This is a genomic window from Faecalibacterium prausnitzii (genome assembly GCF_049532945.1).
GTDB classification, from domain to species: Bacteria; Bacillota; Clostridia; order Oscillospirales; family Ruminococcaceae; genus Faecalibacterium; species Faecalibacterium prausnitzii_N.
This window is the reverse complement of sequence record NZ_CP186691.1, coordinates 398807-511801: the sequence shown is the minus strand read 5'-3', so window position 1 is coordinate 511801 and position 112995 is coordinate 398807. Positions and strand designations below refer to the sequence as shown.

Sequence of the window (112995 nt, the reverse complement as noted above, 5' to 3'; positions counted from 1 at the left end):
GACGTGAAGGTGCTGGACACCTCCACCGCCTTCCGCACCGATGCCGCATGGGACTACGGCTTCCCGGAGCTGGCGGGCCAGAAGGAAAAAATCAAAAACTCCTGCCGCGTGGCAGTGCCCGGCTGCTATGCCAGCGGCTTTATCAGCATTGCCCGCCCGCTGGTGGAGCTGGGCCTTGTACCGGCAGAGTATCCCTTCAGCTGCACCGGCATCTCCGGCTACTCCGGCGGCGGCAAAAAGATGATCGCCGAGTACGAGAGCGCTGATCGCCCGGCGCACAGCAAGCTGGATGCACCCAAGAGCTACGGTCTGGGCCTTGCCCATAAGCACCTGCCGGAAATGCAGAAGATCAGCGGCCTTGCCCACACCCCCATGTTCGTGCCCGTGGTGTGCGATTACTACTGCGGCATGCAGGTGCTGGTGCCGCTGGATCTGACGCTGGCGGGCAGCACCGCCGAACAGGTGGCCGAGGGCATCGCCGCCTATTATAAGGATGGCGCGATGGTCTCCGTCCACGCCCTGAACGAACCGCTGCCGGAGAACGGCCTGTACTCGAACGCTATGGCCGGTACCGACCGCATGGAGCTGTACATGACCGTGAACGCTGCAGGCGACCAGATGATGCTGGTCTCCCTGTTCGATAATCTGGGCAAAGGCTCTTCCGGCGCGGCCGTCCAGTGCATGAACCTGATGCTGGGTCTGAACGAGGTCGAAGGATTAGAGTGAAACCTCTCCGTCATCGCTCACGCGAGGCCGGAAAGGTCGATAGGGGGAAGAACGATATGTCTTACAAGGAAGTATCGGGCGGCATCTGCGCGCCCAAGGGCTTTGCAGCGGCTGGCGTGCACTGCGGCATCCGCGCAAACCATGCAGAAAAATACGATCTGGCACTCATCAAGGCGGACGTGCGCTGCGCCGCCGCCGGTGTGTACACCACCAACAAGGTCTGCGGCGCACCCATCAAGGTGGACCGCGCCCACCTGAAGGACGGCTACGCACAGGCGATCATCGTGAACAGCGGCAACGCCAACACTTGCGCCGCCAACGGCGTGGCTCTGGCCGAAGAATGCTGTGAGCTGGTGGGCAAGGAGCTGGGCATCCCCGCGCAGGACGTTCTGCCCGCTTCCACCGGTGTCATCGGTCAGCCCATGGTCATCGACCCCTTTGCCCGGGGCATCCCTGCCGCCGCCGCAAAGCTGGCTGCGGACGAGCAGGGCAGCACCGATGCCGCCACCGCCATCATGACCACCGACACCCACAAAAAGGAATACGCCATCCAGTTCGAGCTGGGCGGCAAGACCTGCACGGTGGGTGCCATTGGCAAGGGCAGCGGCATGATCGCCCCCAACATGGCAACCATGCTGGCCTTCTACACCACCGATGCCGCCGTCTCGCCCATCCTGCTGGAAAAGGCCCTCAAGACCGTGGTGCCCGGCACCTACAACCAGATGAGCGTGGATCTGGACACTTCCACCAACGATACCTTGATCATCATGGCTTCCGGCCTTGCAGGCAACCCGGAGATCTGCGAGGAGAACGCGGACTACCACGCCTTTGTGGCGGCGCTGACTGCCATTGCCGAGCACATGTGCGCCGAGCACGCCGGTGACGGCGAGGGTGCCACCCACCTCATCACCTGCGAAGTGACCCACGCCCCCGACCTGAAGACCGCCCGTGCCGTCAGCCGCAGCGTGGTGTGCTCCAACCTGTTCAAGGCCGCAGTGTTCGGCCGCGATGCCAACTGGGGCCGCATCCTGTGCGCCATCGGCTACACCCCCGGCGATTTCTCCATTGATAAGGTCTGCGTGTGGCTTTCCAGCAAGGCCGGTGAGGTGTATGTGTGCGAAAACGCCGCCTACCACCCCTACAGCGAGGACGAAGCCGCCAAGGTGCTGGCTGAGCACGATGTGCTGGTCAAGGTGGACATGGGCACCGGCGATGCATCCGCAAAGGCATGGGGCTGCGATCTGACCTACGATTACGTCAAGATCAACGGCGACTATAGAACTTAATGGAACTCCCCCAGTCGCCTGCGGCGACAGCCCCCTCAAAGAGGGAGCCTGAAAGCCTCCCTCCTTGAGAAAGACTCCCCCGGCCGGGGGAGGTGGCACGAAAGTGCCAGAAGGGGAATGGGTGGCATCGCGTAGCGATGACGGAAGGAGTTCGTCTGGTGGAAAACGAATGCCGGAGCAAGCGTGCTGGCGGCAAGGAGAGTATATGAAAAACGAAGAAATGGCGCGCCTTTTCTCTGAGGCGACACCCTACATCCAGAAGTATCACGGAAAGACCATGGTGGTAAAGTACGGCGGCAATGCCATGATCAACGAAGAACTGAAAAATGCCGTCATGAACGATCTGGTCACCCTTACCCTGCTGGGTGTGCGCGTGGTGCTGGTGCACGGCGGCGGCCCGGCCATCAACGAGATGCTGAAAAAGGTGGGTGTGGAAAGCCATTTCGCAAACGGTCTGCGGGTGACCGACGATGCCACCATGGAGATCGTGCAGCAGGTGCTGGCCGGTAAGGTGAACAAGGATCTGGTGGCAAAGCTGCGCGGCCGCGGCGTGGGCCTGTGCGGCATGGACGGCCAGATGCTGCGCTGCACCGAGCTGGACCCCCAGCTGGGCCATGTGGGCGAGATCGTGCATGTGGACGCTACCCTGATCGCAAGCCTGCTGGACGGCGGCTTCATCCCCGTGATCGCCACGGTGGGCATGGACGATCTGGGTCAGGCCTACAACGTGAACGCCGACACCGCCGCTGCGCAGATTGCGATTGCGCTGAAAGCGGAGAAGCTGGTATCCATGACCGATATCGCGGGCCTGCTGCGGGATAAGGACGACGAGAGCACCCTCATCCCCGAGGTGGAGGTGTCCGAGATCGAGGGCTATAAGTCCGCCGGCATCATTGCGGGCGGCATGATCCCCAAGATCGGCGGCATGGCCGATGCCATCTATCAGGGCGTGCACGAGGCGGTCATCATCGATGGCCGTGTGCCCCACTCCATCCTGCTGGAGCTGTTCTCCAACCGCGGCTCCGGCACCCGCTTTTACCGCCGCAGCCACCGCGAATAAGCATTGCGCAGGTGCCGTGCAGGCGGTATAATAAGAAAAATGACCCTCTCAAGCCTTTGCCAGCATTTTCTGGCGCGAAAGCGCCTGAGAGGGTTTTCTGTTCACAGTTTCTGTTCACAGGAGGGTACACCTATGGATTCTGAAAAAGTCATCAAGCGGGACAACGAATACGTCCTGCACACCTATAACCGCAACCCTATTGTGCTGGAAAAAGGCCACGGCCTGCGCGCCGCAGGCCCCGAGGGCCAGCAGTATCTGGATTTTACCAGCGGCATTGGCGTGAACAGCCTTGGCTACTGTGATCTGGACTGGGCCGAGGCCGTCTCGGAGCAGGCCCACAAGCTGCAGCATACCTCTAACCTTTACTACACCGCGCCCTGCGGCAAGCTGGCCAAAAAGCTGTGCAAGCGCACCGGCATGAGCAAGGTTTTCTTCGGCAACTCCGGTGCCGAGGCCAACGAGGGTGCCATTAAGGCCGCGCGCAAGTACAGTGTGGACCACTACCGCAAGGACCGCACCACGGTCATCACGCTGGTGAACAGCTTCCACGGCCGCACCATCGCCACCCTGACCGCCACCGGTCAGGAGGTGTTCCACAACTACTTCGGCCCCTTCAACGAGGGCTTCCTGTATGCTCCGGCAGGCGATATCGAAGCGCTGGAGGAGCTGGTGGACCGCACAACCTGCGCCGTGATGCTGGAACTCATTCAGGGCGAGGGCGGTGTGATGGCGCTGGACCCGGACTACGTGCAGGCCGTGCGCAAGCTCTGCGACGAAAAAGACCTTGTGCTCATCGTGGACGAGGTGCAGACCGGCGTGGGCCGCACCGGCACCTTCCTGTGCTGCGAGCACTACAACCTCAAGCCGGACGTGGTCACGCTGGCCAAGGGTCTGGGCGGCGGCCTGCCCATCGGCGCAGTGCTGATGAACGAAAAGGTAGCCGAGGGCATGGGCCCCGGCACCCATGGCTCCACCTTCGGCGGCAACCCGGTGGTCTGCGCCGGTGCCAACGTGGTGGTGGACCGCATGGACCAGAGCTTCCTTGCCAATGTCAACGAGCGTGCCGTCCAGCTGCGCGCGGGCATCGCAAAGCTGCCCCATGTCAAGAGCATTTCCGGCATCGGCCTGATGGTGGGCGTCGAATTTTTCGGCGATGTCCGGGCGGCGGACGTCCTCGCCGCCTGCCGCGAAGCGGGCCTGCTGGTGTTGACAGCCAAGACCCGCCTGCGCCTGCTGCCGCCGCTGACCCTGACGGCACATGATGTCGAGAAGGCACTGGCCATCCTGAACGAAGTGCTGAGCGAGATGGCCCAGAAGTCTCCGAAGGAGCAGGCATGAAAAATCTGCTGAAAATGAGCGACCTCTCCCCCGAAGAGCTGCACCACATCCTCGATGTGGCCGACCGGCTCAAGGCGGAGCAGAAGGCCGGAGGCACGGCACCGCTGCTGCACGGCAGGAGCGTGGCGCTGATGTTCTCCAAAAACTCCACCCGCACCCGCACCAGCTTTGAGGTGGGTGTGTACCAGCTGGGCGGTCTGGGCAACTACATGAACACCGCCGAGCTGCAGGCCGGGCGCGGCGAGCCCCTCAAGGACACCGCCCGGGTGCTGGGCCGCTACTACGACTGCGTGGTGTGGCGCACCTACCGCCAGAGCGATCTGGAAGAGTTTGCCGAGCTGGCCGGTGTGCCGGTGATCAACGGCCTGACGGATTACGCCCATCCCTGCCAGGTTCTGGCCGACCTGATGACCATTCGGGAGCGCCGGGGCAGCCTTGCGGGCCGGAAGCTCTGCTTTGTCGGCGACGGCAGCAGCATGGCAAACAGCCTCATCGTGGGCGGACTGCTGGCTGGGATGCAGGTCACCTGCGTCTGCCCGCAGAGCTACCGCCCGGCGGCGGATGTGCTGATGTTCGCCCACAAGTATGGCCCGAAGTTCCATCTCCTCACTGACCCCGCCGAGGGCGTGAAGGACGCCGACGTGGTCGTGACGGCGGCCTGGAACACCGCCCCCGGCACACCGGAGAGCGAACGCCGCCTGCGTGATTTCGCGGGCTTTCAGGTCACGAGCGGCCTGCTGAGCGGAGCAAAGCCCGACGCGATGCTCCTCCACTGCCTGCCCGCCCACCGGGGTGAGGAGATCTCCTCGGCAGTGTTCGAGCAGCACGCACCAGAGATCTTTGACGAAGCCGAGAACCGCCTGCACGTGCAGAAAGCCGTGCTGGCCATTCTTCTGGCGAACCAATAAGCGGGAACATACAGGCCTCACAAAACAGCCGTTTGAACGGATAGAAAGAAAACCAGAACGCTCAGCTGGATCAGCTGTGCAGTTCTGGTTTTCTGCTGTTTGTAAGAGCAGGGAGCGTCCTGCGGTCACAACGTTTCAATTCTTAAAAATTCCTGTCCTGCCGGAAACAAGTGCGGCAAACTGGAAGTTATCGCTTTCTGCCAATATAGCGACAAACTTTCTTCTTATATTGCAGATACTCATTTCCAAATGTGGCAAATAAAAAATCTTCTTCGACATTGACAATCTGCAAATGGTACATGATGACCGCAAATACCGTTAGGAAGCACAAAATCCAGTTAAAAAACATCAATAGTGTGCCAATATATAAAAGGTCAAATCCCAGGAAGGCGGGATTGCGGCTGATTTGATAAATGCCGTTTGTCACAAGCTCCGTTTTATCGGTTTTGGACACTCCTGCTCGCCAACTGTCACGCATCGTCCATACCGCAACGATAAATATAGCCGTTCCCGCAACACTCAGTATCGCTCCAAAAATCCGAACGGAAACAGGGCTATGCTCCGTTTCAAAAAAAATACTGGAAAGCCCCGCTATAAAAACAAGAATAGCCGCAATCTTCATGGTGATTTCCACGAATTTCACAAAACCAACTTTGTTCTTTCCGATTTGGTCTGTCTGTATTCCCTGCTTTTTTTGATGGAACATTTTCACAAAATAGCAACCATAAAAAGCTATTATGCTTGCTATGGAAATCAACTTAAATTCCATTGCCCTTATCCTCTCAAACTGGAAGTTGCATGATTATTCATATTCTGTCCTGATAGTGAATTGTTTGGGAAGATTGTAAATGTTTGTTTTCAGAAATATAGGATAGAAATATTCATCCTGTAACCGTTCAAATGCAAGCCATTCAAAGTCATGTATATGGTGACCTTCATAGAGTGTAAACCGTTCTCCTTTTTCCAATAATCCTGTTTCGGAAATGTCCATCAGATAATAGATACAGATTTCATGGTAATTCAGCTTATCAACATCTTCAGTGAAAAAACTTTGGTTCAGCCATAAAGGACGAATAATTTTAGGTGTGATATTCAGTTCTTCCTCTACTTCTCTAACAACTGCGTGTTCGGCAGTTTCTCCCATCTGAACTCTGCCACCAGGCAAATAAAAGTATGGGGAACGTTCATCGTGCATTGCCAGGATTTTGTTGTTAGAAATAATGATAGCACAAACCCTATAATTAAACTTTTTCCGGTTAGAAACATAAGTAATGTCCATCCATCTTTCCTCCGTCAAATTACGATTTGTTGAACTAAGCCGAGTATATACCACACGCGCGGTCGAATGACCACTCATATATATGAGAATTTGCCCGAAATGCACCCTTCTGGTATAAAGTCCAGTGCGCGGCACCTTGCCAGCGGTGGATACACTTCGGATATGAAAAAGTCCCATGCCGACACCGTGACGGTGCAGACATGGGACTTGATGCTTTTCGGCCTGGCCGGGCAGCCGGAACCGATCCGGACAGGCGTTTACAGGGTCTTACACGCCCGAATAGGCGGAGAAGCCGCCGTCTACGGGCAGGCAGATGCCGGTGATGAACCCGGCGGCGTCGTTGTTCAGCAGGAACAGCAGTGCGCCGACGAGGTCTTTTTCACTGTCGCCGAAGCGGCCCATCGGGGTGGCGGCAAGGATCTTGCCGGTGCGGGCGGTGGGGGTGCCGTCTTCCTTGTAGAGCAGCTTTGCGTTCTGCTCGCTGGCGAAGAAGCCCGGCGCAATGGCGTTGACCCGGATGCCCACCTTGCTGAAATGGACGGCCAGCCACTGGGTGAAGTTGGTCACTGCGGCCTTGGAGCCGGAGTAAGCCGGGATCTTGGTCAGGGGCAGATAGGCGTTCATGCTGGAAATGTTCAGGATGTTGCAGCCCTCGCGGCCCACCATCTGGCGGGCGAAAGCCTGGGTCGGCAGCAGGGTGCCGATGAAGTTCAGATTGAACACCATCTCCACGCCGCTCTCGTCAAGGTCGAAGAAGGTCACGGTGTCGGTGTCAAGGTCGCCCATCTCGAAGTATTCCTTGTCGGTGTTGGCGCGGGCGTTGTTGCCGCCGGCACCATTCACGAGGATGTCGCAGGGGCCGAGGTCTGCCAGCACGTCTTCGGCCACCTGCAGGCAGTTGGCCTTGTTCATGACGTTGCAGGTGTAGCCGCGGGCTACGCCGCCCTCGGCCTCGATCGCATCGGCCAGCTCCTTGAGCTTTTCCATGTTGCGGCCCAGCAGGGCGACTTTTGCACCGGCCCGCGCCAGCGCTCTGGCGAAGATGGAGCACAGGGTGCCGCTGGCACCGGTGACAACGGCCACCTTGCCGGTGAGGTCGGTGTTCAGAACGTTCTTTTCCATAACAGATCTCCTCTTCGTTGCTTAAACTTTGCCCGCGCCCCTGTCCAGGATCTTATCGAACCGGGCAAAGAAGGTGATGGTGGTGATGGTGGCGGCCAGAATGTCGCTGACCGGCTCGGCCAGAAACACGCCGAACACCGGGTTCGGCAGCAGGTGCGGCAGAATGAAGATGAGGGGGATCAACAGAATGATCTTGCGCAGGCAGGCCAGCAGCAGGCTGACCTTAGCCTGCCCCAGCGCCATAAAGCTCTGCTGGCAGGCGATCTGGAAGCCCATGGCAAAAATGCCCGCCATGTAAATGCGCATGGCCCACGTGGTGTACTGGATCAGTGCGGTGTCCGAGGTGAAAATGCCGGCTACCACACCGGGCACCAGCATCATCAGCACCCAGAAGATGGCCGTGTAGCCGAAGCAGACCAGAAGCTGGAAGCGGAAGGCTTCCTTGACGCGGGCCTTCTTGCCTGCGCCGAAGTTGAAGCTCATCACCGGCTGTCCGCCCTGGCAGACGCCGGAGACCGGCATACTGGCCAGCTGGGATGCGCTGGTGATGACGGTCATGGCACCCACAGCCACATCGCCGCCGTACCGCGCCAGACTGGAGCTGAAGCTGATGGAAAGCAGGCTTTCGGTGGAGAGCATCACAAACGAGGAGATGCCCAGCGCCAGGACGGGCAGCACGATCTTCCCTTCGGGCTTGAGGTACTCTTTCTTCAGCCGGAGGGTGGTCTTGGGGCCGGTGAGGAAACGGATGATCCAGATGGCACCCACAGCCTGGCTGAGCACGGTGGCGATGGCGGCACCCCGCACCCCCAGACCAAAGAGGAAGATGAGGATGGGGTCGAGCACGATGTTGATGACCGCACCGATGACGGTGGTCAGCATACTGATCTTGGCAAAGCCCTGTGCGGTGATGAAGGGGTTCATGCCCAGCACGATGAGGACGCAGACCGAGCCGAGGATGTAGATGCGGCTGTACGCCAGCGCATAGGGCAGGGTGGCATCGCTGGCACCGAACAGCCGCAGCAGCACCGGTGCCCCGGCATAGAACACGACGGTCAGCAGCACCGAGAAGATCAGCAGCATGGTGAAGCTGTTGCTGACGATCTTTTCCGCCTGGTCTTTGTCTCCCTGGCCCATGGCGATGGCGGTGCGGGGCGCGCCACCGGCACCAATGAGCATGGCAAAAGCGTTCAGCAGCATCAGAATGGGTGTGAACAGCCCCACGCCGGTCAGCGCTGCCGCGCCAATGCCCGCAATGTGGCCGATGTAAATGCGGTCCACGATGTTATACAGCAGGTTCACCACCTGCGCCACCACGGCGGGGATCATGAGCTGCAGCATCAGCTTTTTGATGCTGCCGGTGCCCATATCTCCTTGTTTTTTCTGTGTTTGTGCCATTGGTTTCTCCTTGCATGAAAAGGGCGGCCAGCACCCGAAAAGAGGTGCTGGCCACCGCATATTTTAATACGACAGGCCGAAATTCAACTCATAGTAATTGCCGGCGGCGTCACGGTAAGCGTAAGCCTTGCCGTTTTCGTCCTTCATGCAGTCGGGCATGTAGGCATCCTTGGCGTAGCCGGGCACATCGTTGGGGCTGATGCAGACGCCGTCTGCATTGACGGCCAGCACTTCGTCGCCCTTGGGCAGGGTCAGCGGCAGCTTGCCGACCGGGGCAAAGCGGCCGAACAGGACATCCAGCGTTGCGGAGGGGTAGGTATCGAAGCCGACGGTCAGCGCATCGGAGACTTTTTCGATGTTGCCGACTTCCCAGGCCAGCGGGCAGTTGATGTTGGAAACGACCTTGCCGCCGTGTGCGTGGACCGCCTCGGCGATGCCGGGGATGCGGCTGGCACCGACCAGCGTGGTCTCCTGATGGGTCTCGGCGGTGGGCTTGCCGCTTTCATCCACGTTGCAGACGGTCTTGCCTTCGCAGATGTCCAGCTCCAGATAGCCCGGCGTTGCATTGAAGTATGCACCGGACTGCGGGCTGACCATCAGCAGGGCGACATCGGCCTCGGCGGGGTCGGCCACCAGCGTGACATTGCCCAGCATCTCGCGCAGGGCCTTGGTGGCAGCTTCGCCGGCCTCGGCGCTCTTGCCGAAGGCCTCGGCGTAGACCTTGCAGCCATCCTTCAGGGGCAGGGTGCCGTCGTTCTTCAGCAGGACGACGCTCTCGCGGTGGACGCGGCTGGCCTCTTCCCAGTCGGCCTTGGTGGCCACGACCTCGGCAGCCTTCCGGGGGTCTGCATAGGGGTCTTCGAACATGCCCTGACGGAACAGCTCGGTCAGGGTGCGGCGGACGGCGCGGTTCAGGCTCTCGTCGGTCAGGACAAGGTCTTCCTTCCGGAAGCCTGCGGGCACTTCGTGGGTGTCGTAGTAGCCGTTGGTAGCACGGGCGTAGCTCTCCTCGCCGAACGCATTGTCCAGCAGACCGGAGATCAGGTCCACGCCGCTCTGGGTGACGGCGTAGCCGATGCGCTCCGGCTCATCCAGCATATCGACGCCCCAGCACATGTTGTGGACGATGCCGGTGTCGGAGTTGATGTAGCCCTTGAAGCCCATCTGGCTGCGGAGCATCCCGTCGATGAAGACCTTGTTGTAAGCGAAGCCATAGGGATTCAGCGCGATGGGGTTGCCCTCGAAGTCCTCCTGCGGGGCGCTCTTCTCAGCGGACGGCTTGGAGTAGTAGGGCATGATGGACTCGGCGTTGTGGCGGATGGCCGCACGGAAGGCCGGGATGTGGTACTTCTGCAAGGAACCGGGGGTGGCGTAGATGTTCCACTGACCTGCTGCATAGTGGGGGTCGAAGCCGTTCTCACGGGCACCGCCGCCGGGGAAGTGCTTCACGGTCACGGACACGCCGTCCGGGGTGACGCCGTTGCTGCCGCCCTGGATGCCGGGGATGAGGTGGTCGAAGATCTCCTCAATCAGCTCCGGGTCCTCGCCGAAGGTGCCGAAGGTGCGCTGCCAACGGGGGTCGGTGACGCAGTCGGCCATGTACATGTAGCCCTTCTTCAGGCCGCAGGCGTTCCACTCGCGGCGGATGGTGTCGGCGAACTTGTCGATGATGTCGATGCGGGCGGTGCCCTTGACGGCCGCTGCGATGCCCAGAGTGCCGGGCCAAGTGGCGAAGACACCGGCGGCATCGTTCATGCCGAAGACGACCTCGCCGTTCTCGTTGCGGCTGTTGGACATGACCTGCATGGGCACGAAATGCTCACAGGTCTCGGTCAGGTATTGCAGCTGGTTCAGATAGTCGGCCAGGTCTTCGGGGGTGGGGTTCTCGCGCAGGATGACATGGCGGTTGAAGCACTTTTTGACCATGTCGGAGGTGCTGGGCAGCGCCTGATGGCCGAAGATGCTGTCGGAAACGTCCACCGGTGCCTCATCCAGCAGGCCGGAGTCATCGCCCACAGGTTTGTGGCCGTTGGCGGCCAGACGGGGCGAGGGGTACTTGGGGCCCATCCGCCAATCAGAGGTGAACAGCTGGCCGATCTTCTCGCTGGTGGTCAGGGTCTGGACATAGGCTTCGGCGCGCTCTTCAGGGGCAAGGCGCCAGTCGTTGACGGCGCTGACGGTGCCGGTGCCGTCGATATCCTTGAAATAGAGGCCGTCCTGTTCGATGACCCGGCGCTCCACCGTGCCGATGGTGGGGCCGTTTGCGTTGACATAGCGCTGGACGCGCTGGGATGCTTTCGTTGCCATGTGATTTCTCCTTTTTATTTTACGCCGTCTGCGGTGGGGTTCGTGATACCTATATTATAATGGCAGACCCCAGAAAGGGATTAGAAAAATTTTTGGAAAAATCCGCACTTTCCTAATATTCTTTTCCATGTAGATCCATGCAGGCGGAGAAAACTGGCAATGTGCTGTACTAGTATATCAATGCCATGTGCAATTTGACCAATAGGTTTTTGGAAAGTTGTGAAAATTGCTTCAAAATAGTAAAATCGTCCTGTTTTACCTCAAAATATTACTAACAGAATTTCAAAATATCGTTCATAATAAGGACATAAAGTCCCGATGTGCCGCACAGTGGCAGGTGCGGTTTCCAAACGGGGCAAAAACGGAGAACGCCTTGTTTACAAATTAAGGAGAGAAAACGAAATGGCAAAAACGAGAAGTCTGCCGGATAAGTACTACGACAAAGACTACGAGCACAACGGCATCCACCGCGTTCCGCTGTGGCGCATCGCATGCTTTGCACTGAACAACACGGCTACCAACCTGTACATGCTGATGATGGGTTACGCTACCTACTACCTGATGGGCTGGGTCGGCGTCGGCATGATGATGGCCTCTTCCCTGAGCATGATCATGCGCATCTGGGACGGTGTCACCGACCCGTTCGTCGGCTTCATGGTCGATAAGACCAACGGCAAGTTCGGTAAGAACCGCCCGTTCATCGTCATCGGCAATATCATTCTGGCCGTGACCAGCTTCATCCTGTTCCACGTCACCCACCAGCTGCCGCAGGCAGTCCGCTTCCCCTTCTACGTTGTGGTCCTGATGATCTACTATCTGGGCTACACCTGCCAGTGCGTCGTTACCAAGTCTGCACAGTCCTGCATGACCAACGACCCCAAGCAGCGCCCCATGTTCGCTTCCTTCGACGGCGTGTTCAACACCGTTCTGTTCGCTGGTCTGGCGGTTGTGTTTGCTAATATGGCAAACAGCTACAAGGATGTCGGCGGCTATGCTTCCACCCAGTTCTTCCACAGCCTGTGGGTCATGACCGCCATTGTTTCCGGTATCTTCACCCTGCTGGCTGTCATCGCCATCGCCCCGAAGGACCGTCCGGAGTTCTTTGGCACCGGCAAGCCGGTCAAGGTCGGCCTGAAGGATTACTGGGATACCCTGAAGAACAACCGCGCCATCCAGATGCTGATCCTGTCCGCATCTACCGATAAGCTGGGCTCCTCTGCCCGTACCAGCGCTGTCTCCGTTGCTATGTTCGCCTGCATTGCCGGTTCTACCGTTCTGCAGGGCAACGTGACCGCTCTGACCACCATCCCCAGCGTCATCGTCACCTTCCTGGCCATCTCTCTGGTGGCTACCAAGTTCGGCCAGCGCAAGGCCATGATCATCGGCTCCGTCGGCGGTCTGGTCGTCAACGCTCTGACCATCGCCCTGTGGCTGCTGGGCGACCCCACCACCATGACCTCTGACCCCGCTAAGGGCACCCTGAACTGGGGCTACTTCCTGATCCTCCATGTTGGCCTGAGCATCATCTACGCAGGCTTCCAGGGCATCTCCGGCAACATCGTCATCCCCATGACTGCGGACTGCGCCGACTACGAGGTCTATCGCTCCGGCAAGTACGTTCCCGGCCTGATGGGCACCCTGTTCAGCTTCGTCGATAAGCTGGTCTCCTCCTTCGCTCCCATGATCGCCGGTGTCATGTTCACCATGTGCGGCTTCGCTGACCACAACCCCGTTGAGGGCGACGTGGCTACCATGAAGCTCCGCATCGGCTGCGCCTTCTGCTACAGCGGCATCATCATGATCGGCCTGCTGTGCAACCTGATCGCCATGAAGTTCTATCCCCTGACCAAGGAGAAGATGGCTGAGATCCAGGACGAAGTTGCTGCCATCAAGATGAAGGCAATGGCTGAAAACGCATAATCCAAGCTGCCACGCTTTCTGATTCTGCGGAAACTACATCCCATGGGAAAGACCGCTCACCGGCTACGTGCACAGTGGGCGGCTTTCCCGATTTTATGAGACAAAGACAGAGGTACAACAATGGCAAATACCCAATGGACAAAAGACCCCGACCACGGTTTTATCTGGAATTCCATCGAACATTACTTCTATTGGAAGGAAAACCGCCAGCGCCATGAGGTGAACCGGAAAAAGTATCTCCGCCTTTGCATTCTGGGGGCCTTTGGGGCGCACCAGTTCTACGCCAAGCGCCCGGTTTTGGGGGTGCTGTATCTGGCCACCTTCTGGACCGGCTTCTCGGCAGCCATGACCATCGTGGATGCTGTCATCGCGGCCCCCATGAAGCCGGACGAGAACGGCAGCATCTGGCTGTGACCCCCACCTCTTCTGAGCGGTTCCGCCGGGACCGGAAAGGTACAGTTTTATGAGCAACGTTTTGCAGACCCTGTTCAATACCAATCACGAGTTGCCTGATCTGCAGGTCATCGTGATTCTGGCCATCCTTGCGATCGTTGCGCCCTCGGTGGCCAAGTATCTTCATCAGCGGCGTTCCAGCGGCAGCACCAAGACCTCTGCCGCCTCGGCAAAACCCCGCGCTCAGCACAAGAAAAAGCGCTGAGCGGCTGAACTTTCTACGACATTTCCCTCTATTCATTCATCTCATTTACCTCCTTTCTTTTCGAAGAAACACCAAAAGCCCGCAGCGAAAGCTGCGGGCTTTTGGCGTTGCGGTCTCCCCTCTCAGGAGCATCCGAACAGAACGACAAAATGCCCCGGCAGGTGCTGCACAGCATCTGCCGGGGCGGTTTTATGGGGCTTTAACTTTGGGTTCTATCCGGGAACGCTCAGACCTTCTTGATCTTGATGAGCTGTGCGTTCAGGCTTTCCAGGAAGCCATCGGGCAGAGCCATGACGTTGCCCAGATTCTCCGGGGACATGGTCTTCATCATATCCCACATACCGGAGCCGGGCTTCACATCAAAGTTGGTGGTCAGCTTCACGACCTTGGCAACGAGGGCGAAGGCTTCGGGGCACTTGGAGACTTCTTCCATGTTGTCCTTGATGCTGTAGTAGCCTTCCGGGAACTCCATGGGAGCCTTGAGGTCCAGATCCAGGCTGCCGACCTGCTTGAACCAGTTGGCAACGCCCTCCTGGCGCTCGTTGAACTCCGGCAGGGTGTAGTAAGCGGGCTCCTCGGCGACCTTCTCCAGGGTGATGGAATCCTTCACATCGCCGGCCACAGCTAGGATGGTGTTGAAGCCTTCGTTCAGAGCAACGTCGAACTTGAAGACGCGGTGCGCGGTCTGCTGGCCGACTTCCTTGCCGTTGACGTACAGAACGACGGTGTCCTGGTTGGAGTAGATCTTGATCTCGGTGGTCTCGCCTGCGCGCTGTGCGTGGCGGCGGCCAGCGATGTGGACCATCGGGGTCTGGGTCCAGTAAGCCTGATAGACAAAATAGCTGTCCTTCTTGGTCTTGCGGTCCATGGTGATGAGGCCCTTGTTGTTGCGGCCGCTCACGCCGCCCTCATGACGGGCAGCGCAGCCGAAGTCGAACATGTTCCAGACGTGGGAAGCCCACACCCAGGGACGGTCCTCGAAGACCTGTGCCATGTGCTCGTGGTACAGTGCCTGATACTCCTCGGTGTAGTCCTTGCACTCCGGCGTGTTGCTGTGCCAGTTGATGATGCCCTCGCAGCCGTACTCGGAAACGCCGATGCAGATGTCGGGGTGGTCGGCGTGGAACTTGTCCAGCCAGGGGCCGTTCTGCTCCATCTTGCCGCCGTACCAGCCGAAGTAGTGGTTGTAGCTCTCCAGGTCGGTGATGTGGTGCATGGGGCCGTCCACGGGGGTGTGAGAAACGTGTGCAATGGTGGTCAGACGGGTCGGGTCAAGCTCCTTGCAGAGCTTCTCCAGATCGTGGTGGGTGTCCACCAGCTCCTGAGAGATGCCGCCGATCAGGATCTCGTTGGAGATGCCCCAGAACATGATGGAGGGGTGGTTGTAGTTCTGGATGATGAGCTCCTTCATCTCCTCCATGACGTGGGTGTGTGCGCCCTCGCCCTTCTTGAAGACGCTGATGAAGGGGATCTCAGCCCAGACGGCAAAACCGATCTCGTCGCAGGCATCGTAGAAGTCCTGGCTGTGCTGATAGTGTGCCAGACGGATGGTGTTGGCGCCCAGCTCCTTGATGAGCATGGCGTCCTCATAGTGCTCTTCGGGGGTCAGCGCGTTGCCCTCGAACACGCGGTCCTGATGGCGGGAAACGCCGCGCAGCGGGGTGGGCACACCGTTGATGGAGAAGCCTTCGTTGGGCGTGACCTTGAAGGAACGGACACCGACGTTGGCGTAGATCTCATCGACGGCCTCGTTGTTGCGCTGCAGGGTCGCAGTGACGGTGTACAGATTGGGCTCGTCCATGCTCCACAGCTGTGCATCGGGCACGTAGATGGTGACTTCGGTCTCGGCAGAGCCGCGGACAGCGGAAGCGACCTCGCGGCCGAAGCAGTCCTCGATGCTGTACAGAACGGTCAGGTCGTCAGCGGGGTTGGTGACGAAGCTCTTGATGGTGAAGTTTGCACCGCCGTCCTCCGTGGGGACCGGGGTGACCATGATGCCGGGGCCGCCGTAGTAGTCCAGATCAAAGTGTGCATTGGGCACGCTGATCAGGTTGACGCCGCGGTACAGACCGCCGTAGAAGGTGAAGTCGGCGGAAGCGGGGTACATGGACGGGGTGTCCTCATTGGAGACCTCGATGGTCAGCTCGTTCTCACCCTCGTGGCACAGATCGGTGACATCGGCACGGAAGATGGAGAAGCCGCCCTCATGGGTGGTGGCGACCGTGCCGTTGACCTTCACGGTGGCGCTCAGCGCAGCAGCGAGCACCTCAACATAGGTGCGGCCGCCCTCACGGGGCTGCTTGGGCTGCTCGAAGGTGCGGGTGTAAACGCCGGTGGTGCGCAGGTAGCTGCCGTTGCCGTCGTTGCCGTCCACAGCGTTCCAGGTGTGGGGCAGGTTGACCTGCTCCGTCACATGGTCGCCCTTGGGGAAGGACAGGGTCCAGTTTTCGTTCAAGGAAATGATCTCTCTCATTGATACGACTCCTTCTCAGTTTTTTCTCTGTGTGGGTCTGCGGTGCAGACCTCGTTGTGAGATTAGTATATCACAGGAAGCCTCCGGAACGTTTGTACAAAATCGCGTCAAAATAGTAATATTTTGTGAAAATTCCAACGACCGGTCCGCTTTTGTGCAGAAGAAAACGGCCCCGGCAGCTGCCGGAGCCGTTTTCAGGCTTGCATCAGATCCCGCACTCGTCCAGAATGCCGCGCAGGGTGTCTGCGGACTTCCGGAGATCGGCGGATTCCTTCTCGCTCAGTGCGATGGGGACCAGCTCTTCGAGGCCGTCGGCACCCACCACGGCGGGCATGCTCAGAACGACATTGTCCACGCCGAAGTCGCCGTGCATCATCGAGGAGATGGGCAGGATGGACTTCTCGTCCCGGATGATGACCTCGCAGATGCGCTTGACGGCCATTGCGACGCCGTAGTAGGTGGCGCGCTTCTTCTCAATGATCTCGTAGGCGCTGTTCTTGACCTTCTCCGCGATGTTCTCCTGGGACTGGTCGTGGTTGTAGTGGCCGCGCATCTCGCAGAAATCGTCCAGTGCGATGCCGGAGACGTTGGCGCTGCTCCAGGCCGCGATCTCGCTGTCGCCGTGCTCGCCGATGATGAAGGCGTGGACGCTCTTGCTGTCCACGGACAGGTGCTCGCCCAGCTGATACTTCAGGCGGGCAGTGTCCAGCACGGTGCCGGAGCCGATGACCCGTTGCTCCGGGAAGCCGGACAGCTTGATGGCGGCATAGGTCAGGATGTCCACCGGGTTCGCCACCACCAGCAGGATGCCGCGGCATTCCCGCTTGGCGATCTCCGGGATGATGCTCTTGAAGATGTTCAGGTTCTTGTGCACGAGGTCCAGCCGGGTCTCGCCGGGCTTCTGGCCTGCGCCTGCCGTGATGACGATGATGGCGGCATCCACGATATCATCGTAGGTGCCGGCATAGATCTTCATGTTGCCCACAAAGGGGATGCCGTGGCTGATGTCCATGGCTTCGCCTTCGGCCTTGGCGTGGTCTGCGTCGATCAGGACGATCTCCGAGAACAGCTTGCTCTGCATCAGCGCAAAGGCGGACGCCGAGCCGACGAAGCCGCAGCCGATGACGGCGATCTTGCGTAAATTGACGTTGTTCATAGGTTGCTTTCCCTCTTCTGCCGCCCACGGCGGCTCCATTCATTCCAAAACCTCTCCCGCCGGGAGAAGCTGCCGGGCCAAATCGTTAAACTTTTGCCAAGCTTGGATACATTACCAGAAATCACGGCATCTGTCAAGTGCAGGCGCAACGACGCCGCTGCTTTTCACAGGATGCCGCACAGCCCTTGAAAATATACCCGGCAGACGCAGAAGAAAACCAGTTGACGGAAAGCGGGAACTTTGTTATAATAATAGGGCTATCAAGCGGCTTTGGCAGCTTCTGCCCGCCGCTCCGAAGCGCGAAGTGAATAGGGAGATGTATCGAAGCGGTCGTAACGAGAACGACTCGAAATCCAAGTGGATGCTTCGCCGGATGTCTCCATATCACATGAGGGAACGTCAATTTTGATGTCCTGACAGGCTTCGGAACCTGTCTGAACGATGCGTTTTCTAACAATATTCTAACAGCAACTGTTCCAAGTTTCAAGGCCGATTTGCGATATACAAATCGTAAATTTGCCATGAAAATATACTTGGAGATGTATCGAAGCGGTCGTAACGAGAACGACTCGAAATCGTTTTGTCCTTAATCGGGCACGTGGGTTCGAATCCCACCATCTCCGCCAGAAGTCGCAGATTCAAACGAATTTGCGACTTTTTCTTTTGCATCAAGCAAAGAAAGACCGCTTTTCCCTCATCACAGTATGCTTTATACATGAACGATAAATCCATGATTATTTGGGGAGCTTGGATTCTCCCAGAAGGTTCGCAATGACCCCAGCAGACCCCTGTTTGCTTTTGTAATCGAGATGTGCGTAGATGTCAGCGGTGGTAGAAAAGGTGCTGTGCCCCAGCCATTCCTGAACCTGCTTCATAGATACGCCGTTCATCACCATCAGGCTGGCGCAGCTGTGGCGCAGATCGTGGAAACGGATGTGCTTCAGCCCGTACTTGGTCAGCAGCCAGTCGAAGTGCTCCGTCACGAAGTTCGGGCGGATGATGTTCCCGATCTCGTCCACACACAGATAGCCCAGATAATCCCGGTTGTAGCTTTTACCGCACAGGCGGCGGTAGGTTTCCTGCTGACCTTTCAGCATCAGCAGGCGGTCACGGATGGGCGGCACAAGAGGCAGCGTCCGCAGGCTGGACTTCGTTTTTGCACGGTCTGCCTGTACCAGAACCTTTTTGCCGTCGATGGATGCCTGCGTAACGATGTGCTTGATCTCCAGAGTGTTTTCCTCAAAGTCGATCGCATCCCACTTCAGCCCCAGCACCTCGCTGCGGCGCAGGCCGTAGAAGGATGCCAGCAGAACCGGGATCTCCAGCTTGGTGCCCTCTGCGACCTCCGTCAAAGCATGGATCTCTTCGGCACTGTAATAGCTGCCCTTGAACGCATTCTTCTTCGGACGCTCGACCTTATCTGCCGGATTGGTGGGGATCAGGTCGATCTTGACCGCATACTTCAATGCCTTGTGGATGTTTGCATGGTAATGGATCACCGAATTTGCCTTGACCCGTTCAAGCTGTTTGGTATAGAAATCCTGCAAATCGGTGGCTTTCAGGTCTACCAGCTTGATGCCGCGCTTGCGGAAATAGGGAGCGATGATGCGCTCCACCATTCCTTGATAGCTGGCATAGGTCGTGATTTGGACAGAGCTTTTCGTGACTTCCAGCCATTTCAGCATGAAGTCCGAAAAGAGAATGTCATCGTCCAAGCGGATCTCCGCAGGTGCGGTGGGAACCATGAAGTTCCTCCGACGTTCCAGCAAAAGAGCTTCGGCTTTCTTCTTGTTCCTCTTGACGGACAGACCGGTGGCTTCCCACTTGGTCTTTCGCTTTCCGTCTGCGTCCTTGTAACTCAGAACGATGTAGTAGAAGTCGTTTTTTTCTTGCAGATGCCCTGCTACCATAATGTTTCCTCCTGTCTTTGCATCCACCTGAATATGTAACTTCTGCCGCTGACACCATCAGTGTACCCAACGGCAGGAGAGAATGCAAGGATGTCACGCCCGGATGGTGTGACCGGGTGCGAATCCGATAAGATAAGTCAAAAGATGTGCCTTGGGGATGCGGTAGGAGCGTCCGACCTTCAAATGCTGGATGCTCCCCTTTTTCAAAAGCGCATACCCGGTTTTTGTGCTGACGCTCAATATCTCGCACATCTGGTCGATGTTCAGCACATCCGGGTAATCCCGGAGCATCACACGGTACGCATCACGGGGATTCAAAGTTTCTTCGCCCAAACAGATCCCCCCTTTCTATAATGGAGTGTACTGCTCTGTCTTGCGGTCGGGCTCTTCCTGAATCAAAGTGCAGGCTGCAATCTCGCTCATTCCGGTCCTCTCCTTTCTAGTTCAATATGTCAATTATTTGAAAGAAAATACTATATGTAAAGAGCAATGGCCTTTTTGGGGTACCATCGCCCTTGCCAAAGGAGATATTTGAGCTTAGAACTTCATCGGCAGTGCGTCTTTCCTGCACTTGCCGTTGTAGGCGGTGTAGATGGGGTAAACGTACCGCCGCCAGCCCGGGAGCTTGGCGGGGTTATCCCGGCTGATACGGTAGAGTTCCATGGGATGAGTGCTGCGCAGCGCACGGACAAGCCGCTCCGCGCTGTACTGTCCATGATACAGCTGCACAAAGTACATCACGCCCCGCAGGACAGCCGCCCGGAAGGAATCCGGTCTGCCCTCCCACGCTTCCACGATGTGCCGCAGGGCTTCGCAGTAGATTTCTTCGCCCAGCTGGTCGTACAGCTTCAGCGCCGTGCCCACGCAGCTGATACGGTAGTCGCTCAGCTGCATGCTGTCGTAGTTGAGGGACAGCCCCACCCGGTTGGTGGCTGCGACAAACGCCTTGGAAGGCGCATCGCCGCCCACTACCTTGGCGCGCAGCTTGATGCCCGCCGACAGGGGTGCGGCGTGACCGTTCTGCTCCGCAAAGAGCAGGGCTTCCTGCTCCATCGTCAGGCCGGTGTAGACCTTGCAGAGGATCGGGCGGTCCGCGCCACCGTTGAGGAGGATGCAGCCCTCGATGGTGTGCTGCCCGTCCATCACATAGTATCTGCCGTTGCGGAAGCTGACCTTCGGCTCGTTGACGATGTACTCATTGAAGTCTCTGGCGATCAGCTCCACCCGCTTGCGCTCCACGCCCCGCTGGTAGATCTCGCGGGGATAGATCAGCTTGCTGCTGTGGATGACCGAAAGCTGGTACGGCGGGTTGATACCAATGAAAGTATTGTTTTCGTTCAGGCGCATCGCATTTCCTCCTTAATTCTCCAAATGTACTTCTCGGCTTCCTCTAAGATCTCAGCCACCTGCTGCTTACGCTTCGGGCTGGTGAGCAGGCTGGGATTGAAGGTGAAGCTGTATTCCAACCGCTGGATCATGGCATGAACCGCGGATTGCAACTCGGTGTATAGCATCATTTCCTCGATGCTTCCGGCGTTCTCAAAAGACGATTTGATGGGCGTATAGGGGTAGACAGGTGGTTTGCCATCCACCACCTCAGGCGGCGCGTAAAGCGCCGTAGAGCGCCGGATAGGCTCCATCTGCTGGATGCTGCCCATGGGGTTCAGCGCAAGGCTGATACGCACTGCATCATCCACCCTGCGCATCTCCTCCGGGGTCAGATGCCCCAGATACTTCAGCGCCCGGCTCTTGTCGATGGTGAAGATCTGCTCTGCCTGCACAACGGACGGCATATTCAACCCTGCGTTTTCCAACAGGCAGTGGGTCGGCTGGTTTACTTTCTTTTCCGCCTTGCTTGTCATGGTCGCAACGATCAGGGTCGGAGAGTGATAGTTGCCCACGTCATTCTGAAGAATGACCGCCGGACGGTCACCGCACTGTTCCGAACCGGTGCTCGCCCCGAAATGGGTGAAGAAGATGTCTCCGCGTTGGAATTTCCAGTTTTGCTGCAAAATTGTACCTCCATGTTGTTATGTGCAAAGCCCGCTGCCGGATGTTCCGCAGCGGGCTTCGTTCACGGTATGGTGGTATGGTTGGATCAGCGGTGCATGACCACATAATCGTAGCCGCGCCGCATCTGGCAGACGGTGCAGGTGTCCATGCTCCGGTCTGCGCTGGGTACAAGTGCAATCTTGAATGCCTTTGCATCCACAAAGTGCCGCAGACAGGTACCGCAGAGGGTGCGGATGGACTTGACCATCTCAGGGGTCAGCTCCATCTCCTCGTAGATCTCCTGCTCGCGCACCGTGGGGTTCAACTCATCCATAAAAGTGTCCTCCTATATGTATCAAAGTGGATATTCGGATAAAGAATAAATTGGGATACGTAAAAAACGGAAACTGCCGGATGCGCAAAAACGTACCCGGCAGTTCCCGGATCAATATGATTAAAGGTCTCGCATATTCGCCCTCGGCCCCCTACGAGTGGGGCATAAACATCTGGCAGCGGACTTGTACCGCTTCATTGGCATTTCAGCCACCCCGTCTGCTTTGTGACCGGGCCGCGAATTACGGAAGTATCATTATCGGAGTACCAGATGACGGAACTATTCAGTTTTCAAGGACCATGAAGTCGGACGCTTTGCCCTGCGGCAGATGTCGCTTGGGAAATTGTCCCTTCACTTACGAGCCATCGAGAAGGGGCAAATTGTTACCTGAAAAAGAAAATAGTTCAAAAGTTCTTCAAAAACATAGTCATTCGCTCGATTCGCTTATGAATCGTAATCCTTTTGGATTCCAAGGCACTTGCAATCTCGGACTCGGTGTACCCGGCATAGACATAGAGCGTAAGGATTTTGAGATCAAGTTCCGATAAGCTTTCAAGAGCAGCCAGCAACCGCTCATTCTCGATTTCGCCGATCCATCCAAAGCGGCTCTTGGTTTCGTGGTAGGTATCTGTTACCGTGATCGCAGCCTCATATTGCTTAAGATCTGCTGCTTTCCTTGCGTCAACGTCATCTTCGCCATCACAGACTGCCACCGTGCTGGCATCATAGGCGCGTTCACTGTTCAGGACGCCCAAATCAAACTCATACATCGCCTGAATTGCCTCTTCGCTCATTCCGGCTTCGCGGTACTGCACACGGAGTTGCTCCCACTTTGCGTTCAGCTTGCGACGTTCATTACCATTATTGAAACTCATGTGTAACCTCCAAATTTTCGATAAGTCGTGAAAAGTCGAAAATTTGGAAGGCTACGGATATTTCGCCGCTTGGGGCATCCACGAAAAACAGACAAACATAAAGCCTGCTCCTTTTTACGGGAGCAGGCTACCTGAAGGCTAAAAAAATAGCCGGACAACCAACTAACAGAGCGGTTCTAAAAGCAGAATCACTCTATCAGCTGTTGCCCGGCTATTTGGTGCGCGTTTCATACATTGCCTTGCGGCAATGGCCCGTTGCTCGGTGACGAACAGTCCATATTCAGGGTGCAATGCACCCGATTTTTGAAATTGTGTTTTGCCTATAAAGCAATCAACGCCTGCGATAGGCTAAATCAACCGTTGCTACGTTGCCGCACTTGAGGCACTTTATGCGGATAGTGCCTGAACAGCTCTCATCTTTTTGGTAGAGCTTGTGTCCGCAAACGGGGCAAAACCTCCAGCCGATGCTGAATTGTGCCTGCTGTATATTGCTCAGTGGTTTATTTTTAAAAGGACGATTATTTGATTGAATCATGTTTATTCTCCAAATCGGATGATGTCCAATGGATGGCAGTGGATGGGTTTGCCTTTTATGACCTGCATCTGCTGTAGTCTGATCCTGATAGCAGACCACGATACTCCCATCTGCACAGCCATCTCCAGAATTTTTTCATAGTTCGGGTCGGATGCGGATTTGTATAGGATTCCATTCGGCAGGCACAGCGCTGCCCGTTCTATTTCGGCGTTGACTAGAAATGTCGGCATCAGCAGCTCTGCTGCAAGGGTGTTTGCCTGCCATTCTTCCCATGAGGGTTGTCCGTTTCGTTCCCGATAGGCAATGTGCCCACGGCACTTGACTGCTTTTCCATAGTCGTTCGGGAACAGGTCAGCTAAAATCTGGTGTGCCGCCTCATGCGCTATCGTGAAATTCCGGCATCCGGTGCAGCCGTCTGCCGCAAGGGCAGAATCGATCACAATGTCCTTCGGCATGAATATCTCTACAAGCTTTGTACCATCCCCTAAAGTTACGGTAAAACCGCATCTTTGAAAAATGGTCAGTCCGAGGACGCTGCCATCGCTACATAGCGGCAGCATTTTCACATTCAGCCCAAGAACAGCGCTTGCAAGCCGTTCAGGGTCAATGGGTTCCGGGGCATCTTTGCTGATCCCGAAGCGGGTATAGTACTGGTCGATATACTTACCCGCTATGCGCGAAAGGTCTGCGCGGGATAAGTACCTTGCCATTACGAAGCACGGCTTTCCGGCACAGAGCAGTAGGCTTCCACGAACCACTTGCCCTGTTCAAGCCAAAGATTCCGCTTCTGCCCGCAAATCAGGCAGGTGAAGCAGTGACCTTTTCCGCCAAGACGTGATGTACCGTGCTTGACTGCCAAGACACGATCAATTCCATAAGTGCGAGTCTTGTCATAGTTTATGGCAAGAGGACGGATCTTGCCGTCAGGAGTAAAACGAACATCCACTTCGACGTATCTTTTCTCACGGCGAAGGTTGTAATCACCACACATCAGAATTCCTCCTTTTATCAGATTTATCAGAATGCAGCGTGCATTACTTGCGAATCATATCGATCGTATATCTCACGAGCCAGCTTTGAAAACTTCATATATTGCTCATAGTGCGGCTCCACGATCACAAGATCCTAGCACTTCTGCTTTGCTTGCCAGATTGCCTCTCCCGTGGAAACGCCAAACGCCTTTGCTGCATAGTTCTTCGCAAGTACGATGCCATGCCGTTCCTCCACAGAACCGCCCACTGCCACCGGCTTGTTCTTCAGTTCCGGGTTCAGCATACACTCGACATAGGCATAGAAATTATTCATATCACAATGAAGAATCACTCTTTGCATCCCGTATTCCTCCTCTCCGTTCGTGAAAACACGAACAACTTTTCACGAACGCGTTGACACACAGCATTTCTTGTGATACTATAATTACACGAATTATATTTCGTGTTTTCATCGTCATTATAGCAAGCACAGTTTTTCGTGTCAATAGATTTTTATGAAAAAGCGTTCGTGTTTATCATCAAAAAAGAAAGAGGTATTCCTATGGTCTTCAAAGAAAGGTTGAAAGAAAAAAGAACAGAAGCCAATTTAACTCAGGTAGAACTTGCAGAGAAGGCCGGTGTAACCGCCCGCACAATTCAGAATTATGAACTTGGCAGCCGCAAGCCATCCAATATGGTTACGATGCAGAAGATTGCGGATGCGCTGAATACTACTACTGAGTACCTGCTGGGCAGCAGCGGCACCTATGTCGTAGAAGCTCACGAAAAAGGCGGCGCAAAAGCAGCGAAAGATATTGAAGAGCTGGTCAGTGAAGTGACCGGTATGTTCGCTGGCGGCGAATTAAGCGAAGATGCCATCGAAGGAGCTTATAAAGCTCTGACCGATGCCTACTGGATTGCCAAAGAGAACAATAAAAAATACGCCCCGAAAACGAGGCGTAAAAAATCCGATCAGTGATATTTATCGTACACACTTTTCGCTATACTGTAAACTGGAGGTGGTATGATGAATGCGGAACAGCTTTCACGGGTCGGTGAGAAACTGGTAAAACGTTGCGGTTCCAGAGACCCTTTTGAAATTGCAAGGCAGCTTGGTATCAATGTCATGCTTTGCGAAAATTTTGGTTCCCTGAAGGGAATGTACCGGGTGATTAAGCGAAATCGCTTTATTTTCCTGAATAACAGTCTGGATGAAAATATGCTGCGCATTGTGTGCGCACATGAATTAGGGCATGACCAGCTTCACCGGAATATGGCGAAAACCACCCCGATTCATGAGTTCATGCTCTACGATATGAAATCCAAACCAGAATATGAAGCCAACATCGTAGCAGCAGAAATCCTGATGGACAGCGATGAAGTCCTTCGCTACATCTATGAGTATGGATACACAGCTGAGCAGATCGCCAGTGCGATGTCCACCGACATCAATCTGGTTGCGCTGAAGGTGGCGCACCTGGCCACACTTGGATATAATCTGCACGCGCTGGAACATAAAAGCAACTTTTTGAAATAATGTACCTTCGAGGAGCCTGGACTGGCTCCTCTCTTTTTGTTGCAAATTGTGCAGATGACGTCTGCACAATTATCAGCCTAACATCTGCATATGATAGAGATTCACTTTTTCCTCGAACGGCAGTCCCGGATCAATGCCGACTTCTTCCCACATCACACCGAACGGTGCGCCGCCATCTGTGTATCCAGCGATAAAGGCAAAACGATCATCGCAGTCCTCATACAGTTCTGCCAGACGTTCCCTCTCTTTCGCTTCCCGCTCCATTCTCCGCTGCCGAAGCCGCTGCTCTTCAGCCTGTTTTATCTGGTCGAGCTGTTCCTGTGTATAATTGACCCCCAGCTCCTGCAAATCTTTAGCGGCAGTCACAGCATCCACATGAAAGCGTTCCCGGTAATGCTTGTTCATCTTTTTCGGTGAACCGGTATAGGTGAGCAGCCACTGCTTGCCTTTTCGGAGGCGTGCTTCCTTTCGCTCAGCCTTCGTCAATTTCTTTTTCTTTGCCATTTGCGGAATCTCCCGGATTTTTTCCTGATGACTTTAAGTTGCGCTTTTTCGGTGCTGTCAGCTCATAGCTCAAAGAAAGCAGATCTTTGATAGCATCATCCAGTTCCGGCTTGCCAAGCTGAATACTGAGCCATTTTTCCTTGTTCATGTGATAGGCCAGAAAATAGCCTTTCTGCCCGCGAAGAGAGCCAATCAGTAGCAGATCGCTTTTCACATTAAGGACATCAACGATGCCTGCCTCCGGCAGTCCCAACTTATCAGCTGATACTTCCAGAACTACACCATACCATTTATTATTGTCGTTGTGCCGCAACACAGCATTCCAGTCATGCCTGGGATATTCCGGCTCTGTGCCGTACTGCTGGTGTATCCATGTAAATAATTCTTGTCGCGTCATTCCACATTGCAAGTGAAGTCAATCTATGTTGTACTTCCCACTGCATCCTCCATTTCCACAGAATTCGCAGCCATAAAAGCACGGTACGACGAGCAACAGGCAAAACATAATGCACATGAGTATATGTACCCTGTGCGAAAAATCATCTGTAAGGGCTGCGGAAAAACGTTTTATACAATTGTCAAATCGAAAAAATATTGTGACTACTACACGTGCGGAAAACTTGGCAACTGGAAACGCCAGCGACAGAAGCGGCTTGCACAGCGCACCGGCCTTGTTTGCAGGTGTTGTGGCAAAACATTTACGCCTAAACGCAAAGATGCTGTCTATTGTAGTAATGCCTGCCGTCAGAAATCCTACCGCCAGAGCGTTACGGATAAATCATGCGATCAAAAAAGACACATGGTAGAGCCGTAACGAAATTTCAAAACGATTCTGCTTAGCAGCAAACGGACATTCTGTCCATTTACCACAACCGTAACGATAGCACCACGACTGCCGATGTTATCATTTTGGAGACATCGTATCTTGAAGCTGCCAAGCCTGAGCTTGAAAAATACGATGTTTTGACAAAGCAAATCAAGGCTGCTATCAAAACGCGGAAAGAGTTACAGGCCGAGAAAAAGGCAACGCCAATTCTTAATGTTTTGAAGCATCGTGAGCTGACCAGCCGCATCGAGGATTTGACGGAACAGCTCGAAGATTTGCGCTCGGAGCGGGCAATAATCCTCATGTATCTTGACTGTGAAGAAAGTAGGGATACCGCCGAAGTCAAGAAAAGGTGTACTGCCGCAGAGACGATGCTTGAAAAGCTCGAAGTCAGCGAGGCAAAGTATTCTTATGCGCTGGATGATGCAAAAAACGCTTTTGCCGACTTACAGGAACAGGCAAAAGATTTGGACGCAGGAGAGTTATATGAAGCAAGGCTGGCTATTCGCAACGAGAAAGAATAGAACGCTGTTCAGCAACTGCAAAAGGCGTATGGAGAACAGTTTACTCCTGCTACAATGCTTCATGGCAGGCGTGATGTTGAAAAAGTTCTCAATGAAAGAGCCGAACCGCCGCAGTCTGTTCAGGAAGAAAAACGCAATCGTCAAGCAATGGCTGAAGATCCGCCGAGGCAAATACCCAAACGCAATGAAATAGAGTTATGAACCACAAACAGGCCGAGTATACGTTGATTTCGTTCTCGGCCGGCTTTCTTTTATATTTGATGTTTACAAGTGCAAACATCGCAAACAGACAAAAGATTTTGAATCCCCCAAGACTATAGCATAGCGAAAAGAACATACAAAAAATTGAAGCATATTAATAACAATTCTTACAACATTGATAAAACAATTTGATGCGGAAAAGTTAAAGTTTTCTGAAATTTGTATTTGCTGCAACACAGCAAGTTATTAAAACGCACAAAACCCCCGCTCCACAAAAAACGAGACGGTATTCAAGTGCTTGAGTGCCGACTACATTAATAATAAGTCCAAGATTTGATTGCAACAGCTTCGGTAAAACAATGTCAACAAGCGGGCCTACGACAACGTATGACAAAGGAACAAAACACCTTGCAATCATGGAACGCGATGCAAACACACGCCCCTGAAGAATCCGTGGTGTTTCCTGCATCCACAATGTGCCGGCAACCGTATTCAAAATTGGCGTAACAAATGAAAAGGAAAATCTTCCGATTGCAACAATGCAAGTAATATGTGTGAACCCCATAAGTTGCAAAGCTATGCCAGCAACCAAGCCACCAATAACGATCGTTTTATAAGTAAAATGTATTTTCTTTGAAAATGTAACAACCAAACTTCCGCATAAAATCCCGAATCCACCACAAGCCTTAATAATGCCTAGGTCAAATGTATTCCCAAGTGTCAAGCCGAAAGGCTCTATTAATGAGGTTGCGAGATTAAACGTAAAGTTTAAAATAGTAAAGTAAATCAAAAGTACACGTAAACTTCCTTGAGAAAAAATAAATTTGAATCCAAGCAAAATTTCTCTTTTTGTATTTCGTTTCTTCTGATTTTCGTTGTCCATTGAAAACTTGCTTGAATCTATCGTAACAAGAATTACTAAAGAAACAAGATAGCTTATTAAATCAATTATTATAATCCCATTTAGTCCAATTAATGGATAGAGCATTCCGGCAACAATCGGGGAAGCAATACTATCCAATGAATCAATAATCTGACTCATGCCGTTAGCAGTTTTTACTTCATCAGGAGAAACCAAAGTTGTAATTGATGCTTGATATGCATTATTATCAAAGAAATTTGCACAAGAATCAAGAAAGGTAAAAACACAAAGAACAAAATAATTGAATTCATAATAACTGACGCAAATATAGATAAACACACTTATCAAAGCGGCAATGGAGTCGGCGCAAATAATGATAGCCTTACGATTGTATTTGTCACATAAATAACCACTGAAAGGTGCTAAAAATATCGCTGGTAATATAGAGAAAAGGAGAATCAAAACCATTGGGGTCGCTTTTCCTGTGACCGTGTAAACCCAGACACTTACCCCAAATGACGTTAATCCTGTCCCCAAAATGGAAATCAATCTTGCAAACCAAACTTTCCTATAAGACGAATTGATATTCATAACTATTATGCCCTTCCGCCATCAAATGGGATGTGCTTCATCACAATCTCAAATATAAAATCACAAATGCATTTAATACATTCGGAATCAATTGAACCAGTTTCATTACGAAAGGAATGATCAATGCTAAAGACTTCCTTATGAATTATATCACTTTCAGTAGAACTAATTGAATCGAAAAAAAACAGATGTTATTTAAAGTCGATTGCGCAATCTCGACTTCCTATAAGCAAAAGTAATGGCAAAGAGATGCTTTTGCATCCACTTAAGAAATCAATTTCAGACAGCTCATGGTAATAATTTGTATCATGCCCTGCAAATAGTCCATGTTCAACATATGTACTATACTGAGGATTTTGCTTCACGATATCATTAATGGAGTGCTTTCCATCAAGAACAATTTCAATAAAGGAATCAAATGTCCGCGCATTATACATTATTTTGTCTTTTGGTATTCCCCTTAATATATCTTGCCGAATTTTATTTTTGACAAAGTAATCCTTCGGGCCAAAAATCATTGTATCAAAAATAATTGCAGCCAATACGCTCTCTCTATTTCGATTAACTAAAGACGGAACCATTAGAGCACCAATGCTGTATCCAAAAAGAATCAGTTTTTTCCCAGAGGCAACAACATGATGCATGGCAGCGTCGTATAAGTCAATTATGTCGTTGAAACCATATTTACCACATTTATATCCGTCACTATCACCGTTCCCAAATAGTTCGACCCTTACCGTAGGAATCCCAAAATTGCTCAAGCTATACATTAAATCTCGATACGTGTTTTTACTCAATAATGGAGTATCAATTGTTGAGCAATCAATGCCTTGCAATAAAAAAAGGACAAAATCATTATCGTTAGGTTTTGTAATCAGAAGTTCTATAAACAAATTTTTGTATATTTATTGTTTTCCATAGCAAGCCCTCCTTCTGATCTCTCCTGCATCGTAACAGACTCTTTTTGTGTGTAAATAAAGTCAACATATTCTCTCGCTGACCATTCACCCTCTATATCATATCATGCTATCAACAATCTGTCCATTGGCATTTAATGCACTTGTCATTTGACGACCTTGTGCATATTGTACAAGGTTTTGCGGGAGCCGTGATTGATATTTGCATTGAGCAGCAGTTGCATACAAGGTCTCTATGTTCGCGCATCGAATTTTTCAAATTTCCAATTGTTATCGACTCAGGGACTGTTAATTTTAGTTATATGTTGTATTATGTAACCTTTGCAAATCAAATTATCTGTACCTTTTCATTAGTATTGAAATCTCCCTTAGTAAAATTTGCAAGATTGTTGTCAGTCTATCTATAGCAGTCCGATCAAATAAAGTTACAACTTGACAAAAGGTGTAAGATTGAGTCAAAGAGGCGATTCAAATGTTGCACAATGAAGCAAGAAAACTTCTGATTCAGGCATTGGAAAAAACACACAATGCAAGAGAAGTCGCTGAAAACTTCTCTGTCAATCGAGGCACGGTACAACTCTCCTTTCAGGGCAGTTTCGCTTCTTCGCAAAAATAACAGGCGCGTTGTTGACACGGGTAACGGTTGTGCCGACCCAACCAATCAAAACATTGAATCTTTTACGAAGCGAACGGACGGTCTACGCTGTTAGTAATTCCTGAATGGAAACCAAGCAAGCAGTTTTGCCACTTTCAGCCCCAGTTAGTACTTCAATATTACTATGTTTTGGAGATCGGCACAACCATATAACCGTCTTTGATGAAACTATTTTTGTTTCATCGATGACATTGTACCAGCAAGCAGTGCAGACGTATATACATCTGCTTATTTTGCGTTGCAAAAACGCTTGTTGGGGAATGCCCCAAGCCCCTTTGATCTGCATTTTTCAATGCAGGCTACGCATCCCTTTGGGACGCTTTTTACCCGGTGATGTGCTCTGGGTCGTTCAAAACTTGCATGAGGTGAGAAGCGGCTTCTGCAAGAGAATCGTACTTCATCTGTTCAGGAACAGGCGCATCCAGAAGCGTAATGCCCCATTTCTGCATACATTCCGCAAGCTCCTTCTGCGCCAGCAGTGCAGCCTCCCGGCGCATTTCCGGGGAAGTGTTTCTGTCCAGAACGTAGGCAGTATTAAATCTGCCATTGCGATCTTCCGTCAACTGCACCATGGAGTAGTGTTCCTCCCAGTAGTGGCAGTACCAGACTCTGCCGCCGATGTTTTCCATGTTATGGCAGAGATCTTCTTCACCACTCCATTGCGGCACTTCGGAGAGAATGCTCTGCAGCTGCTCATACGCTTGCTGTTCGGCAGGGGTGGCTTTCTTGCAACTGTATTCCCGCTGGATGGTACGCTGCCAGTACAATGCCAGCTTGCCGCACTTTGCCTGCTCGATTGCATCCTGAATATCGGCTAAAATGCTGTACCGTGGTTCTCTCATCTTGACACCCCCAAATAATCAACTCTTTAGGAAACAATACATCCTATAAGAATGATTATAGCCGAAAGGAATGCAAAAGAAAAGCGCACCGGCTAAATTTCAGCCGATGCGCTTGCAAAGTTTGCGATTTTATTCCTCGTTTGTGAGATAAGGGAGATTGCCGATATAGGTGTCCAGCAGATCGAGTGCCGCTTTTTTCTGGATGGGGGTCAAGCCTTCCAGCCGCTTGCAAATCTCATCGTCGGTCACATGGGATGCGCTGGGAACCAGATCGCACAGCAGTGTGTCTGCGGAAATATTCAGAGCATTCAGAAGTTTGACAATGGTGGCAAGACCGGGTTCCTTTAAGCCGCGCTCTACCATGCCGATATAGTTGGAAGAAAGCTCGGATTTTTCCGCAAGCTGTTCCAGCGTCAGTCCATGCTGTATCCGCTGCTCCCGTAGTCGCTGTCCAAAAAGCTCTTTCATAGTGCAACCTCATCCTATCGTGTTCTTTACACTCCATAGGATACCTGCTGGCGGCACCAACATACACAATCGAAAGAGATAAACCATTCCGTTAAAGATTGAACCAACAAAAAAAGATTGCCGGGTGCCGACCTCTTACGGTCAGTTCCCGGCAATCTGCGTTTATCGAGCCTGCTCGTTCTCCTGTGATGGCTTTTCTTCCGCAAAAAATCGTTCCACGTTTTTCTGTGCCCGAACCAGTTCTTGCATCTCGTTCCGTGCCTTGCGATAGTCCGGGTAGGCTGCTTTCTTTTGGGTCAGTAGTTCTGCAAACTCCGCATCCAACTCCTTGACCTTTGGGAGCGTTTTCAAATTGGATTCATCAAACGCCGCTTTCGCCGCCTTGTGCAGAGTGATCTCCTCTCGGTGGGCTTCCAGAAATGCCTTGCTGTACCCGGCTTTCCGATAAGCGGCGTACACCTCACGGGTCCTGGCATAGTTGATGATATGGGTTTTCAGCACGGCAATTTCCGTCAGCCTTGCTTCTGCTGCCTTGATGGAATCGCCCATGGCATGATAGCGTTCTGTCGCCGCCGTTGCTCGTTCCCGCAGTTCGTCGGCACTGTTGATCTTCTGCTCCTGCAAAAATAGCAGTGTCTTGGACATCTCTTTCAGGTTGAACTTCGTTGCCCACTTTTTGTAGCCGACGCTTTTGCCCTCTGCCATTTTCCCTTGAATGTCAACCAGCAACTGGAACGGCTGCTCTTTGGGCGGCTTTTTCTGATACGGTTGGTGCTTCGCCTTTCCCTCCAGCACCGCCTTGATCTCGTCCTCGCCATAGCCGGTGCCCAGAGTTCGGAACCGAATAAAGCGTTTCTGTCCCTTGCCCTTCACCGCCGTGTACTTGCCACGCTTCACCTCATAACCCTGCTGCTCCAGCTTTTGCAGAAACGCTTCGTAATCCCCCGGTTTTTCTGCAAGGATTGTGTCGATGATTCCACATAGGCAGTCCCTGTTGCTTTCCTTGGGAGGATAGAGAACACGCTTCTGCCGTTCCCGGTAAGGCTTCTTTTCAATGACTGACAGCTGATGCTCCAGACAAATCAGGTCGCTCAACCGCTGCACTGCCAGCCGGAAAAGAAAAAATCCCGGAACTTTCTTGTGCCGTCCAGTGCGGTGGAGTTGAAAATCACATGGTTATGGATGTGGTGACGGTCTGTGTGGGTGGCAACAACAAACGCATACTTGCCCTTGGTAAAACGCATGGCAAGTTCGTAGCCCACCTTGTTAGCTTCCTCTGCAGTGATTTCCCCCGGACGAAAGGACTGCCGTATCTGATAAGCGATCACATCGCTTTTCTGCCTGCGTCCGTTTACAAGGTCGTACTGCCGCTTGGTAAGCATAAATTCTTCATCTGCTGTCAGGGCGCTACAAGCATAGCTGCTGACATACTGCCCCTGCTCGGTCTTGTCCGGGTTTTCAATATAGTCCGTGCGATTTTTCAGGCAGGCCGCAACCGACTTTCCTTTGTTTTTGTGCAATGCAATCAGCCGCGTTGCTGCCAGCGTCATCACCCCCCTATTGCAAAGAAAAATGCCGCCCAGAGGCGGCATTGAGATCATTTGGATATTTTTTCGTAATCAGAAGCACCAGCCAGATACACGGCTTCCAGCCGAACACTCTCTAACTCGTTGCTGATTGCATCTAATTTCAGATAGCGTCTCCACGCTTCTTCGCTGATAAGCACTTTCAGCGCATTCTCTGCGGCAATCTTTTTCTGGATCAGCGCATGGTATTCGTCATTGTCTGCAAGTTGCCTCTGTGGAATATCTTTCAGATTTTTCCAATAATAGGCGGTCATAGCATCTGTGTCCATCCAATCCCTCACAATCCGGCAACCCAGCCACTAAAACGCTCTGCTACATCTGCAATCAAAGTGCCCATAAAAATCAACACAAAGCATCCAAACTCCGCCACCAGCAAGATCAAAAACTGCATCCACTCCCGGCAGTACAGCGTATAAAGGCCGCAGCCGAAAATATACAGCATGGGCAGCGCCAGCACAAACGCTGACAGGTTCAGCGTCCATTTCAGCATCAGCGCAAGGAAAGCCGTAAGCAGCCAAAACGGGAAAACGATCATCTTAAAAACGAACCTCATATCTAGCACCTGCCTTTCTTTCACCCCTATTATAAAGGTGGCAACCACCGCTTTGCAAGGATGTCAACCCTTATGTACCCCCGCAACCCTCCAACTGCGGGGGAAAATTTTAGAGTTCTGCCAGCCGGGAGAGAATCTGCCGACCAATGTCAATCAGCTCATCCAGCCGCTGCCGCAGGTCCTCCATGTCGGCGGCGTAGACCCGACCATTTTCATTGGCGGCTTTGGCATACTGGTTCAGGTTGTTGCTGCACATCTGCAAAAGATACGCCATGCGCCGCAGTTGCGGCAGGTCAAGGTTCAGGCAGTAGCCGTCCAGTGCCATCTTGCGGATATAGGCACTCAGGCTACGGATGCCCATGCCCAGCATCTTTTCATAGATACGGTTCTTTTCTGTTTTGCTCAAGCGCAGGATGATGGTTTCATCCCGCTTTTCTTTCATCGTGCATCACCATCCTTATCATAATAGCTGCGGAACGGCTTCACCGGCTCCGGCTTATCGGATTTTTCCTCCAGCGCCGCCAGCACCGAGGGACGGCGAGGTGCATCCTCGTCTGGCTGTTCCTCCTGCTCCGGGTCGTGGCTCTTTTCGTCCACATCCAACTGGGCGTTTAATTCGGCAAGGCGGGCTGACTTCTCTGCCAGTTCTTCTTCCTGTGGGAATGGTTTCTCAACCTCGATTTGCGCTGCTGCCTGCTGCTGATGCAGAGTGGCTAGTTCATTCTCAGCAGAGTTAATGCGCTCCGGGAAGTTGTTCAGCGAATTATCCAAACGGATAATGTTGCCCAGCGGGTCGGTGCCCAGTGCTACCGGGTATCTCCGTTCGCCCTTCAGAATAGCCTGATACTCACTGCGGAAGGTATCGAACCGCAGAGACAGCTCAAAGCCCCGGTAGCTGCCGATGACTTTTTCTTCGGCGTTGGGCAGTTCGGAACAAGCAAGCACCAGACGCTCACCGGCGGTCTTTTTCTCGTCATAGGTTACACCCTTGATGACCATGCCGCAGAACTCTTCTTTGCCCTGCGGGTGGGTGGCGGCAAGCTGTGCATCCGCTTTCAGCCCCGCAATGTGGGCGTTCGTTTCCTGAATGTCAGCCGGGAATTTGGTCAGCAGCTTGTCTTGCAAGCGGAATTTCTGGCTCTGGTGGTCGGCTTTCAGCACCTTCAGCTTTGCCACCTGCACATCCAAATCCATCTTTTCCTTGATGAGCGGATTTCCGGCGCACAGTGCCTTGATTTCAGCGTAAGACAGAGCCTGCTCATCAATATCATCGCAGGAGCGCACGGGGGATTTGGATGTCATGATTTGGCTGATGAATCGCTGTTTATTCTCAAGGGTCTGATAGAGGTAGCTGTCAAATGTCCCTTCCGTAACGTAATTGAACACCTTGACTTCCTTATTCATGTTGCCCTGCCGGATGATGCGACCATTGCGCTGGGTCATGTCGCTGGGCTTCCAGCCAACATCCAGATGATGCACTGCCACAAGTCGGGATTGGACGTTGGTGTCCGCTCCCATTTTTGCAGTGCTTCCGAGTAAAACCCGCACATCGCCGGAGCGCACTTTGGAGAACAATGCTGCCTTTTTTGCTTCGGTATCGGCGTTGTGGATAAACTCGATCTCGTTTTCCGGCACACCGGCAGCAACCAGCTTTTTGCGAATGTCCTCATAGACATTGAAGTTGCCATCGTTCTTTGGTGTCGAGAGGTCGCAAAACAAAAGCTGGGTCAGCTTCTGGTCTTTGCCCTCCTCCCAGATTTTCAACACATTTTGAACGCATACGTTCAGTTTGCTGTTGGGGTCGTCCGGCAGCATGGGGTTCATCAGGCGCACATCCAAGCCGATTTTTCTGCCGTCATTGGTGACGCAGAGCATATTGTCCACGGACGCATCTACGATGCCGGAGTGGATTTCTGCCGCACGTTTGCTCAGTTCCTGCACCATTTCCTTTTGGATTTCCGAGGGTTTGACCACGACAGTTTCAAACTTGGCTTCCGGAACAGGCAGATGCAACTGGTCGGAAGTCTTGATGTCCGCTGCCTCCTTGAACATATTCATCAGCTCCGGCAGGTTAAAGAACTTGGCAAATCTCGTCCTCGCCCGATACCCTGTACCTTCCGGCGCAAGCTCAATGGCCGTGGTGGTCTCGCCAAAGGTGGATGCCCAACAGTCGAAGTGGGTCAGCTTTTTCTGTTGCAGGGTACTGTATTGCAAGTACCGCATGACCGTGTACAGTTCGGTCATGGAATTGCTCACGGGCGTACCCGTGGCGAACACCACGCCCCGGCCTCCGGTGACCTCATCCAAGTATCTACATTTCCCGAACATATCGCTAGATTTCTGGGCTTCACTGGTGGATAATCCTGCGACATTCCGCATTTTTGTGGTCAAAAAGAGGTTCTTGTAGAAGTGTGACTCGTCCACAAAGAGCCTGTCAACACCCAGTTGCTCAAAGGTGATTACATCGTCTTTACGCTCATCAGAGCGCAGCTTTTCCAGCTTGGTTTCCAGTGTTTTCCGTGTCTTTTCCATCTGCTTGATGGAGAAATTCTCGCCTGCATGGACTTTCAGCTCATTGATGGCGGCAAGCGTTTCATAAATCTGCTCCTGAATGATACGCTCCTGCCGCTCAAAGGACAGCGGAATGCGCTCAAACTGGCTATGCCCGATGATGACGGCATCGTAGTCGCCGGTGGCGATGCGGGCGCAGAATTTTTTGCGGTTGGCGGTCTCAAAGTCCTTGCGCCGTGCCACCAAAAGTTTGGCGTTGGGGTAGAGGTTCAGGAACTCCGAAGCCCATTGCTCCGTCAGATGGTTTGGCACTACGAAAAGACTTTTCTGACACAAGCCCAGACGTTTCAGTTCCATAGCGGACGCCGCCATTTCGTAAGTTTTTCCGGCACCAACTTCGTGTGCAAGCAACGTATTACCGCCATAAAGCACATGAGCGATAGCGTTGCGCTGGTGTTCCCGAAGGGTGATTTCCGGGTTCATGCCCACGAATTTGATGTGGGAGCCATCGTATTCACGGGGGCGGGTAGAGTTGAACAGCTCGTTGTACTGCCGGACCAGCGCAATGCGCCGCTGGGGGTCCTGCCAGACCCAGTTGGCGAAAGCGTCCTTGATGACCTGTTGTTTTTGCTGCGCCAGCATGGTCTCTCGCTTGTTCAGCACACGTTTGGGCTTGCCCTCGGCATCCTCGATGGTGTCGTAGATGCGGACATCTTTCAGGTTCAGGGTTTCTTCCAGAATCTTGTAGGCGTTGGCTCTGCTGGTGCCGTAGGTTTCGGAGGAGATAATATCGCTCCGCCCGGTGGCAGTCTTGCCCTCCACACGCCACTCAGCAGTATACGGAGAATATCTCACCTTGACTGCATGACGCAAATAGTAGGGGATCTGGAAGGTCTCGGTCATAAACTTTTGAATGATTTCAGGTGCAAGCCATGTGGCACCCAGCCGCACATCAATTTCAGATGCTTCCAGTTCTCTGGGCTGTGCCTTAATCAGCGCATCCACATTGACCGCAAATTCCGGGTTGGTCTCGACGGCAAACTGCGCCATCCGCAGCTTTGCCCGGACATCGCCGGACAGGTACTCGTCTGCCATCTGCCAGCCCGCTTCCGGGTCGGTGGGGTCGGCGACAGGGTCTTTGAAGATCACGCCGGATAGTTCGCTGGTGATTCGCTCATAATCGCCGGGAGTGCCGAGCAGTTCTGCCATATAGGGCAAATCCACTTTGCCATGCTCACCAATAGATACCGCCAACGCTTCACTGGGGGTATCCACGCTGGTGACGGTGCGCTCCGGGCGAATGGTGCGCTTGGTGAACATCGCCGCCTTGGATTTAAGCTGCCCTTGCTCGTCCAGATTTTCCAGCGAACACAGCAGATAATAGGAGGAATCCTGCTCAAACAGCCGCCCGTTTTTACGGTCGTTCAGCAGACCGTACTTTGCGGTAAAGTCATCGTAGGCGGCGTTCAAACGCTCCTGTGTTGCCTTGATGTCGGCATCTGGGTAATCCTCCAACTGTTGCTGAATCAGGTCATTGACGATCTGCCGCAGTTCCACCATGCCGGTGACACGCCCCTTGGCGTTATCGGACAATTCCACCTGCGTCATCACGGAGTTTTCCCGGTAGAAAACTTCGCCGTCCACTACGGTATAGGAGAAGTTTTTGACCTCCGGGTCAGCCGGGAGAATGTGCTTCTCATTTTCGGCATCCGCAATATCTGGCGTTTCTACCTCAACTTCGGTGTATTGTCCCTCAATATGCTGTACCGCCTCGGCAAGCTGGTCTGCAAGGTTTGCACCCTCGATGGGAGCAACGGTCAGTTCCTCTCGTCCGTACTGGGTGCTTTCGGTGGTGAGTTCTCCCAGCACCATCTCCGGGTGGTCTACGAAATACTGGTTGATGGCAAAGCCATCCTCGGTCTTGCCCAGCTGCACCCATGCAGGTTCGATGTCCGCAGGGCGGTCACGCTTCTGCAAAAAGATGATGTCCGAAACGACATCGGTGCCTGCGTTCGCCTTGAACGCATTATTCGGCAGACGGATAGCACCCAGCAAATCGGCACGTTCTGCCATGTGCTTGCGGGCGGTGCTGTCCTTGCTGTCCATGGTGTAGCGAGATGTGACAAAGGCAACGATACCGCCCGGACGCACTTGGTCGATGGCCTTGGCGAAAAAGTAGTTGTGGATAGAAAATCCCAGCTTGTTGTACGCCTTGTCGTTGACTTTATACTGACCAAAAGGCACGTTGCCCACGGCAAGATCGTAAAAATCACGGCGGTCGGTGGTCTCAAAGCCAGCCACGGTAATGTCTGCCTGCGGATACAGCTTTTTGGCGATGCGCCCGGTAATGGAATCCAGCTCTACGCCGTACAGCCGGCTATCTGCCATGCTGGTGGGCAGCATTCCGAAGAAATTGCCCACACCCATGGACGGCTCCAGAATGTTGCCAGACTGGAAGCCCATCTTTTCGACCGCATCATAAATAGAGCGAATCACCACCGGGGAGGTGTAGTGGGCGTTCAGAGTGCTGGAACGGGCGGCGGCGTATTCATCCTCAGAGAGCAGCCCTTTCAACTCTGCATATTCCTTTGCCCAACTATCTTTGCCGGGGTCAAAGGCATCCGCCAGACCGCCCCAGCCCACATACTGGGAAAGCACCTGCTGTTCCTCGGCAGTGGCACCTCGGTGCTCCTGTTCCAACTGAAACAGGGTGCGGATAGCTGCAATATTCCGGGCGTATTTCTGCTTTGCACCGCCCTCGCCCAAATGCTCGTCCGTGATGTGGAAATTCCCGGCAGCTTCCGGCGCAGATTCAGCATTCAGGGCTTCGTCTAAGGCAGTGGCATCCGGGAAGTTCTGCACCTTTCTGTCCATCACGGCAGAGATGGGCAGCGCATCCAGTTCTTCGTCGGAAAGTTCAGGCTCAACCTGCCGCAGACCGTCCTCGAATTGTTGCTTATTGATTACTTCGTTATCCCACGACTGCCCCTGCGCGCTGGTGTCGATGCGAACATCGGTTTCGCCTACATAGCCGATTTTGCCTTCGATGGTTCGGGTGGGAAGGTCAACAACAACTTCGTCACCGACCTTGTAATCGGGTAGGGGGTGTTCCATCACTTCCTGTTCCTGCTCGTACAACTCCCGGACAACAGCCAGCGGCGCTTCCCGGAAAATGGGCATCCGCATTTCTGCCAGTGCCACATCCTGCAAGGAAACCTTGCCCTTATCAAAATCCACTCCGTCAATCCGAAATTTCCGGCCATCCATATTGATGATGGAGCCGATGGGCAGATAGTCCTCTTTGTGCAGATGTTTAGTCTGGTGATGAGTCCCATCTTCGTTCAATCCGGCAAGGTAAACATCATTGCCCGCAGACCACAATTCTTTTGACTTTCTTGCCCATAAGCTAGGTGGAAAGCCTGTGACCTGAACTTCGCCCAGTGCTGTTTCTCTCGTAAACAAAGCACTGTTGAGAACTTTTGCGACCTTGGCAGCATCTTCTCCATAGAACATAAAATTGCCGCCAGCTTCAAATCCAACCAGAGTATCCGGGTGCTGCGCCTTTAATGCAGTGTATTCGGCTGCACTGGCGGCGTTCAGTTCAAGGGGAAAGTCGATGGCTCTTCTTTCTTTGTCCGACAGGTAGCGGTCAGACTGAATCATCAGGTCGATGTATTTCTCGACCCGATCCCAGCGGAGAAGCACTTTCTGATGGTCGGGATAATGCTCAAACGTCAGACCCTTGCTGTCATGGTCAAGCCAACCACTGCTTCCGTCCAGATAAGTGTGTGAAGAACCGCCGGGGCCATACGGTGCATATTCGTTGGCAAGAGCTTTTGCCCGGAGTTTTCGGTCAGGCTGCAACTGATAAGTTTTCCATATCCGAAGTTTGCTGCCTTCAACATTGGAACCTCTCCGCAGCGCATTTTCAATCTCCGCCTGCGACAAAACAAAAGCGGAGGGCGATTTTTCGCTCTCCGCTTGGTCGATGGATTCAATTTGTTTGGCTTCGGTGGGAATGTGGGCATCGAAGAAACTTAACTGTAAATCAGTTCGTTCAGCACCAGTTCCTCGGCCTGTGCCCGCAGGCTGTTCATGTGCTGCACCCATGCCATCTGATTCTGCTCCTTGTCCGGGGCCGGGTTCTGCTTCAGAAGCTGCATGGTCTGCTGCATCTGGCTCTCTGCCGTCTGCTCCACCTCCATCAGGTGCGGGTACAGGCTCCCGTTCAGGAGCATCGTGTTGTACAGCACCGGGCGATGGTTCATCAGGTACGTCCGGCGCAGCCTGCCGTACTTGCCCAGCGGCTTCCGGGGCTGGTTCAGGGTCAGGTTCGGGAGCTGGTAGTCCCCGACGGTCGAGTAGGTCACGTTCCTGCTGTTCGTATTCATATTGGCTCCTTTCTGCATTGCGGCGGCGAATGGTTGTTTTTACGGTGCGCTCGATGTTCCGCAGCACCTCCCGGCTCATGTCGCTGACGGCTGCGCCGAGGGCGTAGACACTATCCGGGGTGGAGAAATTGTAGATTGCCTGAAAATCGTCCTTGTCGAACCACCCGGCAGGCTCAAAGCCGCAGCGTTCCAGCAGCGTGTAGGTGACGCTGATGGCGGCGGCGGACTTGAACTGCATCTCCACCCCGGCATCATCATAATCCATCAGCAGCGAGCCGTCAACGATGGCACGGATGTCCCCGCCGTTGTTGTCCCAGTAATCTGCCACCAGTTTCCCTGCAACGTCCGCAAGCTGCTGGCTGACACGCTCTCCGCTGATGCCATAGGTGGCGGCGAGCATTTCCGAAACCGGCTGTTTCAGGTCATCGTTGTACTGCCACACCTCCGGGTCACGGGAATTGCGGCGCACTCCGGTGTCGCTTACGTCAAAGACGTAGTGCAGACGAGGGAATCCGCTGGATTCGTCCAGCAGAGCGATGCCCTTAGAGCCACGTCTGACATAGCGGTTCATCCGACTGTTCCAAACATCATAGTCGGCGCAGGCGGTGGCATCCGGGCGCTGGGCGTAGATCATCAGCTGGTCTGCAAAGGGGTACTTGTACAGCCGGGATGCGGTGGTCAGGTAGTCCGTCCAGCTTTCCCAGTACCGGGTCAAGCCGTTCGCCGTGCGCTGGGCAAGGGCAAGATATTCTTCGGTTTTGCTTGGCATAGCGTTCCTCCTTTTTCGGATTTTAGGGTATAAAAAGAGCGGGCAACCGTTTTGAGGGTCGCCCGCAGAAGGTGTGTAATAATTTGATAGTCCGTCAAACAGGAATTGATTTACTTTGTTTGTAAATCTTCCAGAAAGAAAATTCCCTCTGTTAGGTTGACAAACATTTCCTTGTCCTTGATTACATGAATTTTATTGTTCCACCAGACAGTAGTGTTATTAGCGGAGATTGTTTTGCTTGTTCCATCCTTGAGAAAATAAGTAATTGTAATAGCGGGTTCTTCTTCGCTATTCACTTCCCCAAATAAATCATATTTCAGAAATCCCGTTAGCTTTAATGCTAACTCAATGTCCGCACTGCTCGAAATTTCTTTAACATCATCCGTGACACTCGGATACGTGATATTTACAGACTGAATATCATTTATGCGGGGCAATCCCCAAAGATACATACCATTAGTAAATATGTTGATCCCAACAATCAAAACAGTCATAACTATCACTTCTATCAAAAATCGAATAAGACCTTTGAAAATCTTGTTCACCAACTTATCCTCCAATCTCAATTTCTCCTACTCCCTCGATTCCGATTTATTGAGTTGAGCATATCACATAAGCGAACACTCCAACCCTACAGCTCGGTTTCCACTGCAAGCTGCTCCTGCTTCTCTTTTTCGTCAGCGATTTGGACATCAACATCTTCGCGCATCTTTTTCAGAAGTGCGAGGACACGCTTGATCTGGCCCTTGGTGTTCTCTACACGGCTCTGTGCCTGATTGATGTGATCCAGAACTGCCCAGTCTGCAAAGAGGCCGTCAAAGAAGAAATCTGCAAATTTCAGAAAGCTGTCCACCGTAACCTGAAGGTCTGCGGTGATCTCAACATCAGCAAGCTCAGTTTTGAACCGCCGCAGTTCCACTTGAAGCTGTTCGATTTGTTTCTGCGCATCGTCCAGTTCCTCATACTTGGCAAGATCGGCCATCAAACCGCCGCCCATTACGTCCCATGTACTCCAGCCCTCGGCATTGTCGAGGGTTTCGAGAACTTCGTTGACCGTATGCAAGGCAGTCTTTCCTGCGTTGATGGCTTCCAGCAGCTCCCGCTTTTGAACTTTCAGTGCGGCAATGCGGCTTTCGCTTTCCGCAATCTGCTGTGCGGCAGGGTGGGCAGAGACTTTGATGCTTTTGATTTTTTCGGAAAGAGCAGCTTGATACTGCCTTTCGCAATCGGACAGCCGTTCCAGTCTATTTTGAATCTGCTTCAAGTCGGCATCAACGGAAGAAAGATCATGGAGAGCCGCATCGTACTTGACACGGGCTGCATAGGCTTCCTGCCGTTCTTTGTCCAGCTTTTCATCCATTTTTCCAATCACTTGATAGAAAAATGCGGCAAGGCTGTGTCCCTCCAGACGGTCCACATCAGCCTGCTCTGCCAGCTTGGATTTTTCCAGCTTTTTCAGGCGATCAGCAAGCGTATCTCTCTGGGCGGTCAGTTCTTTCTGTTTTGCTTCGCAGCTTTTCTTTTCAGCGACCTGCTGCCAAAGCTCTTTCAACGTAGAATCACTCATATGGAATGTCCTTTCCCGGCATTACGTTTCTTCGTTCAGAAGCTGGTTCAAAAAATGCTGCCGATTATTTACAAATGTTTTGGTGATAACGTAGCTGTCCGTATCTTCATACTGACAAGGATGAATCGTGCCATTGTCGAAGCTAAAAATCTCAGCATCAGGCATTCCGAGGAGAATGGGTGAATGTGATACGATAATGAATTGCGCCCCTTCTTGGGCACACCGATGAATGTTGATCAGTAACGTGAGCTGCCGCTGCGGGGATAAAGCGGCTTCCGGCTCGTCAAAAATATAGACTCCATCTGCACCCATGTAGTCCTGCGCAATAGCGAGGAAACTTTCACCGTGTGATTTTTGGTGATAGCCTTTGGAGGGATGATCGTCATCGGAATAGTCGATTTCCTTGGTGGCTACATTATAGAAACTCTCTGCTCGGAGAAAATACCCGAACTTTGGTCTGCGATACCCCTTGGAAATCGTCATAGCCTCACATAGTTCCGAATGGGAGTTGTATGTGGAAAATGAATAGTTCTTCGTTCCACCCTCTGCGTTGAAGCCGTAAGCAACAGCGATTGCTTCCAGAAGCGTAGATTTTCCACTTCCATTTTCGCCAACAAAGAACGTAATGGGCTTATGGAATGTAAAAGTGTCGATTCCACTGATGGCAGGAATCTGACGAACATAATTGTATGGGCGAACTCTGTTCCAGTCGATGGTCAGCCCTTGGATAAACAAATCGTTCATACAGCACTCCATACTATATAATGTAAGAAACACTTAGCTCCGCTCAAACCCAAGATAGCGGGTGCCCTGAAAACTCAGCTTTCCGATGTCGCCCTGCACGAGCAGACCATAATCGCTTCCGTCCACTTCAAATTCCATCCGGTCGCCGCTCTCCACCTGAAAAGTCACATAGTACGATGTAAATGTGCTAGTGTCGTATCCGTGCGCACCGGACATATCTCCGGCATTGGCACTGCTGGAATGCGAAACATCGGTGCGCTTTGCTACCACTGTTGCCGGAACGGTCAGCCGCGGCGAATGGTTGTTTTTGTTCCATGTGCGGAGATTTGAAATTAGAGCAAAGAAAAACATTCCAATAAAAAGCAGGAACAGGATTGGGAAAATGAAGCTGAATATAGCGTCAAACCATCCAAAAAACATTTTACTCCTCCAAAATTTCTTCCAGCAGGTCCTTTACATCGTCCAGAAAAGATTCTTCTCCGAGGGTGTTCACCTTGAAGAAGACCGCTTGACTGCCGCCTGCGGTAATTGCAGACAGCCGAATCGGGTTATCTCCATTCTGGAACATGGTCAGCGTCAGACTCAGGCGGTTGCCGCCCATCATGCTGTACCGTTCAAACACCCGGACACTGCACCGGGCATCGCCCTCTTTGAAATCACTGCCTGCCTCTAAATCTGCCGACCAACTGCTGTCCGGGATTTCATTTTCCAGCTTCCGAAGCAGCTCGTCAAAGTTTTTGTTTCGGATGGTCTTTTCAAAGATTGCCATAATGGTTCCTCCGTTCTGACAATTAAAAATCGGTCCCTTATTTTTGATACGAGCAGAGCCACAGGAAAATTGCGGAGAAATCGCTTGAAGAGAGGAATTTTGTCTAATTTGATTATAGCATATCTTTTGGAAGAACAAAATACTTTATGTACGCCGCCCGCAGGCGGCAAAAATCAGTCCAGTGGAAATTCCAGTTCGGCAAACTCTGCATCGGTCAGCAGTTTCAGCTTTTCGATAACCCCCTCCGACAGTTCCCGCAGGGCGGTTTCGTCGGGCATCAGGTAGCACTGCATCAGCCGCAACTCGTGGATAAGCCCCAGCCGGGTGCCGGTGTTGTAGAGCATCATCAGGGTCAATTCCTCGTGGTCAAAGTTCATGTTCATCCCTCACTTTCCGGCAGACGATGGGGTTGCACTCCGGGGCATCGCACTTCTCTTTGAGATTCATCAGCACCGAAGGGCGTTCCGGCTGCTTGTCCAGAAACCCCTGTAAATCTTTGAAGCCGATGCTGTCCACATAATGCACAGACACCTCGCCATTGCGTTTGAGTGCGATCACATCGCTGACCGACAGGCTGTGCCCCTCAAAATCCTGCGGACGGGAGAGGTTGAACACCTGAAACAGTTCTTCCAAAACCTCGTTGTTCGGCACATCCTGCCACATGGCGGGCAGATCGGCATAGTAGGTGACCCCGTAATGCTCCGAGTCGGGCGTTTTACCTCGACGATTCAGCTCCCGCATGGAAGCAAATCTTTCATCGAAGATTTTTTCGTCATGCCGCAGCTGCATCACCATATAAACATCGCACCCTGCGTTCAGGAATTTCTGCGGGATGTCCGTCATGGGTTCGCCGTCAAAATTCTGGTTCCATTTTTGCTGCATTGCTCACCTCACAGTTCCGGCGCAGAACGTGCAGACGGTTTCGGCGCAGACGTATCACTTGCCAGTTCTGCCAGCTTTTCCAGTGTGGAAGGGCGGTGGTTTGCGCTCCGTTCCTCGGCTTCTGCAACTTTATCCATGACGGCATCGTAGTCCTGCAACAGCCGCCGCCCCTTTTCCATGTGGTGTGCTTCCAGAATCTGCTCACGGGCTTCCTGAATGGTCAGTTCCGGGGCATCCAACTGCCCGCCGTCCATCACGGAATAATCGCTGTGGTAAATGGTGTAGTCCCATCCATCCTCACAGGACTGGATGGCAAGATAGCCTTTGCCGCCCAGTTCCCATGCAGCCTGCTCGTCTTGTGTCTGAATTTCCGGGTAGAAGTCGGCATGGTTTCGTTCCATGACCTCGGCAAACTGGCAGATGTGGAACACATTGCCCAGACCGCCCATGTCAAAGTGATAATCATCCAGATGTTCCACCCGTGCCGTAAAGCTGCGCCCATCCGGGTAATCCACCTGTACAACTCCGCCATCGGGAATGCGGTAGAGGTCGTCATAGTGGCTGTTGATGAGACGAATATCCTTCGGCAGCGTTTCCGGCTCCCAGATGCGCCGCCTGCCGATGCCCGCCTGTGGGATGTTTTCGAGGATCTTTACGCTTTCCTGTTGGATGACCTTGCGGTCATCGTCCGAAAGTTCAAACAGATACCAGTTCCGGGCGGCAGGGATGATGTTTTGTCCATCTGGCGGCAGATTCTTTTCCGAGATCTGCCCACTTTCCAGCGGCTCGCCAGTTACCTTGTTATAGGTGGCAAAGCCGACCCCTGCACCGTTTTCCCGGAGATGCAGATAGCGTTCATCGTTGATAAGGTAGACCGCTTCTTTTATCTGCTCCATCAGCACCCACCTTCAAATTCCAGCGAAAACTTGCTGCGGCCATCGGCCTCGGTGCCCAGCAGCACAGTGGCATTGTAGGTCTTGCCCTTGGCACTCTTGCAGTCCTTCAGCCGGACACGGCCATCCCGCAGCAGCTTGTCTGCCACATGAGCGTCCAGACGCTTGCCCAGACGCTTGAAGAACGCATTGTCCTTCCACAGCACGAAGCGGCACTCCCGGTTCTCGCAGAACCAGCCCTTTTCACGCTCCACGACAGGCTTACCACAGTTCGGGCAGACACCAATAATCTTGCTTTTCATAAGTGCATTCGCTCCTTTTTTCATTTCCGTGTTCTTTACCAGTTCGGTAATCATCGTATTGATCTCGGTCATAAATTCGCTCGGCTCCATTTCGCCACGTTCGATTTGCAGCAGCTTTGTTTCCCAATCGGCGGTCATTTCCGGGGATTGGATTTCTTCGGGCATCACGGTGATGAGGGCTTTGCCCTTGTCGGTGGGCAGCAGCACCTTGGTTTTCTTGGTGCCCTTGCGTTCCAGAAAGCCCTTCTGCACCAGCTTTTCGATGGTGGCGGCTCTGGTTGCCGGGGTGCCGATGCCCTGACGCTCCACGCCCTCCGGCATACTGTCTGCACTGGCGGTTTCCATCGCATGAAGTAGAAGGTCCTCGGTGAAATGCTTCGGCGGGGACGTTTGCCCCTCTTTCAGTTCTGCATTGAGGATGCCGCACTCGTTTTCCGCTGCATTGGGCAGGGCGGTGAGTTCCTGCTTCCGGTTCAAGATGTCTGCCAGCACCTTGCGTTCCACCGCCTTCCAGCCTTCTTCCAGAATCTCCTTGCCCTTGACGGTAAATTCCTCCCCGGCGCATTTGGTGGTCAGCAGGGTCTCCAGATAACGGAAGGGCTTGCTTACCGCCATCAGCGTCCGGGCGATGATGAGCTTCAGGACGTTCTGCTCGCCCTTGGGCAGTGCGTCCAGATCTGCTTGCAGCATACTGCGAGTGGGCAGAATGGCGTGGTGGTCGGTGACTTTTTCCCGATTGACGGTGCGCCGTGTCCGAGGCACAGCCTCGTCCACATCTGCCGAGGTAATGTCGAGAAAACCCTCCAACTCCTCAGTCAGTTCCTCCAGCATTTCCTCGTCATCGTCGGTGATATAGCAGCTATCAGTTCTGGGATAAGTGGTAAGTTTCTTCTCATACAGGCTCTGTACATAGTCCAAAGTCTGCTGTGCGCTGTACCCCAGCAAGCGGTTAGCGTCCCTCTGAAGGGTGGTCAGATCATACAGTGGTGGTGGATTCTCGGACTTTTCCTTGCGGGTGATGCGCTGGATCGTTGCCACCATCTCCTTTCGGCAGGCTTTCAACAGGTTTTCAGCAACGGATTTTTCAGGAATGCGGCGGCTGGATGCCGTGCAGCCGCTGGTCAGTTCCAGATCCACCGTGTAGAATTTTTCCGGGGTAAAGGCGGCGATGGCGGCTTCTCGCACCACCGTCATGGCAAGCACCGGGGTCATAACACGCCCCACCGCCAGCGGCTGACCGTACAGGCACGAAAAAAGCCGGGACGCATTGATGCCGACCATCCAGTCGGCGCGTTCCCGGCAGAGTGCTGCGTTGTACAGCGCATCGTATTCAGTTGACGGTTTGAGGTGGGCAAAGCCCTCCCGGATGGCGTTTTCCTCCATGCTGGACAGCCATAGGCGGGAGAAGGGCTTTTTGCAGCCAGCCTGCTCATAGACCAGTCGAAAGATCAGTTCGCCCTCACGTCCGGAATCTGTAGGATAGTTCTCGGAGGTGACTTTTCTGACGTTGTTATTCAATGGCATCCAATGGGCCGATAAAGCGGTAGAAAATCTGGATTTTCTGGACGTATTCGCCATCGACCTTTTCCGCTTTGGATACCAGAATCTTGTCAATCAGCTGATGCAGAATCTTATAGTTCAGTTCGGTGATGCCAGCGCACTTGCTGACTTCATCAATAAAATCCTGAATCTTGTCCAGCTGATCGTGTTCAGCACGGCCTTCCCGCTCGTACTGCTCAATCTTGTCGGTCAGTTCAGCCTGTTCTTTGTCGTAGCGATCCGCAAGCATTTGAAAACGTTTCTCCGGGAGAAGTCCCTTTGATACGTCCTCATAAAGTTTTGCATACAGGTCTTCGATTTCTGCGATTCGTGCTTTACACTGCTTCAAATCCCGTTTGTGCTGCGCCCGGTCAGAGGACACCCGGAGGTGCATCTGATTTGCAATCTTCTTCACAAGGGCTTCCCGATTGCTCACAGCAGCCTTTGCGTGTGCCTGAATGTCTGCAAAGACAGCTTCATGCAGAACACGGGCTTCCAAATTGTGAGAGTCACAGGCTTTCGCACCATATTTCCGATAAGTGCTGCAACAATAAAAGGTCTGTTCCAGAACGCTGTTGCGTTTGCGCCTGTGCTCGACCTTGACTAACATCGTTCTGCCGCAGTCTGCACAGCGGACGATGCCTTTGAAGATATTGTCGTAGTCGGTCTTATCACACATAAAGCAGCCAGAACGGCTGTAAAGGATGCGCTGCACGTTCTCCCAACGGTCTTGTGGGATGATTGCTTCATGTGTATTCGGAACGATGGCACGTTCTTCAAACGGAATATAACGTCGCTTTTTGGATTTCATGGACACGGTGGGCTTGGCTTCGTAGATGATGTGTCCGGCGTAGACCGGGCTGTGCAGAACCTGACTGATATAGGCATTATCCCAATCATACATCTTTTCATCATCAATAAAGCGGCCAAACATCTCTTTCTTGTAGTAACACGGCTTCAAAACTTTTTCATCGTGGAGCCGCTTGGCGATGCGGTGAAGCCCCAGCCCTTCCTCTGCCATTGAATAGATATACTCAACAACGGGGGCGGTGTTCGGGTCGATCACAAGGTGATTGTGGTCGGCAGGGTCTTTCTGGTAGCCAAACGGTGCGCCGCTGGAGATATACTTTCCACTTTTCTTGCGTGTCCGAAGGGCACTCTTGATCTTTCGGGAAGTGTCTTTGGCGTACATTTCATTGATGATGTTTCGGAACGGGGCAATATCCATCTGAGATTGCTCGTTGGAATCATAACCATCGTTGATTGCAATATAGCGGACACCGTGTTCAGGAAAGAAGATTTCCATATACGTTCCGGTTTCGATGTGGTTGCGTCCAAGTCGGGACTGGTCTTTGGTAATGACTGTTGCCACCTTTCCTTCCCGGATATCATCCAGAAGTTCCTGAAAGGCAGGGCGGTCAGAGTTCGTACCGCTGTAACCATCATCGACATAGAACTGGCAATTCCCGAAACCGTTGCGTGTGGCATACTCCATAAGCATTGACTTTTGAGTGCGGATGCTCAGGCTTTCGCTGTTTGAACCGTCATCTTTTGACAGTCGGCAGTATAAAGCAGTTACTTTTTTGTCCTTTTCCATGTGTACCTCCATAATGGAAAAGAGACCTCATCAATCACATTGTAGCGGATGCTGCGTGACGATGCAAGCCCTTTTCCGCAGTAAAACGTCCAATTAGCCAGCGGCGAGATACGATTCGGCAGTTTTACGAATTTCTTCTTCCACAAGCCGCTGAAAAAGCGTATTCATCGGCACATTGCCGATATAATGGCGTTCCACGATCAGGCGCACGGACTTCGGACTTCTCGGCGCACGTTTGCGTGTGGTGGGCTTCTTCTCAGATTTTTCTTTGTTCAAGGGCAGACCTCCTCATTCATGTGGTGCAAATACGGAAAGGAATGGATGGATTCTATTCGTTTTTCTCTTTTTGTTTTATTACGTTGGTTAGGTGAAAGTTTTCTTCGATACAGTCTTAAAGGCTGCTATACTGCATAGGAAAAATATCTTTTGCAGATGCCATTAAGAATCTGCATCACAGAATCGTGATTTTGGCGGTTCTTGAATCGTGAAAAACGCAGAACTATTCAACATTTGGAATTTTCACAAAGATGTGATTGGGCGAAGAAAACCGCGTTCGTCTGCGCTCAATCAATCCCGCAGCGTCCAATTCCTTAAGCGCACTGGAAACACTGACAGTGCTGCGCCCTAGCTGCTCAGCCAAAGAGCAAATCGTAAAAATGACAAACACGAATCCACGTTCATCTATCCAGAGATTTTTCTGCGAGAGTGTGGCACGGTCGAGTAGCAACACATAAGTCATTTTTGCAGTCTGACTCAGGTCAAGTTCCAAAAGGAAGCGTGGGTATGGGAGAAACGGCGGCAGCGGAGTTTGCGTGGTAAGATATTCTGAAATGTTGATCACCTCCAGCTGAAGCAGAAATCAGGAACAAAGAGTATGTAACGAGAATTGGAGGGTTCCAATTCTCCAGTCGCAGAAAAGCACGAAACAAGTGCTCAACTGCGTTAATAAGTTAAGGTCTCCCATATTGGTCCTCGACTTCCCTAGGAGTGGGGAATCGTCCGGCGGCGGGCTTGCACCGCACCATTGGCATTTCAGCCACCCCGTCTTCGTTATGACCGGGCTGCGAGTTACAGAAGTACCTTTTGTGAAGTACCGGACGATTGAACTATTCACTTGTCAAGGAACATATGGAAGATTTCTGGACTTTGACGGACGAAAAACATCCTTCTACTTGGTAGCCGATGAAAAAGGCCATTTCGTAGCATTGCAAGCAATTTTGTAAACAAAACGTCATAATAGTCCGAGAATGGTCTTGAAAAAGATGCCCTACACTTGGTAGGCATCGAGAACGCCTGTTTCGTAGCATTGGTGAGAAACTTGTAATTGAATTGTAATTCTTGAGACCAAATCTCCGCTTTTGAAAAAATCCTCTCAATAGGTAGGCAACGAAAACAGCCCAAAGACAACCATCTTTTTGAGAATTAACAAAAAGGTCACAAATGACCGGCTTTCAAAGAGGCGCTTCTACTATTAACAGAAAAAGTGGCCTAAAATGGGGGGTGTTGGAGAAAATTTCTGCCTTAAAAGTACGCCTCTACTCACTAGCCAGCGAGAATAGCCAAAAGCCAGCAAAAAACAAATGAATTATGTACTTCTGCCACTGATTGCAACGGCATATCGGTGACAGAAAGATCGTTTAGAGCGATTCTTCGCGGTTTGGGGTGGTAGAAATCGTTTTGTAGTTGGACTTTTTCTGCTGAAGCTGCTCCAGCTGTTTCAGCACCGATTCCTTCTCCGGGGGCTTGCCGCCCGGTGTGGAAAGCTGCTGCTTATTCAGCACCATGTCGATATACTTGCGGATATTTTTCAGGGCAGAGACATCCGGCTGCAAGGTTTCCAGTTTGGTACGCAGTTCTGCGCTGCCGGATTGCAGCGCAGAAAATTCGGCATCCAATGCCGAAAAATCTACCGCTGTGCTGCCGTTCAGTTTCATCAGGGTGCGGACAGCTTTGTTGAACGTGTCCAGTTCCTCCTTGTGCTGGGCGGCATAAGCGTCCTTGGTCAACTTGAAGTTCTTCTTGATAAAGGTGTCGTGGATGGGCTTCAGCTTGGCATGGGCGGCGGCAGCATCCTTGATCTGGGCGATTGCCCGCATACGGTTTTCGTTCTGCTTCAACTGCCTACGGAGAGGGGCGGCGGTCTGGTTCAGGTTAGAAATTGCGGTATCCAGATCCTCGATGGTGTTCAGAGAATGGGCTTTCAGATAGTCCACCGCCCGTTTGACTTCCTCAAAGTCTCGGACAGTGCATTTCAGTTTTGCCTTGCCAGACCAATCGCTGCGCTGCTCGTTGCGGAGGTTGAAGTAATCCACCAGCAGGTCGGACAGCATTGGCTCCTTGGCTTGTTCCAGTGCATCCAAAAGAATCTGCTTCTTTTCATTCAGGTCTGCGATCCAGCGTTGCAGCCCACGAATCGCACTGCGGATGGACTGCATCAGGCTATTGGCGGCGCGAATATCCCGGTTCAGGTTGCCGAGAAAAGTTTCCACTCCACGCTTTTCCATCTGGTGTGCGGCGGGACCGAGATGCACGGTCGGTATCTGCTGGATGCCCTGTCGCTCAAAGGAGCGCAGGTCAACACGTTCCGGGCGGCCAGCCGCTTCCAAATAGCGGTTGGTAATGGTCTCCCAGCCATGCCGCCAGACCTCGGCATACTTCTGGTCGTTCCAGTCCACCGTGTTTTCCTTGTGGCACTTCCAGTTGCCGGAAGCGAGCCGGATGCGCTCACCGTTCTCGTCAAGGTCGTACACCTTTCTGGCTTTCGGGAGCCACTTGCCGTGTTCATCTATTGCCCGGAGCGTCAGCAGAATGTGAGCGTGTGGGTTTCCATCTCCCTTGTCGTGGATGGCAAAGTCGGCAATCATCCCTTTGGAAACAAACTGCTCCTGACAAAACTCTTTTATCATGGACAAATACTGCTCCTTCGGCACCTCCACCGGGAACGCCAGCACGATGCGCCGGGCAAGCTGGGAGTTCCACTGGTTCTCCACAGCTTCTACGGCGTTCCAGAGGGTCGCCCGGTCTGCATATCCGGGCGGCGCATAGGATGGCAGCATGATCTCAGCGTGGACAAGCTCTTTCTTCTTGTTGTAGAATTTTGTTCTCTGGTCGTACTCGCTGAACAGCCGTTCGCCGCTTTGGTAAGCGGCCCCGGCAACAGCGGACTGCCCTTGGCTGCGCTTGACGATGGTAATTTTGAAATGCGGACACGGAATAGGCATCACCCCCAAACAAAAAGACCGCCCAGCAAGATTGCTCTTGGTGAACGGTCTGGAATTGTATTCGGTTTTGCTCGCCGCCTTAGAACGGAGTGCCATGCGCTTCGATCTCAGGCGGGAGCCGCAAAAGGATAGCTGCAAAGCAGCGCAAGGAAAATGCAGTTTTCCTTGGGATGGAATCGGGCTGGCGCACAAACGCCAGCTTCGATTTCATCGAGCCGTCTGCAAGACCGCAATTTCACCGGAACGGTGTATAATTGCGCCCTTTATTCTAAAGGGTGCGGAACGCTGCGGCTTTCGTGCAGGTCGTGAATCATCTTTGCAAGAGCCAGCGCAACTTCCGGCTGACGGAACGCAATTTTCAGCAGCTCCATCACCTGATCGTTGGTGAGTTCTTCCGGCGCAATCAGAAAACTTTCCAGCATTCCGGCACGGGTACACAGCCGATGCACACGGGCCTTGCGGGTCAGCTCCGGTATCTGGTGTTCCAGAATTTTCTCACGGTGCTGGTAGTAGCGCAGCTGCTGTTCTGCTTTGGCTTTCTCGCTGCGGAGATAGGCGAGGTCGGTTTTGGGTTGGGTCATGGCATCACGCTCCTTTACAACATTAGTGGTATTCGACATTTTTATTGGTTCGTGGTACACTACACACAATCAATGTAGATGTGGATTTTATCTTTTTGCTGATATCCTTGGCATTAAGGAGCTGCGGGAGCTTATGGAAACCGACGAAATGGAGCTTGACACCATAGGTGACAGAAAGACCGCCCTTTTCGTGATTATCAGCGACACCGACGACACCTTTAACTTTGTCGTGAGTATTCTCTACACACAGCTATTCAACCTCTTGTGCGACAAAGCAGATGATGAATACGGCGGGCGGCTTCCCGTCCATGTACGGTGCTTACTTGATGAATTTGCGAATATCGGGCAAATCCCCAAATTTGAGAAACTAATCGCAACCATACGGAGCCGGGAAATCTCCGCGTCAATCATCTTGCAGAGCCAGTCACAGCTAAAGGCAATCTACAAGGACAACGCCGATACCATAGTCGGCAACTGCGACACCACGCTTTTCTTGGGCGGCAAGGAAAAAACCACGCTCAAAGAAATATCGGAGATTTTAGGCAAGGAAACGATAGACAGCTTCAACACTTCCGAAACAAGGGGGCGGGAGCTTTCGCATGGGCTGAACTATCAGAAATTGGGAAAGCAGCTTATGACGGAAGATGAAATCGCAGTCATGGACGGAGGGAAATGTATCTTGCAGCTACGCGGGGTGCGCCCGTTCTTTTCGGACAAATTCGACATAACGAAACACCCGAAATACAAGTACCTATCCGACGCAGACCCGAAGAACGCCTTTGACATGGAAAAGCACCTTAAACGCCGCCCCGCCATTGTCAAGCCCGACGAGGTTTTTGACTATTACGAGATTGACGCAGCAGACTTACAGGAGGACGCAGACCATGAGGAAACGTAGCGCAGAGGAAAAACAAAAGCAGCTTGAACGGTTTTTAATGAATGTTGCGGAAGCCGCCGACGCTGCATTATGGGAGTATTGGCGGGAAAAGGAAGCGGAACACCGCCGTTTTGCAACGGAGTATGTCACGCGCCGGGGGCTTATCCCTCAACAGTGACAGCATGGCAGACCGCCGGGGAGGGGGGACAGGGGAAGCTACACTTCCCCTACGCTGCCTTGCGGCAGCTACCCCTTTGTGAACTTGCGGGAAGCGAACACCTTGCTATGCAAGCTATCTGTAAACTTGGGTGCTGCCCCTTGTTCTCAATGTTCGCAAGGTAGCGCGGCGAGATAAACATTTCGTCGCCTACTTTCTTGCGGCTCTCCTTGCATCCCTCACGCGCTGCCTTTATCGCTGCCCCAAAAGCCTTAAAGTCGTATCGTGGTACTGGTCTTTTTGCCATAGTTATTCACCCTATTACATTTTACTGTTCCCCTTTCTTCTTGGATATGTCTACGTAGTTCTATCAGTTAGCCAAAATAATTCATATATATATGTTGACAACAAGCTGCTTTTGTATATAATATTATATAAAAGGGGGGAATGTTTATGTTACATAGCATGCGTATTCGATAAGCATTGAAATCAAAAAAGATTTTTCCCATTTTCAATATGGGCTTTTTTGTCATGCTTATTTTGCGTATGCTATACAACAAAACTAACGACGTATAGACATAGTATAAAAACTATGCCTTAATTTTGTTGTAGTATTATATGTATAAATGCAGGTCAATGCTCATGTTGAGAATTGACCTGCATTTTTTTGCGCAAAAGGAGAAATATTATGCTTGAAAAATATTGGATAAAATGTCCAATTTGTAACGGAAAGACGAGGGTTCAAGTATTTTATAATACGGTATTAAGAAATTTTCCTCTTTTCTGCCCTAAATGTAAATTAACGCATATCGTTGATGTTGAAAAACTAGAAATCATAATCAAAAACTCTGAAAAACAAACTTTTTAATTTTGAAAAGGAAGGATATTTAAATGAAACACTTACCTAAAAGTACACCTACGGAAATATTGAATGACCCATACGGATTTACTTACAAAGAAATGTCGGAAGTAATTGGAGAGGATAAAGCAAGAGCCTTATATACGGAATTGTATAAACAGCCATTTCACAAAGAAAATCTATCAATATCAACAAAAAAAGTCTATAAAAGTAGCGATACTGAAAAGTATGTTTATGAATTGAAAGATAACAGGTATATTGAAACGGTTTTTATTAAACGGCGAGATGGTGGGACTGTTTGCGTAAGTACGCAAGTTGGTTGTTCTGTTGGCTGTATTTTTTGTGAGTCCGGACGCAATGGTTTTGTTCGTAATCTAACACCGTCTGAAATTGTGCAGCAGGTTGTATTGATACGTCAAAAAGTAAATCGTATCGTTTTTATGGGAATGGGAGAACCTTTATTCAATTACGACAACTTGATTGCAGCAATCCATATTCTTCGAGATAGAAATGGACTTAACTTTCCAACCGACGGCATTACCGTATCAACAGTTGGTCCAGTTAATCAATTAAAAAAATTGCGCGAAGAACATCTAAAAATTCAGTTGACAATATCTTTACATGCAGCAACACAGGCTGCGAGAAACTGTATCATTCCTCATATGCACATGTACGCTATTGAAGATGTTGTTAAGCAAGCATTGTCCTATTCTCAAAGGCATAATCGAAAAGTGGTATTTGCGTATTTGCTTTTACCAGGTATAAATGACCGTTCCTCAGATATAAGGCAACTTGCAAAATGGTTTAAGGGCAAAAATGTTATGATTAACGTGCTGCAATACAACCCGACGAGTAATTCAAAAATTAGAGCACCACAAAAACAAGAAATGGTTGCGTTCAAACATCAATTAGAGCAAACAGGACTTGAAGTTACCATGAGAGTTTCTCATGGTAGAGAGATTAAAGCAGCTTGTGGACAGTTAGCTAATACATATAATAAAGCCAAAAAACAACAGAAATAATTTAATTAAAAGAGCCAGACGCACAGACGCAGAGCCGATAATATGCAGTTTGAAATACTGCTGTTATCGGCTCTTTTTTGATTTTAATTTGTGCCCCTAATAACCATATTGGAGCAAAATCAGAACTGTTGCTTGTCGTTCTTTGATTTCCGCAGCAGCTTTGAAAAATCAAAGCCGCCGTTTCTTTTTATCTTCTAATGAAATGACGCGGTATCACTGTTGAAATCGGCGGCTAAAGGAGGTAGCCGCCATGAAGCAAAAAGCATATCGACAAAATCCGACAGTTATTGACTTATCAAAAAAAGCCCGCCCACCACCGGGGGAAACTACGCTTATATATATGAACTGTCTAATCATCTGGATACTGCTTACAATGCCTATGCGCCCGTCCGGGCTTTTCGGACGGGCGCATTTTGTACGTTCAAAAAATTTTTGAAGAAATTTCAAAAAATCTTCGGCGTTTTTGAAAAACGCCGTATTGCCCCGCGAAAAGGGGGGAAGCACCACCAACTTTCCAACGAGAAAGGAGGTGAGAATGTGGAACCTAATAGCAGGGAGTTTTACAAACAGTGTGCTTTTCAGAAGTTTTGTAATACGGTATTGCACAATGAAGCTTGCGACACCCATAGAGAACTTCGCAGACACAAGGCAAAGGAAGTGACCTTTTCCGACATGACCTTAGACGAAGCGCGGCAGCTTCATACGTTTGATGAATATTTCAAACGTGAAGCCGCCGAAACCGTCTTTGAGAAAGCCGGGAAGAAAATCACGCCAAAGCTGCTTCTTGAAGCAATCCGTACTTTGCCGGAAGAAAAGCGCAAAGCCATACTGCTGTATTACTTCGAGGGAATGAACGATACCGAGATTGCGGAGCTGTTCAACACGTCGAGAAGCACGATACAGTACAGGCGGACAAGCTCTTTTGAGAAATTAAGAAAATATCTGGAGGAAAATGCTGATGAATGGGACGAATGGTAACGAACCCGGCTACCCGGAAAATGCCCTTGTTCCTTATAATCAAGCCCCCAAAATGGCAAACTTGAAATCATCGAGAGATACATAAAATATAGGGTTAAATCGACTTTCGTGTCGAAAAAACAAGTGCTAGAAATAGCAAAATCCATTGAATTTTAGAATGACATTTATAAGAAACCAGTAGATTTGCCTGATATTTGTGATTTCTTTGACCGTTGGGCCATTGATTTTGCACTACATTGATTTTGCACTACTATGAGCAAAGGAAAAACTTAAAATAAGCAAACAACCCGCCATTTGCAGCGACTGCAAGTAGCGGGTTGTTTGGCCTATTTAGAGGTTAGTCTTTCAGTTTGCCATGGTCACAGCCAAGTGAGAGATAATGCTCAATCTCACCACTCAGCACAAGCTGGACGCACTCCAAGGGCTTGTTGTATAGTAGCCAATCAAGTTCAGCTCGCTGTGCCGGGGTATTGCCGTATTCGTCCTCGATGGCAAGGCAGTCAATGGCAATGGCAGAGCCATCAGCGAACTGGGCTTCCGCTCGGTTGGTGTCCATATTATAGTGCCAAGAACGTGCTTTTTGAGAACTATTCTGGTCAAAAATTCGATTTTGTTTCATTTGAATGCCCTCTTTGATGCTTTTATGATTTAGTTTTTTGACGAGATGAGGTCTCTTTTTCTCTTTTCTTGAGTCACCCAACCGCACTATCCTGCATCGCAACTGTTCACAATGCTCTCGACATCCGGGCGGTGCATCAGTTTTTTCAGAATACCGAACTGCTTTTTGGTGGACGCAGACACCAGATACTGCCACCTTTCCGGCAGAATGGGCAAATCTGCGATACTCCACTTGACGTATTTGGCATCGTAGATGTTGGGCGGTGCCAGTTCCACCAAGTGCCCCACGCACCAGCTGACGAGATAGCCGTTGCCCTCAAGGTAGCCGTCCTGACGTCTGGTGGCACCGAGGACTTTAGCGTAAGCCATGGCAACGGATGGCTTTTCCGCCACGACTAATTTTGCGATAAAAATCACTCCAATCTGTTTCTGATTGCAATATGTACGGCGGCAAAACGCCGCCTTAAAATCAGATGGGTTCGGTATCTTCCTCGCCGGTTTCTTCCGGTTCATCCTCCACAGGAATTTCAAAGTCGCCCTTGTCCTCGGTGTAGTTTGCATCGGGGTCAAGGGCTTCTTTTTCTGCCTGCTTTTTCTGCTTCTGCTTCGCGAAAGCATAGAAGCCGCCGCCTGCCGCCAGCGCAATCAGCACGACCACACCCAGAAAGCCAGACGCGATCTTTGTGACCTTGTTTTCCTTGGGCTGTTCCGTGCCGGATGCCGCCGCTTCTTCTGCGGCTTTCTTGGCTTCTTCCTCGGCTTTCAGCCTGTCCTGTTCCGCCTGCGCCGCCGCTTCCTTTTCGGCGGTATAAGCGTCCGCATCTTCTTCCTCCATCAGAGCCAACAGGTCGGCTTCGTCCACAAGGTTCATAAAGTGGACGGTCTGCTGCCCTTTGGCATTGCGGTCAATCACCAGATAGAAGGTGTTGCCGGACTTCGACACCAGCGTAATGAACTGCTGCCCGCTGCCATCGGAATAGTCGGTGTGGTAATCGTCCACCAGTGTCAGGTTGCCCTCCGGGGTCAGGGCACCAGAGGTTTCGTCCGTGACGGTGACAACATCTTCCTCCACGACTTCCGGCAGAACCGGCTGCTCCACCGGGTCAGCTTTGCCCTCAAAGGCAAAGGCGGGAGCCGTCATGCCAGCGCACAGTGCCGCCGATACCAGCAGTGCGCCCAGTTTCTTAATCTTCATCAGCATCGACCTCCTTCTCAAAAGTTGCACCCACGGCAGACAGCGCAGCCGGGGTCGGGGTGGCGGTTGCCGACTGCCGCAGCAGCGCAGCCAGCTGTTCCGGCGTGACCTTTGCCGTCCGAACCATCTCGTTCACTTCGGCGGCTTCCTCCTCCTGAATCCGACGTTCCAAAACCGCAATGCGGTTGTTCAGCTTGATGCGACGCTCCTGCTCTTTCTTGAGCGTTGCCCGCAGCTTGTCCAGTTTTTCGCTCATAAAACTCCTCCAATCATTTTGAAAGCCGTCCGAACCCAGCGAGATGCTTCTCCCAGTAGGACGAGTGAATGTTTGCGTACTTGATGGGGTCTCCGGCACTGACCATCATGCCATTGCCGAGATATATTCCAGTATGGCTCATGCCTGGGGTGTCGTAGGTACCTTTGAAGAAAACCAGATCTCCGGGCTTTGCTTCTGCTTCGGAGATGTGCTGGCATTTATTCCACAGACCGTTGGCCGTGGTGCGCCCGACATTGTAGCCGTTCTGGTTGTAGACCCAGCAGACGTAGCCGCTGCAATCGAACCCGGTTTCCGGGGTAGAACCGCCCCACACATAGGGCGTGCCCACATACTTTTGGGCTTCCTTGTAGATGGCGGCAAATTCGCTGTCGGTCAGGGCTTCTGCCGGAACCTGATAGTCGATGCCCGGTGCGCCGGAGCCATCGGAGCCACCGGGCGGCAGACCGCCGTTGAACAGATAAGGTCGACCACCCAGCGTATCCTGAAAGATCTCATAGCGTTTCCACTGGTCGTTGTCCAGTTCCTCCCGGATAACCACTTCCAGCCCTTTATTCACCAATTTGGTGTGGAAGATGCGGTACTCATAGGGCACCTGCGTAGGAACTGGGATTCCTGCCGGGCTGATGACCCAGACGGTCTTATACCGTATCTGCACCTCCACCCATGTGGTCAGCTTGTACTGCTTTTTGAAGGTCTCCTTCAACTTGCCCTGCACCTCTGACCGGGTGTAATCGTCATAGAGAGTCGTGAGAAAAGAGGTCAACTGCCATGGGTCATGCTCGATGGGGTCAAGGTGATACTGGTACTCGTTGTAGCCGGGGTGGTCGGTGGGGGTGCGCTTGATCTTTTTGTCCAGCTCCTTTTCCAGCTTCTTGTAGTCGGTTTCGGCTCCCCGGATGTCCCGGTCCTCTGCGGTGTAAATGGTCTGACCGGATACCTGCGTGGTGCCGGAAAACAGAATGGAACAGGACGAAAATGCCGACATGACCAGCAGCAAGAGCAAAAGAAAAACGCCCACGATCAAAAGAACGTGCGCGTTGCTTTTTGCAAAATTGGCAATGCCGTTGACTGCGGTGCTGACCACCGATCTTCCTTTGTCGATGACCTGCTCCACGCCGGATCGGGTGGCAGATGCACCGTTGGATGCCGCTTTGCCGCCTGCGGTCTGCGCCGCCGTGCCCGAACGGGCAGCGGCATAGTAGCTTTTGTGGATTTCTTGCCGCTGTTTCCAGCGTGAAAGCCAGTTGGAGCCGCCCTCGCCGGTGCCGGATGCGCCTGCATCTTGTGGCGCAGTCGGCTCTCGTGCAGAAGATTTTGCGGTTTTGGTGCCTTTCTTGCCCTGCATCTTGGCTTTCTTCTTGAGCTTCCGGGCATAGCGGCTTTTGGAAATATCACGGACATTTCCTGCCGCTTTTTCGCCCTCGCTCAACGCCTGCACACCGACGTTTTCATCCTCGTACTGGTCAACCTCCCGATGCACCGCAGACCGGGCGGCATGGGCGGCGTACATTTCTCGCTTCTGCGCTTTGCTCAACCGGCTCAACTCGTCCGGGGTCAGTTCCGCCTTGCCAAACCGTAGATGCTGTGCCTTTTCCGCAGCTTTATCCGCATCGGTTTTCAGCTTTTTCTTTTTGGGCACCGACTGCTCCACTTTGGCTTTTTTCGGGGGCGAACGGGTCTTTTTGGCAGACGTTTCCTCTTTGATGTTCAGTTTCGGCTTGCTCATTTCTGCCCCTCCGAAACCTCACCCAACTTGGTGGTCATAATGCGGTAGAGTTCCAGATCGGTGGGGAAACGGTCTACAAAGGGCAGGATCACATTGCCGAAAAAAAGCAGCCCCTCGCCCTCGCCGGAGTGGGTCACATAGGAAAGCTGGTGAGGAGAGATGTTGAGCTGCTTTGCGAGAATCTGCCGATCTCCTGCCGCCTGATTCAGCATGATGATCATGTCACTGTTCTCGAAAATATTCTCGACTTCACGGGAAGAAAGAAGGTCTTTCACGTTCTGGGTCAGCCCCGTGGGAATACCACCCCACTTGCGGAAACGCTTCCAGATCTCCACGGAATACGCCGCAGTCTGCTCCTCTTTCAGAAGCAGGTGCATCTCGTCCATATAATACCGTGTGGACTTTCCGCTGCTGCGGTTTGCCGTAACACGCCCCCACACCTGATCCTGCACGATGAGCATTCCGAGCTTTTTCATCTGCTTGCCCAGTTCCTTGATGTCATAGCAGACGATGCGGTTGTTGACGTTCACATTGGTGCGGTGGTTGAACAGATTCAGGGAGCCTTTCACATAGATTTCCAGAGCCGTGGCAACATGGTGGGCTTCTTTTTCGTCCTGTTGGAGCAGGGCGTTGTACAAATCCTCAAGGATGGGCATATTCTCCGGGCAGGGGTCCGCAAAATATTTGCGATAAATGAGATGCACACAGCGGTCAATGACGGTTTTCTCCACCGGCAGCAGACCCTCCTTGCCACCCACCACAAGTTCGCACAGGGAAAGGATAAAGTCGGCTTTCAGGGACAGCGGATTATCTTCCTCGGAGTAGTTGGCGTTAATGTCCATGGGATTGATGAACTGGGTACTGTTGGGCGAAATTTTGATGACCTGACCCTTCAAACGATTCACCAGCGGCGAGTATTCGCCTTCGGGGTCGTTGATGATAATATCATCGTCTGTCACCAAAAAAGCGTTTGCGATCTCGCGCTTTGCCGAGAAACTTTTGCCAGAGCCGGGAGTGCCCAGAATCAGACCGTTGGGGTTTTTCAGCTTTTTGCGGTCCACCATGATCAGGTTGTTGGACAGGGCATTCAGCCCATAGTACAGGCTTTCTTTACCGGACTGGTACAGTTCCTGTGTGGTGAACGGAATGAAAATTGCCGTGCTGCTGGTGGTCAGGCCGCGCTGAATTTCGATCTGGCAGTCAGCCAGCGGCAGGCTGCTCATCAAGCCCTGCTCCTGCTGAAAGTCAAGCCGGCACAGGTTGCAGTTGTGTTTCTGAGCGATGGAGCTGGCCTGAAAGACGTTGTTTTCCAGTTCCTGCTCCGTGCGCCCGGTGTTCAGCACCAGAAAGGTGACAAGGAACATCCGCTCGTTCTGGCTCTGCAATTCCTTCAAAAGCGCCTTGGCATCCCTGCCGTAAGTTTTCAAATCTGACGGCAGAATGTCGATGTCGTAACCTGAACGGATTGCTTTTTTCTGCTCCTCAATGGTACTGCGGTCCAGTTCGGTGATGGTGCGCTTGACCGTCTTAATGGCCTTGTTCTGGTCAACGGACTGGATGTGCATGGTAACGATCTGGGACGAATCCATGTCCAGAAAATCCTTCAAAAGCTGGTCGCTGATGTCGGATGCCGTGATGCTCAAGAAACTGGCGGCGCAAAAAATGCCGCCCATCTGGAACGTCCGGGAGTTTTTGAAGGCAAAGGCGGTGGGTGCAATGGCATCCTTCACCGAAAGGCCGCTTTTTACAAGGTCCTTCCAGTCAAAATGAAACTTGGATGCGCCGTCCATGTTGAACATATCGTGCATGAGTTTCAGCCGCTGGGCACCGTTCAGGGGCTTTGCCTGCACCCCCAGCCGGTGGAAGTTGTTGAGCAAATCGTTCTGGATGTGGTCCAGACGGGGCTTGACCTGCGCCATGCTCTCGCCCTCCACACCAAAGGTGATGAATTTGGTCTTAGTCAGACCATTATTGCCCTTGGCAAGCTGCTGGCGCAGCATCTGGCTGTACTCAGCACGAACATCATCGAAACCATCTCGCTGGTACGGGATACGGATGCTTTTCTCAAACTCGGTGCTGTCGGTTGCCATGTTCACGAAGGACAGCTCAAATTTGATGGAGCTATCAAAGAAGTTCAGAAAACTGCACCATTCCTCGAAAATGGCGGTCCTGTCCTCCTGCTGGGCGAGCTGATAATTGATGTCCTGATACTGGATGGTGCGGGTGTAGTAGCACCCGGCAGGTGCCATCCTCGAACATCCGCTGCATGGGGATGGACTGCTGTGCTGTCCGGGGAACAGCAGACTTCGGCGGCTTTTTCTTGCCGCCCTTATCGGTCTTTTTCCAAAACGGCATTGGCTGACCCTCCTCTCATCAAAATCGCGTAGTAGTTGTTGGTCTTATAAGGTCGAATCTTCGGGCGCAAGAATCGCGCCTGAACATAGTGCGACAGCAGTTTTTCCAGCGGCTGACCATTTTTCTCGTACATACCCAGAAAAAATGCAGGCAGCATAACGGCCATCATGCCAAGGGTGGCGGCTGTGTTGCCGCCGGAATCCCGGAGAACGAAAAACAGCGGCACTCCAATCAGTGCCGCCGTGCCGAAACAAAGTAGTTGCCGTTTCGTCAGGTTGAACGCGACCTTCGATTTTACTTTCGTCAGGTCACGGGGAACGGAAATATACGCAGCCAATAAAGCACCCCCTTTAATGCGCTCCGAGGACGGATTTTGTCACGGAGCTGGTCTTAAACAGGCTGAAACAGAGCAGAACGGTGTAGCCCACAATGCTCCAGATGGAATTGATTGCATCCCCGGAAATTGCCACGCTCTGGATCAGCACCGCGTAAATCGCCACGCAGATGAGGATGAGAAAGCCCTGAAAGCCCAGCGCAAACAGGCATCTCAGGTAGTTCTGCCCCATGTGCGATTGCTGGTGGTTGCCGAAGGTCGCCATCGGGATGGGTGCAAGGCTTACCATGCAGTAGATTTCAATCATACGCCCGTAGACGATCACAAAAATGATGATGCTCAATATCCGCATGGTGATTCCGATGAAGAAGGACTGCAAAAACAGCCCGAACAGGGGTCCTACATCCATCTGCATCAGGCTGGATTGCAGCATGGACAAACCAATGTCGTTGACGCGGGTGTTTCCGGCGATGATGCCGCTGGAATCGGACACAACTTTCTGCGTAAGGTCAAAGACTGCCATCACAATATCGAAGGTGTTGCTGATGAGCCACACCGAAACAGCGGTCTTGAAAATCCAGCGCATGATGAGGGCAGGCTCGAACTGCGCCATGTTGTTGTGCTGGGTGATCATCTCGATCAACTCATAACAGGCGATGAAGGTCAGGATGATGCCTGCAATGGGCAGCACCACATTCCGGGAGAGGGCTTCGATCATGGCGAAAACGCGCGGTTCAAAGCTGGAGGGCTTGGTGCCCACCTGCTGGGCGATATTGCCGACCTGCGTGTTCACATCGTCGAACAGGCCGGAAAGGTTTGACATAATGCCTGCCGTCAGGATGCCTTTGATCCAGTCGGCAATGGCTTTGAGAACGGTTTCCATTCAGCAGTCACCGTCCTTAGCTGAAGTGGTTGATGAGGGTCTTGAGAAGGTTCAGAAGGAAAATAATGTGGGTCAAAAACTGCATAAGACACCGCCTTTCATTGATGGGTGGATAAAAACACGACTTGGGGCACGGACATTCAATAAAACTGCAAACCGCAGAGGGCTTTCCGCTGCTGCTCAAGCCGCCGTATGGAACAATGCCCTCATTTCATCTATCATTTTTTCAAAATTTTGATTGATGAATGATAGATGAAATGATATGATAAAAGAAATGATATGGGAGGTACACATCGTGCGAAACAAGAAACCGCCATTTGAAATCACAGAAGCAGCGCTTTCGGATGTTATGGAGATCAGCGAACTGGTAGGCAAAATCAGTTCCACCCAGAATCTTTCCACAAGCCCGATTTTGCGCCGCCAGAATCGAATCCGAACGATTTATTCTTCTCTGGCCATCGAGCAGAACACACTCTCTTTGGAGCAGGTGACGGCTGTTCTGTCTGGAAAACGTGTGCTTGCCCCTCCAAAAGACATTGCGGAAGTAAAAAATGCCTACGAGATCTACGACCATCTTGCAGAGTTGAATCCATATTCGATGGATGACCTCTTGCTTGCGCATCGGACGATGATGCAGGGACTTGTGCGTGAAGCGGGAGAGTTTCGTTCCCGACCTGTTGGCGTTGTAGACAACAAGGGGAATGTCCTGCATTTTGGAACATTGCCGCAGTACGTTCCCTCTTTGATGGAGGAACTGATTCAGTGGACAGAAAATAGTCCCTTTCCTCTTTTAATTAAGAGCTGTGTTTTCCATTATGAATTTGAAGTGATCCATCCATTTGCAGATGGCAATGGCCGTATTGGACGGCTCTGGCACACACTGCTGCTGTCAAAATGGAATCCCTTATTCGCATGGCTTCCCATCGAATCCATCATTCACGACCATCAGACCGAGTATTACGCAGCAATCAATCAGTCCAATGCACAGGGAGAAGGAACTATTTTTATCGAATTTATGCTGGGAATCATCAAAGAGGCTTTGACCGAAGCAATCAATGAACAGCCTGTTGCACAGAGCAAGGAAGAAGTGCGTTGGACGAAAATTGCAGCATTTCTCCGCACAAACCATATTATCCAGAACGTCGATGTACAGAATCTTCTCGATGTTTCTCCTGCCACTGCAAGTCGAGTTCTGAACACCTTGACAAAAGAAGGAAAGCTCGTCAAAGTGCGAAATGGTCGCTACTGGGCATATAAATTGGCAGATTGATTATGTACAGGCGGGAAAACCCGCCTGCGGCTCTTAGCCGAACAGACCGCTCAGCAGGGGAATCAGGGTGATACCGATGAGGGCAACGCCGCCGCCAGCCATCAGCTGTTTTATCCCCAATTAGGTGTAAAATTCTGCTCGATGGCGGGCGGCGGCGTACAAAAATCTATATGGTGTTTTTAAGAGAACCATCCAGGCGGGACAGGTCAGGCAGTGACCTGTTCCACCTCCGGGATGGGTTTGAGATTAAAATGAATTTCGATAGAAATGTGTCTTGTTTTATCTTCGTCAATGCGCTCATGCACGACGATTTCTTTGATTAAGCGGTTAAGGGTGGCTGCATCCAGCTCTGTGATGTTGGCGTATTCCTGAATGGCTTCCACCCATTGTTTTGCATCATTGGCAAGCTGGACTTCATCGGACAGCCGCTTTCTGCCCTCGGACACTTTTGTTTTAAGCTCCGTCTGCTCGGTCTGCGTCTTTTCCAGCATGGTGTTGAAGTTCTGCTCACTGATACGCCCTGCAATCATATCCTCATAAAGCCGCATTACCATTTTGTCCAGAACCTCAATCCGTTCCTCGTCCCTTGTAAGGGAGCGTTCCATTGCTTCCCGCTGTTCCCGCTGCTCGGCTTCACAGGTATTGGTCAGGCGGTCGGCAACCGCTTCTCCGTCCATCAGGGCAGCTCTGGCACATTCCCGGATTTTCCGCAGCACATGACTGTAAAGGGTGTCATAATCAATCCGGTGCTGGGTGCAGTGGTTCTTTCCAAAGGCATTGTAGGTCTTGCAGGAGTAAATCCGCTGGGGATGTTTTGCGTTTGTGTAGCGTATCGTCAGCGACTTCCCACACTCGCCGCATTTTATCAGTCCGGCAAACAGGCTGATTTCATTGGTCTGCCCCGGACGCTGGCGGGATTTCAGCTTGTTCTGCACAATATCAAAGCTCATGCGGTCAATCAGCGGTTCGTGCTGTCCCTCAACCACAACCCAGTCCTCCGGTTTCTTTTCCCCAATCGTGCCGATTTTGAAGCGGTAGTCTTTTTTCTGGGAAGCAATCGCCCCGGTGTAGACGGGATTCATCAAAAGGTCTTTGATAACGGAGAAGTCCCACATATACCGCCCGTTTTCCGGGTCTTTCTTTTCCCATTTGGTGCGGGTATTGCGAAGCCCCCGTTCCCGGTTCCACCATGTGGGGCAGGGGATTTTTTCTTCCTCCAGCCGTCTGCGGATATAGTTCGGACCATGACCGTTCAAGGCATATCCGAAAATCAGCCGCACAATCGGGGCGGTTTCCTCGTCAATGAGCAGATGGTTTTTGTCCTCCGGGTCTTTCCGATACCCAAACGGGGCAAGACACCCGGTAAACTGTCCTTTCTGCGCTTTCAGAAGATAAGAGGAATGGACTTTCTTGGAAATATCCTTGCTGTACATCTCGTTCAGGATATTCTTGAACGGGGCAATGTCGTTGTTATCCCGTAAGGTGTCGATACCGTCATTCATGGCGATATAGCGCACCCCGTTTCTTGGGAAAAAGTCCTCAATCAAATGCCCGGTTTGCAGATAGTTACGCCCCAGTCGGCTGAGGTCTTTCGTGATAACAAGGTTGATTTGCCTGCGCTCAATGGATCTCAACATTCTCTGTAAATCAGGACGCTCCATATTAAGACCTGTGAAGCCATCGTCCTGATAGACTGCCACAACCTCCCATCCCTGCTTTTCGCAGTATTTTTCCAGCATATCACGCTGGTTTGCGATACTGGCACTTTCGCCTTGCAGGTCATCGTCCTTTGACAGTCTGCAATAGACCGCTGCACGATAGCCCCCGGCAAGTGCCGAACCGATTGTTCTGTATTCCATTTCGTTCATCATAGCCATTTACCCACACAATCCAGACGGTATCCGGCTCTTTTGAACCTCATCTTCATTATACTTCAATTCTTTCTTTTTAGCAAGATATTCTTTTGTATTTGTCTTGCCGTATTTCTGGGAAATCAGGCTGACGAACACATCGGTGGCGTCCAGCTCCCCGTCAAATACAGTGGTCACATGAATCTCTGTTTTGTTTTTTGCCATAGGCAGTTATCCTCCATACATGAAAATAGCCAGACAGAGGGTGTCGGCAACGAAGTCCGGCAACGGGCTTCAAAAGACCTTGCAAACAATCTCAATCTGGCGGTGGTTACTATTTATACTTTTCTTTTATTTTTCTGTTGTTTTGGTTGTCATAGGGGAGAAAAGCCCGCAGTTATGGGTTTTTCCCCGGCAACCGGCTCGGCAACGGGATAGCAACGAAGTCGGCAACGGGCTGTCATTTTCAGAATGGAAGCTCCATCTGCTCCGTGACCTCCACAAAACCGTCCATAGATTTTTCGGGCGGGTTGTCGGTGTCCGTTGCCGGGATTTCACGCTCCCAGCCCTTTTGTCTGCCATATTCCGCAAACATTCTTGGATTGGAAAAGTAGTTCCACCCGGTAATGCACTGGTTCATTATCTCGTTGATTTCCCGGATTTCCCATTGCTTCGGCTCGTCAAAGGTGTGATTTAAGGCTTCCTTGTAGAGCTGCTTGGAACAGACCGTTTCCCCGGTGTACTTATCAAGGTAAGCCTGTATCATCCCGGCTTTGGTGTCCTCCGGCATAAAATCCCGCTGGTGTTCTTTGAGATACCGCTGCATGGCTGGGCTGAATGACAGCTTGTACCTGCCGCTTCGGTAAATCTCCATTGCTTCCGCCCACATCTGGCTGATATAGGCTCTGGAAGCGGCTTCGTCCTCCAAAATGTGAACCTCGGCTTGCTCCGGGTACACCATGACCGGGATAAATCGGCGGTTGCCGGAACGGTCAAGGGGGAGAAAGTCAAGGGCGTTGGAAGTACCGCCGAACACGCACTGACGGGGACGGTCTGCCGGGTGGGTTTCATAGGGTATCTTATAAACCTCTTTCTGTCGGCTTAGAAAAGACTTGATTTCCTCAATGCTCTTGGCATTGGCGGTTGCCATCATTTCCGACATTTCAATTATCCAGTGACCTTGCAGCTTGCGGTACACGTTATCATCGTCCAGCTTCCGCAAATCATCGGAAAACCACTCGTCCCGGACTGCCAGCAGACGGAAGAAGGTGGACTTGCCAGCCCCCTGACCGCCTACCAGACACAGCATGATTTCAAACTTGCTTCCGGGCTTAAATGCCCTTGTAATCGCCCCCAAAAGAAACAGCTTTAGGGCTTCATAGGTGTAATCGTCCACATCCGCCCCCAGAAAGTGCCGCAGACAGAAGCGGATGCGCTCCGTCCCGTCCCATGCAAGGCTGTTCAGAAAATCCCGGATGGGGTGGTACTTATTCTCATTCGCCACAATCCCGATGGCGGTTTCAATCTTTTTCTCACTGGTCAGCCCGTAGGTTTCCTCCAGATAGAGAAGCAGATACTTCATGTCTGTATCGGTCAGGGCTGTGCTTTCTCTGTGAAAACCGATGGGCTTTATGATGTCCTTTCGGTCGGTCAGGATGTTATAGGCGATTGCCCCGGCAAGCACCGGGTCACGCTGGAATACGGTCAGGCAGTTCCGTATGCTCTGGCGGACACCGCCTTTCTCGGTGGTTTCCAGAGTTGCCTTTACTTCCTCAACGCTCTGGGGCGGCTGCATGGCGTTCATGGTGTTTTTTAGTTCTTGCTGCGTCTGCGGCGGCAAGCTCTGCCATTCGCTGTTCAAGCTGTATCACATCCTTTCCATGTTCCGTAATCAGTGAAGCGATTTCCTCCGTATCCCCAAACAGCAGCACATCCAGCAGATATTCCACATGGGCTTGCTTCTGCAAGGCTTCCACGAACCGGGGATGAAACGCTTCCTCCGGGGAGTGCGGGGCATAGTCGGTTTTCCATACCCGTAAGAGGTGTAGATAATCGGCAAGGACACGGAAGCAATGTGCCTTTGCTTCCCGGAACTGTTCTTCCGGGGATTTCTGCCGGGGCTTGGGCTTCCTTGCCTTGCCCGGTGGCTTCCAGTCCTCATAGGCAAGCCCGAAGTCACTCGCCAACTGTGCGGCGGCTTCCTTTTTCCCCAGCCCGTACAGGGCAGCTACAAAATCAATCACATCCCCATCTGCACCACATCCGAAGCAGTGGAAACGCTTGTCCAGCTTCATGCTGGGGGTCTTATCGTTGTGGAACGGGCAGCAAGCCATCCCGTTTCTGTTTACCCGGATTCCGTAATGCTCCGCAGCCTGTCTTGTCGTAACGGACTGCTTCACAGCTTCAAATACATTCAAATCAATTCCTCCTTGTAAAAAAGAAAAGGCACTTATCATTCTCAATCTGAAAATGGCAAGTGCCTGTTAAAGTTCCATATCCTGTTGTTTGTGTTTCGTCTGCGCCGGGGCGTTTTTCTGTGCTCTCTTCTCGTCAGCCTTATCCTGCAAGACTTCTTTGAGGGGCTGCTTCTTGGGCGGCTCTTTGCTTTCCTCTGTGCCGGGTGTGGCTTTCCGTACCCAGTAGCGGATGTCCCACAGCTTCTTCAAATCTTCCTGCACCTCGGTCAACGGTACTTTCAAGTCTGCGATTTCGTCCACAAGCTTCGCCTGTTCCTGCAAAAGCTCCTTTTTCGTGCTGTCCTTATCGTCCGGGTGCTTGGCAAGGTAGGCACTGGCTTTCTCAAACCGGGCAACCTCCGGGTGTTCCAGCTTGAATTTTTCCTTAGTTTTCTTGAAAAATATCTTCTGGTATTTCTCATAAACGGGCTTACATTCCTTACAGTCCGTCCGGGCGGCAAGGATAGCGTCAATCACGTTGCTGCGGGTTTCCTTTGGCTTCATCTGCTTTCGGTAGTCGGCGGCAGATTTCCCGGAAGAATCCAGAAATACTTCTAAGTCCTCCACAGTAGAAAGCCCCTTTTGACGGAGATAGGACAGGGCTTCGCTGACTGCCTTTAAGTCTTTGGAAGTCCCCCGGCTTTGTCCCGCCCGTGTCCAGCTGCTCCGTTCTGCCTTTCGTATCTCCATATACTTCATCAGCAGATTGGGAAGAAAGACCGCTTCCTCCGCAGCTTTTTGGGCAAGCAGTTCATTCCGCTTTTCGCTAAGCTCCGCAATCCAGCCTTTGAGATTTTTAATAAGCTGCCGGATGGACTTCATCAAACTATTGGCGGCTTTGATTTCTCGGTTCAGGTTGCCGATGTTCGTCTGAATCCCACGCTTTTCCATCTGCCGGACAGCAGCCCCTTCATGGACGGTAGGGATAATATCAAGCCCCTGTCTTTCGTAAGAACGGAGATCTACTCGTTCCGGGCGGTTGTTGGCTTCCAGATAGCGGTTTTGGATGACCTCCCATTCATGCCGCCAGATTTCGCCATATTTGCGGTCGTTCCAGTCAACCGTATCTTCCTTGTGGCTTTTCCACCTGCCGGACGGGAGCTTGATTCGTTCCCCGTTCTTATCAAGTTCATAGACCTTGCGGCTCTTGGGAAGCCATTTCCCACGCTCATCCATTGCCCGCATGGTCAGCATGACATGGGCGTGGGGATTGTGTCCCGGCGGATAGGGGTCATGGATGGCAAAATCAGCAATCATGCCTTTGGAAACAAACTGCTGTTCACAAAACTCCCGGACAAGGGCGGCGTACTGGTCGGGCGGTATCTCTCTGGGAATGGAAAGCACCCACCGCCTTGCAAGCTGGGAGTTCCATTGCTTCTCAACAGCTTCGGCAGCGTTCCAGAGGGTGTTGCGGTCTGTGTACTCCAGGGGAGCGTTTGCCGGGAGCAGGATTTCATTGTGGACGATACCACGCTTTTCCGGGTAGTGTTTTACTTCCTGGTCATATTCACAGAACAGCTTTTCGCCGCTCTGGTAAGCAGCGGCGGCAACCGCAGACTGGCGGTGGCTGCGCTGCACAATAGAGATTTCGTTGTGTGGACAGGGCATTTTGTGTTCCTCCTTTCGGTAATTGGTGGATGGGTGGGCGTTTTACCACCTCATTTTGGGCAGAAAAAAAGCAGGATACCTTTTCAGATTTCCTGCTTGTTGTGCCGCTGTGTAAACGGCGGGTATTTAGTTGTGAAAGTTCGGGACAAGTTGACCCGATGTGTGTAGAATAACAAACTGGATTTATTTTTCTTTACATTTTATGCCGTAATTTCCCCTACTACCATTTTCGTAGCCCCTATATATTTCATATCTTTTTCCATTTATCTCCACTTCGTCATCGTTAATAAATGTATAAGACTTACCATTTTCTTCACAATACTTTGAAATTGCTTCCATAGTTTTTGCAAGAGTTGGGTAATTGGCACTATCCTCATAAGGAACCCAAAAAGCTTTTTTAAACATATAAAATACCTCCTTCTAATTTGTTAAGTAATCCACGAATTTTCAAAGCGTTATAAAATAATAGTATCATACAGCTTCGCAAAAATCCACTTATAACTTCAAACTTATCGGCTGGGAACAGCTTGCAACGCAAGGTGTCCCCAGATGGCAAGTCCACAAAAGGGTAGCTGGCGGCAGCCAGCGCAGGGGAAGTGTAGCGTCCCCTGTTTGATTTGGAGCAGACCGTGGCTGCGGAAAATCACAGCCCTCCTGCAAGGAGCCTTCGGAGAACGCAATGCACCAACCTCTGGGTGGTGTATAATTGCGCCCTTAGTAAACTAAGGGGTTTCCGGCTTCTCCCGTTCCAGCAGTTTTTTCAATATATCTTGCGTGTCCTGCCTGTGAAAAATGAGTTTCAGCAACAGCATGACATCATCGTCCGTCAGGCGTTCCGGCTCTTGCAGAAAACTTTCCAGCATACCGCCACGAGTACAGAGCCGGTGCGTCCGTTCCTTTCGGGTAAGCTGCTTCAACTGGTGCTGCAATGCCTTTTCATCATTGATGGCTTTCCGCAGTTTCTTTTCGCTTTTCTCCAACTCCCGGTTGAGCTTTCCCAGCTTTGAGGTATCAGGCAAGGGTAGCGCCCTCCTTTCCCGGTATCAGCACATAAATCCTGTTCGGTTCTCCCACGCCCTGACGCACCCGCATGATAAGTCCGGCGGTTTCCAGTTCATTCAAAGAACGCTTGACCGTCATGAGGCTGCGGGACAGGACTGCGGCAATGGCTGTGATAGGGAAGCAGACAAAAAGAATCCCGTTCTCGTCCGCCTGCCCTCTGAAAAGCATAGCGTCCAACATCCGGCAGTACATGACCTTTGCGGTGCTGCTGACTGGAAATCCTGTCAACGCTCTGGGAAATGGCATACAGGGCGGCAATGGTGTGTCTATCGTCATAAATTCAAAATTCATTCGGTGTGTTCCTCCTTTTTCTTTGCTCGTTTGGATAAATAACGGGGGCAGTCAATCACAACCGCCCGGAAGCTCTGCTTGCACCCATGCTGGCATTTCCGGCATAATTCGTTGTAAGTGACACGCCCCCGGTCATTGAGGTAAAAGGAAAGCTCATGCTTCCGCTTTTTGCTCATTCTCGGCATGTTACGTTTCCTCCCGTTTTCGTGTATGGTTTCGGGGCGATTTTCGGCAAAATTACAGCCATAGAGCCGCTTAAAATCTCCCGAAGTCTCAGCGATAGGGTAGACTATCTCCCTATCAAATTGTCGTGTTTCGGTATCATTTCGGTGTCAGTTCGCCAGTTCTCCCCGGTGTCGTTCCTCCCCTGAATCTCACAGCGGCGTATCGCTCCCTTTGGTACGCTCGTTTCGGTCAGGGTTCCTCCATATCCCTGCCAAAAGTCATGGCGCTACATCGCCGGGGAAGCATATCCCACACAGGCTGGTCATTCGATTGGAATAATCCATCGATGAACTACCTGTATCATAGAACATTTTTGTGCCCTGTGCCGTATATCCACAAAGTAGGAATCAGGGGGAAAATCAGAAATTTCCACGATTGCGGAAAGTGTGATATAATCCAGTTAAACGGCAGAAATAAAACCACCGGAAAGGAGCGTGCGCCCATGAAAGTTGCAACAAGCATACAGGAACGCCTTTGGGAACTCCGCAAAGACAAAGGCTTAAATCTGGAAGAACTATCAAAGCTGACGGGCATTTCTAAATCAGCCCTTGGCAGTTATGAAAAAGAGGATTATAAGGAAATCAATCATGGCAACCTTATCACGCTGGCAGACTTCTATGGGGTTTCCGTCGATTATCTGCTGTGCCGGACAGAGAACAGGGAGCAGATCAACACGCCACTGACGGAGCTGCATTTGAACGATGAGATGGTGGCACTGCTGAAAAGCGGTCGGATTAACAACCGTCTGCTCTGCGAACTTGCCACCCATAAGGACTTTATCAAGTTTCTTGCGGACATTGAGATTTATGTGGACGGGATTGCCACCATGCAAATCCAAAATCTCAACTCCCTTGTTGATACCGTCCGGCATGAAATTATTGAACGGTATCGCCCCGGCGAAGATGACCCGCATTTGAAGGTGCTGCAAGCCGCACATATCAGTGATGATGAGTATTTCAGTCACATGGTTCTGGATGACCTCAACCTGATTATCCGGGATATTCGGGAATTCCACAAAAAGGACAGCGAGAGTGCGCCCCAAACTACCGTTGCCGATGAACTGAAAGAAAATCTGGAAGCGGTCGAAAATTTCAAGGGCAGTCGAGATGAAAAACTGGTTATCCTTTACTGCAAGCAGCTTGGTATCAACTATAAAAACCTGTCAGAAGAAGAATTTCGCTGGTTCATTCGTATTCTCAAAAAATCAAAGAAAATGGGAACGCCTATCAGCCAGAGGAAAAAACGGTAAAGGAAAACCGCTGTTGCATGGTTTGTTGGATTCCATGTAGCAGCGGTTTGTGCTATACTTATTCAGTTAAAATTTCAAAGCGATAAAGTGGAATTTATCTTAGAAATTACAGCAATGTTATTTTGATAAACTTTCAAGAATTGAAATATCATGCTTATCTTTATCTCTTAATTCATAACCTGAGTGGAAAACTCTTTGGCCTTTTAAGGATATACAAGGAATTGTTTTTCCTTCAAAAAAAGCACTACCAAAGTAATCTTTTTCAAACTCATACCAGCCACCCTCTAAATCAGCTTGTTTTGAAGTTCCGTCCTCATTTAAAACGAACGGGTGAATGTCTAAGTAACCAAGTTCATCACTATATAACTCTATTCTAACCGGTTTCCAGTCTGTATCAATTTTATAGCCCAGATTCAAAAGCACATTTAACAATTTTTCCGTATGTTGAGCATCAAAATTTATATCTATATCTCTATGAATTCTTGTTTGTTTACCAGCTAAAATATCTACACCCCATCCGCCATCCAACCAGTATGTAATTCCAGTATTTTCGAATAATTCTATTACTTTCATTAAATCTTCTTTTGTTGTTATTTCTTTTCTACCCATACAAAGTCTCCTTTACAACTTCTAATTTGTAATAATCATTCTACCATACCGTTATGAATAAATCATCTCATACAAAACAATTTCTTCTGCCCTGTTGTGAATGTTATTGCAACGCTGCACCCATTCCATTTGTCGGGTACACTTCAATTCCTCTGTCACGCCCTCGGTAGCTTTCATCTGCTCCATGATAGTGTCTAACCGTTTTTGTGCCTGTTCATTCAGGTCTGCAAGATATGTCAACAATTCTCCGGTCAGTATCAATGTATTCAATCTGGCTGGGTGGACTTCTCTTAAATATTCCCGGTGCATTCGTCCGTACTTTCCGATAGGGCGGTGTTCCTCCGGCAGTTTCAAGCCTGGAATGTAGTAATCTCCGACAAGGATATAATCAATTCCGTTTTCCGTTATTCTTGGTTTCAATTCGCTCATGTTCCTTACCTCCTGTGGAAGCAGGCTCGTCTGGTACTAACTCAATCACATCAGTAATCTCACAATTCAGAGTTTCACAGATACGGGCTAATGTATCCATGCTGATGTGCTTTCCCTCTTTGCTCATGTTGGCAATCATATTTGTTGTCATACCAGCAGCAAGCCTTAAATCCTCTTTTCTCATATCACGCTCTAACAGTGTGTGCCAGAGTGGTTTATAGCTGATGTGCATATTGTTTTCCTGCCTTTCTATCCATACCACCGGGGCGGTTGCCCCGGCAGGAACTTTTCTCTTATTATAACACCAATCTTGTGAAATCACAATTTATTCTTGTAGCCTGCCGCTGATACCGTCTGGATTGTGCATTCCCTTTCTTTTTGTTCCCTTTAATTAGCCATGAACTGCTTCATACCCTGACTCTTTGCTTATGTGTGATAAAGAAGTAATAGAAGTGTAAAAAATTTTGCCGTTCCTATCCGGCGTTTGCGCATTGCGCCGGATAGGTCGGGCGGTCATTCGGGCAGGTCTACCTTGCCAACGAAAGAGTAATAAATATCAATGTCCTGTCTGCGTGTGCCGTTCTCGTCATAGCTGCACTCATGCACAACGATTTTCTCCACAAACTCACGCAAAAGGGTAGGGGTAAGTTCTTCAAAGCTGGTGTACTTGCGGACAACGTTCATAAACTTTTCAGCGTTTACCGTGGCTTCCTGCGCTTTGGAAAGCTCTGCCCGGATAGCGGCGGCTCTCTCTTTCAGTTCTTTCTGCTCGGCTTCATAGTCTGCCGACAGCTCCGTGAAACGCTCGTCTGAAATGCGCCCGGTCACGCTGTCCTCATACAGCCGCTTGAAGATAGCGGATAACTCGCTGATACGCTTCTCGGCGGCTTCCAGCTCCTTTTTCCTTGCGGCGTTCCTGCGCTTGCCCCCGTCCTCGTTCTGCTGGATAAGCAGCTTCACGAACCGGGCTTCATGCTTCTGTGCATAGGCGGTCACTTTCCGCAGATTGTCCAGCACACCCGCCGTCAAAAGGTCGGTTCGGATGAAGTGCGCCGTACAGTCGGCGGTGCGCTTCTTATAGCTGCCGCAGATGTAGCAATCCTGCTTGCGGGTGGCGTTCTGGTAACGCTGCTGGTAAAGGACGCTGCCGCAGTCGGCACAAAAGAGTATGCCGGAGAACAAGCCCACATCATCGTAGCGGTTGGGGCGTTTGCGCTGCTTGCGTAACTCCTGCACCCGTTCCCATGTCTGCAAGTCGATGATTGGCTCATGGTGGTTCTCGAAAATCGCCTGTTTCTCAATGGGGTTGTCTATGCTGTGCTTCATCTTGTAGGACGGTTTTTCCGTCTTGAAGTTCACAAGACAGCCTGTGTATTCCCGGTTTTCCAACAGATGAACAACGGTATTGGTCGCCCACTTACATTCATAGCCGGGGTGGTAGCGGCGTATGCTGCCTGTGCGCTGGTATTCCAGCGTTCCCGGCGTGGGGATTTCCTGCTCGGTCAGCATACGGGCTATCTTGGTCGGACCGTTCCCGGCAAGGCACAAGCTGTAAATCTGCCGCACAACAGGGGCGGCTTCCCCGTCAATGATAAAATTTTCGTCCTCGTCCATAAAGTAGCCGTATACGGGTTTGCTCGTGACGGGCTTCCCGCTCATACCCTTAGACCGTTTTACTGCCTTGATTTTTTTGCTCGTATCTCTCACCATCCATTCGTTGAAAAGATTACGCAGCGGGGTAAAATCGTTGTCGCCCATTGCGCTGTCCACTCCGTCATTGATAGCGATAAAGCGGACGCCTTTCTGCGGGAAAAGCATTTCTGTATACATTCCCACTTGAAGATAATTTCGCCCTAAACGGGACATATCCTTGACGATGACTGTGCCGACTTTCCCGGCTTCAATGTCTGCAAGCATGGCTTGAAATCCGGGTCTTTGGAAGTTCGCACCACTATAACCGTCATCTGTGTACCAGCAGAGATTGGTAAAGCCGTTCTGCTTGGCGTAGGTTTCCAAAATGCGCTTTTGGTTGGATATAGAGTTGCTTTCCCCTTGCAGTTCATCTTCATGGGATAATCTCGGATAAAGGGCGGTAATAAGGTTTTGGGTTGTCTGTCTTAACATGGTTTCCTCCGTTTCCGACAGCCAGCCCCACTATTCCGTATGACTATCATACCACACGCCGGGGCTGGCTGTACAGTCCTTTCTGCTTCTTTACGTCCCGTCAAATCGCCGTTTTTTGTGTAGCAGCTTCCGCTTCCAGCACTTTCATCATCTTGTCGGCTGCGGTGTCGGTTGCGCCCTGCTTGAAAAAGCCGGAAACGACAAGGACAGAGTTGCCTATGCGGATTTCCGTCACGCAATCCGGGCGGCGGGTGCTGCGGTCATTCTTTGGGGTGTTGGTCATAGGCGGCTCTCCTTTCTGTTCATCAGCTTTTTCAGTTGTCCCATTTTCTCCTGCGCCGTGGCTTTTCGGAAGTTGCTCCCGGTAAAGCGGACAGGAGAACACATTTCAAGCAGTCGGTCATAAATCCGGGCGTGGGGCGTGTCCTGCGGGTGCTGCAATTCCTCCAGCGTGAGGTTGGTCGTGACGATCAGCGGCTTGCCGCTTCGGTAACGGCTGTCAATCACGTTGTAGACCTGCTCTAAGCCGTATTCTGTTCCTCGCTCCATTCCAAAATCATCAAGGATCAGCAGAGGGTAGCTGCAAAGGCGGGAAATATATTCGTTCCTGCCCTCAAAGCTGGCGGCAAGGTCACCCAGTATCGTTGCAAAGTTTGTCATGCACACGGGGATTTCACGCTCCATAAGGGCATTTGCGATACAGCCCGCAAAATAGCTCTTGCCTGTGCCAACGCCGCCCCATAGCAGATAGCCAATGTTGCGCTCTTTCATGGTTTCCCAGCTCTCCACATAGAAATGGGCGTGTTCCATTTGCGGGCACTTGCCGTTGTCGTTCTCAAACGTCCAGCCCTGCATAGCCGGGTCGGTAAAGCCCCGCCGCTTCAACCGCTCGACAGTTTCAAGGTGACTGCGCTGTTTCTCTGCGGCTTCCCGTTCCTCACGCTCTGCCCGCTGGCAGTCACATTCTGCCGGGTGGCGGTCACGCCCCAGCCATGCGGCGGTTTCTTTGGGGAAATAGCCCTCTTTGGGCGTATGGCACTTACCGCAGTATAAAAGCCCGTCCTCGCCTGTGTAGTCCTCCGGCTCCGGCGTGGTGTCGGTCATATTCAAAATCATTTCATCAAATCCATTCGTCATAAGCTCTCGCCCTCCTTGCATGAATAATCGGGTATGCCCTGTTTCGGGGCAGCCTTGCCTTTGGCAGCGTCCTCCTGCGCCCACTTGTAAATGGTGGCTGCATGGCTGTGGTACTGTTTCCCGGTGGAAGCGATATGGCAGGATAGGCGGTCAATGTAATACTCCCACTTGCCGGGAAGCTCTGTTTTCAGCCCGTCAAGCTCCGTATCGGAAAGAATGACATTGTGGTATCTGCCATAGGCGGCGGGGGCGGGGTGTCCCGTTTCTAACTCTCTCTCTTTTTCTATTTCTATATCTATCTCTTTCTCTATCTCTATCTCTGGTGGACAAATGTCCGCTCGATATGGTGGACATTTGTCCGCCCCTGTCTGCGGCAGGGCTTTTTGTTCCTGCAAAGCCAGCCGCGCCCTGCGCTTGCGCTCCCCCTCGGTAGAGGACTGGCCGATTAAAAGCTCAATGTTGCTCATGTAGAGTGCGCCGCTTGGCAAAGGCTCCACAAGCCCCAGCTTCATAAAGATTTTCAAAGCTCTCTCTACGGTACCTACCTGCTGGCGGGTAATGGTCGCAATCATCTGGGCGGTGTAGGGGATATTCTCGTCAAGCTGCAATTTCCCGCCGTTTTTCAGCGATTTCAAGTACAGCTTCAAGAGAATGTTGGAATAGATAACGCCGTCCTGCATACTTTCCAGCAGAACGATTGCATCATCGTCAAAATAGCTCTCTTTCAGCTTGAGGTAGTAATATTTGCGGTTATCTGCCATAGGCTGCGTCCTCCTTTTTCCAGCGTTTGGAATAATAGCGAGGGCATAGTATGATAACCGCCCGGAAGCTCTGTTTGCAGTCACGGGTGCAGCCCCGGCATAGGTCGTTGTAAGTGATACGGTTGCGGTGGTTGAGGAAGAAAGACCATTCCAGCCGCCGCTTCTTGCTCATTCTCGGCAATGGTAAGCTCCTTTCTGCCGTTCCTATCGGTGTAGCGGGATAGGGGGCATTTTCTGTATGTTCTCGGTATCATTTTCGGGCTTTTTCTGCCCTGTAAGCCCCGTTTGGAAGTCGGGGAGTATTGCGGTAAGGGTTCATATCATACCTGTATTTTTGTAGGGTTTCGGTATCATTTCGGGGCGGTCTTTAACGCTCCTGTTCACGCTTTTTCTGCTGGCTCGGTGCGCCCCTTAAAATCTGGTCGATATTGCGTCTGACTGTCTGAAGCTCCTGCGCCCGCTGGCGTTTCTCCCGGTAGTCGTTATATCCGGCGTTCTTCTGGACGGTAAGCTGCTCAATCTCCCTTTGCAGGGCTTTGCTGGCTGGCAGCTTGGTTATTCCATGCTCCCGGAAATAACGGGCGGCTGTGTCCGCTATGATAAAATCGCTTTCGTGCTGTTCCCGGTAGGCTCTCCGGGCTTTCTCCGATTTCTGCGCTTTCAGACCGTCACGGGCGGGCTTCGTGCCGATATAGCCCAAAAGGTTGCGCTGCAATTCCTTTTTCTCCCGGATAGCGGCTTCCAGCCCTTTCAGTCCGGCAAGGCTCTCCTGCGTGGCGGTGTTGGCTGCGGAAATGGCAGCGTCCAGCTCGTCCGGGGAAGAAAAGCCATACTGCTGGTAGAGCATGAGGGTAGCCGACATCTGTTTGAGGTTGTGCATGGTCGCCCACTTCTCATAGCCCCGTCCTTTCCCCTCGGCTCGCTTGGCGGCTATGTCTACCATGCGCTGTACAGCGTCATTGTTCGGGGCGTTTTTCGCTTCTTTTTTCGTCCGTAAGCGGTCTTTGATACTGCCGGGGTATTCCGCTATGGCTGCGGGTTTTTCGGCGGCTCTGGCGGCGTTCTGCTCCAAAACGGAGAGGACAGCAGCCCGGTCAAAATCGTCCCCCAGCTTCCGGGCGGTAATTGGCTTCGTCCTGTCCGGCGTGAGGTAACTTAGCCGCCCCCGGCTCTCCTTGACGGTCACACCATGCCGGAGAAGCAGGGCGGCAAACTCATCAAAGCCGGAAGCAGCGGCAAGGGCTTCCCGGATAGTCCGGCGCAGCTTCGCCTTATCCGTTTCAAACTTGGTCTGCCGGGGCGCGATACCGTCCGCAGCAATAGGGGCGTTGGCTCTGTCAAGGGCAGCCTGTCCTTTCTTCTGCGCCCAATACTCACGCTCGGTAATGCGTTCTTTGCTGCCGTTCAAAAGGTCTATCTGGTAAAGCCCCTCGCTGTGGCACATCTCCATGACTTCGGCTTTCAGATAGTTCATAGCTGCGTCCGTACAGCGGTGCTTGCAGCCTGCTTTCCTGTCCGCTGGCCTGTCCATGTGGGGCAGCATGGGAACCTCCGCAATCCGCAGACTGTTAATGACGATATGCACATGGATATTGCCGCTGTGGTTATGCCCGTCCGGGTGGGTGCAGACAAAGGCTTGGTGTCCGGGGAAATGCTCTTTGCAGAACTCCTCGCCCAGCTCCTGTGCCTTATCAACGGTCAAGCCGTTGTCCGTTCCGTCCCGTGGGTCGAAGCTGATGATATAGTGGTGGGACTTCACATCTTCCCGTTTTTGGTTTTTGCCATAGCGGAGATTGGAGCGCATACAGGCTACGGCAAAATCCTCCCCGCCACAATTCAGAGAGGATATGCGGTAGTCTACCCTCGGTATGAGCCGCCCGTTTTCATCAAGGGTGGGCTTCATGGTAAACTCGTCATGCTCAAAGGTAAGGTACTGCTCGGCTGCCCCGTAGTCGGCATTTTTAGAGCTGATATGTTTGAATGTTGCCAACGGCTTCACCTACTTTCTGCAAGACTTCAAACTTCAAGGCAGCAAGGTCGGCGGCGGCTCCCCGCACTTCCTTTTCCAGCCCCCGGTAGGGGCTTCCGTATTCGTTCAGGCTCCGGGCTATCTGGTTTAAGTTGCCGCCGATTTTCCCGTACTCTGCCGTGAGCTTGGAGAGGGCGGCAAGCAGCCCGTCATTGACCGGGGAAACGGTGACAATGGGGCGTATGGTCGCTTTCCGTATGGCTTGCCGGATAAACTCGGACTGGCTGATTTCATAAGCCGCCAGCCGCCCGGTGAAGTCGGCGTATTCTTCCTCGGTCATGCGTGTCTTTACCACATGACGGCGGTGGGGCGTATTGTATTTCTTTCGCATGGTCTGTGACCTCCTTTCTCGCCCGACAGGGCGCATAGCAGGGTTTGGGGAAGGCACTCCCCAACAAGATTCCCGCAGGGGCAAAATGAGCGATAAGCGAATTTTGGTACTGCGGTAGAATCTTGCTCTAAGAAAGTGGCGGCTTTCTCCGTCCTCAGCGTCCTTTGCTTCTCACAAACCCACAAAAGGAAAATCCGCCAACTTGCGCGGCAATCTTTTTTCACCACTACTACGGCGGCGGTGGGCTGTTTGAGCAAAGAGGATTTAGATTTTTAGCTCATATAAGGAACACGGGAAAATGGATTTTGCTACCGTAAAATGAAAAAAGCAGCAAATCTTTTTTGGAAAGACTTACTGCTTCATGATAGGCGACGCCCTTTTTCAAACTTGTTGGATGGGAATGGCTCGCGCAGCGAGGTGTTCCCATCTGGCAAGTACACAAAGGGGTAGCTGGCTTTGCCAGCGTAGGGGAGCTGTAGGCTCCCCTGTCAAAAAGAAAAGCAGGAAACCATGTTGTGATTTCCTGCTTTCTGCCGCCCGTGGGTATTAGATATTCTGTTTTTGTTATATAGCATACGATAAATCGGGGGCAAACACTATAGATTACGAATATCCTTCCGCTGATAAAAAGCAAAGCTGAACAAAGAGCCTAATATTCCGGTACATAAGAACATTACAGCCATACCGCTTCCTGCTCCCTCACCAACCAGCTTATGTAAAACCTGCGTAATCGGGTTTTGTGTAAGCATGAACGGTTCAAACACATAATCCGCCAATAAACCGCCAAGCAGAATTCCTAAGGGGATACTGCTGAACTGAACGGCATTTCTTACTGCAAAAATTCTTCCCTTCATATCTTCTGGAACATTTCGATATAAAATTACCATCTGCCCTGCATTGATAAACGGAATCGGTAAGCTTGCCGCTAAGCCAGCAAGAGACCAGACAATTCCGTTTCTGCCCAATCCCATCATAATGTCTCCCAGCAGAAAGGACAGCATTGCTGAAAGGTAAATCATTTTTGCACTGTTCGCTTTTATCTTTCCAGAAGATACGATGATTCCGCCTATGATTCCTCCAATTCCCATTACTGCGTTTACTATACCGAGCGTAACGCTATCGTTTGCGCTTCGCGAAAGAATCATCGGTGACAAAATATTCTCATAGGTTAATCGGGAAAAAAAGTTCAGCACTGCCATTGTAATAATGACAAGGAAAATCCCATTATGCTGCTTAAGATACTGAAGGTCCTCTTTACACCCAATAAAGACAGATTTCTTTTCAGCCTTCTGGGGGATATCGTCAGGGATTCTCAGCACAAAAAGCAATATCAAAAAAGCAAACAGGAAACTCGACAGGTCAATGATCAAAATCAGTTTTAGGCCACCAAACGCAAATAAAAAGGCTGCAAATACCGGGGACAGAACGGCAACAAGATTATCGGAAAATGAATTCATTCCGCTTATCTGCTCCAACTTCTCTTTCGGCACCACTTTTCCGAGTGCAACATCCGATGCCGGATCCTGAAAAGCACCCATAAAACCAATGATCATATTTACCAAATAAATATGCCATATCTGCAAGGCATTTCCGCTGTTTAAGCAAAAAATTGCCAAAGAACAAATTGCAGCGATACTATCCGATACCAACATGATCTTCTTCTTACTATGGTTATCAACGAAAGTTCCAACAAACAAACTCAGGATAATGTAAGGAAGATAGTTAAAAAATGTCATAAGCGAAACTGTCATTGCAGTTCCTTTTTGCGTATATGTCCACAGAATCAATGCAAAGGTTGTCATAGAACTGCCAAGCTGTGATAATGCCTGGCTAAGCCAAAATATGATATATCTTTTAAAATTACTATTCATTGAATTTATCTCCTTATAGATTCACTTCGTAAAAATTCTCTATAAGTGCAAAATCCAATGTGGACGATTATATTCATCTCTGCGCAAGCATCGTCCAATCACCAGACCTTGCACAGAGAACTACACTTAAATAGATTGTCATGTTGCATAGCATAATATCACTCCCTTCACTATAAGAAACCGTTTAAGAATTGGACTAAATCATCATTTATATTTCAAATAAAGGCAAATTCTCTTTATCGGTTATTGATTTGCTGTAAAAGCCTAAGAAATCCTTCTTTTCCCAGCCTTTGCTAATCCAGAATTTTTTCCCTTGCTCATTCGTTTCCATTACATTCAGACAAACTCTCGTAATGCCTTCTTTTTGCAGTGCGGCAATAGCCGATTCCACTAAACTTGAAGCGATACCTCTCCTTCTATAATCAGGCAATACAACCGTATGATAAATATAGCCCCTTCTGCCATCATGTCCGCATAGTATCGCACCTACTAATTGCCCGTCTTCATATACCACAAAGTTTGTATTTGGATTTCGTTTTAGAAAACAAGAGATACCTTCTTTAGAATCATCCAAGCTACGCAACCCCATATTAGCTGTGTTTTGCCACAGTTCAAAAAGTTCCTCGTAATCATTTATTGTCATTACCTTAATCATATCTTAACCTCAAATTCCAGTTTACCCGATTCATCAAAGCGTAAATCGTCATACCATCTTTTCAAAAAAGAGATGCCTGTTATGTGAAATCATGCCTCCGACTTTCATCTGTGAAGTGGATACTAAATGAAATCCCAACTTTTTGTATAAAGAAGCAGCAGGAACATTTTGCTCTCCAGTATCAAGTCTAACAGCAACACAGGCTTGTTGCTTTGCAAGCTCCATAGCATCATTCACAATAAGCGATCCAATACCTTTTCCAGCCGCACTTGGCCGCACCATTAACAAATGAATAACCGTCACTTTCTCATCTGGGGCGTTACTGGGCCATTCAATTTTTCTATATTCCTCTGGCTGTTGTCCGTCTAAAATAACACTACCCAATACAATGCCATTTTCCTCATAAACATACAAAGCGTTATTCTGTAAAGCTGTTTCTGCAACTTTTCTTGTGGGATAAATCCCTTCCCTAAAAACGGTGTAAGCACCATATTTTTTCTCATGGGCAAAATGTTCTATATACCCTCTTTCTATTACATCTAAATCCGCAACAATAGCCTGCCTAAAACCCATTTTCTTGTGCCTCCGCAAATTTGTATTTGTCTCCCTTCCAACATACAGCATTATAGTACATAATTGTAAAGTTTTCTATATGTTCTAATGATTTTTGAGTGAAAAGCGGTCGGTCTTTTCTATGCCCTTGCTTTACGGAATAGCGCGGGGCGACTGTCTGTACCTGTTTTGTTTTTGTGCTTCTTTACCGCACATGAGCATTAGAGCCGGGGTTGTCGTTGCCGTAACCTTCCAGCAGGTTGACAGCACCCCAAACGCCGAGACCGGCACCCAGAGCGACAACCAGAGTCTGAAGAACTTCGATAGCAGAGTTAAAGAATTCCATAGTCGTTTCTCCTTTATTTTGAAAAAATTGTAGACCGTCCGTACACACCTGAAATTGTATATTTTTGAGCCACGAACTGCGGCGGAAGTGGACTTGCTGGTGTACCTCTCCGGTCAAAAATAAAACCGCCTACCGGGTCAGGCAGACGGGAGCGAATCAGCATCCACCACAACAAATTCATCATTGGGATTGATTTTTTCTTTTCGGTTCAGATATTTTTCTATATCGAAGGTGTTTTTGGAGTCGTAGTCCGAGGTCAACTTGTAGTTGGGGTGCTGGGTCAGGTCGTATTTGTCGCTCAAAAATGGGCGTACACCCCGCAGTTGCAGGATGCACTTGCCGCCGTCCAGCACCGCCAGTTCATCCCGGCTCAATAATTCGTGCCCCATCTTTTGGAAGGTGGTGCCGTAGCTGGGGCTGTTGCCACGGGTGTCCGAGGTGTTGAATGCGTCGATGGTCTCCTTGCCCAGCATCTCCGACAGGTCTTTCAGGGTGGTAGGTTCGCTGCCGCCGAGGAAAATCTGGCTGTCCATGTTGCCCACGATAGTGTCCGCATTGTCCTTGTAGATGGCTTTCAACTGGCTTCTCGCCTGCAAAACAAGGCAGGCAGAGATCTCACGGCTGCGGATGGTCGCCACCAGCTTTTCCAGCTGCGGAATCTGCCCGATGTTGGCGCACTCATCGATCAGGCACCGCACATGGACGGGCAGCTTACCGCCGTACACATCATCTGCTTTGTCGCACAGCAAATTGAAAAGCTGGGTGTAGATCATGCTGATAAGGAAGTTGAAGGTGGAATCCGTGTCCGACATGATGAGGAACAACGCAGTTTTCTTATCGCCCAGCGTGTCCAGTTGCAGCTCATCGTACATGGTGAGATCACGCAGTTCTTGGATGTCAAAGGGCGCAAGCCGGGCACCGCAGGAAATCAGGATGGATTTTGCGGTCTTGCCTGCAGCCAGCTTGTAAAGTTTGTACTGCCGTCCGGCAAAGCTGTTGGGTTTCTTTTTTGCCAGTTCTTCAAACAGCAGATCCACCGGGTTCTGGTATTCCTCGTCATCCTCCAGCACCTGCATGGTGTTCAGCATTTCCAACAGTGTTGCAAAATTCTGCTCCGCCACCGGGGCTTCATAATACAGATAGGCGATAAGCGCAGTCAGCAAAAGACGTTCACTTTTTTCCCAGAAAGGGTCCCCGCCGGACCCTTCGCCCTTGGTGTTGGTCATCAGGGTCGTGACCAGTTTCAGAATGTCCTTTTCGCTGTGGACATAGGCGAAGGGGTTGTAGTGCATCGACTTTTTGAAGTTGATGGTGTTCAGAACTTTTACCTTATAACCATTTTTCAGCATGGCCTGCCCACATTCAAGCACGATTGTACCTTTCGGATCGGTTACGACATAGGAACTATGGCATTGCAGGAGGTTCGGTTTCAGCCAAAATCTCGTTTTGCCAGAGCCGGAGCCGCCGACCACCAGCACGTTTTTGTTCCGGGCGTTCTTGGGGTCAGGTGGACGATTGCTCATCATCAGCCGTTCCGTTTTGGTCAGGATGATGTTGTCGGCAAACTTGGGTGCCATGAACGGTTCAATGTCCTTGGGCGTACCCCATGAAGCGTTTTGTCAAGTGCTTTTTTGAGTTATTGACGCAAATTATCGTGAAAGTGCGAAAGTGCAAAGCGCAAAGGGTCTGCGTTTTGCACTTTCAGCTTGCGGGTTCGGGTGGCTGCTTCTTCTTGATGAAGTTGTACCATTGACCGCCGACACGCCTTGCGCCTAAAATGCCGCCCATGTTGCGCTTGGCGTTCTGTACCGTCCTTTCGGATATTCCGGCTTCGGCTGCGGCTTTTACAATGTCCTCACTGGCAAGCTCTTTCCCGTCTGCAAGCAGGTCAAGTATCAGCCGTTCCGCCTGTTCGGTCTTGGTGGCGGTGTTGCCGCCCGCGCCGGACAGCAGCTCGTCGGCGGTGATGTCGTATTCGCCTATCCACGAAAAGCCCGTTTCCGGGTCAAGGCAAAAGGCAACGGGCTTGCCCTCCGGCGCAAGGGAAGATTTGTCATGGACGATAACGCGCACATTCGGTTCTCGCTTCACGCGCCCGATCAGCAGGACGCTCCTTGCTGCGGCGCGGAAGTCGATAGAACCTAAGCCCCGGTATGCGCTCTGCCCTCCAGCAGCTTTGTTGAGATGTCCGATAAGGATAACGGCGCACCCGGTACGCTCGGCAACATCGGCAAGGCGGCGGAACATGGGGCGCACTTCGTTTGCCCGGTTCATGTCGGTCTTTTCGCCCATGTACGCCTGTATGGGGTCAAGGATAATCAGACGCGCCCCGTTCTGCGTGATTGCCTTTTCTATGCGCTCGTCGGAGAGGGTAAGCTCCCGCTTGGCTTCATCAATCACAAGTACGCGGTCAAGGTCGGCTTCTGCTTCCATCAAGCGGGGCTTGACGGTATCGCCCAGCCCGTCCTCGGCGGTCTGGTAAATCACATTGAACGGCGGCAGGGGCTTCATGTTCGGAAGCTCCCGCCCGGTGGTGCAGGCGGCGGCAAGGCGTAGGGCAAAGGTGGTCTTGCCCTCGCCGGGATTGCCTTGCACAATGGTTACTTTCCCAAAGGGAATATACGGCTCCCATAGCCATTCAACGGTCTGTGTGTCCACCTCGCTCATACGGATAATCTCAACGGTTTCTTCCTGCGGCGGCTCTTTCAAGCCGTAAATCGCTTCCCGGATATACTTCCCGTCCGCGATTTCTCCCCGGCGCGTCTGCACCTCGTTCCAATCTTTGAAAAGGGGAATAAGACGGTGGACGGTCAAGCCCTCCGGCATAAGCTCCACAAGGCGGCTGCAAGCGTCGTTTCCGGCTTGGTCGCTGTCAAGGCAGAGGTAAACGGTCTTGATGTTCGGACGGTCAGAGAGGAAACGCAGCAGGGCTTTTTCTCCCACGCCGCCCAGTGCAAGGTAGCTTTGTTTCTGCCATTCCTTTTTGAACAGGCAGAGGAAAGATAAAAGGTCAATCGGTGCTTCAAAGACAAACAGCCTTTCGCCCTCGCCCCGGTAGCAGAAGTTAAAGGCTTTGTCGCTGCCTTTCACATCAAGCCGGAAGCTCCCGGCTGTGCCGCGCTGGTGGGCGTATCTCGGTATGCCGCTTTCATCTCTGCCGACGAATACGGCGTTGTGATGGGCGGCTTCCTCGTAAATATCGCCGCTGGAAATGAAAAAGCCCGTCACATCTTCATCAATGCGGCGGGCTTCGGTAAGATACCTTTTCACTTGTTCGGCGGTGGGGCTGCGGGGCGGCAATCGGAAGTCGGAGAGGGGCGCGGGGCTGTCCGGCGGTGGGGCTGCGCCTTTCTCTCCTGTGAGAAGTTCAACGGCTTCGGTAAAGCTCTTTCCGAAAAACTCCATGAGGAAGTCAACGGGGCCGCCGCCCTTGCTCTGGCTGTGCCTGTACCATTTGTTTCCCCGGACGGTCAAGCTGTCGTGCCGTTTCCAGCGGTACTCGTTCCCGGCGCGGGTAAGCTGCTCGCCCTGTGATTGCAGGAAAGAAACAAGGTCGGCTTGGTTGGCGTGGTCTATCTGTTCTTGGGTGTAATACATGGCTGATACCTCTCTTTCTGTGGTTGAATTGTTCATAGTTTTGATGTAGAATGAAACCGAAAAATCGGAAGTTAGTGAGGTGCTGGATTGTGAATGAAAGAGAAAAAAATATTCACTTATGGTTTGAAATGTGGCTTACAAAACAGGATTTAGGTATTGATAATATTTTTGCAGAAGATGTAATTTATACTGAAAGTTGGGGTCCAAAATATAATAACCGTCAAATCGTAAAACACTGGTTTCAGGAATGGAATACTCGTGGCAAAGTCGTTGCTTGGGAAATCAAACAATTTTTCCACAAAGGAAATCAGACGATTGTGGAGTGGTATTTCAAAAATGAAATGAACAATGGGAGCATAGAGGAATTTGATGGAATTTCCCTGGTTGAATGGACAAAGGATAATAAAATAAAATCATTGAAAGAGTTTGGCTGCAATTTGAATAATTATAATCCTTATGAGCATAGTGACCTGCCCGAATTTAGGGACGAAAGAGCAAGTTGGTTTTAATATTAGGAATCAATAGCGTCCATTTTATCGGAAAACATTTAGGACGGACAGGCAAAACCGCTTGCCCGTCCTTTCCTTTATCGCTCCTGTTCATGCCGCTTGGTGCGGTTCTGTGTCTGTTCCGGCTGGTCGGCGCGGAGTGCAATATCCACACACCTGCGGATTTTTTGAAGCTCGGCAACCTCGGCGCGGGTTTCTTTCAGTTTGGTATAATCGCTGTCCCTTTGTGTTTTGAGGTCAGCATATTCCTGTTCCCATTCCGCAATAGGCAAGGTCTTTGTTCCTTTCGGCAGATTTGCATGGAGATAGCGGTTTGCCGCGTCCCATAGGGTAAGCTCGGCGCGGCGGGCTTCCGCAAACTTCTCCTGTTTTCCTTTCCAGCGGATTTGCCGATACTCGTCCTGTATGGGCTTGTAGGTCTGATAATTTCTGCCTTGCTCCATGAGTTTTTGCAGTTCTTTCATGCGCTGCTCGGCGGTTTTCATTCCCTCCCGGATTGAATAGGCTCTATCACTGACAGAGGAAAGGGAAGCGTCAAGCTCATCAAGATTAGAGATACCATGCTCGGAAAGATAGTTGACCGCCGCCGCTATGGTTTTCAATTCATCGGCTGCGTGTTGGTGCTGCCAACTTTGCGAATACTTCCGGCTCTTTTCTCTCTGAACGCTCAAATACTTCATCAGCAGATTTGCAAGGTTGGGAGATTGCGGCGGCGGCTCCGGGGCGGTTTCCCGCGCTTTGAACAGGTCGGCAATCCATTCTTTGAGCTTCCCAATCTGCGCCCGGATTTCCCGGATAAGGCGGTTTGTCTTTTGAATACTGCGGTTCAGTTCGCCTTTCTCGGTGGCTACACCTTTCTTCTCCATCTGGCAAGCCGCCACGCCCATGTGGACGGTGGGCAGCTCGTCAATTCCTCTCTCGGCGTTGCTGCGGTGGTCGATACGCTCCGGGCTTCCGTTCCTCTCCAAAAAGTCGTTGGTATAGTCAGCCCACGCCTTGCGCCACAAGAGGGTGTTGTCCTTGTCGTTCCAGCCTGTAAGGTCAATTTTGTGCGTCTTGTATCTGCCGCTTGGCAAGCGGATACGCTCGCCGTTTTCATCAAGGTCATATTCCTTTTTGGATTTCGCCGCCCATGCGCCGCGCTCGTCAAGTGGTCGCATAGTCAGCATGATATGACAATGGGGGTTGCCGCTGTTGGTGTCGTGGATAACAAAATCCACACACATTCCCTTAGAAACAAATTGAGAGGAACAGTATTCCCGGACAAGCCGGATCTGTTCCTCTCTGGATAATTCTATGGGGAGCGCTGCGTCAATCTCACGCGCAAGCTGGGCGTTCCCGGCTTTCTCGTAAAGCTCCACGCTGTTCCACAAGGTTGAACGGTCAGAGAATGAGGGTGGCGCGTGGGGTGGCAGTATGATTTCTGTATGGACAACGCCGCCTTTGCGAGTGTAGTCATGGGTCATTCCGTCCCATTCGTTTGTCAGCTTTTCGCCGCTTCGGTAGGCAGCAGCGGCAACGGCTGATTTGCCTTTTCCTCGGCTCACAATGCCGATGTTCCAATGGTAAATGGCTATGGGTATCACCTCCCGGATAGGATAATAAAACCCTCAAAAATGGTACAGACGCCAAAGGCGGGTGTACTGTTTTTGTGGGTGTGTAGGGATAGCCGCGAAGCGGCGCAAGGGGTGCAGCCCCTTGTTGCGGCAAAGCCGCCATATCGGAGCGCGGGGAAATCTCCCTGTGCGGAGACAAGCCCTCGGCAGAGCGCACACGCCCGTAAGGGTGTATAAGTGCGCCCTTAGTTCCTAAGGGATTTTCAGCTTGTCGCTCCCTCGGCTCGTTTTTTCAGATATTCCCGCGCTGGTTCACTCGTCAAGGCAAGCCGGAGAAGTGCTGTGGCTTCCTCGTCGGTCATGTTCTTTGCTTCCGGCACAACGCTTTCAAAGACCGCGCCCCGGACAATAAGGCGGTGGCTGCGCGTTCTGCGTTCCTCTTTGGATAGCTTCTGACGCAACATCTTTTCTCGGTTCTCAAACTGCCGGATTTTCTTCTTCCCGTCCTCGATCTCGGCTTGCAGTTCTTCGCGGGTTTTCTCTCTCGGTTTTGTCATGGTTGGTCGCTCCTTTCTGCTCATGGCTAAAAGAAAAGAGCAGCCGTTTTCTGTACGAAAATAGCTGCTCTCAGTTGGTGTATTCTGTTATTGAGTAGGCGTTATCTGCCCGATAAACTGGAAGTTTCTTTATAACTGCCTTTGCAGATACACCATATCCACTAACTGTACTCCATCCTCATATATTGGATGGTCGTAATTATCTGTAAAGAAATTTGGTATGATATGCGAACGGACAAACCCACACTTTTCATAAAACGGGATTGAAAGCGGACTATCTCCTGTTCCCACTTGCAGAATTGAGTACTTTCCCCTGTAATTATTAATAACAAACTCAATTAAGGCTCTTGCATAGCCTTTGCCTTGATATTCTGGAACTGTAGCAATATTCTTGATTTCAAGTATGCCATTTCCTTCATCGGTTATGACACACTCGCACTTTGCCCCAATGTCATCAAGTACATACATCTTGCCTTTATCAAGATAACGGTCAACCATATCTTCCTGCTCATCTGCTAATAGGAGCAAATCCAGATATTGTTTTTTATTCTCTTTAACTTCAACAATTTTCATTAATCACACCTTCAACTTCCGATTTGTCGCTCCATTGCTTGGCTAAAGTATAGCACAAAACTGTGAACAAGTCTACCTCATTTCAACCTGTCAGCGGCATTATTTTCTCTGGCATATTGCCGCGCCGCTTCCCGGCGTTTCTCGCTGTATGGGGCGGTCAGACGGAAAGAGAACCGCCCCTTGCGGATTTCAAACTCCATGCAGCCCGTGTCCGGGTCTGCGTCAGTCTGGCGGCACTGGTCGGGGTGCTGTCCGGCGTAGGCGGCAAGCCGCTTCTTTAAGTCGGTGTTGTGGGTGCGGATATGGATAAGGGGGTCTTTCTCGTCAAACCAAATATCGGTGGTCTTTTCCCGCTTCGTAAGCCCTGTTCTCATAAACTCTCCTTTCTGCGCCCCTGTTACGCAATAGGGGCATTTTTCGGGTGTTTTTCCCGGCTCTTGACTTGGGGAAAATGAGGATTTTCAAATAGAAACCGCCTGGACGGGGAGTGTATCGTCAGGGCGGCTGTTATCGCAAGATTTCTGTTTTTTCCGGCTCTTGACCGTCAGACGCGGATAAACGCGAACTGTCGGCAAGTACCAGTTTGAGCAGCTTGTCGCGGAATGTTTCTGTGCTGCTGTGATTGAAAAATAACTCCGCAACAATGGTCTGCCCGTTCCTCTGGGTCGTGATGATACTGTCGGGGGTCTGTTCTGCCATAGGCGGCTCCTTTCTTTGGGCGCAAAAGAGGGATTTCCCGTAGTTCGGAAAATCCCTCTTGGTTGACGGTTATTCTGTTTTACTGTGCGGGCTGTGCGGCGGCTGCCTGCGCCTTTCGCCTTGCCCGGTATTCCCGCGCTTTCATGCGGTCATACTCCCGCTGCTTTTCAAGGTTTCTCGCCCGGTATTCCCTTGAATAGTTGCGGTGGTAGGCGCGGCTCTTTTCCTTTTTGGCTTCCTCGATTTCCTCCCGCATTTGCCGGATTTCCTGCTCGGTCGGTTCTGCAAGCTGTGTCACTTCATTCTCAAACTTGCCGATATAATTGAAATATATGCTGATGTGCTGGATTGCGTATCTCGCCCTTTTCTGGTCGCGCTCATGCACTTCAATCCGGCTGATAAACTCGTTGAGAATGGCGGGGGTAAGCTCGGTAAAGGCAGCATGGCGTTCCGCCAGCTTCAAAAACTTCTGCGCCCGTCCTCCCGCGTTCTCATAAGCGGACAGCTGCTCTTGGAGCGTGGCAAGCTCCGCTTTCAGCGCATAGTATTCTTCCGAATACTTCTGCGACATCTGCTCATAGCGGTCTTGCGGGATCGTGCCGAGGGCGTTGTCCTCGTAGAGCTTATTCATCACCTTGTCAATCTGTTCAAGGCGCGTCGTGATTTGCGGAATACGCTTCTGCTGCTTCTTGGTCTGGTCAGTCTGCTGCATGGCAAGGTTCTTTTTCACTAAGGCTTCAAACTCCGCCCGGTTGCTGATGGAATAGTCCTCGATTTTCTTCAGCACTTCCGCGACGGTCTGCATGAGCAAATCCGCGTCCATAATGTGCGGGGAATGGCATTTGGGGTTCTTGGCTTTCCCCTTGTGGTACTCGCTGCAAAAAGCAACATGCCGCTTGCCGCCGTTCCGGTAATCTATACGAATGTGCATTTTTGCGCCGCAGTCTTTACAGAAAAGCAAGCCGGACAGAGGGTGGATTTCCCCGTCCCCGTTGGGGCGTCTGACGGGTGCGTTTTCCAAAATCCGCTGCACGGTTTCAAAATCGCTGCGGCTGATAATCGGCTCATGCACATTTTCTGTGATGTGCCACTGGCTCCGGTCTACATAGTGGTTATGTTTATCCCGGAAATGCTTTGTAGTCTTGAAGTTGACCACATCGCCGCAATACTCCTGCCGTGTGAGGATATTGGTCAAGGTGACTTTGTTCCACTTGTAGCGGTTATCCTCGTTGAGCGTCTTATTTTTACAGGTTCCCCGCCCGCGGTCTTTCATGTAGAAAGTGGGGGTTGGGATTTGCTCCTGTGTCAGATATACGGCGATTTGGTTGCGGTTTTTCCCGCCGATAAACAGACGGAAAATCAAACGGACAACCTCGGCGGCTTCTTCGTCGATTATCCAAAAATCCTTGTTGTCCGGGTCTTTGACATAGCCGTAAGGGGCTTCGGTGACAATCGGCTTTCCACTCATGCCTTTGGTCTTAATGCCCGTTTTCACTTTCTTGCTGATGTCCTTTGCGTACCATTCCGACATGATATTGATAAAGGGCGCAAACTCCAATGTGTCGGGCTTCTCGCTGTCAATGCCGTTGTTGACCGCGATAAAGCGCACATTGTTCCGTCTGAATATCTCCATCGCGTTGCCGACTTGGAGATAGTCGCGCCCCCAGCGGGTGAGGTCTTTCATAATGCAGACACCGATTTTCCCGTTTTCCACATCGTCCATCATGCGGGAGTAGGCGGAACGGTCAAAAAACCTGCCGCTTTCGTCATCGTCGATGTAGTGCCGGATATTGGTTAGGTGCTGTCCTCTGGCATAGTTCTCCAAAAATATTTTTTGGTTCTGTATGCTGTTGCTCTCGCCGCCGTCCCTGTCCTCGTCGCCCACGGAAAGGCGGGAGTAAAGGGCTGTAATTTTGCTATAATCAGTCATGTGCATAACCTCCTGTGCGTCCATGTATGTGTCATTTACACTTAAAATTATGCACTCCACCGGGCAGAGCCGTACTCCATGCCGTGACGGTACTTCTTGGCGTTTTTTCCACGCAAATAGACCGCCAGCCGTAACCCTGCGCCGCAGCACAAACCCACCAGCAAATCAAGCGGATACAGGCTGGGCAGAGGGTTTGCAAATGCCACCGGGATCGTACCCATCATGGACATAATCTTATCGCCCCGTTCTTTGCCCTCGGCAAGTCGCCACGCTTCGCCAAAGTTGGTTGCCACCAGCCCCAGCAAAATATAGGGCAGGTACAGCGCCAGCAGCTTTGTCAGCTTTTTCGTGGTCACAGTCCACGCTCCTGTTCCTTGTGCCGGACTTTTCCGGGGAGTTCTGCCGCCGCCTGCACCAGTTCCTGCAATCGTGCCAGCACCGAGGGGCGTTTGTCCTTATTCAGCAGGGATGCCGAATACTCTTTGAACGCCGAGTTGAATGCTTCTGCGTCCGGTGCTTTGAAAAAGACCAGATACCGGGGCGGCACCTCGGAGGTGTCCTTGCGGATGGCATAGTCGATGCCGTACTTTTTGGCATAACGTTCCAGACCACGGATGCCGGTCTTGCTGATCTCCACGCTGGACACGCCCCGGTTTTGCCGCAACAGGGTGCGGACGCTTTGCTTGCCTTGGGATGCTTTGGACTGGTACAGCCGAAACGCCGCTTTTACTGCCCGCAGGACGGTCCGGGCGGACAGCTTTGTGGTGGAGATCATAATGTTGAATGTTTTCTGTTCGATTTCTTCCTGCACTGCCATCACCTCCCGTGCAGCAGGGGGATTTTAGCGGTCATGCTCTGCCGGAGGCTTGGTGCGGGGCTTTTCTGCCGGAGATTCATCAGGCACCGGCAGCACCAGCAGACGGTTGCCCAGCTTCAGAAAGGCTTCCGGCTGATGAAAAAGCTGCTCGTACTTCTGCGCCATCTCCGGGGGCAGGGATGCAAAATCCTCCTCGCCCAGACCCACCACCAGAAAAGTCCCGGCAACGGCATCGTACATCTGCCCGTTTTCATCCCGCAGGGCACGGTTCAACGGCAGACCCATGAGCTTGCCGTCGTCGTTGTAAACGATGGCAACCGGGTCATCGGCAAAGGGGTAGCTTGCGCCGATGGAGCCGCCCACCGCCTGTTGCAAATCTTCGAGTTCTGCGCCGATGCTGACGTTTCGGGGATGCTCATTGGGCTTCACGAGAAGAACGTCCAGCATCTTCTTTTCCGAAAGTTCGTGCTCACCGGTCGTTTTGAAATCGACCCCCACATAATCCTCATCGGTGAGGACGTAATCTCCATCGCGCCATCCACGGTCAACCATACGCTCCGCTTCTTCCTGCGAAGCGGCTTCTACGGTCACGGTGCGCTGAAGGGTCTCCGTGATCTCCACTTCAAATTTCTTCATGGTCATCCTCCTGCCCGGCATGGGCGGCGTTCAACAGAGCTGCCACGAAGAAGCCGAAAAAAGCGCCGGCTTCAAAAAATGCGAAACCGATAAAAAAGTTCAGCATGGCACACCTCAGTCGATGCAGATGCAGGGCAGCTTCTGGTCGTCTGCCATCAGGGTGATGCTGTGGCTTTCCAGATACTTCTGGAACAGGTAGACCTCATCAATGGTCAGCGAGATGACCTCGCCATCCATGTTGGTGCGGACCAGAATCACCGGGCCGGTCAGGTAGTGCTTGCCTCCCATCTTCAGCACCTGCGCCGGGTTGTAGCAGAGCAGCAGCGAGGTGTTGGGAAGGTTCAGGCAGGCATCGTCCTCCTCAAAGCAGGGCAGAATGTCGGGAGCCTCGTCCAGCGTGATGACGGTCAGTTCCATATCCGGGGCAATGGCTGCGAGGTAGACCTCACCGCCCCGGTTTGCTGCCAGCGCAGCGCAGATACGCACATCAATGGTGATCTCTTCGGAGCGGATGGTACGGGTAGCGTTGTTTTTCATAGGCTTTTCTCCTTTTGATTGCAAAAGAAAAAGACCTCATCGGGTCTTTCGTTACGGTATAAGTCAGCGTTCGTTCTGCCGCTGCTGTTTGCGTTGCCACGCATCCAAAAGCTGGATGATCTTCTCCTCCATCTGTTTGGGAGTGTAGCTGCGTGGGAAATACTTCCGCAGGATCTCGTTTTTGATGGTCACGGTATCCAACTCGCTTTTCTTTTCTTCCCCCATAATATCAACTACGGCTTCTGATGTGAAATTGCCCTCCTGTGCCAACTTTTTTATGCGCTTTGCTTGTGAGAATGAGGGCGCATTTTGCGTATCGTCCATGGCATTTATCATCTCCTGCTGCTGTTCAGTAGAGAGATAAGACAGTTCCACCGCAGGATTAAATGATACTTTTTTCTCATCTACCATATTCAGCAGTTCAGGAATGAGGTTCGTCAAACGAATAAATCGTTGGACTTGTCTGCCACTTTCACCGCTTTCTTTACCAATAAGATCGGCTGTTTCAAAATTCCCGACAACTTGTCGGGAATTTTCTTTTGATGGCCTACCAGCAGTTCTTTTCATGGCATCCAACTTCATTTTGTACGCAAAAGCCCTTTCGCTAGGCGAAATGTGTTCTCGCTGTAAATTGGAATCGACCATCAAAATGGTGGCAGCATCATCGTCCATCTGGCGCACAATGACCGGCAGGGTTTCCAGTCCGGCCATCTTTGCGGCGAACTGACGGCGGTGCCCGGAAATGATTTCATAACCATCACCATCTGGGCGCGGCCTTGCGATAAGCGGAGCCAGCACACCAAACTGAGCGATACTTTCTACCGTCCGGGTCATGGCTTCATCATCCACGACCTTGAAAGGATGGTTGGTGAACGGATGCAGTTCACCGATAGGGATTTGCTGCACCTGCTCACGCTGCTGCTCCTGCCGGGATTCCTCGGTGGAGAAAATGTCATCTGCCCCTTTCAGCGACATGTTTAAGCTGCCTTTCGGCATTCGCCATCACCTCCTCGTATTATAAAAGAGTAGTATTTATAGACCGCTCTCCAGCGGTATGCTACACTGTATAGGATGCTGTGGATTGGTGAACACCTCCTACCGCAAAGACGGTTTGACAAAGGCTCCAACCACAGCTTCTTTGTTGAAATGTTAATCAGTTAGATACCGCCAGACGGTTTATTTAGAACGAGGTTACAACTGCAAAGAAGTCTGTGGTCCTAAGCAGCATTAAATACTATAGCGGAGGTATCAAAAGTGATCTGTGTTGGAATTGACGTTGCCAAAGATAAGCATGACTGCTGCATCCTTGATTCAGAAGGAACAACCCTCGCTGACTGCTTTACCATCCCCAACAACCTAGATGGGTTTAAAAGGCTGCTGCAAACGATTAAAGACTGTACTCAAAAATCAGACAAAATAAAAGTAGGGCTTGAGGCTACCGGACATTACAGCTGCAATATCCTTGGGTTTCTTCTTGACAACGACCTGCCCGTCTATGTCATGAATCCCTTGCATACCAACCTGTATCGAAAGAGCCTCAGTCTTCGCAAAACTAAAACCGATCGTGTGGATGCAAAAACGATTGCAACTATGCTATTGTCCGATGTAGACCTCAAGTCCTACACAGATACAGCATATCACAACGAAGAACTAAAGTCACTCACGAGATACCGATTTGATAAAGTTCAGGAACGCGCCAAACTAAAGCAGTCGGTGTCCAGATTGGTTACGATCCTGTTTCCAGAATTAGAACAGCTTGTTTCGTCTATCCACGGCACTTCAATCTATGCTCTTCTCAGTGAATATCCCGGTGCAAAGCAGATTTCAGAAGCTCATCTGACCAGATTGGCTAACATCCTCGTGACAACATCCAGAGGCCATTACCGAAAAGACCGAGCTACTCATATCCGAGATGCAGCCAGAACATCCATTGGTTCTGTTATGCCTGCTAAGTCTTTGGAATTAAAGCACACCATTAAGCTCATTCAAGAACTCACCTCCGAAATCAACGAAATAGAAGATGCCATTCGGAAAATCATGGATGAATTGAAACCGCCAATCCTTTCGATTCCCGGAATGGGATTTTATTCTGCTGCGATGATTCTTGCAGAGGTGGGGGATTTTTCAAATTTCAACTCTCCTGATAAAGTTTTGGCTTATGCCGGATGTTCTCCGTCCACATACCAGTCAGGAAAACTCACAAACTGCTATGCACACATGGAAAAGCGTGGCTCTCGTTATCTTCGATACGCTCTTTACACTGCAACCAAATACGTCTGTTACTGGAATCCTGTTTTTACTGAATACCTTACCAAAAAGCAAGCTGAAGGCAAGCACTACAATGTTGCCCTATCTCATGCCACAAAGAAACTCGTACGACTTATTTACGCTTTGCAGAAGTCCGGTAAAGCATATCTTGCCATCACTTGATTTTCTCCAGAGCTTGAGTTAAACCTAAGAACAACTTAGCTGGCGCAGCGAACCCTTGACAAACCGAAGCATTCAAATGCTATTCTGTTTTTGCGAGGGTTGGCTGGGCTTGCTTTGCTGTTCTCTCCGTCACCCTCGCTACTCCAAGGCCAGCATTTGAATGATGTTTGTCATGGGCAGCGGATGGTTGGCGGATTTTTTTATTTTAGGGCTTGACTTTTAATAGTTAGTCTTCGTCAGAGATTTGTAGGCTTCTGCCACCTTGCCTTTGGGGTCATAGGCAAAGATGCTTTTGCCTGCCGCACTGATTTCAGCCGCACGAACGGAGCGGGGAATGGTCTGGTCGAACACTTTGATTTTGCTGCCGTAGGCACCTCGAATCAAATTGTCGATCTGCTGCCCGTAGTTGGTGCGGTTGTCCGTCATAGTCAGCAGAATGCCCTCAATTTTTAGTTTCGGGTTGATCTGCCGCCGAACCTTCTGCACGGTCTGCAAAAGCTGTTCCAAGCCCTTCGCAGACAGGTACTGCGCCTGCACGGGAATCAAGGTGGTGTCTGCTGCTGCCAGTGCATTGACGGTCAGCATCCCAAGGGAAGGGGTGCAATCCAGCAGAATGAAATCGTAGTCGTGCTTTGCACCCTCCAACACCTGTTTGAGCATCTTTTCCCGGTTCATGCAGTTGACAAGGGAAACTTCCAGCCCTGCAAGTTCGATGTTTGCCGGAATCAGGTCAACGCCCTCTGCATGGTGCAGAACGCCCTCACCGGGCTGAATGGGCTGGTCGTTCATGGCTTTTTGCATCAGGGTAGAGAGGGTAGTGGGCAGTTCATCGGGCTGCTGCCAGCCCATGCTGATGGTCAAAGACCCCTGCGGGTCGGTGTCCACCAACAGGACTTTCTTGCCCTCCATTGCCAGCCCGATGCCCAGATTTTCACAGGTGGTGGTCTTGCCGGTGCCGCCTTTTTGATTGGTGACTGCGATAATCGTAGCTTTCTTTGCGATAACATCACCCCGCTTTCGGTGAACCGCGCGCAAAGTCGTGGTTCGTCTTGTTCTGATAGTAGAGGTTCATGGTGGTGGGCGCATTGTAGAGCATCGCCAGCAGATACTGCTTCATGTTTCGCACCGGGGCGGTGTTTTCTGCCAGAGAATCCAGCACAAAACGGATGTGGTCGGCATTCAGTTTTTTCAGCCGACTGTGTACCACCTCGGTGGGCTTATCGTCTCCGGCGATCCGCAACATCTTGCGTTTGGTGGAACAGGTGTCCACAAGCAGGTCTACGATCTGGTAGATGGTGTCCTCATCATCCGGGCAGAGCCGGAGCAGGAGTTCTACCTCTAACGCCTGATAAAAATAATCCTCAAGCTGCTCCCGGATGCCCCCGGAATAGATAGGGTCAGGATCGTTCCACTCTGTCTTATTCTTATCAGTCTTATTTGCTTGCGGTTTTGACTGCTCCAGAATTGCGCTTTCGACAGCACCAGAATTGCTGTTTGGGCAATTCTGTACTTGCGCTTTTGGCAGTCCAGACGAAAAGTCCTTGACGTAGATCAGGCTGGGTCTGCCCAGACCACGGCGTTTGCGCTCGATGAGGTCGATGTCCTCCAGTTCCCGGAACAGCTTGACCGCCTTGTGTTCGGCGCAGCAGAGAGATTCCTGCACTTCCCGGACGGTGTAAATGATATACACCCGTCCCTGCTCGTCCAGCCAGCCGTTTTTTGCGGACAGGCTCATGCGGTCCAGCAGAATGCCGTACAGCGTCCGGGCATCGGTGGAGATCTGCCGGAAACGGTGGTCTTGGAACAGTGCCTTGGGGATGCGGAAATAGGAGAACAATTCGCCCGACTGACCATAAAAGTAGTCCAGCATCATTTGGTGTGACCTCGGATTTTCAACTGTGAGTGCTCCTTCATGTGGAAAACTTCCCTCCTTCTGTTTCAAGTAGTTATTCTACTAAGAATAATTACCGAAAGAATAATCTTTGCATCTAAGCAAAAAGGACTGCCTCACATACATTTCGTTGTGGAGCAGTCCTGTCTGTTTAGTATGTAATGGTCATTGCACCCTCGTGGCAGTCCTGTGCATAAGTGCGGAGCAGGTCAAGGTGCTTTGAGGATTTTCGGACAATACCCGTTGCACGGTCGCCGGACATAAACTCAACGACTGCCAGCCGAGGAATCGTCAATGTACCACGAATTTTGAATCCTACAAGGATCTTCTGATTGCACCATCGCTGGATGCTTTGTGCAGAGTAGCCGGTCAGTTCCGAAACTTCCGGGGTGGTCAGCAGATCATCATATCCAACCGTGAGCTTTTCCCACATGGTATACAGCCCTGTTTTTTCCGGCTCTGTAAAATTGAAGCGTATAATCTCTGCGGCAGACTTGTCCGGGTGCCGTTTGGAGCAGCCGTTCTTTCCGATATAAAAGCCCGTTGGCACTTTATACTTTTCGGGATGATCTTCACGGTCACACAAGTAGGTGATCACATCGTGGGTCGCAATATGGTATTTGCGTGTTTTCTTTCCTGTATTGATACACGGAACGAGACCGAAATCCAGAAGGTACTTTGCGTGTTGCTTGTTGATGCGGGCAACACGGTAGAACTGGTCTTTCGTCATTCCGTTGGGGTATTCTTCGAGAATTTTATAGCACTCTAACAGCGTTCTCATATTCATCCATCCTTTGCTGCTTTGATTTGGTCAGCGTCAGAAGGCAACATATTGTATGGATGGATTTTGGCTCCCGGAATCTCTCTCGCCCGTTCTCTCCAACGGGCATAAAATCTCTCCCAATTCTCTCCAAACGGCTGATTTTTCTGCGTTTTGGAAAGTGGGTTCAAATCCGCACAGAGCCTAGTGATTTGGGATCTTGATGAAATTTTGAGCGTAAATTCGATGGTTCGTATCTTCTGGCAAAGTGGGCTAATTCCCTCTATCTTCCACCAAGTACCATGAAGCAGGAAAAACTCGAAATCGTTTTGTCCTTAATCGGGCACGTGGGTTCGAATCCCACCATCTCCGCCAACAAAAGGCATCAGCTTAGGCTGGTGCCTTTTTTGCGGCTAGATGGTGCGGATGAGAACAGGGCGGCGGCCCGCAGGCCGCAAGCAATCAGCCCTGCGGGCTGTTGCTTAGCCCGCGGGAGAATATCCACCATCTCCGCCAACAAAAGGCATCAGCTCAGGCTGGTGCCTTTTTTGCGGCTAGAAAGTATGTATCAATAATTTTTGCTCAGAATCTTCTCAAGCGTATCCGCAAACCTGACATCCTGCTCCTTCGTCCGCTTTGCACTCCCCTTGGGGTGCTTTCCGGCACGGAGGAGCTTTTTGTTTTCATACCTCCGCAGCATGAGAGCTTCCATGTTGTCGGCGGTGTATTCCAAACCGTTCTGATTCAGCACCCGTGCGCGCTTGGCAAGGCACATACTCGCAAGGCCGTAGTCCTGTGTTACGACAATATCCCCCGGCTTTACCCGGTTAACGAGGGCAAAGTCTACGCTGTCTGCCCCTTTATCGAACACCAATGTCTGCGCACCTTCCCGCTCGATTTGGTGGGCGGTGTCGCACAGGATGATGACCGGAACGCAAAAACGCTTTGCAATCTGCAAAGTCAAATCCACCACCGGGCAGCCGTCGGCATCAATCAAAATATTCATCGGCTTTCCTCCATCGCCCACCGAAATGCCTTTGCCGTGCGCAGGTCAGCGTCCTTAAAGTGCCCGCCGCTGTTCCACTCAAGGGTGCAGTCTGCGCCACGCTCTATAAGCCGGCTGTGCAGGGTGCGGATGTTATCACCTACCGCAGCCATGACAGCGTTTTTCGTATGCTCTTCCTTGTTGCCAAGGCTCAGATAAACGCGCTGTGCCTGTATCGGGTGCTGCTGTTCAAACTTCATCCATTCCGGAAACCACACCGAGGGAGATGCGGCGGCGATACCATAGAACAGATCAGTCTGGGTGGATGCCCACAATGCAAACAGTCCGGCCAGCGAGTAGCCGCCCAGAATGATTTTGACGTTTTCCGGGAGATTGAACTGTTGTTTCAGCGTTGGCACGACCTGTTCTGTCAGAAAGCGCAATGTCTCCCCGGCTTTGCCGCCGAAACCTTGCTTTCCCCACACGGCAGGGGCTTCCCACGGAGAAAGTGCATCGTTCCAGCTTTCCACGGGCACGGCCGCAAACAGAAAGTGGTGCGCACTCTGTGCAATAGCGGTAACCTCGCTTTCCATGCTTTGCAGCTCGTGTTCGCCTGTCATTTGGAGCAGTAGGTATTCTGCATGGGCTTCGCCGTAAATGCGGCAAGGTCTGTTCCCGATTTGCATTGTCTGTGCGGTCATTGCGGCATCCTCCCGAAAAAATTTGATAAGCCCAGTATAACAACCGAAAAATCATTTTGCAATTCAAAAGGCGTTCGCATTCGCAGACCAATTATCAACAAAACAGGAGGGACAGCTTGTGTGCTGTCCCTCCTGTTTTGTAAAGCGCTTATTCCAGATTCCCCGTCAGGGTCATTACCGAAGCAAGCACGGCCAGCGGGGCGGTCTCGCACCGCAGGATGCGGGGGCCAAGGCCCACCGTTCTGGCACCGGCCTTTGCGGCCATCTCGGCTTCCTCGGCGGCAAAGCCGCCCTCGGCACCGGTGATGACGGCGATCTTCGGCTTTTTGCCGTCGGCGGGGCGGACATTGGCCAGCAGCTCCCGCAGCGGGGCACCGCCGCACTCGTAGCAGAACAGCACAAGGTCGTACTGTGCAAAGGTGCGGCACACGGTCCCGAAGTTTGCCAGCGGCAGGGCCACATCCGGCAGAACACCGCGGCCGCACTGCTTGGCGGCTTCCGCTGCAATGCGGTTGTAGCGCTCGTTCTTCTGCTCCTCTTTTTTGGGGGCCGCCACGCAATACCGGCTGAAGAAGGGCACGATGTGGGCTGCGCCCAGCTCCACGCCGTGCTTGATGATCTGCTCCAGCTTGTCCTGCTTGGGGTAGCCGGCCAGCAGAGTGACCTCCACGCTGGGTTCGGCGGCGCTGGGATAGCCCGGCTCCACCCGGAACTCCACACACTCATCGCCAAAGCCGGTGATGGTGGCGGTGTATTCCACGGCATTGCCGTCGCATAGAATGACAGTATCGCCCAGCCTTGCGCGCATCACACGGGCAAGATGGTGGGCATCGGCCCCGCGCAGGGTGGCGGTGCCGTCAGAGATCTCGGTGGTAAAATAACGGTGCGGCATAGTGGCTCCTATCCTGAACTTGCTCGCTCCAAAACGTTCCGAATCAGAACGTTTTGTTCGGCTTATACAAACTGTATCCGACTGCCAAGAGCTCCCCGAACAGGGGAGCTGGCGCGGAACGCCTGAGCGATTATTTCCTGCGGCAGACGATGCACTCCCAGCCGCGCTTCTCCTTCACTTCCACAACGGCAAGGCCGGCTTTTTCCAGCCCGGCGATCACTTCGTCCTTGCGGCTGTCGATGATGCCGCTGGCAATAAAGGTGGCACCCTCCGCCATCAGGCCGGGCACGGCAGGAGCCAGAGACAGGATGGCGTTGGCCACGATGTTGGCCGTGATGATATCGTATTTGCCGCTGGCCTTATCGGAAAGGTCGCCCACCAGCACAGTCAGCTTGTCCTGCACGCCGTTCAACGCGGCGTTCTCGCCTGCGGTGCGCACGGCCACAGGGTCGATGTCCACGCCCTCGGCCACAGCAGCGCCCAGCTTCAGCGCCGCAATGGCAAGGATGCCGCTGCCGGTGCCGATGTCCAGCACCCGCTCGCCGCCGGTCACCCGCTCGTCCAGCGCTTCCATGCACAGGCTGGTGGTCTCGTGGCCGCCGGTGCCGAAGGCAAGGCCCGGGTCAAGGATCAGCTTCACCCGGTCAGTGTCGTACTGCTGCCACGAGGGCACTACGGCCAGCCGTTTGCCGATCTCCAGGGGGTGGTAATACTTGCGCCAGCCGTTCTGCCAGTCCTCCTGCTCCACGCCCTCGGTCTCCACGGTGTAGGCGATGTTTGCAGCTTCCATGCGGGCGGCAATGAGGGCCAGCGTCTCCACGGGGGAAGCGCCCGGCTCCAGATACATATGGATGATAACGGTATCGCGGGGCTTGTCCAGCAGCTCCTGCTCGATCAGATCCACATGGGCGATCTCGGCCACCTGCTGCTCGATGTCGCTGTAGTCTTCGATATAGATGCCGCCCTCGGCGATCATGGTGGCAACGGCTTCGGCGTTGTCAGCATCGGCCTTGGCCACGGTCAGGCGGATATCAGTCCATTCCATTGATAAAACCTCCTTCGGGATGTTGTGCACGGTTCGGGAATACCTATATAGTAACATAGACGCCGCCCCGGTGCAAGAAGTGCGCGGCAGAGGCAGCAGAATATAGAAAATTCACAAACAAGAAAATTATTTTCAAAGAGGAAGCTTGCATCCCATCAAAAACTCCAAAAACTTTTGACTGAAAAATGCAAAATCAAGGATTTTTGTATCATTCGCAAAGAAAATGGCGGAAACCCCCTTTCTTTTTTTCTTAACATGTGTTAAGATATTGTTACGCAATTATGGACAGCCTGCAACCAGGGGCCTCCATAACAACAACATTCTTTAAGGAGGAATGTGCTTTATGATGAAGTATCTCCAGAAACTGGGCAAAGCTTTGATGCTTCCCGTCGCGGTCCTGCCGATCTGCGGCATCCTGATGGGTCTTGGTTATGCCCTCGCTCCGGGCGTTATGGGCGTTCCCGGTGCAGCAACCTCCGGTGCAGCTTACACCGTTGGCTTCCTGCTGGTCAAGGCAGGCGGCGCTTTGATCGATAACATGGCATGGCTGTTTGCCATTGGTGCCGCTGTCGGCCTTGCTGACAACGACGGCACCGCAGGTCTGGCCGGTCTGGTCAGCTTCCTGATGATGCAGCAGCTGCTGAACCCCGGTGTGGTCGGCATGGTCCGTCACCTGGAAGAAGGCACTGCTACCTACATCGCCTTCCAGAAGGTCGCCGGCAACTCCTTCATCGGCATTTTGGCCGCTGTTGTGGGCGCTGCCTGCTACAACAAGTTCAAGGATATCCAGCTGCCTGACTGGCTGGCATTCTTCTCCGGCAAGCGCTTCGTTGCAATCGCTACCGGTCTGATCTCCATTCTGGTGTCCGTTGTTCTGCTGTTCGTCTGGCCCGTCATCTTCGACGCTCTGGTCGCAATCGGCAACGGCATCGCTGGCATGGGCGGCATCGGCGCCGGCATCTACGCCTTCCTGAACCGTCTGCTCATCCCCACCGGCCTGCACCACGCTCTGAACAACGTGTTCTGGTTCGATACCATCGGTCTGGGCGACCTGTCCCACTTCTGGGCTGGCGAGACCTCTGCTGATGTGGGCTGGAGCCTTGGTATGTACATGTCCGGCTTCTTCCCCTGCATGATGTTCGGTGTCCTGGGCGCTGCTCTGGCTATGGTCAAGACCGCTAAGAACAAGAAGGCCGCCATCGGTCTGGTTCTGTCCGCTGCCATCTGCGCATTCGTCTGCGGCGTTACCGAGCCCTTCGAGTTCGGCTTCATGTTCCTGTGCTTCCCGCTGTACGTTGTGTACGCAGCCCTGTACGGCATCTTCACCATCATCACCTACTACTCCGGTTTCCGTGCTGGCTTCTGCTTCTCTGCAGGCGCTACTGACCTGGTGTTCTCCGCTTCCCTGCCCGCAGCTGCCAAGACCTGGATGATCATTCCTCTGGGCATCGCAGCCTTCGTGGTGTTCTACGCAGTGTTCTACTTTGCCATCACCAAGTTCGACCTGAAGACCCCCGGCCGTGAGGACGAGGACGAAGAGGCCGAGAAGAAGGTCGTTCTGGCAAACAACAACTACACCGAAGTTGCTTCTGGTGTGCTGAAGGCCATCGGCGGCAAGGCAAACGTCTCCAGCGTGGACTACTGCGCTACCCGCCTGCGTTTCACCATCAAGGACTACACGCAGGTCGATGAAAAGGCTGTCAAGGCAGCAGGCGCAGCCGGTGTCATCCGTCCTGACAAGACTACCTGCCAGGTGATCATCGGCACCAAGGTTCAGTTCGTGTACGACGAGCTGAAGAAGATGCTGTGATCGCATCCTGAATCGTAATTTTATGCAGGAGACTGGTTGATCCTGCATCCGTTCCCGAAGGGCCGCTGAGGGCGGGCGTTCACGCCCATCTTCGGCGGCCCTTTTTTGTTCACACAAAACCGTTTTTTGAGCACTGCGACTGTGCTATACTGAAGACAACGAGAAAAAATCAGGAGGTTTCCACTATGAAGATCATTCGTGCAAAAGATTATGCGGATATGTCCCGCAAGGCAGCCAATATCATTTCGGCACAGGTCATCATGAAGCCGGACTGTGTACTGGGTCTTGCCACCGGCGGCACCCCGGTGGGCACTTATGCCCAACTGGTGGACTGGTACAACAAGGGCGACATCGATTTTTCTGAGGTGACCACCGTCAATCTGGACGAGTACCGCGGCCTGCCCAAGGAGCACCCGGAAAGCTACTGGAGCTTCATGCACAAGAACCTGTTTGACCATGTGAATATCCGCCCGGAGGCCATCCACCTGCCGGACGGCACCAACCCCGATGCAGAGGATGCCTGCGCAAAGTACAACCAGATCATCCACGCTGTGGGCGGTATCGACCTGCAGCTGCTGGGCATCGGCCACGACGGCCACATCGGCTTCAACGAGCCGGGCGAAGCCTTTGAGCTGGAGACCCACTGCGTGGATCTGACCGCCGAGACCATTGAGGCAAACAAGCGCTTCTTTGACGGCAATGTGGATCTGGTGCCCAAGCAGGCTTATACCATGGGCATCAAGACCATCATGCAGGCACGCAAGGTGCTCATGGTGGCCAACGGTCTGGCCAAGGCCAAGGCCGTCAAGGCCGTCGTGTCCGGCCCCGTCACCCCGGAGTGTCCGGGTTCCATCCTGCAGATGCACCCCGACTGCATCCTGGTGGCTGACGAAGAGGCACTGAGCCTGCTGTGACCCTCTCAGTCAAAGCCTTGCGGCTTTGCCAGCTCCCCCGAAAGGGGGAGCCATTGGCAGCAAGGCATTGCGGGAGCGTAAAGAAAAACAGCAGCAAACAGCTCGATTATAGAGGCTTCAATTATGATCATCAAACATGCAAAGATCTATACCCCCCGCCACACGTTCGAGGAGGGGAACCTGTTCATCCGGGAGGGGCGCATCGTGCCCTTTGCGCAGCCGGAAGCGGGCGAAGAAGTTCTGGATGCCAAGGGTGCTTATGCTCTGCCCGGCCTTGTGGACATCCATTTCCACGGTGCCATGGGCAAGGACTTCTGCGATGGAACGGAAGAGGCCATCCAGACGCTGGCCGACTTTGAGGCCAGCAAGGGTGTGCTGGCCATCTGCCCCGCGACCATGACCTTCTCGGAAGAGATCCTGAACGGCGTCATGGATGCGGCTGCGGCCCACCGGAACGGCAAGGGCGCAGACCTTGTCGGCATCAACATGGAAGGCCCCTTCATCAGCCCGAAGAAGGTCGGCGCACAGAACCCGGAATACCTCCATCCTGCCGATGTGGGAATGTTCCGCCGCTTGCAGAAGCGCGCGAACGGCCTCATCAAGCTGGTGGATGTGGCCCCCGAAGAGCCGGGTGCGCTGGAGTTCATCCGGGAGTGCTGCGGGGAGGTCCGCATCTCCATCGCCCACACCTGCACCAGCTACGATACCGCCTGCGCGGCTTTTGACGCCGGTGCCACCCACATGACCCACCTCTACAATGCCATGCCCGGCATCACCCACCGCGAGCCCGGCCCCATCATTGCGGCGCTGGAGCGCGGCGCAGAAGTCGAGCTCATCACCGACAATGTCCACATCCACCCGGCCATGGTCCGCTTCACCTTCCGCACCTTCGGCGACGACCACGTTATCCTCATCGCCGACAGCATGATGGCCTGCGGCCTGCCCGATGGGCAGTATAGCCTGGGCGGACAGGCGGTCACGGTCAAGGGCCCGCGCGCCACGCTGACCGAACAGCCCGGCACCATCGCCGGAAGCGCGACCTGCCTGTACGACTGCATGAAGCGGGCTGTGCTGGAGATGGGCGTCCCGCTGGAGAGCGCCGTCCGCGCCGCCAGCGAAAACCCCGCCCGGAGCATCGGCATCGACAACGACTACGGCAGCCTGAGCGCCGGACGGTACGGCAACGTCATTCTGGCCGACGAAGCGCTCAACATTCAGGCTGTCGTCCAGAAAGGAACCCGCATCGTATGAATCCCGTGCCCCTGACCTGGCGGCTGCTGACCGCCGAAGAGCTGACGAAGGTGTACCTCGACGAGATGCGCCGCGATTTCCCCCAGAGCGAGCTCAAGCCCCTGAGCATGATCCTGAACAGCGAAGCCGCCGGAACCGCCCACACCTGGGGCATCTACGACGGCGATGCACTGGCCGCCTATCTGCTGATGGTGCGCCCCGTGGGTTGCGCCATGAGCCAGCTGGACTACTTTGCGGTCCTGCCCCGGTACCGGGCCTCCGGTCTGGGCGCGGCGTTGCTGGCAGAGCTGCCCGGCCACGAAAACGGCTGTCAGGCCATCCTCATTGAGGCCGAATGCCCGGATAAGGCGGAGGACGAGACAATGGCGGTGCGGCGGCTGGGCTTTTATGCCCGGTGCGGGGCTGTGGATGTGGGCTGGACGGAGCATCTCTTCGACGCCTGGTTCCGGGTGCTGGTGCTGCCCTGCGGCCGGACCACCCCGGATGCGGAGACCACCGTGCAGGGGCTGGCCGACTGCTACCGCCGCACGATGGGCGATCCGCAGTGGAAAAAACACGTCACATTCTACCGCCCGGATGGGGCCGAAGCCCGGTTCTGACCAAAGTTTGCATTCAAACTGTGCCGCCCACCCCTGCACCGTGCAGGGGTGGGCGGTTTTTTACTAAAAAAAAGACGCTTGACAGAACGCAAGAATATGGGTATTCTTGGCATAGGAATCATTTGCCGTGTGCCCGCTTGGGCACAGATCAACAGGAGGAAAAAACAATGAAAATGATGACTCGGCGTTCGTTCTTGAAGATCACCGGCGCGCTGGCGCTGGCTGTGGGTGCAGCGGGTGCACTGAGCGGTTGCGATGCGGTCGATAATGCGGTCGGCTCGTTCTTCCAGCAGTACGGTGACCAGAAGGGCCATGCGGCAGACAGTGTAGGTAAATTCATGTATGCCTTGAGCAATCAGTACCAGCCGTGGTCGTATGGGGAAGAGCTTGCGCTGCTGGCTGTCGAATTCCAAGTCAAGAATCTGACCAATGATACGGTCACCTTCAAGGCAAGCGACATCACCAGTGCAAAGATCGACGGCCACAACGCAAAGGTGGTTCTGGACCTGAAAGCAGCAGCAAATGTGAGCGGTTTTGGCGATTATACCCCGCTGTTCGATGAAAATGGCACCAAGACCTATGGGCCGGGCAAGGATCTGAATAAGGCAGAGGCAGGTTATATCTGTTTCCAGCCCGTCTATGCCGAGGGCGAAGCACATGTCAACAAAAACTGGAGCAGCTTGGAGTTCACCTTCAACCTGAAAGGCAAGACTTCCACCTTTGTGATGAACCGGAATGCAGACGGAAACGTGACTTCTTCCCGTAAGTAAGATCTGCACAAAGAACGACAAGCACAGTTTTTGCCGTCCGCTCCTGCGCCTTGCAGGGGTGGGCGGCTTTTTCTGAAAAAAAGACGCTTGACAGGCTGGAACAATATGATATGCTTAACTTGACAAACAACTGAAAATGGATAAGACCGGGCAAGGAGGAAACAAGACATGGAACAAACATTTTCCCGCCGCGGATTTTTGAAGGGTGCCGCCGCTGCGGCGCTGGCCGTCTCGGCCATGGGTCTGACCGGATGTGCGGGGGAGGACAGCCCCACCACGGCGGTCGTGCTGGGTGATTATAAAGTGGATGTGGATGTCAGAAAATCGACACGCCGCAGTAATACGAGGAATAACAAGACCACGGGCATCCTGCTTCCGGTGGTGTACATCACGAACCAGACCGGCAGTGTGATGGAATTGAAACTGACGGCGAGCGTGTTTAAGGCAGCCGCTTCGGACGGTACGGAATTGAAGTTCGATTCAGCGCTTCAACCGCTCACGCTGGTGCAGAAAGTCCCGGCAAGCGTTACGCCCAGCTTCTCCACGACCGACGAGGGGGTCTTCCAGAAGCTGAGCAGCGGAGAGCTGAGCCTGAAGCTGTCCATCACCCTGTCGGGGCAGACGGCAGTTTATACAATGAACTTTGGCAATTTGACCCAGACGGTCGAAAAAATCTGAACCAAACCTTAAAAGGAGGAATTGAAGATGGAACTGACCCGTCGTGGATTTTTGAAGAGTGTGGGCGCGGCAACGCTGGCTGTGGCTGCTGTGGGTCTGCTGGGCGGCTGCGAAGGCGGCGAGATGGTGGGCAACGCCAACGGCCTGAACGATACCGCTGAGCTGAAGGGCATCAAGATGACCGTGCGGTCTCTGGCTTACGCAAGCTATTCGGACGGCACCTTCTATCTGGTGCCGGAAGTGCTCATCAACAACGGCAGCGCGGCCGGGATTCCGCTGAACCCCACCGGCGGCAGCTTCAAGCTGCGGGTGAACGGCTCGAAGGAACTGGACATCAATTCCGACACCATGGCCATTCTGGACAAGAACGCTGAACTGAACGCGCTGGAGACCCGCACCCTGAACCGCGGCCAGTACGAAAAGGGCCATCTGTGCGGCAAGGGCAGCGGCGTGTCGAAATTCGATTACGTGCAGGTGCTGTTCTACCCGAACCCGCAGGACGCCAAGACCTACCTGTGCTGCAAGATCGCAGCCAAGGAAGCTTCCCTGATGCTGGGCATCTGAACGCCAGACCAAACCTCTCCAAGCCGGAGCTGTGCGAGCCGCACAGCTCCGGCTTTTTTGATTGTGTAGTCTGCACAA

Annotated in this window: 116 protein-coding genes, 1 tRNA gene and 10 pseudogenes (1 of these 127 running past the window's edge); 32 read left to right on the top strand and 95 right to left on the bottom strand. The window is 52.0% G+C overall.

Going from position 1 to position 112995, the window contains the following annotated elements:
• The 5 genes from argC to argF all read left to right on the top strand — a co-directional run.
• A protein-coding gene (argC, locus tag ACNQFG_RS02560) for an N-acetyl-gamma-glutamyl-phosphate reductase (protein WP_423405875.1) crosses the window boundary here: on the top strand, positions 1-726 show its 3' portion. The gene continues 216 nt to the left of window position 1, outside the view; only the last 726 of its 942 coding nucleotides appear in the window; its start codon lies off the left edge, out of view; the stop codon is at positions 724-726.
• Positions 727-782: 56 nt separating this feature from the next.
• On the top strand, positions 783-2012 hold the full coding sequence (gene argJ / locus ACNQFG_RS02555) for a bifunctional glutamate N-acetyltransferase/amino-acid acetyltransferase ArgJ (RefSeq protein ID WP_423405874.1): 1230 nt from the start codon (positions 783-785) through the stop codon (positions 2010-2012).
• A 205-nt stretch (positions 2013-2217) separates the two neighbouring features.
• A complete protein-coding gene (argB, locus tag ACNQFG_RS02550) occupies positions 2218-3072 on the top strand; it encodes an acetylglutamate kinase (protein WP_005938551.1) in 855 nt (284 codons plus the stop codon).
• A gap of 132 nt (positions 3073-3204) precedes the next feature.
• Positions 3205-4410, top strand: coding sequence for an aspartate aminotransferase family protein (locus ACNQFG_RS02545; RefSeq protein WP_423405873.1), 1206 nt, complete (start codon positions 3205-3207; stop codon positions 4408-4410).
• Positions 4407-5318: an ornithine carbamoyltransferase gene (argF, locus tag ACNQFG_RS02540; RefSeq protein ID WP_423405872.1), complete on the top strand. Its 912-nt coding sequence runs from the start codon at positions 4407-4409 to the stop codon at positions 5316-5318. Before ACNQFG_RS02545 ends, argF begins: the two co-directional genes overlap by 4 nt.
• A gap of 187 nt (positions 5319-5505) precedes the next feature.
• Here the strand turns inward: argF and ACNQFG_RS02535 are convergent, their stop codons facing one another.
• The 5 genes from ACNQFG_RS02535 to ACNQFG_RS02515 all read right to left on the bottom strand — a co-directional run bounded on the left by ACNQFG_RS02535 (position 5506) and on the right by ACNQFG_RS02515 (position 11424).
• Entirely contained in the window at positions 5506-6087 is a 582-nt protein-coding gene (locus tag ACNQFG_RS02535) for a methyltransferase family protein (protein WP_249236089.1), read from the bottom strand.
• Positions 6088-6120: 33 nt separating this feature from the next.
• Positions 6121-6597: an NUDIX hydrolase gene (locus ACNQFG_RS02530; protein ID WP_423405871.1), complete on the bottom strand. Its 477-nt coding sequence runs from the start codon at positions 6595-6597 to the stop codon at positions 6121-6123.
• A gap of 267 nt (positions 6598-6864) precedes the next feature.
• On the bottom strand, positions 6865-7719 hold the full coding sequence (locus ACNQFG_RS02525; RefSeq protein ID WP_423405870.1) for an SDR family oxidoreductase: 855 nt from the start codon (positions 7717-7719) through the stop codon (positions 6865-6867).
• Positions 7720-7740: 21 nt separating this feature from the next.
• Entirely contained in the window at positions 7741-9117 is a 1377-nt protein-coding gene (locus tag ACNQFG_RS02520; RefSeq protein WP_423405869.1) for an MATE family efflux transporter, read from the bottom strand.
• 63 nt (positions 9118-9180) lie between these two features.
• Positions 9181-11424 carry a glycoside hydrolase family 3 N-terminal domain-containing protein gene (locus tag ACNQFG_RS02515; RefSeq protein ID WP_423405868.1) on the bottom strand — a complete coding sequence of 748 codons (2244 nt, stop codon included), beginning with the start codon at positions 11422-11424 and terminating at the stop codon, positions 9181-9183.
• Between the two features lie 402 nt (positions 11425-11826).
• Here ACNQFG_RS02515 and ACNQFG_RS02510 point away from each other — a divergent pair, with 402 nt between their 5' ends.
• The 3 genes from ACNQFG_RS02510 (at position 11827) to ACNQFG_RS02500 (ending at position 14002) form a co-directional block, all read left to right on the top strand.
• Positions 11827-13344: an MFS transporter gene (locus ACNQFG_RS02510; protein WP_423405867.1), complete on the top strand. Its 1518-nt coding sequence runs from the start codon at positions 11827-11829 to the stop codon at positions 13342-13344.
• Positions 13345-13464: 120 nt separating this feature from the next.
• Complete coding sequence (locus ACNQFG_RS02505; protein WP_097791187.1) at positions 13465-13758, top strand: TM2 domain-containing protein; 294 nt, start codon at positions 13465-13467, stop codon at positions 13756-13758.
• 49 nt (positions 13759-13807) lie between these two features.
• On the top strand, positions 13808-14002 hold the full coding sequence (locus ACNQFG_RS02500; RefSeq protein WP_207686880.1) for a hypothetical protein: 195 nt from the start codon (positions 13808-13810) through the stop codon (positions 14000-14002).
• Positions 14003-14228: 226 nt separating this feature from the next.
• Here the strand turns inward: ACNQFG_RS02500 and ACNQFG_RS02495 are convergent, their stop codons facing one another.
• Both ACNQFG_RS02495 and ACNQFG_RS02490 read right to left on the bottom strand, forming a co-directional pair.
• Positions 14229-16475, bottom strand: coding sequence for a glycoside hydrolase family 2 protein (locus ACNQFG_RS02495; protein WP_423405866.1), 2247 nt, complete (start codon positions 16473-16475; stop codon positions 14229-14231).
• Positions 16476-16680: 205 nt separating this feature from the next.
• Positions 16681-17631 (bottom strand): L-lactate dehydrogenase, encoded by a 951-nt coding sequence (locus ACNQFG_RS02490; RefSeq protein WP_097791184.1) that lies wholly within the window; start codon positions 17629-17631, stop codon positions 16681-16683.
• Positions 17632-18166: 535 nt separating this feature from the next.
• Here ACNQFG_RS02490 and ACNQFG_RS02485 point away from each other — a divergent pair.
• Positions 18167-18257: transfer RNA gene (locus tag ACNQFG_RS02485), tRNA-Ser, on the top strand.
• A gap of 108 nt (positions 18258-18365) precedes the next feature.
• Here the strand turns inward: ACNQFG_RS02485 and ACNQFG_RS02480 are convergent.
• The 9 genes and pseudogenes from ACNQFG_RS02480 to ACNQFG_RS02440 form a co-directional block, all read right to left on the bottom strand.
• Positions 18366-19541: a tyrosine-type recombinase/integrase gene (locus ACNQFG_RS02480; protein ID WP_423405865.1), complete on the bottom strand. Its 1176-nt coding sequence runs from the start codon at positions 19539-19541 to the stop codon at positions 18366-18368.
• 93 nt (positions 19542-19634) lie between these two features.
• A complete protein-coding gene (locus ACNQFG_RS02475) occupies positions 19635-19874 on the bottom strand; it encodes a helix-turn-helix domain-containing protein (protein WP_370569216.1) in 240 nt (79 codons plus the stop codon).
• 204 nt (positions 19875-20078) lie between these two features.
• Positions 20079-20888, bottom strand: a complete 810-nt coding sequence (locus ACNQFG_RS02470; protein WP_423405864.1) for a DUF6551 family protein — start codon at positions 20886-20888, stop codon at positions 20079-20081.
• Positions 20879-21553 carry a type II toxin-antitoxin system PemK/MazF family toxin gene (locus tag ACNQFG_RS02465; RefSeq protein WP_097839050.1) on the bottom strand — a complete coding sequence of 225 codons (675 nt, stop codon included), beginning with the start codon at positions 21551-21553 and terminating at the stop codon, positions 20879-20881. The genes ACNQFG_RS02470 and ACNQFG_RS02465 overlap by 10 nt, the downstream gene beginning before the upstream one ends.
• 86 nt (positions 21554-21639) lie before the next feature.
• Positions 21640-21867, bottom strand: a complete 228-nt coding sequence (locus ACNQFG_RS02460) for a hypothetical protein (RefSeq protein ID WP_005927345.1) — start codon at positions 21865-21867, stop codon at positions 21640-21642.
• Positions 21868-22271: 404 nt separating this feature from the next.
• Positions 22272-22742: a sigma factor-like helix-turn-helix DNA-binding protein gene (locus ACNQFG_RS02455; RefSeq protein ID WP_097791182.1), complete on the bottom strand. Its 471-nt coding sequence runs from the start codon at positions 22740-22742 to the stop codon at positions 22272-22274.
• A 537-nt stretch (positions 22743-23279) separates the two neighbouring features.
• Positions 23280-23987: an ImmA/IrrE family metallo-endopeptidase gene (locus ACNQFG_RS02450; RefSeq protein ID WP_423405863.1), complete on the bottom strand. Its 708-nt coding sequence runs from the start codon at positions 23985-23987 to the stop codon at positions 23280-23282.
• Complete coding sequence (locus tag ACNQFG_RS02445; RefSeq protein WP_423405862.1) at positions 23987-24268, bottom strand: hypothetical protein; 282 nt, start codon at positions 24266-24268, stop codon at positions 23987-23989. Before ACNQFG_RS02445 ends, ACNQFG_RS02450 begins: the two co-directional genes overlap by 1 nt.
• A 44-nt stretch (positions 24269-24312) precedes the next feature.
• Positions 24313-24609: pseudogene (locus ACNQFG_RS02440) on the bottom strand (DNA polymerase Y family protein); the annotation flags it as partial.
• A 201-nt stretch (positions 24610-24810) separates the two neighbouring features.
• Here ACNQFG_RS02440 and ACNQFG_RS02435 point away from each other — a divergent pair.
• A complete protein-coding gene (locus ACNQFG_RS02435; protein ID WP_015565734.1) occupies positions 24811-25227 on the top strand; it encodes a helix-turn-helix domain-containing protein in 417 nt (138 codons plus the stop codon).
• A gap of 45 nt (positions 25228-25272) precedes the next feature.
• The gene (locus ACNQFG_RS02430; RefSeq protein ID WP_008396542.1) at positions 25273-25785 is read left to right on the top strand and encodes an ImmA/IrrE family metallo-endopeptidase; all 513 of its coding nucleotides are present in this window, start codon (positions 25273-25275) and stop codon (positions 25783-25785) included.
• Between the two features lie 72 nt (positions 25786-25857).
• On the opposite strand, the gene ACNQFG_RS02425 is transcribed toward ACNQFG_RS02430, so the two are convergent.
• Positions 25858-26289 (bottom strand): hypothetical protein, encoded by a 432-nt coding sequence (locus ACNQFG_RS02425; RefSeq protein WP_015565732.1) that lies wholly within the window; start codon positions 26287-26289, stop codon positions 25858-25860.
• A complete protein-coding gene (locus tag ACNQFG_RS02420; protein ID WP_097791181.1) occupies positions 26258-26686 on the bottom strand; it encodes an MmcQ/YjbR family DNA-binding protein in 429 nt (142 codons plus the stop codon). The genes ACNQFG_RS02425 and ACNQFG_RS02420 overlap by 32 nt, the downstream gene beginning before the upstream one ends.
• 512 nt (positions 26687-27198) lie before the next feature.
• Between ACNQFG_RS02420 and ACNQFG_RS02415 the strand changes: the two genes are divergently transcribed.
• Complete coding sequence (locus ACNQFG_RS02415; protein WP_097791180.1) at positions 27199-27639, top strand: hypothetical protein; 441 nt, start codon at positions 27199-27201, stop codon at positions 27637-27639.
• A gap of 54 nt (positions 27640-27693) precedes the next feature.
• On the top strand, positions 27694-27840 hold the full coding sequence (locus tag ACNQFG_RS02410; RefSeq protein ID WP_423405861.1) for a hypothetical protein: 147 nt from the start codon (positions 27694-27696) through the stop codon (positions 27838-27840).
• Between the two features lie 202 nt (positions 27841-28042).
• Here the strand turns inward: ACNQFG_RS02410 and ACNQFG_RS02405 are convergent, their stop codons facing one another.
• Complete coding sequence (locus ACNQFG_RS02405) at positions 28043-29293, bottom strand: MFS transporter (protein WP_097791177.1); 1251 nt, start codon at positions 29291-29293, stop codon at positions 28043-28045.
• Positions 29294-29484: 191 nt separating this feature from the next.
• Positions 29485-30186 carry an alpha/beta hydrolase gene (locus tag ACNQFG_RS02400; RefSeq protein WP_423405860.1) on the bottom strand — a complete coding sequence of 234 codons (702 nt, stop codon included), beginning with the start codon at positions 30184-30186 and terminating at the stop codon, positions 29485-29487.
• Between the two features lie 496 nt (positions 30187-30682).
• On the opposite strand from ACNQFG_RS02400, the gene ACNQFG_RS02395 reads away from it, so the two are divergent.
• A complete protein-coding gene (locus tag ACNQFG_RS02395; protein ID WP_227621868.1) occupies positions 30683-30826 on the top strand; it encodes a hypothetical protein in 144 nt (47 codons plus the stop codon).
• Positions 30827-31188: 362 nt separating this feature from the next.
• Here ACNQFG_RS02395 and ACNQFG_RS02390 read toward each other — a convergent pair whose 3' ends face one another.
• The 21 genes and pseudogenes from ACNQFG_RS02390 to ACNQFG_RS02290 form a co-directional block, all read right to left on the bottom strand.
• A complete protein-coding gene (locus ACNQFG_RS02390) occupies positions 31189-31707 on the bottom strand; it encodes a hypothetical protein (RefSeq protein WP_423405859.1) in 519 nt (172 codons plus the stop codon).
• 129 nt (positions 31708-31836) lie between these two features.
• The gene (locus tag ACNQFG_RS02385) at positions 31837-32175 is read right to left on the bottom strand and encodes a helix-turn-helix domain-containing protein (protein WP_112091936.1); all 339 of its coding nucleotides are present in this window, start codon (positions 32173-32175) and stop codon (positions 31837-31839) included.
• A 162-nt stretch (positions 32176-32337) separates the two neighbouring features.
• Positions 32338-33725 (bottom strand): annotated as a pseudogene (locus ACNQFG_RS02380) (relaxase/mobilization nuclease domain-containing protein).
• Between the two features lie 47 nt (positions 33726-33772).
• Complete coding sequence (locus tag ACNQFG_RS02375) at positions 33773-34015, bottom strand: hypothetical protein (RefSeq protein WP_423405858.1); 243 nt, start codon at positions 34013-34015, stop codon at positions 33773-33775.
• 23 nt (positions 34016-34038) lie between these two features.
• On the bottom strand, positions 34039-34314 hold the full coding sequence (locus tag ACNQFG_RS02370) for a hypothetical protein (protein ID WP_423406540.1): 276 nt from the start codon (positions 34312-34314) through the stop codon (positions 34039-34041).
• A 109-nt stretch (positions 34315-34423) separates the two neighbouring features.
• Positions 34424-34756: a plasmid mobilization protein gene (locus ACNQFG_RS02365; RefSeq protein ID WP_423405857.1), complete on the bottom strand. Its 333-nt coding sequence runs from the start codon at positions 34754-34756 to the stop codon at positions 34424-34426.
• Positions 34753-41985, bottom strand: a complete 7233-nt coding sequence (locus tag ACNQFG_RS02360; protein ID WP_423405856.1) for a DEAD/DEAH box helicase family protein — start codon at positions 41983-41985, stop codon at positions 34753-34755. Before ACNQFG_RS02360 ends, ACNQFG_RS02365 begins: the two co-directional genes overlap by 4 nt.
• Before the next feature lie 110 nt (positions 41986-42095).
• Positions 42096-42530 (bottom strand): hypothetical protein, encoded by a 435-nt coding sequence (locus tag ACNQFG_RS02355; protein ID WP_423405855.1) that lies wholly within the window; start codon positions 42528-42530, stop codon positions 42096-42098.
• An 86-nt stretch (positions 42531-42616) separates the two neighbouring features.
• A complete protein-coding gene (locus tag ACNQFG_RS02350; RefSeq protein WP_423405854.1) occupies positions 42617-43552 on the bottom strand; it encodes a hypothetical protein in 936 nt (311 codons plus the stop codon).
• A gap of 21 nt (positions 43553-43573) precedes the next feature.
• Positions 43574-44296, bottom strand: a complete 723-nt coding sequence (locus ACNQFG_RS02345; RefSeq protein ID WP_097782402.1) for an AAA family ATPase — start codon at positions 44294-44296, stop codon at positions 43574-43576.
• A 33-nt stretch (positions 44297-44329) separates the two neighbouring features.
• Entirely contained in the window at positions 44330-44716 is a 387-nt protein-coding gene (locus tag ACNQFG_RS02340) for a DUF2500 domain-containing protein (RefSeq protein WP_015536783.1), read from the bottom strand.
• A gap of 1 nt (position 44717) precedes the next feature.
• Positions 44718-45065 carry a DUF6054 family protein gene (locus tag ACNQFG_RS02335; RefSeq protein WP_423405853.1) on the bottom strand — a complete coding sequence of 116 codons (348 nt, stop codon included), beginning with the start codon at positions 45063-45065 and terminating at the stop codon, positions 44718-44720.
• Between the two features lie 173 nt (positions 45066-45238).
• Positions 45239-45442 (bottom strand): transposon-transfer assisting family protein, encoded by a 204-nt coding sequence (locus tag ACNQFG_RS02330; RefSeq protein ID WP_154244646.1) that lies wholly within the window; start codon positions 45440-45442, stop codon positions 45239-45241.
• Entirely contained in the window at positions 45432-45947 is a 516-nt protein-coding gene (locus ACNQFG_RS02325) for a YodL domain-containing protein (RefSeq protein ID WP_423405852.1), read from the bottom strand. The genes ACNQFG_RS02330 and ACNQFG_RS02325 overlap by 11 nt, the downstream gene beginning before the upstream one ends.
• A gap of 8 nt (positions 45948-45955) precedes the next feature.
• Positions 45956-46843 carry an LPD16 domain-containing protein gene (locus ACNQFG_RS02320; protein WP_423405851.1) on the bottom strand — a complete coding sequence of 296 codons (888 nt, stop codon included), beginning with the start codon at positions 46841-46843 and terminating at the stop codon, positions 45956-45958.
• Positions 46843-48666, bottom strand: coding sequence for a DNA topoisomerase (locus tag ACNQFG_RS02315; RefSeq protein WP_423405850.1), 1824 nt, complete (start codon positions 48664-48666; stop codon positions 46843-46845). The genes ACNQFG_RS02320 and ACNQFG_RS02315 overlap by 1 nt, the downstream gene beginning before the upstream one ends.
• Positions 48653-50278, bottom strand: coding sequence for a recombinase family protein (locus tag ACNQFG_RS02310; protein WP_423405849.1), 1626 nt, complete (start codon positions 50276-50278; stop codon positions 48653-48655). Before ACNQFG_RS02310 ends, ACNQFG_RS02315 begins: the two co-directional genes overlap by 14 nt.
• Positions 50279-50371: 93 nt before the next feature.
• On the bottom strand, positions 50372-50554 hold the full coding sequence (locus ACNQFG_RS02305; RefSeq protein ID WP_005945116.1) for a hypothetical protein: 183 nt from the start codon (positions 50552-50554) through the stop codon (positions 50372-50374).
• Positions 50555-50777: 223 nt separating this feature from the next.
• Positions 50778-51119, bottom strand: coding sequence for a replication initiator protein A (locus ACNQFG_RS02300; RefSeq protein ID WP_005924687.1), 342 nt, complete (start codon positions 51117-51119; stop codon positions 50778-50780).
• 796 nt (positions 51120-51915) lie between these two features.
• The gene (gene mobQ, locus ACNQFG_RS02295) at positions 51916-53493 is read right to left on the bottom strand and encodes a MobQ family relaxase (RefSeq protein WP_044954172.1); all 1578 of its coding nucleotides are present in this window, start codon (positions 53491-53493) and stop codon (positions 51916-51918) included.
• A gap of 269 nt (positions 53494-53762) precedes the next feature.
• Complete coding sequence (locus tag ACNQFG_RS02290) at positions 53763-54080, bottom strand: DUF3847 domain-containing protein (protein WP_316541617.1); 318 nt, start codon at positions 54078-54080, stop codon at positions 53763-53765.
• A gap of 112 nt (positions 54081-54192) precedes the next feature.
• Between ACNQFG_RS02290 and ACNQFG_RS02285 the strand changes: the two are divergent.
• Together ACNQFG_RS02285 and ACNQFG_RS02280 are read left to right on the top strand one after the other, a co-directional pair.
• A pseudogene (locus ACNQFG_RS02285) lies at positions 54193-54978 on the top strand (VirD4-like conjugal transfer protein, CD1115 family); the annotation flags it as partial.
• Positions 54965-55135: a hypothetical protein gene (locus ACNQFG_RS02280; RefSeq protein WP_002569167.1), complete on the top strand. Its 171-nt coding sequence runs from the start codon at positions 54965-54967 to the stop codon at positions 55133-55135. The pseudogene ACNQFG_RS02285 and the gene ACNQFG_RS02280, both read left to right, overlap by 14 nt.
• Positions 55136-55250: 115 nt before the next feature.
• Here the strand turns inward: ACNQFG_RS02280 and ACNQFG_RS02275 are convergent.
• Positions 55251-55421 (bottom strand): annotated as a pseudogene (locus tag ACNQFG_RS02275) (transcriptional regulator); the annotation flags it as partial.
• Between the two features lie 381 nt (positions 55422-55802).
• On the opposite strand from ACNQFG_RS02275, the gene ACNQFG_RS02270 reads away from it, so the two are divergent.
• From ACNQFG_RS02270 to ACNQFG_RS02255, 4 genes are all read left to right on the top strand, one after another.
• Positions 55803-55982 carry a cysteine-rich KTR domain-containing protein gene (locus tag ACNQFG_RS02270; protein WP_002588768.1) on the top strand — a complete coding sequence of 60 codons (180 nt, stop codon included), beginning with the start codon at positions 55803-55805 and terminating at the stop codon, positions 55980-55982.
• A gap of 23 nt (positions 55983-56005) precedes the next feature.
• Positions 56006-56995 (top strand): 23S rRNA (adenine(2503)-C(2))-methyltransferase RlmN, encoded by a 990-nt coding sequence (gene rlmN, locus ACNQFG_RS02265; protein ID WP_002569187.1) that lies wholly within the window; start codon positions 56006-56008, stop codon positions 56993-56995.
• A 250-nt stretch (positions 56996-57245) separates the two neighbouring features.
• Entirely contained in the window at positions 57246-57431 is a 186-nt protein-coding gene (locus ACNQFG_RS02260; RefSeq protein ID WP_009243795.1) for a hypothetical protein, read from the top strand.
• A gap of 101 nt (positions 57432-57532) precedes the next feature.
• A complete protein-coding gene (locus ACNQFG_RS02255) occupies positions 57533-57973 on the top strand; it encodes an RNA polymerase sigma factor (protein ID WP_002569188.1) in 441 nt (146 codons plus the stop codon).
• 337 nt (positions 57974-58310) lie between these two features.
• On the opposite strand, the gene ACNQFG_RS02250 is transcribed toward ACNQFG_RS02255, so the two are convergent.
• From ACNQFG_RS02250 to ACNQFG_RS02215, 8 genes and pseudogenes are all read right to left on the bottom strand, one after another.
• Complete coding sequence (locus ACNQFG_RS02250) at positions 58311-58592, bottom strand: DUF6061 family protein (protein WP_015536560.1); 282 nt, start codon at positions 58590-58592, stop codon at positions 58311-58313.
• An 89-nt stretch (positions 58593-58681) separates the two neighbouring features.
• Positions 58682-58960, bottom strand: a pseudogene (locus ACNQFG_RS02245) (DNA topoisomerase); the annotation flags it as partial.
• Between the two features lie 100 nt (positions 58961-59060).
• Complete coding sequence (locus ACNQFG_RS02240) at positions 59061-59792, bottom strand: DUF4366 domain-containing protein (protein ID WP_423405848.1); 732 nt, start codon at positions 59790-59792, stop codon at positions 59061-59063.
• The gene (locus ACNQFG_RS02235) at positions 59776-60042 is read right to left on the bottom strand and encodes a DUF4315 family protein (protein WP_423405847.1); all 267 of its coding nucleotides are present in this window, start codon (positions 60040-60042) and stop codon (positions 59776-59778) included. The genes ACNQFG_RS02240 and ACNQFG_RS02235 overlap by 17 nt, the downstream gene beginning before the upstream one ends.
• Positions 60043-60055: 13 nt before the next feature.
• The gene (locus tag ACNQFG_RS02230) at positions 60056-61789 is read right to left on the bottom strand and encodes a C40 family peptidase (protein ID WP_423405846.1); all 1734 of its coding nucleotides are present in this window, start codon (positions 61787-61789) and stop codon (positions 60056-60058) included.
• Positions 61786-64144, bottom strand: a pseudogene (locus tag ACNQFG_RS02225) (VirB4-like conjugal transfer ATPase, CD1110 family). Before ACNQFG_RS02225 ends, ACNQFG_RS02230 begins: the two are co-directional and overlap by 4 nt.
• Positions 64119-64481, bottom strand: a complete 363-nt coding sequence (locus tag ACNQFG_RS02220) for a PrgI family protein (RefSeq protein WP_097793239.1) — start codon at positions 64479-64481, stop codon at positions 64119-64121. Before ACNQFG_RS02220 ends, ACNQFG_RS02225 begins: the two are co-directional and overlap by 26 nt.
• Before the next feature lie 13 nt (positions 64482-64494).
• The gene (locus ACNQFG_RS02215; RefSeq protein ID WP_423405845.1) at positions 64495-65361 is read right to left on the bottom strand and encodes a VirB6/TrbL-like conjugal transfer protein, CD1112 family; all 867 of its coding nucleotides are present in this window, start codon (positions 65359-65361) and stop codon (positions 64495-64497) included.
• Between ACNQFG_RS02215 and ACNQFG_RS02210 the strand changes: the two genes are divergently transcribed.
• Together ACNQFG_RS02210 and ACNQFG_RS02205 are read left to right on the top strand one after the other, a co-directional pair.
• On the top strand, positions 65339-65599 hold the full coding sequence (locus ACNQFG_RS02210) for a hypothetical protein (protein WP_423405844.1): 261 nt from the start codon (positions 65339-65341) through the stop codon (positions 65597-65599). The two genes, ACNQFG_RS02215 and ACNQFG_RS02210, sit on opposite strands and share 23 nt — an antisense overlap.
• 57 nt (positions 65600-65656) lie before the next feature.
• Entirely contained in the window at positions 65657-66631 is a 975-nt protein-coding gene (locus tag ACNQFG_RS02205; protein WP_423405843.1) for a Fic family protein, read from the top strand.
• Positions 66632-66664: 33 nt separating this feature from the next.
• Here ACNQFG_RS02205 and ACNQFG_RS02200 read toward each other — a convergent pair.
• The 10 genes and pseudogenes from ACNQFG_RS02200 to ACNQFG_RS02155 form a co-directional block, all read right to left on the bottom strand.
• Positions 66665-66748, bottom strand: a pseudogene (locus ACNQFG_RS02200) (Maff2 family mobile element protein); the annotation flags it as partial.
• Positions 66749-66837: 89 nt separating this feature from the next.
• A complete protein-coding gene (locus ACNQFG_RS02195; protein ID WP_005335872.1) occupies positions 66838-68508 on the bottom strand; it encodes a recombinase family protein in 1671 nt (556 codons plus the stop codon).
• Positions 68509-68706, bottom strand: a complete 198-nt coding sequence (locus ACNQFG_RS02190) for a hypothetical protein (RefSeq protein WP_002595102.1) — start codon at positions 68704-68706, stop codon at positions 68509-68511. It lies immediately after the preceding gene.
• Between the two features lie 241 nt (positions 68707-68947).
• Positions 68948-70285 carry a virulence-associated E family protein gene (locus ACNQFG_RS02185; protein WP_007047420.1) on the bottom strand — a complete coding sequence of 446 codons (1338 nt, stop codon included), beginning with the start codon at positions 70283-70285 and terminating at the stop codon, positions 68948-68950.
• Positions 70254-70898: a CHC2 zinc finger domain-containing protein gene (locus ACNQFG_RS02180; RefSeq protein WP_423405842.1), complete on the bottom strand. Its 645-nt coding sequence runs from the start codon at positions 70896-70898 to the stop codon at positions 70254-70256. The genes ACNQFG_RS02185 and ACNQFG_RS02180 overlap by 32 nt, the downstream gene beginning before the upstream one ends.
• Positions 70899-70964: 66 nt before the next feature.
• A complete protein-coding gene (gene mobQ, locus ACNQFG_RS02175) occupies positions 70965-72545 on the bottom strand; it encodes a MobQ family relaxase (RefSeq protein ID WP_423405841.1) in 1581 nt (526 codons plus the stop codon).
• Between the two features lie 183 nt (positions 72546-72728).
• Positions 72729-72950: a DUF4318 domain-containing protein gene (locus ACNQFG_RS02170; protein ID WP_002596507.1), complete on the bottom strand. Its 222-nt coding sequence runs from the start codon at positions 72948-72950 to the stop codon at positions 72729-72731.
• Positions 72951-73267: 317 nt separating this feature from the next.
• Positions 73268-73564: a DUF3847 domain-containing protein gene (locus ACNQFG_RS02165; RefSeq protein ID WP_005335898.1), complete on the bottom strand. Its 297-nt coding sequence runs from the start codon at positions 73562-73564 to the stop codon at positions 73268-73270.
• The gene (locus ACNQFG_RS02160; protein WP_005335900.1) at positions 73557-73898 is read right to left on the bottom strand and encodes a DeoR family transcriptional regulator; all 342 of its coding nucleotides are present in this window, start codon (positions 73896-73898) and stop codon (positions 73557-73559) included. The genes ACNQFG_RS02165 and ACNQFG_RS02160 overlap by 8 nt, the downstream gene beginning before the upstream one ends.
• Complete coding sequence (locus ACNQFG_RS02155; RefSeq protein ID WP_002304353.1) at positions 73895-74083, bottom strand: hypothetical protein; 189 nt, start codon at positions 74081-74083, stop codon at positions 73895-73897. The genes ACNQFG_RS02160 and ACNQFG_RS02155 overlap by 4 nt, the downstream gene beginning before the upstream one ends.
• Positions 74084-74565: 482 nt before the next feature.
• Between ACNQFG_RS02155 and ACNQFG_RS02150 the strand changes: the two genes are divergently transcribed.
• Positions 74566-75372, top strand: coding sequence for a helix-turn-helix domain-containing protein (locus ACNQFG_RS02150; protein ID WP_008372835.1), 807 nt, complete (start codon positions 74566-74568; stop codon positions 75370-75372).
• Between the two features lie 117 nt (positions 75373-75489).
• On the opposite strand, the gene ACNQFG_RS02145 is transcribed toward ACNQFG_RS02150, so the two are convergent.
• From ACNQFG_RS02145 to ACNQFG_RS02070, 16 genes and pseudogenes are all read right to left on the bottom strand, one after another.
• Complete coding sequence (locus ACNQFG_RS02145) at positions 75490-75981, bottom strand: nucleotidyltransferase domain-containing protein (protein WP_009266803.1); 492 nt, start codon at positions 75979-75981, stop codon at positions 75490-75492.
• Positions 75982-76032: 51 nt separating this feature from the next.
• Positions 76033-76410 carry a TnpV protein gene (locus ACNQFG_RS02140; RefSeq protein ID WP_005335912.1) on the bottom strand — a complete coding sequence of 126 codons (378 nt, stop codon included), beginning with the start codon at positions 76408-76410 and terminating at the stop codon, positions 76033-76035.
• A complete protein-coding gene (locus ACNQFG_RS02135) occupies positions 76370-76732 on the bottom strand; it encodes a helix-turn-helix domain-containing protein (RefSeq protein ID WP_005335920.1) in 363 nt (120 codons plus the stop codon). The genes ACNQFG_RS02140 and ACNQFG_RS02135 overlap by 41 nt, the downstream gene beginning before the upstream one ends.
• Positions 76733-76923: 191 nt before the next feature.
• Positions 76924-78534 (bottom strand): recombinase family protein, encoded by a 1611-nt coding sequence (locus ACNQFG_RS02130; RefSeq protein WP_423405840.1) that lies wholly within the window; start codon positions 78532-78534, stop codon positions 76924-76926.
• 100 nt (positions 78535-78634) lie between these two features.
• Positions 78635-78817, bottom strand: coding sequence for a transposon-encoded TnpW family protein (locus tag ACNQFG_RS02125; protein WP_423405839.1), 183 nt, complete (start codon positions 78815-78817; stop codon positions 78635-78637).
• Positions 78814-79671, bottom strand: a complete 858-nt coding sequence (locus tag ACNQFG_RS02120) for an ATP-binding protein (RefSeq protein ID WP_423405838.1) — start codon at positions 79669-79671, stop codon at positions 78814-78816. The genes ACNQFG_RS02125 and ACNQFG_RS02120 overlap by 4 nt, the downstream gene beginning before the upstream one ends.
• On the bottom strand, positions 79668-80432 hold the full coding sequence (locus ACNQFG_RS02115) for a phage replisome organizer N-terminal domain-containing protein (RefSeq protein WP_423405837.1): 765 nt from the start codon (positions 80430-80432) through the stop codon (positions 79668-79670). Before ACNQFG_RS02115 ends, ACNQFG_RS02120 begins: the two co-directional genes overlap by 4 nt.
• Positions 80422-80613, bottom strand: coding sequence for a hypothetical protein (locus ACNQFG_RS02110; RefSeq protein ID WP_006058351.1), 192 nt, complete (start codon positions 80611-80613; stop codon positions 80422-80424). Before ACNQFG_RS02110 ends, ACNQFG_RS02115 begins: the two co-directional genes overlap by 11 nt.
• Positions 80614-80799: 186 nt before the next feature.
• Entirely contained in the window at positions 80800-82422 is a 1623-nt protein-coding gene (locus ACNQFG_RS02105) for a relaxase/mobilization nuclease domain-containing protein (RefSeq protein WP_423405836.1), read from the bottom strand.
• Positions 82394-82792, bottom strand: a complete 399-nt coding sequence (locus ACNQFG_RS02100; RefSeq protein WP_423405835.1) for a plasmid mobilization protein — start codon at positions 82790-82792, stop codon at positions 82394-82396. The genes ACNQFG_RS02105 and ACNQFG_RS02100 overlap by 29 nt, the downstream gene beginning before the upstream one ends.
• 596 nt (positions 82793-83388) lie before the next feature.
• Complete coding sequence (locus ACNQFG_RS02095; protein ID WP_423405834.1) at positions 83389-84663, bottom strand: MFS transporter; 1275 nt, start codon at positions 84661-84663, stop codon at positions 83389-83391.
• Positions 84664-84871: 208 nt separating this feature from the next.
• Positions 84872-85318, bottom strand: a complete 447-nt coding sequence (locus ACNQFG_RS02090) for a GNAT family N-acetyltransferase (RefSeq protein WP_271908999.1) — start codon at positions 85316-85318, stop codon at positions 84872-84874.
• Between the two features lie 48 nt (positions 85319-85366).
• Entirely contained in the window at positions 85367-85891 is a 525-nt protein-coding gene (locus ACNQFG_RS02085) for a GNAT family N-acetyltransferase (RefSeq protein ID WP_271909001.1), read from the bottom strand.
• A 184-nt stretch (positions 85892-86075) separates the two neighbouring features.
• Positions 86076-86216, bottom strand: coding sequence for a Maff2 family mobile element protein (locus tag ACNQFG_RS02080; RefSeq protein ID WP_394803426.1), 141 nt, complete (start codon positions 86214-86216; stop codon positions 86076-86078).
• 137 nt (positions 86217-86353) lie between these two features.
• Positions 86354-87832: pseudogene (locus ACNQFG_RS02075) on the bottom strand (VirD4-like conjugal transfer protein, CD1115 family); the annotation flags it as partial.
• A gap of 85 nt (positions 87833-87917) precedes the next feature.
• Entirely contained in the window at positions 87918-89813 is a 1896-nt protein-coding gene (locus ACNQFG_RS02070) for an AAA family ATPase (protein WP_423405833.1), read from the bottom strand.
• An 89-nt stretch (positions 89814-89902) separates the two neighbouring features.
• Between ACNQFG_RS02070 and ACNQFG_RS02065 the strand changes: the two genes are divergently transcribed.
• Positions 89903-90322 carry a nuclear transport factor 2 family protein gene (locus ACNQFG_RS02065; protein ID WP_055059684.1) on the top strand — a complete coding sequence of 140 codons (420 nt, stop codon included), beginning with the start codon at positions 89903-89905 and terminating at the stop codon, positions 90320-90322.
• A gap of 77 nt (positions 90323-90399) precedes the next feature.
• On the opposite strand, the gene mobQ (ACNQFG_RS02060) is transcribed toward ACNQFG_RS02065, so the two are convergent.
• From mobQ (ACNQFG_RS02060) to ACNQFG_RS02005, 12 genes and pseudogenes are all read right to left on the bottom strand, one after another.
• Complete coding sequence (gene mobQ / locus ACNQFG_RS02060) at positions 90400-91908, bottom strand: MobQ family relaxase (RefSeq protein ID WP_423405832.1); 1509 nt, start codon at positions 91906-91908, stop codon at positions 90400-90402.
• A 233-nt stretch (positions 91909-92141) separates the two neighbouring features.
• The gene (locus ACNQFG_RS02055; RefSeq protein WP_417138611.1) at positions 92142-92435 is read right to left on the bottom strand and encodes a DUF3847 domain-containing protein; all 294 of its coding nucleotides are present in this window, start codon (positions 92433-92435) and stop codon (positions 92142-92144) included.
• A gap of 129 nt (positions 92436-92564) precedes the next feature.
• On the bottom strand, positions 92565-93008 hold the full coding sequence (locus ACNQFG_RS02050) for a GNAT family N-acetyltransferase (RefSeq protein ID WP_423405831.1): 444 nt from the start codon (positions 93006-93008) through the stop codon (positions 92565-92567).
• Between the two features lie 77 nt (positions 93009-93085).
• Positions 93086-93382, bottom strand: coding sequence for a hypothetical protein (locus tag ACNQFG_RS02045; protein ID WP_423405830.1), 297 nt, complete (start codon positions 93380-93382; stop codon positions 93086-93088).
• Between the two features lie 133 nt (positions 93383-93515).
• On the bottom strand, positions 93516-93707 hold the full coding sequence (locus tag ACNQFG_RS02040; RefSeq protein WP_006060444.1) for a transposon-encoded TnpW family protein: 192 nt from the start codon (positions 93705-93707) through the stop codon (positions 93516-93518).
• A 79-nt stretch (positions 93708-93786) separates the two neighbouring features.
• Positions 93787-95661: a recombinase family protein gene (locus tag ACNQFG_RS02035; RefSeq protein WP_423405829.1), complete on the bottom strand. Its 1875-nt coding sequence runs from the start codon at positions 95659-95661 to the stop codon at positions 93787-93789.
• Positions 95662-95693: 32 nt separating this feature from the next.
• Positions 95694-95993: pseudogene (locus tag ACNQFG_RS02030) on the bottom strand (conjugal transfer protein TraG); the annotation flags it as partial.
• The gene (locus ACNQFG_RS02025; RefSeq protein ID WP_349150768.1) at positions 95990-96448 is read right to left on the bottom strand and encodes a PcfB family protein; all 459 of its coding nucleotides are present in this window, start codon (positions 96446-96448) and stop codon (positions 95990-95992) included. The pseudogene ACNQFG_RS02030 and the gene ACNQFG_RS02025, both read right to left, overlap by 4 nt.
• A 30-nt stretch (positions 96449-96478) precedes the next feature.
• Entirely contained in the window at positions 96479-96901 is a 423-nt protein-coding gene (locus tag ACNQFG_RS02020) for a DUF3846 domain-containing protein (protein WP_423406539.1), read from the bottom strand.
• 102 nt (positions 96902-97003) lie between these two features.
• Positions 97004-97090, bottom strand: a pseudogene (locus ACNQFG_RS02015) (DpnD/PcfM family protein); the annotation flags it as partial.
• A gap of 114 nt (positions 97091-97204) precedes the next feature.
• A complete protein-coding gene (locus ACNQFG_RS02010; RefSeq protein ID WP_423405828.1) occupies positions 97205-97627 on the bottom strand; it encodes a hypothetical protein in 423 nt (140 codons plus the stop codon).
• Positions 97628-97690: 63 nt separating this feature from the next.
• Entirely contained in the window at positions 97691-98623 is a 933-nt protein-coding gene (locus ACNQFG_RS02005) for a ParB/RepB/Spo0J family partition protein (RefSeq protein WP_423405827.1), read from the bottom strand.
• A 258-nt stretch (positions 98624-98881) separates the two neighbouring features.
• Here ACNQFG_RS02005 and ACNQFG_RS02000 point away from each other — a divergent pair, with 258 nt between their 5' ends.
• A complete protein-coding gene (locus ACNQFG_RS02000; RefSeq protein WP_156070816.1) occupies positions 98882-100057 on the top strand; it encodes an IS110 family transposase in 1176 nt (391 codons plus the stop codon).
• A 219-nt stretch (positions 100058-100276) separates the two neighbouring features.
• Here the strand turns inward: ACNQFG_RS02000 and ACNQFG_RS01995 are convergent, their stop codons facing one another.
• From ACNQFG_RS01995 to prmA, 7 genes are all read right to left on the bottom strand, one after another.
• A complete protein-coding gene (locus tag ACNQFG_RS01995; RefSeq protein ID WP_423406538.1) occupies positions 100277-101059 on the bottom strand; it encodes a ParA family protein in 783 nt (260 codons plus the stop codon).
• A 4-nt stretch (positions 101060-101063) separates the two neighbouring features.
• Complete coding sequence (locus ACNQFG_RS01990; protein ID WP_423405826.1) at positions 101064-101930, bottom strand: DUF6017 domain-containing protein; 867 nt, start codon at positions 101928-101930, stop codon at positions 101064-101066.
• 169 nt (positions 101931-102099) lie between these two features.
• Positions 102100-102729, bottom strand: coding sequence for a helix-turn-helix domain-containing protein (locus ACNQFG_RS01985; RefSeq protein WP_156070813.1), 630 nt, complete (start codon positions 102727-102729; stop codon positions 102100-102102).
• 547 nt (positions 102730-103276) lie between these two features.
• Positions 103277-103714, bottom strand: a complete 438-nt coding sequence (locus tag ACNQFG_RS01980) for a YaiI/YqxD family protein (RefSeq protein ID WP_423405825.1) — start codon at positions 103712-103714, stop codon at positions 103277-103279.
• The gene (locus ACNQFG_RS01975) at positions 103711-104379 is read right to left on the bottom strand and encodes an alpha/beta hydrolase (protein WP_423406537.1); all 669 of its coding nucleotides are present in this window, start codon (positions 104377-104379) and stop codon (positions 103711-103713) included. The genes ACNQFG_RS01980 and ACNQFG_RS01975 overlap by 4 nt, the downstream gene beginning before the upstream one ends.
• A gap of 163 nt (positions 104380-104542) precedes the next feature.
• Entirely contained in the window at positions 104543-105286 is a 744-nt protein-coding gene (locus tag ACNQFG_RS01970) for an RsmE family RNA methyltransferase (RefSeq protein ID WP_423405824.1), read from the bottom strand.
• A 130-nt stretch (positions 105287-105416) separates the two neighbouring features.
• The gene (prmA, locus tag ACNQFG_RS01965; RefSeq protein WP_423405823.1) at positions 105417-106331 is read right to left on the bottom strand and encodes a 50S ribosomal protein L11 methyltransferase; all 915 of its coding nucleotides are present in this window, start codon (positions 106329-106331) and stop codon (positions 105417-105419) included.
• Between the two features lie 343 nt (positions 106332-106674).
• Between prmA and ACNQFG_RS01960 the strand changes: the two genes are divergently transcribed.
• From ACNQFG_RS01960 to ACNQFG_RS01930, 7 genes are all read left to right on the top strand, one after another.
• Positions 106675-108141 carry a PTS transporter subunit EIIC gene (locus ACNQFG_RS01960; RefSeq protein ID WP_423405822.1) on the top strand — a complete coding sequence of 489 codons (1467 nt, stop codon included), beginning with the start codon at positions 106675-106677 and terminating at the stop codon, positions 108139-108141.
• Positions 108142-108326: 185 nt separating this feature from the next.
• Complete coding sequence (nagB, locus tag ACNQFG_RS01955) at positions 108327-109055, top strand: glucosamine-6-phosphate deaminase (protein WP_423405821.1); 729 nt, start codon at positions 108327-108329, stop codon at positions 109053-109055.
• Positions 109056-109178: 123 nt separating this feature from the next.
• The gene (gene nagA, locus ACNQFG_RS01950; RefSeq protein ID WP_302275003.1) at positions 109179-110306 is read left to right on the top strand and encodes an N-acetylglucosamine-6-phosphate deacetylase; all 1128 of its coding nucleotides are present in this window, start codon (positions 109179-109181) and stop codon (positions 110304-110306) included.
• Positions 110303-110905 carry a GNAT family N-acetyltransferase gene (locus ACNQFG_RS01945; protein ID WP_423405820.1) on the top strand — a complete coding sequence of 201 codons (603 nt, stop codon included), beginning with the start codon at positions 110303-110305 and terminating at the stop codon, positions 110903-110905. The genes nagA and ACNQFG_RS01945 overlap by 4 nt, the downstream gene beginning before the upstream one ends.
• Before the next feature lie 167 nt (positions 110906-111072).
• Positions 111073-111675, top strand: a complete 603-nt coding sequence (locus tag ACNQFG_RS01940; protein ID WP_423405819.1) for a hypothetical protein — start codon at positions 111073-111075, stop codon at positions 111673-111675.
• A gap of 168 nt (positions 111676-111843) precedes the next feature.
• Complete coding sequence (locus tag ACNQFG_RS01935) at positions 111844-112353, top strand: twin-arginine translocation signal domain-containing protein (RefSeq protein WP_423405818.1); 510 nt, start codon at positions 111844-111846, stop codon at positions 112351-112353.
• Between the two features lie 27 nt (positions 112354-112380).
• On the top strand, positions 112381-112917 hold the full coding sequence (locus ACNQFG_RS01930; protein ID WP_423405817.1) for a twin-arginine translocation signal domain-containing protein: 537 nt from the start codon (positions 112381-112383) through the stop codon (positions 112915-112917).
• Positions 112918-112995: the final 78 nt, after the last annotated feature.

Coding starts and splice junctions, on each gene's coding strand:
- argJ (WP_423405874.1), top strand. CDS start 783: ATGTCTTACAAGGAAGTATCGGGCGGCATCTGCGCGCCCAAGGGCTTT.
- argB (WP_005938551.1), top strand. CDS start 2,218: ATGAAAAACGAAGAAATGGCGCGCCTTTTCTCTGAGGCGACACCCTAC.
- ACNQFG_RS02545 (WP_423405873.1), top strand. CDS start 3,205: ATGGATTCTGAAAAAGTCATCAAGCGGGACAACGAATACGTCCTGCAC.
- argF (WP_423405872.1), top strand. CDS start 4,407: ATGAAAAATCTGCTGAAAATGAGCGACCTCTCCCCCGAAGAGCTGCAC.
- ACNQFG_RS02535 (WP_249236089.1), bottom strand. CDS start 6,087: ATGGAATTTAAGTTGATTTCCATAGCAAGCATAATAGCTTTTTATGGT.
- ACNQFG_RS02530 (WP_423405871.1), bottom strand. CDS start 6,597: ATGGACATTACTTATGTTTCTAACCGGAAAAAGTTTAATTATAGGGTT.
- ACNQFG_RS02525 (WP_423405870.1), bottom strand. CDS start 7,719: ATGGAAAAGAACGTTCTGAACACCGACCTCACCGGCAAGGTGGCCGTT.
- ACNQFG_RS02520 (WP_423405869.1), bottom strand. CDS start 9,117: ATGGCACAAACACAGAAAAAACAAGGAGATATGGGCACCGGCAGCATC.
- ACNQFG_RS02515 (WP_423405868.1), bottom strand. CDS start 11,424: ATGGCAACGAAAGCATCCCAGCGCGTCCAGCGCTATGTCAACGCAAAC.
- ACNQFG_RS02510 (WP_423405867.1), top strand. CDS start 11,827: ATGGCAAAAACGAGAAGTCTGCCGGATAAGTACTACGACAAAGACTAC.
- ACNQFG_RS02505 (WP_097791187.1), top strand. CDS start 13,465: ATGGCAAATACCCAATGGACAAAAGACCCCGACCACGGTTTTATCTGG.
- ACNQFG_RS02500 (WP_207686880.1), top strand. CDS start 13,808: ATGAGCAACGTTTTGCAGACCCTGTTCAATACCAATCACGAGTTGCCT.
- ACNQFG_RS02495 (WP_423405866.1), bottom strand. CDS start 16,475: ATGAGAGAGATCATTTCCTTGAACGAAAACTGGACCCTGTCCTTCCCC.
- ACNQFG_RS02490 (WP_097791184.1), bottom strand. CDS start 17,631: ATGAACAACGTCAATTTACGCAAGATCGCCGTCATCGGCTGCGGCTTC.
- ACNQFG_RS02480 (WP_423405865.1), bottom strand. CDS start 19,541: ATGGTAGCAGGGCATCTGCAAGAAAAAAACGACTTCTACTACATCGTT.
- ACNQFG_RS02470 (WP_423405864.1), bottom strand. CDS start 20,888: ATGCGCCTGAACGAAAACAATACTTTCATTGGTATCAACCCGCCGTAC.
- ACNQFG_RS02460 (WP_005927345.1), bottom strand. CDS start 21,867: ATGGATGAGTTGAACCCCACGGTGCGCGAGCAGGAGATCTACGAGGAG.
- ACNQFG_RS02455 (WP_097791182.1), bottom strand. CDS start 22,742: ATGAGTTTCAATAATGGTAATGAACGTCGCAAGCTGAACGCAAAGTGG.
- ACNQFG_RS02450 (WP_423405863.1), bottom strand. CDS start 23,987: ATGGCAAGGTACTTATCCCGCGCAGACCTTTCGCGCATAGCGGGTAAG.
- ACNQFG_RS02445 (WP_423405862.1), bottom strand. CDS start 24,268: ATGTGTGGTGATTACAACCTTCGCCGTGAGAAAAGATACGTCGAAGTG.
- ACNQFG_RS02435 (WP_015565734.1), top strand. CDS start 24,811: ATGGTCTTCAAAGAAAGGTTGAAAGAAAAAAGAACAGAAGCCAATTTA.
- ACNQFG_RS02430 (WP_008396542.1), top strand. CDS start 25,273: ATGATGAATGCGGAACAGCTTTCACGGGTCGGTGAGAAACTGGTAAAA.
- ACNQFG_RS02425 (WP_015565732.1), bottom strand. CDS start 26,289: ATGGCAAAGAAAAAGAAATTGACGAAGGCTGAGCGAAAGGAAGCACGC.
- ACNQFG_RS02420 (WP_097791181.1), bottom strand. CDS start 26,686: ATGACGCGACAAGAATTATTTACATGGATACACCAGCAGTACGGCACA.
- ACNQFG_RS02410 (WP_423405861.1), top strand. CDS start 27,694: ATGCTTCATGGCAGGCGTGATGTTGAAAAAGTTCTCAATGAAAGAGCC.
- ACNQFG_RS02405 (WP_097791177.1), bottom strand. CDS start 29,293: ATGAATATCAATTCGTCTTATAGGAAAGTTTGGTTTGCAAGATTGATT.
- ACNQFG_RS02395 (WP_227621868.1), top strand. CDS start 30,683: ATGTTGCACAATGAAGCAAGAAAACTTCTGATTCAGGCATTGGAAAAA.
- ACNQFG_RS02390 (WP_423405859.1), bottom strand. CDS start 31,707: ATGAGAGAACCACGGTACAGCATTTTAGCCGATATTCAGGATGCAATC.
- ACNQFG_RS02385 (WP_112091936.1), bottom strand. CDS start 32,175: ATGAAAGAGCTTTTTGGACAGCGACTACGGGAGCAGCGGATACAGCAT.
- ACNQFG_RS02375 (WP_423405858.1), bottom strand. CDS start 34,015: ATGACCGCCTATTATTGGAAAAATCTGAAAGATATTCCACAGAGGCAA.
- ACNQFG_RS02370 (WP_423406540.1), bottom strand. CDS start 34,314: ATGAGGTTCGTTTTTAAGATGATCGTTTTCCCGTTTTGGCTGCTTACG.
- ACNQFG_RS02365 (WP_423405857.1), bottom strand. CDS start 34,756: ATGAAAGAAAAGCGGGATGAAACCATCATCCTGCGCTTGAGCAAAACA.
- ACNQFG_RS02360 (WP_423405856.1), bottom strand. CDS start 41,985: ATGCCAAGCAAAACCGAAGAATATCTTGCCCTTGCCCAGCGCACGGCG.
- ACNQFG_RS02350 (WP_423405854.1), bottom strand. CDS start 43,552: ATGAGTGATTCTACGTTGAAAGAGCTTTGGCAGCAGGTCGCTGAAAAG.
- ACNQFG_RS02345 (WP_097782402.1), bottom strand. CDS start 44,296: ATGAACGATTTGTTTATCCAAGGGCTGACCATCGACTGGAACAGAGTT.
- ACNQFG_RS02340 (WP_015536783.1), bottom strand. CDS start 44,716: ATGTTTTTTGGATGGTTTGACGCTATATTCAGCTTCATTTTCCCAATC.
- ACNQFG_RS02335 (WP_423405853.1), bottom strand. CDS start 45,065: ATGGCAATCTTTGAAAAGACCATCCGAAACAAAAACTTTGACGAGCTG.
- ACNQFG_RS02330 (WP_154244646.1), bottom strand. CDS start 45,442: ATGAACTTTGACCACGAGGAATTGACCCTGATGATGCTCTACAACACC.
- ACNQFG_RS02325 (WP_423405852.1), bottom strand. CDS start 45,947: ATGCAGCAAAAATGGAACCAGAATTTTGACGGCGAACCCATGACGGAC.
- ACNQFG_RS02320 (WP_423405851.1), bottom strand. CDS start 46,843: ATGGAGCAGATAAAAGAAGCGGTCTACCTTATCAACGATGAACGCTAT.
- ACNQFG_RS02315 (WP_423405850.1), bottom strand. CDS start 48,666: ATGCCATTGAATAACAACGTCAGAAAAGTCACCTCCGAGAACTATCCT.
- ACNQFG_RS02310 (WP_423405849.1), bottom strand. CDS start 50,278: ATGGAAAAGGACAAAAAAGTAACTGCTTTATACTGCCGACTGTCAAAA.
- ACNQFG_RS02290 (WP_316541617.1), bottom strand. CDS start 54,080: ATGACCCAACCCAAAACCGACCTCGCCTATCTCCGCAGCGAGAAAGCC.
- ACNQFG_RS02280 (WP_002569167.1), top strand. CDS start 54,965: ATGAGGAAACGTAGCGCAGAGGAAAAACAAAAGCAGCTTGAACGGTTT.
- ACNQFG_RS02270 (WP_002588768.1), top strand. CDS start 55,803: ATGCTTGAAAAATATTGGATAAAATGTCCAATTTGTAACGGAAAGACG.
- rlmN (WP_002569187.1), top strand. CDS start 56,006: ATGAAACACTTACCTAAAAGTACACCTACGGAAATATTGAATGACCCA.
- ACNQFG_RS02260 (WP_009243795.1), top strand. CDS start 57,246: ATGAAGCAAAAAGCATATCGACAAAATCCGACAGTTATTGACTTATCA.
- ACNQFG_RS02250 (WP_015536560.1), bottom strand. CDS start 58,592: ATGAAACAAAATCGAATTTTTGACCAGAATAGTTCTCAAAAAGCACGT.
- ACNQFG_RS02240 (WP_423405848.1), bottom strand. CDS start 59,792: ATGCTGATGAAGATTAAGAAACTGGGCGCACTGCTGGTATCGGCGGCA.
- ACNQFG_RS02235 (WP_423405847.1), bottom strand. CDS start 60,042: ATGAGCGAAAAACTGGACAAGCTGCGGGCAACGCTCAAGAAAGAGCAG.
- ACNQFG_RS02230 (WP_423405846.1), bottom strand. CDS start 61,789: ATGAGCAAGCCGAAACTGAACATCAAAGAGGAAACGTCTGCCAAAAAG.
- ACNQFG_RS02210 (WP_423405844.1), top strand. CDS start 65,339: ATGGCTTTGAGAACGGTTTCCATTCAGCAGTCACCGTCCTTAGCTGAA.
- ACNQFG_RS02215 (WP_423405845.1), bottom strand. CDS start 65,361: ATGGAAACCGTTCTCAAAGCCATTGCCGACTGGATCAAAGGCATCCTG.
- ACNQFG_RS02195 (WP_005335872.1), bottom strand. CDS start 68,508: ATGGCTATGATGAACGAAATGGAATACAGAACAATCGGTTCGGCACTT.
- ACNQFG_RS02190 (WP_002595102.1), bottom strand. CDS start 68,706: ATGGCAAAAAACAAAACAGAGATTCATGTGACCACTGTATTTGACGGG.
- ACNQFG_RS02185 (WP_007047420.1), bottom strand. CDS start 70,285: ATGAACGCCATGCAGCCGCCCCAGAGCGTTGAGGAAGTAAAGGCAACT.
- mobQ (WP_423405841.1), bottom strand. CDS start 72,545: ATGCCCTGTCCACACAACGAAATCTCTATTGTGCAGCGCAGCCACCGC.
- ACNQFG_RS02170 (WP_002596507.1), bottom strand. CDS start 72,950: ATGTTTAAAAAAGCTTTTTGGGTTCCTTATGAGGATAGTGCCAATTAC.
- ACNQFG_RS02160 (WP_005335900.1), bottom strand. CDS start 73,898: ATGAATTTTGAATTTATGACGATAGACACACCATTGCCGCCCTGTATG.
- ACNQFG_RS02155 (WP_002304353.1), bottom strand. CDS start 74,083: ATGCCGAGAATGAGCAAAAAGCGGAAGCATGAGCTTTCCTTTTACCTC.
- ACNQFG_RS02150 (WP_008372835.1), top strand. CDS start 74,566: ATGAAAGTTGCAACAAGCATACAGGAACGCCTTTGGGAACTCCGCAAA.
- ACNQFG_RS02145 (WP_009266803.1), bottom strand. CDS start 75,981: ATGGGTAGAAAAGAAATAACAACAAAAGAAGATTTAATGAAAGTAATA.
- ACNQFG_RS02140 (WP_005335912.1), bottom strand. CDS start 76,410: ATGAGCGAATTGAAACCAAGAATAACGGAAAACGGAATTGATTATATC.
- ACNQFG_RS02130 (WP_423405840.1), bottom strand. CDS start 78,534: ATGTTAAGACAGACAACCCAAAACCTTATTACCGCCCTTTATCCGAGA.
- ACNQFG_RS02125 (WP_423405839.1), bottom strand. CDS start 78,817: ATGACCAACACCCCAAAGAATGACCGCAGCACCCGCCGCCCGGATTGC.
- ACNQFG_RS02120 (WP_423405838.1), bottom strand. CDS start 79,671: ATGACGAATGGATTTGATGAAATGATTTTGAATATGACCGACACCACG.
- ACNQFG_RS02115 (WP_423405837.1), bottom strand. CDS start 80,432: ATGGCAGATAACCGCAAATATTACTACCTCAAGCTGAAAGAGAGCTAT.
- ACNQFG_RS02100 (WP_423405835.1), bottom strand. CDS start 82,792: ATGCGAAAGAAATACAATACGCCCCACCGCCGTCATGTGGTAAAGACA.
- ACNQFG_RS02095 (WP_423405834.1), bottom strand. CDS start 84,663: ATGAATAGTAATTTTAAAAGATATATCATATTTTGGCTTAGCCAGGCA.
- ACNQFG_RS02090 (WP_271908999.1), bottom strand. CDS start 85,318: ATGATTAAGGTAATGACAATAAATGATTACGAGGAACTTTTTGAACTG.
- ACNQFG_RS02085 (WP_271909001.1), bottom strand. CDS start 85,891: ATGGGTTTTAGGCAGGCTATTGTTGCGGATTTAGATGTAATAGAAAGA.
- ACNQFG_RS02080 (WP_394803426.1), bottom strand. CDS start 86,216: ATGGAATTCTTTAACTCTGCTATCGAAGTTCTTCAGACTCTGGTTGTC.
- ACNQFG_RS02070 (WP_423405833.1), bottom strand. CDS start 89,813: ATGTATTACACCCAAGAACAGATAGACCACGCCAACCAAGCCGACCTT.
- ACNQFG_RS02055 (WP_417138611.1), bottom strand. CDS start 92,435: ATGACAAAACCGAGAGAGAAAACCCGCGAAGAACTGCAAGCCGAGATC.
- ACNQFG_RS02050 (WP_423405831.1), bottom strand. CDS start 93,008: ATGAAAATTGTTGAAGTTAAAGAGAATAAAAAACAATATCTGGATTTG.
- ACNQFG_RS02045 (WP_423405830.1), bottom strand. CDS start 93,382: ATGAGAACAGGGCTTACGAAGCGGGAAAAGACCACCGATATTTGGTTT.
- ACNQFG_RS02040 (WP_006060444.1), bottom strand. CDS start 93,707: ATGGCAGAACAGACCCCCGACAGTATCATCACGACCCAGAGGAACGGG.
- ACNQFG_RS02035 (WP_423405829.1), bottom strand. CDS start 95,661: ATGGACGCACAGGAGGTTATGCACATGACTGATTATAGCAAAATTACA.
- ACNQFG_RS02020 (WP_423406539.1), bottom strand. CDS start 96,901: ATGCTGGACGTTCTTCTCGTGAAGCCCAATGAGCATCCCCGAAACGTC.
- ACNQFG_RS02010 (WP_423405828.1), bottom strand. CDS start 97,627: ATGAAAAACAACGCTACCCGTACCATCCGCTCCGAAGAGATCACCATT.
- ACNQFG_RS02005 (WP_423405827.1), bottom strand. CDS start 98,623: ATGCCGAAAGGCAGCTTAAACATGTCGCTGAAAGGGGCAGATGACATT.
- ACNQFG_RS01990 (WP_423405826.1), bottom strand. CDS start 101,930: ATGATGCTGGACTACTTTTATGGTCAGTCGGGCGAATTGTTCTCCTAT.
- ACNQFG_RS01985 (WP_156070813.1), bottom strand. CDS start 102,729: ATGAGAACGCTGTTAGAGTGCTATAAAATTCTCGAAGAATACCCCAAC.
- ACNQFG_RS01980 (WP_423405825.1), bottom strand. CDS start 103,714: ATGAATATTTTGATTGATGCCGACGGCTGCCCGGTGGTGGATTTGACT.
- ACNQFG_RS01975 (WP_423406537.1), bottom strand. CDS start 104,379: ATGCAAATCGGGAACAGACCTTGCCGCATTTACGGCGAAGCCCATGCA.
- ACNQFG_RS01970 (WP_423405824.1), bottom strand. CDS start 105,286: ATGCCGCACCGTTATTTTACCACCGAGATCTCTGACGGCACCGCCACC.
- prmA (WP_423405823.1), bottom strand. CDS start 106,331: ATGGAATGGACTGATATCCGCCTGACCGTGGCCAAGGCCGATGCTGAC.
- ACNQFG_RS01960 (WP_423405822.1), top strand. CDS start 106,675: ATGATGAAGTATCTCCAGAAACTGGGCAAAGCTTTGATGCTTCCCGTC.
- nagB (WP_423405821.1), top strand. CDS start 108,327: ATGAAGATCATTCGTGCAAAAGATTATGCGGATATGTCCCGCAAGGCA.
- nagA (WP_302275003.1), top strand. CDS start 109,179: ATGATCATCAAACATGCAAAGATCTATACCCCCCGCCACACGTTCGAG.
- ACNQFG_RS01945 (WP_423405820.1), top strand. CDS start 110,303: ATGAATCCCGTGCCCCTGACCTGGCGGCTGCTGACCGCCGAAGAGCTG.
- ACNQFG_RS01940 (WP_423405819.1), top strand. CDS start 111,073: ATGAAAATGATGACTCGGCGTTCGTTCTTGAAGATCACCGGCGCGCTG.
- ACNQFG_RS01935 (WP_423405818.1), top strand. CDS start 111,844: ATGGAACAAACATTTTCCCGCCGCGGATTTTTGAAGGGTGCCGCCGCT.
- ACNQFG_RS01930 (WP_423405817.1), top strand. CDS start 112,381: ATGGAACTGACCCGTCGTGGATTTTTGAAGAGTGTGGGCGCGGCAACG.